Raw genomic sequence first — 115,107 nt, 5'->3', positions numbered from 1 at the left:
CGGCCTGTTGGGTAACGGTGGCGTCCTCGATGGCCTGCTGGGCGAAGGGGATGGCCTGCTCGACGGCGTCCTGGGCAACGACGGTGTCGTGGCCCAAGTGCTCGACACCCTCCTGGGCGAGCAAGGTCTGCTGAGCGGTCTGACCGACGGTGACCTGCTCGGCGATACCGGCTTTATTAACAGCCTGCTCGATTCACTGCTCGGTAACCAAGGCCTCTTGGCAAACCTGCTGGGTCAGGACGTGCTAGGCCAGAATCTTGGTAATGAGGTTATCGATGGCTTGCTAGGTCCGAACGGCTTGTTGACAGGCCTATTAGGCGCCGATGGTGTGCTGAGTAATTTGGTTGAAGATAAAACAGCGTTGCTCAGTGAGATCTTAGGTAACGACGGCCTTGTATCCCAGGTGCTCGATGACTTGCTGGGTGAGGGTGGCCTACTAAGTGATCTTGAAAGCGATCTCTTGGGTGAAAACGGCTTAGTAAGTCGACTACTGGATAATCTGGTAGGTCCTGCTGGCTTACTAGCGGGTCTCATCGGCGGTGAACAACTCAACGATGACTTGGTTACTGGCTTGCTAGATGGGCTCTTTGGTCAAGAAGGCGTGCTGGCAGCCTTGCTAGACAGTGAAGGCTTACTTGGAGGACTAAATGGTAACAACGGCGAGCTGCTCTCGGGTCTGTTGGGTGAAGACGGCCTGGTGACCAACCTGCTCGACACCCTGACCGGCGAGCAAGGCCTGCTAAGCGGCCTCACGGGCGATGACCTGCTGGGCGGTGATGGTGGTCTACTGGGCGAAGATGGCCTGGTCGGCAATCTGCTCAACACCGTGGCGGGTCCCAACGGCTTGCTAGGTAACCTGCTGAGTACGCCGCTCGAGGGCAACGTAGTCAGCGACTTGGTGGACGGTCTGCTGGGCCAAGACGGCCTGGTCGGCGGTCTGCTGGGTGGCCAGGAGCTGGGTAACGGCGAGCTGCTCTCGGGTCTGCTGGGTCAAGACGGCCTGGTGACCAACCTGCTCGACACCCTGACCGGCGAGAATGGTCTGCTAAGCGGCCTCACTGGCGATGACCTGCTGGGGGGTGATGGTGGTCTACTGGGCGAAGATGGCCTGGTCGGCAATCTGCTCAACACCGTGGCGGGTCCCAACGGCTTGCTAGGTAACCTGCTGAGTACGCCGCTCGAGGGCAACGTGGTCAGCGATCTGGTGGACGGTCTGCTGGGCCAAGACGGCCTGGTCGGCGGTCTGCTGGGTGACCAAGGCCTGGATAACGGCGAGCTACTCTCGGGTCTGCTCGGCGAGAATGGGCTGGTCACCGAAACTCTCAATACACTACTGGGTGAAGGCGGTCTCTTAAGTGGCCTCGTGGGCGATCCTGCGGCGAATGCAGGTGGCTTGTTAGGAAGCAATGGCTTGGTAGCCGGTCTTCTCTCGCCGGTAATTGGCTCTGGCGGTTTGTTGATCAGTCTCCAAGGTTCGGTCGAGCTAACGAGTGACCAGGGTAACGGTTTGCTAACCGATTTGATTGGCCCTAATAGCTTACTGAATGGCCTGCTCCAGCCTGGAGGTGCCCTAGAGGGTATTGGCGACCAAGAACTCATCGATGGCTTGCTAGATGAGGAGACGGGTCTGATCAGCGGCATCATAAGTGCGCTCACTAGCGACGATGGACTGCTCAACGACGTGTTGGGTACCGAAGAGATAGGGGGGCTACTTGGTGGCTTGTTGGGTGAAAATGGACTGCTAGGCGGGCTGTTGTCTGATCAAGGTCTATTGGGTCAAGTCGGAAACCTAATCGGCGACCTCGTAGGGGGAATTGGCGGTATCATTGGGGATATTGGCGGCGGCTTGGGCGATATCATTGGTGGTATTGGCGGTCTACTTGGTGGCGGACGCAGTGCCTCTGGCTCTCGCTTACTGAGCACCAACGAGCTAGATAGCACCGATGATGTTCAAAGCTTGGCTTCTGTAGGCGATCATCCCGAGGAGATTACGTTCTTCTCCTTTGCTAACCTGCCCGAGCTCGATACCGGCAGTAATGATGAGGTCGGCGCTATCGCTTCGGTAGATACCTTCGATACCGATGCGCTGGTGGCTTCACTTCTTACTCAGAGCGAGCCGTTGGAGGTAGACGCCGAAGCGCAGATCGATCTTGTGCAGAGCCTGGAGGAGAGCGGGGTGATTGCCAAGGCCGAAGAAACGCAGCCGTTGGCATCCGACGAGGAGGACGATGGTATGGCGCTTACCGACGAGTCGGATCCGACCGAGATGTTGGCCGAGATGACACCGGAGCGCAGTCCGCTTCAAGACGAATGGGATCATCAGGCTTCTATCATCTAACCAACGCGGGTTTAACCCCTTTACACCGGGTCTTAGGGCCCGGTGTTTTATTTTGTGGTGTTCGCATCTTGGAGGCCTAAACGACATCGGAAAAGTCACTCAACCGGCGCCGTTTTCTTCGTGTGTCATTTTGTTAGCGAGAATAGTTGCAAAAGAGGTGGGTAAGCTGCTCTTATAGCGAAGGCATTTTAGTGATCTGATTGAAATAATAACTCTTTGATCAAAAAGTGGTTTCTCGGAAAATGTGTGTCGCTTTAATGAAGTGTATAAAAAAATAAGTGAATATATTTTATTTTGCGCGATTAGTAATTCTTGTTTTATAGCTTACTTCTATAGAGTCCTTTTTGAAGAGCCGCTTGTACAAAGTCCTTTTTGGAAAGTGCTTAGAGTAACGCAGGCCAGTCGCTGGGGGCGTGAATGAAGGAATCGAAGGGATGGGCTTGCTGGCTGGTATCGATCTTGGCCGGTGGCGTCATCGTGGGGGGGCTTCATACGGCCGTATGGGCGCAGGGAATGGCGGGCATGTCGGGGCCGCCTACGTCGCGGCAGAGTATCCGCCCGCAGGTGCCTAGCGCGGCATCTGCGTCGTGTGTGGATCGCCATGCGTTCATTCCGGCGGCGGAGGTAGAGCGCGACGCCGAGGGGCGCTTGGTGCAGCGATTGGCGCCTAGCGCTCGGCCACTGCCTGCGCCCTCTGGGAGCACCAACCCCATGCCTGCTCAGCCTCCGGTCATTTCGCGTACGCAACCGGCAAGACTCGCCGTTATGCCTACCACTACGCTGCCTTCAGCGGAGCCTTCGCCTGCAGTAGCGTCAGCGCAGCCCGAGCCCGCGTCGCGCCCCTCACCTGAGCCCAGAACAAGCTTTACTGCCGCAATCGATGAGACGGCGAGGCCTTCTGTCCCCGCTGCAACGCCGCCGCCGGTAGCCGCTATAACGCCAGACGAGTCGACGACGACAGATCCGGTGAGCTTGCCCATACCATCGACGCCATCAGCCACTACCGAGCCTTCGGTGGGCGTTGGGGGTTCTACCGTGCAGCAGGCGGTATCACCGCTTCCACCGCCTGCCGGTGGCAGAGCTGAGGGGTTGACTCTGCGCGAAGCGGTACAGATGGCCATTGCCTGGCATCCCTCCATCGGCGAGGCATTGGGCCAGCTCTATCAGCAGGGGGAAGAGGTCAATATCGCGCGTTCGGGGTACTTCCCGCAGATTAGCGCGGGGATTACGACCGAGCGGCGCTCCTCCACCAATGGATCAGAAGACGCCTTTACTCTATCGGCATCGCAAATGCTGTATGACTTCGGCCGCGTGAGCAACAGCGTCGATGCGGCGAGTTTTGGCGTGGAGCGCGACCAAGCACGGGTGTGGATCGCCATGGATACGCTCGCCCGGGATACGGCGCAGGCGGTCATCGAAGCACAACGCTTTGAGACCATGATCGCAATTGCCAATGAACAGGTGGCGGGGCTAGAGGAGCTGCAGGGGTTGGCGACGACGCGCTCGGAGCTCGGCGCGAGCACGCGCTCGGATCAGATTCAGGCGCAGTCGCGGGTCGAGGGCGCTGTGGCAACGCTGCAGCAGATGCAGGCGCAGCGCGAGGTCTGGCTCAATACCGTACAGTCGTTGACCGGCCAGAGTGGCCCAGTACAGGTGGCCAACACTTTCCCCGAGGAGCTTACGCAGTCCTGTGCGTTGGCGTCGGATGATTTCGATAACGTTCCCGAGCTATTGGCGGCTCAGGCTCAGGGCGCCGAGGCTCAGGCCATTATTGCGCAAACGCAGTCGGCCTATTTTCCCACACTATCTCTCGATGCCGGGTTCAGCCAGTTCTTGAACCAGCCCAATTTTCAGGATGACGACAACGACGTCACCATCCGTTTGAACCTATCGAGCAACCTCTATCAAGGGGGTGCCACCAGCGCGCGCCGCCGCGCAGCGGACTTTGGCCTACAAACTGCCCAAGCCGCACGCGACTCAGTTCTTCTCGATCTTTCACGCAACCTGCGCGAGGCGCGTAGCCAAACCGATAACCTGGCGCGCCAGTTCGATACGCTGGAGGCAAGGGCACGCAGTATCTCCGAGACCCAAGCGCTCTACCGCCAGCAGTACTTGGCGTTGGGCACGCGTTCGCTGCTCGATTTGCTCAACGCCGAGCAGGAGATCCATCAGTCGCGCTTCGACCAGGCCAACACCCGCTATGACCTCTATCGGTTACAGATCGACTGCCTCTATAACGTCGCTGACATTCGCCCCGCCTTCGGTCTGAACGACGCCATCGTGCAAGGAGTGAGCCTCATACCATGACGCAGCCCGACCCCACGCCGCGCGCCGCAAAAGCGTACTCGCAGGCAAGCCTCGATCACTGGATCGAGATGATGCTGCTGGTCGCCAAGCACTATCGGCTCGAATACTCCAGTGAGAACGTCCGCTTGGGGGCTGCCTGGCAGGCTCAGGCGCCCGAAGGCGAAGTGCTGCGCACCATGGCGCGTCAGTTGGGCATGTCGTTGACCACGGCGCGCTTTGAGCCCGCGACCCTGACGCCGTGGCGATTACCAATGATCGTACAGTTTCATGATGGCCAACTGGCGATGCTCGAATCGCTGGACGGCCAGCGTCATGTCGGCCTGGTGTTCAGCGGCGATGGCGGCAACCGCAGCGCCATGACCCTCGATGAACTAGGCGAGCGGGTCATGACGGCCATCGTGCTGCGCCCGGCGCGCTCGATCCCCGATGCGCGAGTGGACGACTATATCCAACCCTTCGACCGCCACTGGCTGCGGCGGATCGTACTGCGCGATTTGCGCCCTTATGGGCACGTGATGCTGGCCTCCTTGATGGCTAGCACCTTGGCCCTCGCCGGGGTGATTTTTTCGCGCCAGGTCTATGACCGGGTCATTCCCGCCGAGTCGATGCCGACGCTCTACGTGCTGTTTAGCGGCGTCATGTTGGCGCTGCTGTTCGATTTCATTTTGCGCCGCTCGCGGGTGCGGATCACTGACCTATTAGGCAAACGTGCCGATCTGCGCGCCTCCGATCGCGTTTATGGACATGCGCTGCGAATCAAAAACAGCGCTCGGCCGCGCTCGACCGGCACATTCATTTCGCAAATTCGCGAGCTCGAACACGTGCGCGAACTGCTCACTTCAACCACGGTGACCGCCTGTGCCGACATGCCGTTTTTCCTGCTCTTCGCTGCCGTGTTCTGGTACATCGCCGGGCCCTTGGTGTTGGTGCCGTTAGTCGCCTTGGTGCTGATGGTGGTGCCGGGGCTATTGGTGCAGCGTCGTCTGCGCGAACTCGCCAGCGAGTCGATGCGCGATGCTTCGCTGCGCAACGCCATGCTGGTGGAGTCGGTACAGGGGATGGAAGACATCAAGACCCTACAGGCCGAGCCGCACTTTCAGAACCAGTGGAACCACTTCAATGCGGTGACTGCCGATGTGAACCTGCGTTTGCGCTATATCACCAATACCCTGAGCGTGTGGAGCCAAACAGTGCAAACCGGGGTGTTCGCCGCCGTGGTTTTCTTCGGCGCTCCGATGGTGATGAGCGGCGATCTGACCGTGGGGTCGCTAGTGGCGGCTTCCATTCTCGCTACGCGGATGATGGCGCCCATGGCGCAGCTGACCCAGGTGCTGAGTAAGTGGCAGCAGGCCAAGGTCGCGACCGACAGCCTCAATACCATCATGGCACGCGAGGTGGACAACCCCGAGTCGGCGCGGCGTATCCATCGCGCCTATCTCGGAGGAGACTACGCGTTCGAAAGCGCCCGCTTTCGCTACGCCCAGGAGGACGCCACGCCAGCGCTCGATGTCAAACGCCTCACCATCACCAGCGGTGAGCGTATCGGTTTGCTCGGGCGTAACGGCGCGGGTAAGTCGACGCTATTGCAGGCCTGCTCGGGGCTGCTTGAGCCGGCGAGCGGCGAACTGCTGCTCGACGGCGTTCGCCTAGCGCATATCGACCCTGCCGACGTGCGCCGCGACGTGGCGCTATTGAGTCAAAACGCGCGGCTTTTCCACGGCACGCTGCGCGACAACCTGATCATGGGCGCGCCGGGCGCCACTGACGATGACGCCCTGGCTGCCCTTGCCTTGAGCGGCGCCAGCGACTTCGTGCGCAAGCTGTCGGATGGGTTGGACCATATCGTGCTGGAGGGCGGTTTAGGCCTCTCCGGCGGTCAGCGCCAGTCGCTGCTATTGGCGCGCCTGTTGATTCGCCAGCCCAACGTACTGCTGCTGGACGAGCCGACGGCCTCGCTGGACGAAGCCGCCGAGAAGCGCTTCATCCAGCAGCTGGGAGCCTGGCTTCCAGGCAAGACGCTGCTGGTGGCGACCCATCGCATGAGCCTGCTGAGCCTGGTCGATCGCATCATCGTGGTCGACGGCGGGCGCATCGTACTCGATGACACCAAAGAGGTGGTGTTGGCCAGACTCTCGGGCAAGACGCCGCCCGCGCGGCCTAACCAAAGCGCAGGCGCGATGGGAGGTGAGGCATGAAGCAGCGCGGCACGAAAAAGGAGGGCTTTGACGCGCCAGCGCGCCAGCGCGCTGCCGAGGACACCACCTTACTCCTCGACTATGACGAGGATCGGCGACGCTATAACGATGAGGTCGACGATGCCACCGTAGTGCGCTCGACGCGCGTGGTATGGATCATTCTCGCGCTCTTGCTGATGTTCGGCGTGTGGTCCTACTTCGCCGAGGTAGTCGAAGTCTCGACCGGCGATGGCCGCGTGGTGCCCTCCTCACGCGAGCAGGTGATTCAGTCCATGGCAGGTGGGGTTGTGGCCGATCTGCGGGTACGCGAGGGCGATATCGTCGAACAGGGGCAGATACTGGCCCAGCTCGACCCGACCCAAACCGAATCCACGGTGGGGGAGACGGCGGCGCGCTATCGCGCGGCGCTGGCTAGCGTGTCGCGCCTGGAGGCCGAGGTCAACGATGAACCCCTCAGCTTCCCCGAGGAGCTCGACGACTACCCCGATCTCATCGCCATCGAGACGCTTCTGTACCAGACTCGGCGACGCGGGCTCGAAACCTCGCTGAGTGGGATTCAAGAATCGCTTTCGCTGGTGCGCGACGAGTTGCGTATCACTCGTTCTCTGCTCGACGTGGGGGCGGCGAGCAACGTCGAGGTACTCAGACTGAGGCGTCAGGAGAGCGAGCTACAGCTTCAGGCGACCGAAGTGCGCTCGGAGTATTTGATCATGGCGCGCGAGGAGCTCTCCAAGGCGCGCGCGGAAGTAGAGGCGTTATCGTCGGTCATTCGCGGCCGCTCCGATGCCCTGCAGCGGCTGACGCTGCGCTCGCCGGTCAGGGGGATCGTCAACGACATCGAAGTGACCACCATTGGCGGGGTAGTGCCGCCCAACGGGCGGGTGATGGAGATCATCCCACTGGACGATCAGCTAATGATCGAGGCGCGCATCTCCCCGCGTGATGTCGCGTTCATCCATCCTGGCCAGCCTGCCAAGGTCAAGATCACCGCCTATGAATACGCCACCTACGGTGGCTTGGACGGCGAGGTAGTGCTGATCTCACCCGATACCATTCAGGATGAAACGCAGCCAGATGTCTTTTACTATCGGGTCTTCATTCTGACCGAAAACGATGCCCTGGTGAACGAGGCGGGCACACGCTTTCCCATCACGCCAGGAATGATCGCTACCGTCGATATTCGCACTGGTAGCAAAACGATCTTCGATTACCTCATCAAACCGATCAACCACGCGCGTGAGGCGCTGCGCGAGCGCTAAGCGAGCCCTGCAGGAAATAGGCAATGTCGCTATCCCATTTGCTGGTCAAGGCGCTGCCCGCCGTCAAAGTGCGGGCCGCCAAGGCCGTTGTCGACCGCCAACAGATTGATGCCGACGTGCCCGCCTTCACGCTGTTCTTCTCGCTAAGCGATGGCAGCCAGCGCGCCAGTGTGGTCAACGCGTCGGCGGCGACCTTTGAGGCGGCTTGGCAGGCGGCGGCCAACAAAGCCCAGCGGCTAGCAGGACGCAGTAAGGCGGCGCCGACCTGGCTGCGTATCGATTGGGTCACTCAGGTCAAGGTGCAGACCTGGTCAACGCTTGCCGAGCAGCTCAAAAGCGTCAAACGTAACTACTTCCGCTATGGCCTTGCGCTAGATGCACGCTTCACCCATGCCTTTCTCGAGCAGGAGCTGAACGCTAACGCCATGCTCTATGGCGGTGCGAGCGTGCCCCATGCGGTGGTCAATCAGAAGAATTTCAGCCGCTACGCGAGGCGCAAGCACGGCCTGGAGACGCTCGATCTGACCGGGCGCGTTTACCGTTTCGCGACCGAAGGGATCTTCGTCTCGGTGACACAGGCGCCGGTGCTGCTCCACGGACCGGGGCGTAACGCCGGGCGGCGGGCGGTGGCGCGTTTGGATACGCCGCAGGTCGAAACGTTGATTCGTGATAGCAGCCGTTACCTTACTTCGCAGGTGCGCCCGAGCGGCAAGTTCCACTACGGTTGGCACCCTTGTTTTGATCGCGAAATCAATGCCTACAACACCCTACGCCACGCCAGCAGCACCTACGCCATGCTCGAAGCCTGGGAGGTCACCGGTGAGCCCCAGCTCAAGACGAGTATCGAGCGCGCGCTGCATTATCTGACGCGTAAGTTGATCAAGCACGTGCGCCGTGAAGGGCGCCAACTTGCCTTTCTCACTGAAGCTAACGGTGAGATCAAACTTGGCGGCAACGCGGTGTGTCTGCTGGCCCTGACCAAACACGCCGAACTAACCGGAAGTCAGGAGTATCGCCCACTCATCGACGAGCTCGCCGAGGGCATCCTGTTCATGCAAAACGCCGCGACGGGCGGCTTCGTGCACGTGCTCACTCATCCCGATCTGAACGTCAAAGAGGCCTTTCGCATCATCTATTACGATGGCGAGGCTGCATTTGGGCTAATGCGCACCTATGAGCTGACTGGTAACGTCCGCTGGCTCGATGCCGTCGAGCGGGCCTTTGGCTACTTCATTGCCAAGGAGCACTGGCGGGCCCACGACCACTGGCTGAGCTACTGCGTCAACGAACTCACCCGCTACCGCCCCGAGGCGCGCTACTACGCGTTTGGTATCCAGAACGTCGCGGGCTATCTCGATTTCGTGCTGGAGCGCATTACTACCTTCCCCACTCTGCTCGAGCTGATGATGGCCGCCGAAAAAATGGTTACGCGGCTGCAGCAGGACCCGGCTCTGCATCACCTGCTCGAACCGCTCGACCTGGAGAAGTTCTACCGCGCTCTGGAACACCGCGCGCACTATTTGCTCAACGGCCACTTTTGGCCCGAGCTCGCCATGTTTTTCGAAAACCCGGCGCGTATCCTCGGCAGCTTCTTCATTCGCCACCACAGCTTTCGCGTGCGCATCGACGATGTCGAACACTACCTGTCGGGGTTCGTGGCGTATCGGAAGTATCTGTTGAATGCTCAGCCGCCAGAACAGCCAGAACAGCCAGAACAGCCAGAACAGTCAGAACAGTCAGAACAGTCAGAACAGTCAGGCGTGGTTATACCTGCGTTGAGTAGGGTGTCTGTGCAAGCGAGCTTCCTATGCGAAGGTAACTGGCAAACCGATGACGTTACCAAAGCAACCCAGGGGAAGTGGCTGAGGCGCCCAGCATCGCTGCACTGGCGAGCGACGGGCTTGAGCTTTACGCCAAAAACGGTGTTACCTGGGCATATCGTGCTAATACGTGCAAGTGATGGGCAGTTGGGTATTTCTTTGGCCGATATTGACGCATTGGCATATCAGCCGCAGCTCCTAATCGTAAAAGCGCCTTTCGATCTGCGCCAGCTTGGAAATACGATGATGCCTATCTTCGAAGTTGCGGATACTCGGCAAGCCCTCTTCGAGCTAGGGGAGTACGCGCGCCAGCAGATCGAGGGGCGGATTGTGGGTGTTACCGGGAGCGCAGGTAAAACAACCAGCGTGCACATTCTTCGCACACTGCTATCGCTTTGGGGCGACGTTGGGGCAACCCAGCATAGTGCCAATTTGCCTCCAGGTATCGCCTGGACGCTTGCTTCTGTGCCGTGGCGAGCGCGCTTTCACGTCATCGAGATGGCGATTGGTCGTATGCGCCAAAATTCGGCATTGGTCAAGCCGAACGTAGCCCTGTTTCTCAATGCGGGAGCGGCGCACCTTGAGTATCACGGCGACGTCGAGACGGTGGCACTACGCAAAAGCCGTATTTTCGAGGCCATGGCGTCGGGCGGTACGGCCGTTATCAATCGCGATATGGTGCAATGGCCCCTGGTCGCGAAGGCGGCTAGTGATAAGGACTTGAACGTGGTGTCGTTCGGACGACACCCTGATGCCGATATTCGCTGGCAGACGCCTGAAAGCGAAGAGTCGATCACAATTAGCATATTTGACGAGCAGTTGGTTATACCTCGAGGCGAGCAGGGCGACCACTGGGTAATGAACCTACTGGGTGCCTTTGGTGTGCTCCATGCGCTGGGACTACCCGTTAGCGCGGTGGTGCCTTTCATCGAACGCGCGATTCCTCCGTCTGGGCGTGGAAGTCAGAGGCAGATACCGTGGCAAGAGGGCACGCTGCGCATCGTGGATGATGGCTACAATGCCAACCCGCTCTCCATGCAGGCCATGCTGTCGCAGGTAGCTCGGGTTACGGCCACGCGCAAGCACTTGGTGCTTGCCGATATGTTGCAGCTGGGTACTGAGAGCAGCGCCTATCACTACGCTCTAGTAGAGCCAATTGTTGCCAGCGGCGCTCAGGCCGTTTGGCTGCTGGGTGAGCAAATGCAGGCTTTAGTCGACCCCTTGCGTAAACGTATCGACAGTGTCGAGCACTTTGCTACTGCGGCAAGCCTGCAAGCAGCCTTAGAGCGCCGTTTAGTTGCGGGTGACTGGATCGTCTTCAAAGGCTCTAACTATTTCGGTCTGAGTCGAATGGCACAGGCACTATGCTGGCCCACAGAGAGTGGCAACTAACCGTATATGCGCCACGTTTTCTTGAAGAATGAAAAATATCAAACAAGCACTTGCGTTATCCAAGGCGCCTCTGTACTATATGCATCCGTTCGGTAGGGGTCGTTAGCTCAGTTGGTAGAGCAGTTGGCTTTTAACCAATTGGTCGTAGGTTCGAATCCTACACGACCCACCATCCGGACCTTATCGATGCTGTCATGCCGATACGCCTAAGGTGGGCATGATTGAGTAAAGCATAGGTAAGTGTGATGCAGTATCCGGGTCGTTAGCTCAGTTGGTAGAGCAGTTGGCTTTTAACCAATTGGTCGTAGGTTCGAATCCTACACGACCCACCAAATTCAACGCCCCCGACAGCTTGCTGTCGGGGGCGTTCTGCGTTGGGGCTAACGCTGGTGGGTGCTGTGCGTCGCATGCGTCAACGGAATTTATCCATGGTCTCGCGGTAGGCGATGAAGTCGTCGCGGCGTTGTTCGATGCGCGCAAGCGCGAGTTGATCGTTCTCGCGTTCGGCGGCGCTGCGGGCAATGCCGAGCTGACGAATGCCGCTATCGATATTGCCGGTGAGCTGAAGATACTCTGCACGGGCCAGGTGCCCCCAGCCATCGTGGCCGCTGCGCCCGGCGGCCTCGGCCAGCAGGTTGAAGCCTTGCGGGTTCTCCGGCTGGCTCGCGGTAAGCCGTCGCAGCAGATCGAAGGCGGCCTGCGGGTCGCGCTGAAGCTGCGCTTCGGCGAGGATCATCTGTGCCGGTAGGTAGTTGGGCATGAAGCGTAGCTGGCGCTGGCTACGGGTGATGGCGTCATCGAAGCGGCGCGCGTTTAGCGCGATATCGGCAGCGGAGACGGGCAGAAGGGCAAGATCGGGCTGCTCGACGGCTAACTGGTCGAGTGTCTGCAGCGCCTGATCGACGTTGCCACGGTTGGCATCGGTCAGGGCGCTCAGGTAGCGCAACGCCGTTTCTTCAGCGTTTTCGCGCTCCATGCGCACAGTGGCTTGATCTGGAGTGCTGCGGTAGATGTGGGCGAGTGCACGTGCGCGCATCATGTCGTAAAGCAGGTCACTACGCGGTGTGGCAGCAACGTTGAGCTGTGAGGCGCGGGCTTGGGCGTCGCTCAAGCGGCTTTCGGTAACGGGATGGGTAAGCAAAAACTCGGGCGGGTTGCCGCCCTGTAGCCGCGCCATGCGCTGCATGGCGGCGAACATGCGTACCATCGCCTCGGGATCGTAACCTGCGGCGGCCATGGCCTGTAGCCCGATCCGGTCGGCCTCTTGCTCGAAGCGCCGCGAGTAGCTTAACCGATCCTGCATGAAGGCGGCTTGGGAGCCCATGGCGGTGGCAAGCCCGGCATCGCCTCCGCCGCTGGCGGCGATCAGCATACCGGCCAGCATGGCGGCCATGGCGGGTAACTGGGTCTGCTCGGCGCGGGCCATGTTGCGCGCGTAGTGGCGCTGCGAGAGGTGGCCAAGCTCGTGGGCGAGCACCGACACGAACGAGCCTTCGTCTTCGGCAAAGGCAAACAAGCCCGAATTGACCCCTACCACACCGCCGGGGACGGCAAAGGCGTTGAGGGCGCGGTTATCGACCAGCACGATAGTGGTTTGCAGGTTGCTGACTTGACTATGAGGCGCTAACCGGGCGATCAAGCTCGTCAAATAGTCGTTGACGATGGGGTCGTTCCACTGCGGCGCTTGAGCGCGGAACTGGCGCAGCCAAGCGCGTCCCAGCTCGTACTCTTCGTTGGTGGTGACGCTCGAGGTGTTCCCAAGCGACGGCAATCCCTGCTCATCGACGGCGTGAGCCGAATCCAGAGACATGAACCCGGGGCTTAAAGCCAGCGCGAAGAGCCAGCTCGAAAGGCGAAAGCGACGGCGTGGCATGAGATCCTCTTGATCGAAATGTCGGCGCAGTAACGCCAGGGGCAGGGCGTGGCAAAAGGCATTCGCCGTGCCTGTGACATTGATTCATACCAGGAAGTGCCGTTAAATCAAAGATAGATAGTCAGCGACGTTGGGCGTATTGCGTCCAACGTCGCGCCGTCTCTGCCCAGTGTTCTAGAAAACAGAGGGTTAGGCCATAACTTAGTGAGCGCTAGCGAAATGATGCCATGCCACACGTAAGGTGATGGCTAACCAGCGTCCAAGCAAGCGCTAAAAAACGTCAAGAGAGCGTTACCCAGAGCGTCACCAAGACGTTATCAAGAAGTCATTAAGAGAGTCGAGCAAACGTCCTATGTCGGAACCCTTTTTCTTGCCACAGCCCGATCATGTGCTCGATGCCCGTGACCTGCGCTGCCCCTTGCCGCTGTTGAAGGCCAAGCAGGCGCTGGCAGCCCTCGATGAGGGGCAACTGCTCGAAGTGCGTGCCACCGATGCCGGGTCCTGGCGTGACATGGTCGCGTTCACCGAGCAAAGCGCCCACACGCTGGAGGCGCGCGAACAGCGCGACGGTCTCTATCTGTTTTGGATTCGCAAGGCGGGAGCGTCCACGTCATGACCCTAGGGGCTATTTTCAAGCGCTGGATCGAGCGCTACTTCTCCGACGAAGAGGCGGTCATCCTGTTGCTGGTGCTGGTGGCAGGGTTTGCGGCCATCATCTGGTTTGGCCGCATGATGGCGCCGTTTTTGACCGCGCTAGTGGTGGCTTTTTTACTCCAGGGCGTAGTGAGCGCCTTGAATCGACGCGGCATTCCTCATCTTCTGTCGGTGATCGTGGTCTTTCTCGCGTTTATTAGCGTGCTGCTGACCCTTGCGTTCATTCTTATGCCGCTGATCTGGAATCAGCTGGTGGGGCTAGTGCAAGAAACGCCGCGCATGTTTGCCAGTGGCCAGCACTGGCTCGACGAGATGCAGGAGCGCTACCCCAATTTGATCTCACCGGATCAAATGCAGAGCTGGATCGGCGTTGCCAGCCGCGAAATCAGCCAAGTTGGCCAGCGCGCGCTGACGCTGTCGCTGTCGTCGTTGGGCAATGTCCTGTCATTGATCATCTACTTGGTGCTGGTGCCGATCCTGGTCTTTTTCATGCTCAAGGATCGCGATGCCCTAGTGGGGTTCGTGCTGTCGTTACTGCCGCAAAAGCGCGCTTTGATGAGCCGCATCTGGAACGAGATGGACGATCAGATCGCCAACTACATTCGTGGTAAGTTCATCGAGATCATCATCGTTGGCTCGGTGACCTTCGTTACCTTTGCGCTGTTGGGCGTGCCCTATTCGGCACTCTTGGCGGTGTTGGTCGGGTTTTCGGTGCTGGTGCCCTACATCGGCGCCACGGTTGCTACGCTTCCGGTCGCGGCCGTGGCGGGCTTTCACTTCGGTTTGAGCGAGCAATTTCTCTACGTCATGGTCGCCTACGGCGTGATTCAGGCGCTCGATGGCAACGTGCTCGCGCCGGTACTGTTCTCGGAGACCAATAATATTCACCCGGTCTCGATCATCGTCGCGGTGCTGTTTTTCGGCGGTATCTGGGGCTTTTGGGGGGTGTTTTTCGCCATTCCACTGGCGACGCTGCTCAAGGCACTGGTCTACGCGTGGCCACGTGGCATCAGCCAGCGCGGTGAACCTGCGGCCATCGTGGTCGAGGAGTCGCCGCGCTAGGCAATTGGCGCTGCTAGCTCTGCTGATGCAGCGCCTGGGCCGCGGCCAATACTTCTTCGGCGTGGCCGGGAACTTTTACACCGCGCCACTGCTGGGCGAGTTTGCCCTCTTTATCGATCAAAAACGTGCTGCGCTCGATGCCCAGATGCTCCTTGCCGTACATCTTCTTGAGCTTGATGACGTCGAAGAGCGTGCACACGGCTTCGTCCTTGTCGGAGATTAGGGCGAAGTTGAAGTCCTGTTTGGCCTTGAAGTTCTCCTGAGCGCGTAGACCGTCGCGGGAGACGCCGATCACGACGGTATTGGCGGCATCGAAGGCCGCCATGCGGTCACGAAAGTCGCCGCCTTCGGTGGTGCAGCCTGGCGTGCTGGCCTTGGGGTAGAAGTAGATCACTACCTGTTGGCCTTTCAGGGCGGAAAGGGTAACGGTGGTATCGCCCGTGGCAGGGGCAGAAAAATCGGGAACGACCTGACCGATCGCAAGGCTCATGGTGGGCTCCTTAGATGACGTGAGGGAGTAGGCATTACACGCAAGCGGAGTGGCGGTGTCAAAGCGTGATACCCGATAAAGTGCCTCGGGAGCCGCTTTACGCTGTACAGGGTGGGGCGGTCTGAGTACCATTTGCCTTTTGCGGAAGCGACGGCTTCGGACTTTCTTGCGCTGCGCGCCAAGGCGCATCGCATCGACACAGCGGTGAGGAAATAACGGATGATCACAGGCAGCATTGTCGCCCTGGCGACGCCGATGAAGGTCAATGGCGATATCGACTGGGACGCGCTTCGGCGTCTGGTGAACTTCCACCTCGATAACGGTACCGATGCCATCGTTGCCGCCGGTACCACCGGTGAGCCGACCACGATGTCGTTCGCCGAACATTTCGATGTCATTCGCAGCGTAGTGGAAGAGGTCAACGGGCGTATCCCGGTAATCGCCGGTACCGGCGCCAACGCCACCTCAGAAGCCGTCGAGCTCGCTCGCTACGCCAGCGAAGTCGGTGCCGACTACTGCCTGTCGGTCTGCCCCTACTACAACAAGCCCACCCAGGAAGGTCTCTTTCAGCACTTCAAGGCGGTGGCCGAGGGCAGCAAGCTGCCGGTGATCCTTTATAACGTGCCGGGGCGCACCTGCTCGGATCTCTACAACGAGACCGTACTGCGCTTAGCCGAAGTCGACAATATCATGGGGCTCAAGGACGCCACGGGGAACCTTGAGCGTGCCGAGGATCTAATCGCTCGCCTCAAGGGCAGCGACTTCATGCTCTACTCCGGTGACGATGCCACGGCCTGCGACTTCATGCTGATGGGCGGGCATGGGGACATCTCGGTGACTGCCAACGTGGCTCCCCGCGCGATGCACGATCTGTGCGTGGCGGCGGTGGCGGGCAACGCCGAACAGGCGCACTCCATCAATACGCGCCTGATGCCACTGCACACCAATCTCGGCATCGAGGCCAACCCGATTCCGGTAAAATGGGCGCTGAACCGTATGGGGTACATGGATACCGGCATTCGCCTGCCGCTGACGTGGCTCTCCGAGAAGTATCACGCCACGGTTAGCGAAGCCCTGCAGCTGGCGGGCGTGATCGAAGACTGACCGCGAGGCGAAACCGGACGCTCGGCGCCAGGCCAAGGTGGCTGGGAAACTGAACCGTTGATTTAAGGTGGCTTGATGAACTCTGCGCTGAAATGGATACCGCTGACGCTCGCTGCGTCTGTCGCGCTGGCGGGATGTGCCCGTGATGGCTTTTACCACGACCGTAACCTGGATTACGTCGACGCCGCCCCCGCGCCGCCGCTCGTTCTGCCCGAAAGCCGTAACCTTCAGCGCTACTCCGACGCCATGCCGGTGCCGCAGGCGGCAATGCAACTGCCTCGTCCTGAAGAGGCCGCCGAGGTGCGTGCGCCCCAGGCACTGGGCGTTGGCAGCGGGCTCGAGCCCGAGTTCGTCGAACGCCGCCAAGCAGGCGATCAAAGCTGGCTGGTCGTGGCCCTGGATACCGGCAGCGTCTGGCCCTTGCTGGAAAGCTTTGCGCGTAGCAGCCAGCTGAACGTGCAGAGCAGTAACGCTTCGCAAGGCGTGATCGTGACCGACCAGGTCGAGCTGCGACTCCAAAGTGCCCTGCGCGCGGGCAGCAGCGAAGTGCGCTGCGAGCGCGGCGGCCAGGCGGTAGCGAGCTGCCTCGATGCGCTGGAGTCGTTCATCGGCGCGCGCAGTGCATCGGCAAGCACATCGGCCTCTTCGTGGACCGCGCAACGTCTGAGCCATGAACAAACGCTGCAGCTGCGCGAACAAAACGGTGAATGGGAAGTGGTCATTCCGCAGCCCATCGAACGCATCTGGGCCGAGCTCGATCACTACCTCGCTCTCGACTTCACCGTCGAAGGTCAACGCGAGCTGCTGGCTACCGACCCGCAGGCGCAGGAGTTTTTGGTCGAGTACATGACCGAGAGCGAGCGCGGTCGTAATCCGCTGCAGATCGTCTTCAGCCCTGACGTGCGCCGCATGTCACAGCAGATCCGTCTGGTGCTCAGCGCCGAAGGTGGGCAGACCATACTGCGCGCGGTCAACGCCAGCGAGCGTGCCTTCACGGCCGATGACCAGCGCGAGCTGCTCGAGCGCGTTTCCGGCTATTTACGTTAATTGTGTCAGTTAGATTGTCTATCGGAGTTTCCATGGAAAAGCGCCAAGAACTTTACGCCGGCAAGGCAAAATCGGTCTACACCACTGACGACCCCGATCTGCTGGTACTGCAGTTTCGTGATGACACCAGCGCATTCGACGGTAAGAAGAAAGAGGCGCTAGCGCGTAAGGGCATGGTCAACAACGTCTTCAACGCTTACATCATGGAGCGGTTGCAGGACGCGGGCATTCCCACTCACTTTGAAAAGCGCCTTTCCGATACCGAAAGCCTGGTCAAGAAGATGGCGATGATTCCCGTCGAGTGCGTGGTGCGCAACATTGCCGCTGGTGGCTTGGTCAAGCGCCTCGGCGTGGAAGAGGGCCGTGAGCTATCGCCACCTACCTTCGAACTGTTCTTGAAGAACGACGAGAAGGGCGACCCGATGATCAACGAGTCGCTTGCCGAGACCTTTGGCTGGGCCACACCGGCGCAGTTGGGGCGGATGAAAGAGCTGACCTTCAAGGTCAATCATCTGCTCAAGCAACTGTTCGCCGAGGGTGGCCTGATGCTGGTCGACTATAAGCTCGAGTTTGGTCTCTTCAAGGGTGAGGTCGTGCTGGGCGATGAGTTCTCGCCCGACGGCTGCCGCCTGTGGGATGCCAAGACCCGCGAAAAGCTCGACAAAGACCGCTTCCGCCAGGGGCTTGGCGGTGTGATCGAGGCCTACGAAGAAGTAGGGCGTCGCATCGGCGTGATTTTCCCCTCCTAAGCTCTGCTTATTCGCGAGGCGTAGCCCTTACGCCTCGCGAACGCGTTCGATAGCCACCACGCAGAGTTCGGTGGCGCCCGCTGTATCGCTGCGCGCTTCAAAGCGCACGTCCACGTCTTTGAGTCGCACGCCATAGCGCCTATCGCTGGGTGCTTTATCGCGCTGGTAAGCCGGACGCGGATCTTGGCGCAGCACCTCTTCTATCAGCCGTACCAGCGTGGCGCCGTCGGGGTGCCGGTTCAGCGCTGCTACAGCCGTAGTGGCAAAGCGCACGGTGATGGCCGAGGGTGCCTCGGGGGCAAAGCCCGCCACAGCATTTGGGTGGGCTTCGGCCCAAGGCAGGTAGGGCTTGATGTCGACTACCGGCGTGCCGCTGACCACATCCGCGCCGCGCAGATGAAGGCGCACGCCGTTTGTGCAGTCGACTCCCTCAAGCTCGACCAGCGAGAGCCCCAAACGGTTGGGGCGGTGAGTGCTGCGACTGGCGAATACCCCGATTTTCTTGTTGCCACCTAGGCGGGGCGGGCGCACCAGCGGCGTCCAGCGCTCGGGACTCTGGTGGAAAACGAAACTTACCCATAGGTGGCTGAAAGCGTCGAGCCCGCGAACCGCTAGCGGGTCGTCGAAGGGCGGCAAAAGCGTCAAGGTGGCACTTGCCGTCGGGGCCAGGCCGGGTTGCCGTGGTACGCCGAACTTGTCAGGATAATCGCTGGTCACCACGCCAATGGGCGTTAGCGCATAGGATGCCTGCGGGTCGGACGTGGGCGAAATGGGCATGAACCACCTCATGGATGAAGCCAAAACGAGCATGAAACGCGAACGGGCGGCCAGTATAGGGTAAGTTGTCGTTTCTATCTTGCCCCGCCCGACGGGAACCACCATCGAGGTCAGCATGACGAAAGCATCGACGGAGCCGACGGCTGCTCCCCGTATCATCTACCGCCAGGCGCTGGCGCGAGACGCGGCGGACCAAGCTGAAGTGTTCTACCACGCCGTGATGCAAGGCGCAGCGGCGCACTATTCGCTGGCCGAGCGCAAAGCGTGGGCCCATGCACTGCCGCGTGAGGGTAGCGCCTGGGCGGCGCGGCAGATGCTCTACACTACCTTGATCGCCGCCTGTGACGGACGTTGTGTGGGCTTTGCCGAGCTCGACACCAGCGCTAACCGGGTGGAGACGCTTTACGTGTGGCCTTCGCTCGCCGGGCGCGGTATCGGCACGACGCTGCTTATACACGCCGAGCGCGTGCTGCTCGAGCAGGGCGCCGAGCATATCGATATCGAGGCGAGCCTGGTGCTGCACGAGCGTTTGGCGCGGCGTGGTTGGAGCGTGTTGAGCGAGCAGTGGGTCGAGCGCGGCGGTGAGCAGTTGCGCCGCTTCGCCATGCGTAAACCCATCAGCGCCGTCGAAACCTGATTAAACACTATCGCTATGGGTGACGCGTAGGTAGAGATCCATAGCGCTGAAGTCGATCAAGGTAGATCGATGCTTAAGGAGAGTTTGCTTGAGGAGAGCGGATACGTGACGCAGCAGCCGTCGTCGGGGCGTTGGCAGCGCGCGCGCTGGGTAGCGTCGCCCAATCAAGACGCCCGCCCCAAAGGGGAGGTCTCGATGATCGTGGTGCACGCCATTAGCCTGCCGCCGGGGCAGTTCGGCGGCGACGATATCGAGGCGTTGTTCACCAACCAACTCGACCCTTCGGCGCATCCCTTCTTTGCCAACATCGCTACGCTTCGGGTCTCGGCGCATCTGCTGATTCGACGCGACGGTGAGTGCGTACAGTTCGTCGATACCGACCGGCGCGCCTGGCACGCCGGTCGCTCGCGCTGGTGGGACGCGCGCCTAGGGGAGGTGCGAGGCAACCTCAACGACTTCGCCGTGGGCATCGAGCTCGAAGGCGACGATGACACTCCCTTTACCCGGGCCCAATACCAAACGCTCACTGACGCCGTGGCCTGGCTCAAAGAGTGCTACCCCGCCATCGACGAGACACGTATCGCTGGGCATGCCCAGGTGGCGCCGCTGCGCAAAAGCGATCCTGGGCCAGCCTTCGACTGGGTCTATTGGCGGAAGCTAAACACAAGTCATTGATTGGGCGAAGAATGAAACGGTAGTTAGAAAACTACATTTGAGGTCGGTCGAGCCTCAGGTTAAGCCACTTCTTGGCCCCAAAAGAGGGCTATTAGTTGTTCATGAAAGCCTAATGCTGCGGTGCAATATATTGTTTTGGATAGAATTTTCATATTCGCTGCAATTGGCAGCGTAGCGACTTTAAGGTATCTTCACCTATACAAAAGGCTTATTTTTTGCCCCAAGCCCAGATTTTGCCTACGGCATAGGTTTTTACCCAAGAGACCGGGTTTTGGGGGAGCTGGTTTTACGACGTGTATGTAGCATTACTACATTAGCGAACGTTCAGCACCTTGAACATCGGGCCAACATAGCGCCATACCCCTGCTCGACGGGCACCAGTCAGCATACTCCGGCTGATCGCCAACGCTGGCTGCCGTCGCCCCTGGCCCCCTTTGGGTTGGCGGGGCTCATCGTCATTTATCGTCATTCGGAGAGACCTCTATGAGTCTGGAGACAAGAGAAGATCTCGATCCGGTCGAAACCACGGAGTGGCTTGAATCCCTGGAATCGGTTCTGGATCGTGAGGGCGAAGATCGTGCCCGCTACCTGATGACCCGCTTGGCGGATCGTATGCGCCGGGACGGAATGAAGGTGCCCTTCTCGGTGACCACCCCGCACCGTAATACGATCCCCGTACATCGCGAAGCGCCCATGCCGGGCGATCTGTTCATGGAGCGTCGCATTCGCTCTTTGATCCGCTACAACGCGATTGCGCAGGTGATTCGTAATAACCGCGCCAACCCGGGGCTCGGCGGCCACATTGCCAGCTTCATGTCCTCGGCCACCCTCTACGATGTGGGCTTCAACCATTTCTTCCGCGCCCCCCACGGCGACTTCGGTGGTGACCTGATCTACATCCAGGGCCACGTGGCGCCGGGTATTTACGCGCGCTCCTATCTGGAAGGGCGGCTCTCCGAAGAGCAGATGGACAAGTTCCGTCAGGAAGTGGATGGCGATGGCCTCTCCTCCTACCCGCACCCCTGGCTGATGCCGGACTACTGGCAGTTCCCCACGGTTTCCATGGGGCTTGGGCCGATCCAGGCGATCTACCAGGCGCACGTGATGAAGTACCTTCATCAGCGTGAAATGAAAGACATGAAAGACCGTAAGATCTGGTGCTTCATGGGCGACGGCGAGTGCGACGAGCCGGAATCCCTCGGCGCCATTTCGCTGGCGGGGCGCGAGAACCTCGACAGCCTGATCTTCGTCATCAACTGCAACCTGCAGCGTCTTGACGGCCCAGTGCGCGGTAACTCCCGCGTCATGGACGAGCTCGAAGGCGTTTTCCGCGGTGCGGGCTGGAACGTGATCAAGGTCGTTTGGGGCCGCCACTGGGATTCGCTGTTCGAGCAGGACAAGAAGGGCATCCTGCAAAAACGGATGGACGAAGCGGTCGACGGCGAGTACCAGAACTACAAGGCCAATGGCGGCGCTTACACGCGTGAGCACTTCTTCGGTAAATATCCCGAAACCGAAGCCATGGTCAAAGATATGTCCGACGAGGACATCTGGAAGCTCAACCGCGGCGGTCACGATCCGTTCAAGGTTTATGCGGCTTACCACGAGGCGGTCAACAACGCCAACGGCAAGCCTACTGTCATCCTGGCGCACACCGTCAAGGGCTACGGCATGGGCAGCGGCGACGGCGAAGCGGCCAACGAAGCCCACCAGGTCAAGAGCATGGAGTACGATGCGCTGAAGAAATTCCGCGACCGCTTCGGTATTCCGCTCAGCGACGAACAGCTCAAAGACGTGCCGTACTACAAGCCCGACGACGAGTCGCCGGAAATGAAGTACATGCATCTGCAGCGTGAGCGTCTGGGTGGCTACCTGCCAAGCCGTCAGAGCGACTTCAAGGCGCTGGAGATCCCTTCGCTGGAAGAGAAGATTTTCGCCTCGCAGCTGGGCGGTTCCAAGGGCCGTGAAATCTCTACCACCATGGCGTTCGTGCGCGTTCTGACCGGCCTTGTCAAAGACAAGACGCTGGGTAAGCAGGTCGTGCCGATCATCCCCGACGAAGCGCGTACCTTCGGTATGGAAGGGATGTTCCGTCAGTTGGGGATCTACACCTCCGAAGGGCAGAAGTACGAGCCGGTCGATAAAGGCCAGATCATGTTCTATCGCGAGGACCAGAAGGGCCAGGTTCTCGAGGAAGGCATCACCGAAGCGGGCGCTATGTCGGCGTGGATCGCGGCGGCGACCTCCTACAGCAACCACGATCTGCCTCTGCTGCCGTTCTACATCTACTACTCGATGTTCGGCTTCCAGCGTATCGGCGACTTGGCTTGGGCTGCGGGTGACCTGCAGGCGCGCGGCTTTATGGTCGGCGGCACCGCAGGACGCACCACGCTCAACGGCGAAGGCCTGCAGCATCAGGATGGTCACAGCCTGCTTCAGGCCTCTACCATTCCCAACTGCAGAAGCTACGACCCGACCTATGCTCACGAAGTGGCGGTGATCGTTCACGACGGTCTGAAGCGCATGTTCACCGACAAGGAGAACTGCTTCTACTACCTTACCGTAATGAACGAGAACTACGAGCACCCTGAGCTCGAAAACGTACCTGCCGATGACATCATCAAAGGCATGTACCTGCTGCGCGAAACCCAAGGCGACAAGGGCCGCGTTCAGCTGTTGGGGTCGGGCACCATCTTGCGCGAAGTCGAGGCAGCCGCCGAGATGCTCGCCGAGGAGTGGGGCATTGGCGCCGACATCTGGAGCGTAACCAGCTTCAACGAGCTGCGTCGTGAGGCGCTTACGCTTGACCGTGAAGCCTTCCTCAACCCGGATGCCGAGGTAGCCAAGCCGCACGTCACCCAGTGTCTGGAAGGACGCGAAGGGCCGGTGATCGCTTCGACCGACTACATGAAGCTCTACGCCGACCAAGTCCGCGCGTGGGTGCCGGGCGATTACACCGTGCTGGGCACCGACGGCTTCGGCCGCTCCGATACCCGCGAGAAGCTGCGTCACTTCTTCGAAGTCGACCGTAACTTCGTCGTCGTGGCGGCGCTGCGAGCGCTGGCCGAGCGTGGCGAGGTCGATCGTAAGGTGGTAGGCGAGGCGCTGAAGAAGTATGGCATCGATGCCAACAAGCCCAATCCGCTGACCAGCTAACTACCGCTGCCCGGCGGGCTTAGGCCCGCCGGCTCGATCCGATTGTGGAAGGAGCACGACCTTGAGTAGCGAAATCATCAAAGTGCCCGATATCGGTGGCGATACCGATGTCGAAATCATCGAGATTGCAGTGTCGGAAGGCGATGTCATCGAAGCGGAAGACACCCTGATCACGCTGGAGTCCGACAAGGCGAGCATGGACCTGCCCTCTCCCAAAGGTGGCAAGGTCATCAAGGTGCTAGTCAAAGAGGGCGATACCGTCTCTGAAGGCGATGACATCGTCGAGCTGGAAGTCGAAGGCGAAGAGAGCGATGACGCCGAAGACGCTCCCCAGCAGGACGACGCGCCAGAGAAGACTCAGGCGAGCGAGGAAAAAGACTCGCCCGCCAAGTCTGCCTCTGACGAAAAATCTGCAAATCAATCGTCGGGTGGCAAGTCGAGCAGCAAGAAAGCCTCGGGCGGCAAGCAGACGGTCGATATCACCGTGCCCGATCTTGGTGGTTCCGACAACGTCGAAATCATCGAGGTCGCGGTCAGCGAAGGCGATGAAGTGAGCGCTGAAGATCCGCTGATCACTCTGGAGTCTGACAAGGCCTCCATGGACGTGCCGAGCCCGCACAGCGGCAAGATCGTCAAGCTCAGCGTCAAAGAGGGCGATACCGTCTCCGAAGGCGACGTGATCGGCCAGATGGAGATCGCTGGCGAAGGCGGTGATGACGCCAGCGACGCCGAAGACGACGAGCGCGATGAGCCCTCATCCGTGGCTGATACCGCCGAGGAAGATTCCTCCGACCAGGACGGCGACGACGACGTCAGCGGTGAGCCTGAGCGCAAAGAGATCCGCGTTCCCGACCTCTCGGGCTCTTCTGACGTGCCCATCATCGAAATCGGCGTCTCCGCCGGTGACGAGGTCAACGAAGAAGATCCGCTGATCACCCTGGAGTCCGATAAGGCCTCCATGGACGTGCCGAGCCCCTACAAGGGCACGCTGGTCGAGGTCACCGTCAAGGAGGGGGATACCGTCTCCGAGGGCGATCTGATCGGCTATATCGAAGTCGTGGGCGCCAAGAAAGCCGCGCCCAAAACGGAGAAGAAAGGCGCCGACAAGCCCGCCGAGAAAAAACAGGGCAACAGCGGCTCGAAGGCCGAGAAGCGCAGTGAAACGCCCTCAGGCAGCCCCAGCCCCGAAGCGCAAATGGCGTCTCACAAGCCGCGCGATGGCAAGCTGGTACACGCCGGTCCCGCCGTGCGTCTGCTGGCGCGCGAGTTGGGCGTCGACCTGGGCTTGGTCAAACCGAGTGGCCCCAAAGAGCGCGTGCTCAAAGAGGACGTGCAGGCCTACGTCAAGCAGGTCATGGCCAACCAAGGCAGCAGCGCCAAGGCGGCCGCACCGGCAGCGACCGGTGGTGCAGGTATTCCGGCCGTGCCGGAAGTCGACTTCAGCCAGTTCGGTGAGGTCGAAGAGAAGCCCATGGGTCGTCTGTTGAAAATGGGCGCGACCAACCTGCACAGAAGCTGGCTCAACGTGCCTCACGTCACACAGTTCGACGAAGCCGACATCACCGAACTCGAGAATTTCCGCAAGGCGATGAAAGCCGAAGCCGAGGCGCAAGGGGCGAAGCTCACGCCGCTGCCGTTTTTGGTCAAGGCCTGCGCTTTCGCGCTGAGGAAGTTCCCGCAGTTCAACGTCAGCCTCAAGGGCGACGGCGAAACGCTGGTGTGGAAGAAGTACGTCCATATCGGTATCGCCGTGGATACCCCGGACGGGCTGATGGTGCCGGTGCTGCGCGATGCCGATAAGAAGTCGCTGATCGACATCGCCAAGGAGATGAGCGAGCTTGGTAAGAAGGCGCAAACCAAGAAGCTCAAGCGTGACGAGATGACCGGTGGCTGCTTCACCATTTCGAGCCTTGGCTCGATTGGCGGCACGGCCTTCACGCCGATCGTCAATACGCCGGAAGTCGCCATCCTGGGCGTTTCCAAGGCGCAGATGAAGCCGGTATGGGACGGCGCGGCCTTCCAGCCGCGGCTGATGATGCCGCTTTCGCTCTCCTACGATCACCGCGCGATCAACGGTGCCGATGCGGCGCGCTTTACGGCCTTCCTGGCCGACCTTCTGACCGATATTCGTCGTCTGCTGCTGTAAGCCGACGCCTGCGGCCTTGTCAGCGGCGCCCTCGTGGCGCCGCTGGCGTTTGTGCCGTTGCGACATTTAGCCGCGCTCGCCACCACGCGGCTAGGATAAAAACGCGTATTGTGTCAAAAAAGTTAAAAAAGCCTCGGCTTACGGCTTATGGGGAGTTGTGTCGCCCGCACGCCCCCGCTATTGTCTGACGTTCAGATTTCGGCGCATTTCATCATTCAAGGAGCAGTGCCATGCGTTTAATCCTGTTGGGTGCCCCCGGCGCGGGGAAGGGCACTCAAGCTCAGTTCATCTGCGAGCGGTTCAAGATTCCGCAGATCTCTACCGGAGACATGCTGCGCGCCGCAATCAAAGAGGGCAGCGAGCTGGGCCTCAAGGTCAAGGAGATCATGAATAGCGGCGGGCTGGTTTCCGACGACATCATCATTGACTTGGTCAAAGAGCGTATCAGCCAGCCCGACTGCGCCAATGGCTTTCTCTTTGATGGCTTCCCGCGCACCATCCCCCAGGCGGACGCGATGAAGGAAGGTGGGGTCAAGCTCGATCATGTGCTCGAAATCGCCGTACCCGACGAAGAGATCGTTAGCCGCTTGGCCGGTCGCCGCGTGCACCCAGCCTCTGGGCGGGTCTATCACGTCGAGCACAATCCGCCCAAAGAGGCGGGTAAAGACGACGTTACCGGTGAGACCCTGATCCAGCGCGAAGATGATCAGGAGTCCACAGTGCGCAACCGTCTTGCGGTCTACCACGATCAGACCGCCCCGCTGGTCGACTACTACCAGGCGTGGGCCAAGAACGACCCGGAGAGCGCGCCGCGCTATCACCGCGTCGAGGGCGTGGGCAGCGTTGCCGACATCACCCGCCAGGTGAAGGAAGCGCTGGACGCCTAAACGTGTCTTGCTATGCCAGCGGCCCGCCATCGTGCGGGCCGCTTGCGTCAGGGGTATACTGCTCGTTTTATTCAACGCCCCTTTGGGTTGGAATCGCTCTATGTCGTTACACCTCTTGGCCCTGGATGCCTCTTCGAGCGCCTGTTCGGCGGCGCTGCTGCGCCGGGAGAACGGTGCCGCCACGTGTCTGGCGCGCTTCGAGGTCGCGCCCCGAGCGCATACGCGGCGCCTTCTGCCCATGATCGACGACGTGCTCGCCGAAGCGGGTATTACCCCGCGCCAGCTCGACGCCGTGGCCTACGGGCGCGGCCCAGGCTCGTTCACTGGCCTGCGGATCGCCGCCGGGGCCGCTCAGGGGCTTGCCTTTGGCCTCGAACGGCCGCTGCTCGGCGTGTCGACGCTCGAAGCGCTGGCGCTGCAGGCGCACCGCCGCTTCCACTTTCGCCATTTGGTCACCGCGCTCGATGCGCGCATGAACGAGGTCTACGTTGCTACCTGGCACTGCCTGAACGACGTCACCACGGCGGTGAGCGACGAAGCGGTAATGCCCCCCCAGGCGCTGCGCCTGCCCAGCGCCGATACCGACTGGGTCGGCGTGGGCTCCGGGTTTACCCTGTGGGACGCCTTCGCTGATGACGTCAAGGTGCGCCTCACTCAGCACGTGACCGATCTCGAACCGCGCGCCGAAGAGATGGCCTGGCTCGCCGCGCGGGATATCGATGCCGGGTTTGGTGGGCCCGCGCACGCCGCTCAGCCGGTGTATCTGCGTAACGACGTGGCCTGGAAAAAGCCCGCATGACCCTGCCCCCAGGGCTTGCCCTCGAGCGCCGCGATGGCGTGCTAATGCTGGTGGGTGATACCGAGCGCTACGGTAATCCGCTGTGGGTCGACTTCGTTGGCGGCAAGGCAGCGCATCGGCGACGCTTCGGTGGCGGGCGAGGGCAACTGGTTGCCAAGGCATGCGGTCTGGGCAAGGGCGCGCTACCCAGCATCGTCGATGCCACCGCGGGGCTTGGGCGCGATGCCTTCGTACTCGCCACGCTCGGCGCTCCGGTACTGCTGATCGAGCGAGTGCCAGCCATTGCCGCGCTGCTCGACGATGGGTTGATGCGTGCGGCGCGCGACGACGACCCCGAGGTTGCCGCCATTGCCGCGCGTATGCAGCTCTGCCCGGGCGACGCCGTCCGCGAGCTCGACACGCTGGTCGCAGCGGCCGCGTTTTCGCCGCAGGTGATTCATCTCGACCCCATGTTCCCTCACCGCGAGAAATCGGCGCTGGTGAAGAAAGAGATGCGCATCTTTCGCGAGTTGGCCGGAGCCGATGATGACGCCGCCGAGCTGCTTGCCACCGCGCTCGATGTCGCCACCCACCGGGTGGTGGTCAAACGCCCGCGCAAGGCGCCGCCCATCGAAGGCCCCGCGCCGAATCACGTGCTCGAAGGCAAGACCAGCCGCTATGATCTCTATGTCAAACAGTCGCTATCGCGCTAAGCGCGCAAGGCCTGCGGTCAAGGACGCTGCATGAGAAGATCCTACCTTCAACACCGCTCGCTGGCATGGCGCGAGGGCAATCGCTACCTGCTGTTGCCGGAAGCGCAGTGCTTTGTGCCCGCCATGTTCGCTGCCATCGAGGGTGCCAAGCGGTACGTATTGATCGAGCTCTACCTGATGGAGTCGGGCGCCTTCGCCGATCGTATGATGGCAGCACTTGCCCAGGCCGTCGAACGCGGCGTTAGCGTTTACTTACTGCTCGACGGTTTCGGTGCCATGAAGCTTTCGCGCGATGATCGCGACAAGCTTACCCAGGCTGGCGTTGCACTGCGTTTTTTCAACCCTTTGGGGCTTCATTCACTGGCACGCAACCTGAGTCGCGATCACCGTAAGATCGTGGTGGTCGATGGCGAGATTGCCTTCACTGGTGGTTTTGGCGTGGTGGACGAGTTTCTCGATGCCTGGTACGAGATCGCCGTGCGCATCGAAGGCCCTGTCGTTGCCGATTGGGAGCGGCTGTTTCGTCAGCTATGGCGTTCGCGACTGACCCGCGCGGAGGACAAACGTCGCCCCGAGCCGCTGCCCAAGCAGCGCAAGCCTGCGCCTTTGGACAATGGCGCGCTGGGGCGTGCCATGCCGGGGCGCGGCTACCGTTACCAGGCGATTCGCCACTCGCTTTATCGTCAGATCGGCGGTGCCGAGAAACGGCTATGGCTCTGCACGCCCTATTTCGTTCCCACCTTCACCCTACGGCGGCGTTTGGCCCGGGCCGCTCGGCGCGGCGTCGACGTGCGCCTTCTGCTGCCGGGCAGCAAGCACGACCACCCGAGCGTGCGCTACGCCGGGCAGCGCTTTTATCAGGCCATGCTGAAAGCTGGGGTGCGCATCTTCGAGTTTCAGCCCACCTTCATTCACGCCAAGTTCGTTCTTGCCGATGACTGGGTCAGCATCGGTTCATGCAATTTCGACCACTGGAATTTGCACTGGAACCTAGAGGCTAACCAAGAGGCCATCGACGTCGGGCTGGCGCAAGAGGTGCAGACACTCTTCGAGCGTAATTTCGCCGCCAGCGTCGAGGTGTTGGCCGAAGAGTGGGATAAGCGGCCGTGGCCGCAGCGTGCCAAGGAGTGGCTCTTTGGCACGCTGGATGCGTTCATTACCCGGCTGCGTTAGGCGGCAACTGGATGCAGGGTCCCGGTCTCAACGGCGCTTTTGCTGGCGCGAGGGAGATTTTTTGCGCGGCTTGGGCTTGGGCGTTTCCGGCGGGACACGGTAGTGCAGGTAAAGATCGAGCACGAGCTCGGGTAGCTGTTTGACGAAGCTCTCCTGCTGCACGCCATCCTCGATCAACTCGGCCATATCGGGCTCATCGTCGAAGAGCCCGGAGAGCAGCATGAACGGCAGCAGTAGCTGGGCCGCGTCCTCTTCGCCCTCTTCGAACCAGGCGCTCTCGTCGCAGAAAACGCCTTCCATGAAGCCCGCGCACCAGTCGCCGATAGGCGTCTCTTCGGCGGGCAGGCCGTCTAGGGTCAGCTCGAAAGGCAGCTCCGGTAGGCCGCCCTGTTCGAGAACGGCCATGGCGTTGTCGCGTAGCTGTATCAAAAGCCCAATGATCTCATCGCGTTCGGCGTCGTCGCGGTAGGCGGGCTCGCCCTGGAACAGTTCGGCCAGCCACTGGGTCGGCGTTAGTTCGCTTGGCGCCACGGCGAGGGCGACGAGAAAACCGTGCGCCGAAATTAGATCGAGGGCGTCTTCGCCCACCTGATCGGAGTCGAGAAAGTCATCGAGCCTGTCGAGCTGCTCGTCGTCGAGAAGGGGCTGAGCCGGGGCGGCCTCGCTTGCGTGCGGTGGCTGTGACATGGAAGGCCTCGTACGTTGCGTAGATGGTGCGTAAATAAGGTATTCGTTGATGGCTAGTTTATCACCAAATGGCGCTGCACCCTTGGCTTCGTGGCCAGCGGCAAAGCTTGATGCGTTGGCGCCCGCAGCGCTGGAAAAGGCGGCGCGAGCGCGGGTCGAAGAGGCCTGGCAGCGCTGCCTGGAGGTGCACCCAGGCTTGCCCATGCCGAAGGTATGGTTCGATCTTAGAGGTGCTTCGGCAGGGCAGGCGCACTGGGGGCGCGGCGGGCTGCGCTTCAACCGCGTACTCTTGAGCGAGAACCGCACGGCCTTCTTCGATGAAGTCATTCCCCACGAGATGGCCCATTGGCTGGTGTTCCATCTGGAGGGAGGGCTTCGTTTGAAGCCTCATGGGCGCGAGTGGAAAACCGTCATGCGCGGCCTTTTCGGCCTTGCGCCCCGCGTTACCCACGCCTTTGCCGTCGAGCGTGCCCAGCCATCACCGCACCTTTACCGCTGCAGCTGCCGTGAACATCACTTCACGGCTCAGCGCCATGCCCAGGTGAAAAAAGGGCGCCGCTACCGCTGCCGTCACTGCGGTGAGCTTCTCGAATGGCAGCGCGATGACGCTGGCTAGGTTTTCGCAAGTTTATGTTTTTAATAAATAAAAAGTTTCTACTAATGTCTAGGGTGAAAGCGCTCGGCGGCGGTTTATGCTAGGGCGTAATGCAGCGGTCTACGTACGGCAATAATAAACAGACTATCTTTTAACAACCGTCTTTTAAGCACTGGCTTTTCAGAACCGGCAACTTCACGGACAGAGGGACTTATGAGCGATCAACAGCACGTCTATCCGGTCAGCGACGCTATCGCCCAGCGCGCCTGGGCCGACCGGGAAACGTATCAGGCCATGTACCAGCACTCCCTGGATGACCCCGAAAGCTTCTGGAAAGAGCAGGCTAAGCGCCTGGAGTGGATCACCCCGCCGACCCGTATCAAGAACACCTCTTTCTCCCGCGACAACGTCGATATTCGCTGGTTCGAAGATGGCGAACTCAACGTCGCCGCCAACTGTCTCGATCGCCATCTGGAAACGCGCGGCGACCAAACCGCGATCATCTGGGAGGGGGACGACCCGAACGAAGCCAAGCATGTCACCTACCGTGAGCTCTATGAGCGTACCAATCAGCTCGCCAACGCGCTCAAGGAGCTTGGTATTGGCAAAGGCGATACCGTCACCCTCTACATGCCGATGATTCCCGAGGCGGCCATCGCCATGCTCGCTTGCGCGCGTATCGGCGCGGTGCACTCGGTGGTTTTCGGTGGCTTCTCCCCCGACGCCGTGGCCCAGCGGGTGATCGGCGCCGACTCACGGCTAGTCATCACCGCCGATGAGTCGGTGCGCGGTGGTAAGCACGTGCCGCTCAAGGACAACGTCGATGCGGCGCTGACGCGTAAGGGCACCGAGGTGTGCCAGCACGTCATGGTGGTCAAGCGCACCGGCGGCGATATCGACTGGCAGCAAGGGCGCGATCTGTGGTTCCACGAGGCGGTCGATAAGCAGTCCACCGAGTGCCCGGCCGAGGCGATGAACGCCGAGGATCCGCTGTTCATCCTCTACACCTCGGGCTCCACCGGCGCGCCGAAAGGCCTCAAGCACACCACGGGTGGCTACCTGACCTACGCCGCCATGACTCACCAGTACGTTTTCGACTACCAAGAGGGTGATATCTATTGGTGTACCGCCGACGTGGGCTGGGTGACTGGGCACAGCTATATCGTCTATGGACCCTTGGCCAATGGCGCGACCACGCTGATGTTCGAAGGCGTGCCGAGCTATCCGACCCACGGGCGCTTGGGGGAGGTCGTCGACAAGCACAAGGTCAACATCCTCTATACCGCGCCAACGGCCGTTCGCGCCTTGATGGCCCATGGTGACAAGGTCATGGAGACCAGCTCGCGCGAGAGCCTGCGCCTGCTTGGCTCGGTCGGTGAGCCGATCAACCCAGAGGCCTGGGAGTGGTTCCACCGAGTGATCGGCAACGGCCGCTGCCCGCTGGTGGATACCTGGTGGCAAACCGAAACCGGCGGCATCATGATCGCGCCGCTCCCGGGGGCGACCGATCTCAAGCCGGGCTCTGCCACCAAGCCATTCTTCGGCATCAAGCCAGCGCTCGTCGATAACGAGGGCCAGGAGCTCGAAGGCGCCACCGAGGGGAATCTGGTCATCCTCGACTCCTGGCCGGGGCAGGCGCGCAGTATCTGGGGCGATCACGAACGCTTCGTCCAGACCTACTTCTCGACCTATGATGGCATGTACTTCACCGGTGACGGCTGCCGTCGCGACGAAGATGGCTACTACTGGATCACCGGACGCGTCGATGACGTACTCAACGTCTCGGGCCACCGCATGGGTACCGCTGAGATCGAGTCCTCTTTGGTTGCGCACACCGCCGTGGCGGAAGCCGCCGTGGTGGGTTTTCCTCACGATATCAAGGGCCAGGGTATCTATATCTACGTCACCCTCAACGACGGTATCGAGCCCTCCGACGAGCTCAAAAAGGAGCTTTCGCTGTGGGTGCGTAAGGACATCGGGCCGATCGCCTCGCCCGATGTCATTCAGTGGGCGCCGGGGCTACCCAAGACGCGCTCGGGTAAGATCATGCGCCGTATTCTGCGCAAGATCGCCGCTAACGAGTGCGATGGCCTGGGCGATACCAGCACGCTGGCCGACCCGTCCGTGGTCGATGAGCTGATCGAACACCGGGCGAACAAGTAGCGTGATGGTGCCGTGTGCCACGTGGACCACGCCTTGCTGGCAGGCGGGTTGATAAGCGTACGCCGTGCCGACCTTCGGGTCGGCACGGCGTTTTACCAGGGAAACAAATTATGCATAGGATGCTTGGGGATGATGAATCCCTTGGGGTACCATGCGATGACCGTATAAGCCTAGCGTCGCGGCGGCAGGCAACTCCGCTGCTCAGGGAACCGGAGGAAGATTCATGGCAGTAGCCCAGAAATTCATCGTCGCAGACGACCATCCGCTGTTTCGCGCAGCGTTGACCCAGGCGTTACGCCAGGTCGCCCCGCAGGCGGAAATCGTCGAGGCCGATACTATGGAGGCGACCACCGACGTGGTAACCCGCCACCCCGACGCTGACCTGATTCTTCTGGACCTGCATATGCCTGGCGCGCACGGCTTTTCGGGCCTGATTCAGCTACGCGGGCAGATGCCCGACGTTCCCGTGGCGGTGGTGTCGGGTAGCGATGAGCCTTATGTGGTACGCCGCGCCATCGACTACGGCGCCTCGGGCTTCATCCCCAAGTCGTCATCGCTGCAGCTGATCGCCGAGGCGGTGAGCGAGATTCTGGGCGGTGAAGTTTGGCTGCCCGAGTCGTTGATGAGCGTGCTCGAAGAGACCAGCGAAGAGGAGTCGCGCTTTGCCGAAGCGATTGCTTCGCTCACGCCCCAGCAGTTTCGCGTTCTCAATATGCTCACCGAGGGGCTGTTGAACAAGCAGATTGCCTACGAGCTCAACGTCTCCGAAGCGACCATCAAGGCGCATGTGACTGCGATTCTCCGAAAACTCGGCGTACATTCGCGCACTCAAGCGGTCATCGCCGCGCAGAAGCTCGAAGTCGAGCCGCCCAAGGTCGACTCTTAATCTCGATAGAGAGAGTTGATAGAACGACGTACTGCTGCAAGAAAACCTCGCTTATGTCCTGCATAAGCGAGGTTTTCTTTTCTAGCGCCACTAAGGGTTTTAGTGGCGCTAGAGTTAGCTGCTCGCGCGACTAGCCTGCAAGGTGCGGGTGAGCAGGGCGCGCAGCGCCGCCGGTTTTACTGGCTTGAGCAGCAACTGGTAGCCTGCACGCTTGACCTCTTCAGCGACCGCCTCGGTGCGATCAGCGGTGATCACGATGCCGGGGACCGCGCTTTCCAACCGCTCGCTTAGCGCTTCCAGCGCCATGAGCCCCGTTACTTCGTTGTCGAGATGGTAGTCGGCCAGAATGGCGTCGGGGTCGCCATCCATATTACGCAAAATCGATTTTGCCCCGCCGATGCTGGTGGCGGTGAAAACCTCGCAGCCCCAGCCGCCGAGCATCGCGCTCATGCCTTCGAGAATCAGCGTTTCGTTGTCGATACAGACGATGCGCGTGCCGGTGAGTCGGTTGCTGCTGCGCTTGGCGGCGCTGGGCGCCTCGCTTGCGCTTACCTCTCGCGGGGCCACGCTTGGCACGCTCACCGAAAAGACCGTGCCCACGCCTTCGGTCGAGCGCACCTTGATTGGGTGATCGAGCACGCGGCTCATGCGATCGGCGATGGAGAGCCCTAGGCCCAATCCTTTTTCACTCTCTTTATGCCGCGAGGCCTGATCGAGACGCCGAAACTCCTGAAAGATCTCGGTGAGCTTGGATTCGGGGATGCCTGGCCCGCTATCCCATACCTCGATCACCAGCCGCTCGGCTTGGCGCCGACAGCCGAGCAGTACGCGCCCCTGCTGGGTATAGCGAATGGCGTTGGAGAGGAAGTTCTGCACGATACGGCGCAGCATCTGCGGATCGGAATCGACCCAGGCGCGGGTGGGAACGACGACCAGATCGAGCCCACGCTCGTCGGCCATGACCTCGAATTCGGCGCGCAGCGGGCGCACGATATCGGCAAGGGCGAAGTGGCTGCGCCGGGGTGTCAACGCGCCCGCATCGAGCTTGGAGATATCCAGTAGCGTACCCAGAAGCTCCTCGGCCGCCTGCAGCGAGTTATCGATATGCCCGATGGTGCGCTGGTGCTCTTCGGCCTGGGCGCTCTGCATCAGCGCCGAGGTGAATAGTCGCGCGGCGTTGAGCGGTTGAAGCAGGTCGTGACTGGCGGCGGCGAGAAAACGCGTCTTCGAGGCGTTGGCGTCTTCGGCCAGCTGTTTGGCCTGGCGCAGCGCCTGCTCGGCCTCGGCGCGCACGCGGTTCTCCTGGCGCAGGGCGGCGTTGGCCTTGGAGAGCGCTTGGGTACGCTCGCGCACGCGCTCCTCGAGGGTCTCGTTGGTTTCTTTCAGGGCGATTTCGGCCTGGCGGCGTTCGGTGATGTCCTGATAGAGCGAGAAGAAGCCCAGAATCACCTGGCTATCGCCGAAGTGCGGCGTATAGGTGACCAGCATGTGGCGCGGGCTGTCGTTGATTACTAACGACACTTCGAAGCTGACGCGCTCACCGGCCAGCGCCCGCTCTACCCAAGGGCTGCGCTCCTCGGCCTGCTGCGGCGTGAGCACGTCGCTGTAGCGCTTGCCGATGACCGCATTACGGTCGATGGCGAAGGTCTGTTCGTAGGCGCGGTTGGTGAAGAGGTAGCGACACTCCTTGTCGAAGTAGGCGATCAGTGCGGGTACGTTGTCGGTGTAGATCCGAATGTTGTTCTCCGAGCGGATCAGCGCCTCCTCGATGCGCTTTTGCTGGCTGATGTCCTGGTAGGTATAGACGAAGCCGCCGGCTGGCATCGGGTTACCCTGCACTTCCAAAACGCTGCCATCCTGACGATAGCGCACGTAGCGGTGAGGGTGGCCCTCGCGAATGTTATCGAGTAGCAGTTCGACGTGCTCTTCGGGGTCACCCGGTCCGTACTCGCCGTTGTGGGCGTTGTAGCGGAAGATGCGATCGATCGGCGCGCCCACCCGAATCAAGTGGTCGGGAAAGCGGAAGAGCTCCAGATAGCGCTGGTTCCACACCACCAAACGTAGGTTCTGATCGACCACGCTGATGCCCTGGTTGATGTTCTCGATGGTGGCCTGGAGCAGCGCGCGGTTGAACTCCAGCACCTGGGAGGCTTCATCGACGATCGAGATGACGTCGGAAATACCGATCCCGCGCCCCTGGAGCGCCGAGTTGACCACGATACGCGCCGAGGATGCACCGAGCACCGAAGCGAGAAAACGCTCGGTGAACTGGATTACGTCGATCGAGGCGCGTGCGCCGTCGTCTAGCGGCTTACCTATCCGTCGGGCGTAGTCGTCGAAGGCGCGCTCCACTTGGCTGGCGCCGAGAAAACGCTCGCACAGCACTTTCAAGTCGCCCACCGTGGTCGCGCCGGTCCAGGGCCGGTTGACCGAGGTTTGCCGCGTTTCCACGCTATCGACGAACAGCGACGCCTGTATCCGCTCTACCACCCGCTGGGAGGTGATTTGAGAGACGAAGATGTAGCAGAAAAGATTGAGTCCGAGCGAGAGCATGACGCCATGGGTGAAGCTATCGCCCCAGTTGAGACCAAACAGCGCCGTGGGCGAGAGCCAGCCAACCCCGAGTGGCCCTCCGGCCAGCCAACTCGCGGGCAAGACGCCGGCGTGGATCATCGCGGGCATCAATAGGCTGTACGCCCAGATGGCGAAGCCCACGTTCATGCCCACGATCACGCCCAGGCGGTTACCGCGCTTCCAGTAGAGCCCACCGATCAGCGCCGGGGCGAACTGGGCTGCGGCAGCGAACGAGAGCATGCCGATCGATGCCAGCGAGGTGAATTCGCCGATCAGGCGGTAGAAGCCGTAAGCCATCGCCAGCACCACCGCAATGGTGATGCGCCGCGCGCGCAGCACCAAGCGGCCATAGTCGCGGGTCTTGGTATCGAACCAGCGCAGGCGGAAAAGCGCCGGAATGACGATCTCGTTGGAGATCATGATCGATACCGCCACCGCCGCCACGATGACCATGCCGGTCGCGGCCGAGAAGCCGCCGATAAAGGTCAGAAGCGTCAGCCAGTCGTGGCCCGACGCCATGGCCAAGTGGAGCACGTAGGTATCGGCTTCGATACCGCTATCGGCGAAAAGCCAAAGCCCCGCAGCGGCAAGGGGGACGACGAAAAACGAAATGGCGACCAGATAGAGCGGAAACATCCAGCGCGCCCGCACGGCGTCATCAGAATGGGTATTCTCGACCACGGCGACATGAAACTGGCGCGGCAAACAGAGAATCGCCAGCATGGCGAGCAGGGTTTGGGCCCAGAATCCCTGGCCAAAGTCCTGATTGGCGAGCTGGCGCTGGAGTTCGAGCTGGCTTTCGGCATGCTGCATGAGCTCGCCAAGGCCCCCAAACATGCCCCAGGTGACGAAGGCCCCAAGCACCAAGAAGGCCACGAGTTTGACCAGCGACTCGAAGGCAACGGCGTGGATCAGCCCTTCGTGGTGCTCGGTGGCATCGGTGTGGCGCGTGCCGAAGAGAATGGCGAAGGCGGCCATGACCAGCGCCACGTAGAACGCGGTATCACCGAACAAGGGCGCCTGCTGCGTCGTGCTGGCGGCGGTGAGCACGCTGAACGAGGTCGCCGTGGCCTTGAGCTGCAAGGCGATGTAGGGTAGCGCCCCGATCAGCGCCACCAAACTCGCAAAGGCGGCGAGCGACTGGGTCTTGCCGTAGCGTGAAGCAATGAAATCGGCAATCGAGGTGACGTTTTGATGTTTCGCCACGCGAATCATCTTGGCCAGAACCGGCCAAAAGAGCAGGAAGGTGAGGAAGGGGCCCACGAAGATGCTGGCAAACGACCAGCCCGACGTCGCCGCTTGGCCTACGGCGCCGTAAAACGTCCAGGATGTACAGTAGATCGCCAGCGCCAAGCTGTAGATCAAAGGACGCCGACGGCTGGCGCCGTGCACGCGGGCGCGGCGGTCGCCGTTCCAGGCAATGGCGAAGAGCACCGCGATATATACAAGCGATACCGCGATCAAGAGCCCACCATGGTACATGCGTATCCCCCGGCTAACGTCGGCCTGATAGAAGGCCTCATTCTAGGGGATTCGCGCTACAGCGTCAGGTGGGAATAAGTCAGCTTAAGACGCCGCGCCGCAAACGGTGGTTAGCAGCGTCGAGGTTGCGCGTAGCGTGCGCAGCCCGCCCATCGGCTCTCGGGTATCGGTATCTACCGGTACGAGCTCTCGGCTGGCGCAGTTGAGCAGGTAAGGCTGGGTGGTAACGACATCGGTATGGTGGCGTTCGAAGTGGTAGAGCAAAAATTCGGCCACGGCATCCTGGCGATGGACGCCTTCGGGCTCGACGACGCTGAATTTACTGGTCATGGGGATGAGATAGGTCCATGGGCGCCAGAAGTTGCCTGGCGCGGCGCTATCGATGACCACGGCGCTTGCCGGGAGCTGTGCTTTTTTGTGCTCGAACCAGGAGTACTCGACGTGAATCTGGTAGCTCAGCATACCGAGCCCGGCGAATACCGGAACGATCCATCGCGGCAGGCGTCGACCGCTCAAATGGCGCAGCGCAAGCCCGATACCGGCGGCGGCAAGTGCAGCGAAAACGGCCGCAATCAGGTGCCAGATCATACACTCATCCTTCTCAACGTAGTCGGGCTTCCCTGAGGAAGCCCGATGGGGAAATGCCTCATGGCGGCCTAGCGGCTGCCGCGAGGCGATTATGGCTTAGTGGTCGATGGCCGCACCAGCCCCTTTCGGGTAGCGCACGCTTTCTACCAGCATCTGAATTTCCTTGGGCGGCGGCGCGGTAACGCGGGAGACCGCGAAGGCCACCGCGAAGTTGATCAGCGCACCGACAGCACCGAAGGAGAGCGGTGAGATACCGATGAACCAGTTCTCCGGCGTGTTGGGCAGCATGTTGGTGCCAGGAATGAAGAACCAGCCCAGGTAGGTGAAGATGTAGAGCAGGGTGGCGATCAGGCCCGCCAGCATGCCGCAGATCGCGCCTGCGCTGTTCATGCGAGTGGAGAAGATCCCCATCATCAGCACTGGGAAGAGCGATGCTGCGGCGATACCGAAGGCCAGGGCCACGGTTTGCGCTGCGAACCCAGGCGGGTTCAAACCAAGGTAAGTGGCCAGCAAGATGGCACCGCCCATGGAGATCCGCGCGGCGAGCATCTCTTTTTTCTCGCTGATGTTGGGGTTGATGGTGTTTTTGATCAGATCGTGACTGATGGCTGACGAGATAGCGAGCAGAAGCCCCGCTGCGGTCGAAAGCGCCGCTGCGATACCGCCCGCCGCGATCAGGCCCACCACCCAGCCGGGCAGATTGGCGATCTCGGGATTGGCGAGTACCAGAATGTCGTTGTTGACGGTCAGCTCGTTGCCCGCCCAGCCGCGCTCCTCGGCAGTGCCGGTGAAGCCAGGGTTGGCATCGTTGTAGAACTGGATACGGCCGTCGTCGTTCAGGTCGTTGAAGACGATCAAACCGGTGTCTTCCCAGGTGCGGAACCACTCGGGTCGATCTTCATAGAGAATCGGCTCGGCAGCGGCGTCTTCGTAGTTCTCGACCTGACCCGTGAGTTCGGGGTAGACCGTGGTCATCAGATTAAGCCGTGCCATGGAGGCGACCGCTGGAGCAGTGAGGTAGAGCAGGGCGATGAACACCAGCGCCCAGCCCGCCGACCAGCGCGCATCGGCCACTTTCGGTACGGTGAAAAAGCGGATGATGACGTGGGGAAGCCCGGCAGTACCGATCATCAGCGATAGGGTGAACAGCAGCATGTTGAGCTTGTTGTCCACGTCAGCGGTGTAGTCCTGGAAGCCCAGCGCTACCACCACGTCGTCCAGCTTCTGCAGTAGCGGCACGCCAGACTCCGAATGCGTGCTGAACATGCCGAACATCGGGATCGGGTTGCCGGTCAGTTGCATGGCGATGAACACGGCCGGAATGGTGTAGGCGACGATCAGGACGATGTACTGCGCCACCTGGGTGTAAGTGATGCCCTTCATGCCACCAAATACGGCATACAAGAAGACGATGCCCGCCGCGATCCAGATACCCCAAGTGCTGGGCACCTCGAGAAAGCGCGAGAAGGCAACGCCAGCACCGGTCATCTGGCCGATGACGTAGGTCACCGAGGCGATGATCAAGCATACGACGGCCACTATGCGAGCGGTACGGCTATAGAAGCGGTCGCCGATGAAGTCGGGGACGGTGAATTTACCGAACTTACGCAGGTAGGGCGCAAGCAGCATGGCGAGGATAACGAAGCCTCCGGTCCAGCCCATCAGGTAGGTGGAGTTGGCGTAGCCACCGGAGGCGATCAGTCCGGCCATGGAGATGAACGACGCCGCCGACATCCAGTCGGCGGCTGTCGCCATACCGTTGGTGATGGGGTGAACACCGCCCCCGGCAACATAGAAGTCCTTGGTGGAGCCCGCGCGTGCCCATATCGCGATGCCGATATAGAGCGCGAAGGAGGCGCCGACGAACAACAGGTTGATAGCAAACTGGCTCATGGACTTACTCTCCCAGGCCGAATTTCTTGTCGAGCTGATTCATTCTCCAGGCGTAGAAGAAGATCAGCACGATGAAGGTCAGAATCGATCCTTGCTGGGCGAACCAGAAGCCCAGATCAGTGCCTCCAACGGTGATGCTGGCCAGAAACGGTCGAAAGGCAATGGCGCAGCCGTAGGAAACGAAGGCCCAGACCGCTAGGCAGCCGATGATCAAACGGACGTTGGCACGCCAGTAGGCGGCGGCGTTGGGAGTTTCTTCGGTCATGGTGTCGCTCTCCAGTTGTTGTTTGGGTCGGAAAAATAAAGCGAGTGGGTCTGAAGTAAGATGAGCATTTGGCTACTGCCCGTTGATGCTGCGTCGTTAAGTAACGTTTATCTGGATTGCTCTTAACTTACGTTTATTGGTTTTTGGAGACGATGGGTTTTGATGGTTTTTATTCCTTTCCAGAGTGTTGGTTTAATAGTGGTAAATAAATGCTGAAAAGGAATCCCATACTTTGGTATTGATGAGTCTTTTTGACATATCCTTTCGTCGCGAGATATAGCCTTTGGTCGCGATGGATGATCATGGTGGTGAATTTTAAGTCACTGAAATGAAGGCGGGTAGTCAACTTTAGCCCAGTCCCTTTTGGATGCCATATGGCAACTGTGACGATGGTCTAAGTGTTGTGGGAAAGCGAAGGTTGCTAGGTTCTATAAAGCGACGCCTTAGCGCGTTTTTCAGTCTTTTGGTCTAACTGTTGGCTGCTTTTTTATTAGCGGCTTTTGTCTTATCGACTTTGGTCGCTTAGTAAAAAGGAGCCATCGATGGTCGAGCTGGATGCTGCCCAGTTGCCCTTTGCGCTGCTCGACGATGCCGGGCGCGATCAGCTCTGTCGAGGCCTTGATCTGGCCTACTTCGAACCGGGGGAAATCATCCTCGAAGCGGGGCAGGCGGGAGAAGCCGTTTTTCTCGTTCACCGTGGCGAGGTGGCCGAGCTCGATACCGCGCCCCAGGAGGCGGTGCGCATTGGCCACTACACCGAAGGCGATCTCTTCGGTGCCATCAGTATCATTAACGGTACCAGCCGCTATCGTTTCCAGGCCGAGCGGGAGTGCCTGTGTTATCTATTGCCTAAAGCCCTGTTTCAGCAGCTGTGCAAACACTACCCGGCGTTTCACGACTTCTTTCGTCAGTCGCTGGCGCACAAGGCTCAGCTGCTAACGCAAAAGCGCGCCGACGCGGGCGTCACCATGGCGGGTTTCATGCTGGCCAAGGTGGGCGAGTGCATGCGCGAACCCCTGGTGCTGGCGGCAACGGCCACCATCGAGCAAGCCGTTCGCCAGCTCAACGCGTGCCACGCCGATAGCCTGCTCGTCGAGGGCGACAGGCTGCCTGGCATGGTCACCAAGACCGATCTGCTCAATGCGCTGATCGAGCAGCGGCTCTCGGCAACGGTATCGCTTGGCCAGGTAGCCCAACCGGACTTGGTCACCGTTACCCCCCAGCAGTATCTGTTCGAGGCGCTGGTGCGCATGACCCGGCATCAGGTGGCGCGGGTAGTGGTCGTCGAGGCAGACAAGGTCGTGGGCGTGGTCGAGTTGACCGATGTGCTGAGCTACTTCTCCAGCCGTAGCTACGTAGTCAGCTTACAGCTTGAACAGGCGAGCGATCTCGATGCCTTGGCCGCTGCCAGCCAGCGTATGCCAGAGCTGGTCAGAGCGCTAATGGCCCAGGGCGTCAAGCTGCCTTTCGCCATGGACCTTCTGGCGGCGCTCAACGGCCGTATCGTCGAAAAAGCCTGGGCCTTTACCGTCGACAAACGTCACGACGATGACAGCTGCCTCGTAGTGATGGGCAGCGAAGGTCGCGGTGAACAGATCCTCAAGACCGACCAAGACAACGCGCTGATTCTCGACGATGGCGCGCAGTGGTCCAACATCGAGCAGGACATGGCGCGCCTCACCCAAACGCTAATCGCGTTGGGGTACCCACCGTGCCCCGGCAACATCATGGTCTCCAATCCTGAGTGGGTAGGTAGCGTGACGACCTGGAAAGGCAACATCGCCAAGTGGGCGAGCCTTCGCGACGGCGACAGCCTAATGAAACTCGCCATTTTGCTCGATGCCAGCGCCGTCGCGGGTCGAGCGGATCTTCTTGAGTGCGTGCGTGAGGAGCTTTTCGAGCGCTGCGCGCATGACGAGCTGCTGCTATCGCACTTTGCCCGGGCGGCGCTGCGCTTCTCGACGCCGCTGACGCTGTTTGGCTCGCTGAAAAAGCCCCAGCACGGCATCGATATCAAGAAGGGCGGCATTTTTCCCATCGTTCACGGCGTGCGTACCCTGGCGTTGGAGCGGCGTATCGCCGCCACGTCGACGCTGGCGCGGTTGGAGGCGCTGGCCGAGGATGGCCGCCTGAACCGACGCTTCGCCGATGACCTCGGTGAGGCGCTGGCGCTATTTGCCGAGCTGCGCCTACGCCAACAGCTCGCACGCTTGGAGGTGGGTGAGGAGGTCGCCGCGAGCAACCAGGTCGTGGTTCAGGAGCTCTCGTCACTGGAGCGCGACCTGCTGCGTGAGGCGCTTCATATCGTCAAGGATTTCAAACAGCGGCTCTCGCACCGCTATCACCTGGAGTACACCTGAGCTGTCGTACAGAACGTTTTTCGCTGCCAGGCGCCAAGGCGACCTACGCGATGCTTAGTAGTCGAAATTGATAGTTGGAATGAACAGTTGGAATGCGCAGTTGGAAATAGCGATGGCACAAGGAATCGTGCAGGAAATGACAAAGGGAATGAAATAGCATGCAGCGATGGATCGACCCCCTGCGCCGCGCCGTGCGGCGCGAGCGTGACAGACGCCGTACAGCCGCTACTCCATACGCCTGGCTCTTCCAGCCCTACTTGGGCGATGAGTGGGTAGCGCTGGCATGGCGCCTAGGCACTAACGCAACGCCCGTCTCCTCCACTACGCCTGCGGTAACGCTTGCGGCGATCATCGCGCGCGGGCAGCGCATCATGACCAGTCGTTCGTGGGTGGTGACGCTAACCGACGACGTAACGCCTGCGCCTTGCCCGATGCAGCGCCGCCATGAACTGCTCTACGCGCCGGATGCGGTCGTACCGGGGAACCGTTCGAGTTTTGCCACCCTTGCCGAATTCATCGGTAACCGCCCGCTGGTGGGGTGGCAGTTAGGGCAGGGGCTGGCGGCGTTGTCTCCGAGGCTTCGTCGCTCGCTGGGGTTCGAGCTGCCCAATGCGCGGGTGGATCTTGCCGCGCTGCATCAGCGCTATCTGCGGCGCTTACATCCGCACGTAGACGCCACTACTGATTTCACCACGGCGCTCGCATGCTGGCAGGTCGACGATGCGCCGTCATACGACCTGCGTCGAGAGGCCGTGGCAGCGGCGCTTTTGTACCTGTGCTTTCAGCGGCTATCGCGCCGCTAAGGCAGCTAGGCAGAGAGGTGAAAGAGGTGTGCAACGCGCGATGTACGGGGCTGGGAGTCGCCTTGGAGTATTGCTAGAATGGCGCCCTCTCCACCGATACCACCACGGGCAGCACTAATCATGCATCACCTCGACCACTTCGACCCCGCGGCGTCTGCGTCTTTCGCGGATGCCGCCGCCGCCGTCGCGCCCGACCTTGGCGATGCCAAACAGAAGCGCGAATTCAACAAGTTGCAAAAGCGTCTGCGGCGCGAGGTGGGCAATGCCATTATCGATTACCGGATGATCGACGAAGGCGACCGGGTCATGGTCTGCCTCTCCGGCGGCAAAGACAGCTACACCATGCTCGAAATCCTGCGCAACCTGCAGCGCAATGCACCGGTCAACTTTTCGCTGGTGGCGGTCAATCTGGATCAGAAACAGCCGGGATTTCCCGAGCATGTCCTGCCTGCCTATCTCGATGGCTTGGACGTCGAGTACCACATTCTCGAGCGCGATACCTACTCGGTGGTCAAGGAGAAGACCCCCGAAGGCAAGACTACCTGTGCGCTCTGCTCGCGCCTGCGTCGGGGCTCGCTCTACGGCTATGCCGAGGAGATTGGGGCGACCAAGATTGCGCTGGGGCACCACCGCGAAGACATCCTCGAAACGCTGTTTCTCAACATGTTCTTCGGCGGCACGCTCAAGGCCATGCCGCCCAAGCTGCTCTCCGACGACGGCAAGAACATCGTCATTCGCCCGCTGGCCTACTGTAAGGAGGCGGATATCGCCGAGTTCGCCCGGCTCATGGCGTTTCCCATCATTCCGTGCAATCTCTGTGGTTCGCAGCCTAACCTGCAGCGTCAGGTGGTCAAGGAGATGTTGGCGGAGTGGGACAAGAAGCATCCAGGACGGCTTGAGAGCATGTTCAAAGCGGTCAGTAACGTGGCGCCCTCACAGCTTGCCGACCGGGCGCTGTTCGACTTCGAAGGGCTCGAAGCCAAGCAGGCCGAGCTTCTGGCCAGTCGTATTCAGGCGTTCAACGTGTAGCGCCGAGTTCCTCCTCCTCGGCAAGGCGAGTCAACCGCTGCATGTCGAGGATATTGACTTCACGTCCCGAGACGGCCACCACCTCCTGGCCCTGAAAGCGGCTCAGGATACGGCTGACCGTCTCCACCGCGAGCCCCAGGTAGTTACCGATGTCGGCGCGGGCCATCGACAGCCGGAAGCTGTAAGGCGAGTAGCCGCGGCGGCGAAAGCGCTCTGAAAGGGTGAGCAGAAAGCTCGCCAGACGCTGGTCCGCCGTCTTGCGCGAGAGTAGACGCATCATGCGCCGATCATCGCGCAGCTCCTTGCTCATGCTGCGGTAAAGCTGGGTGCGCAGCTCAGGCAGCTCCTCGGAGAGGCTGTCTAGGCGGTCGAAGGGAATCTCGCACACGGTGGTGGTTTCTAGTGCCACCACGCTTCCCGGATAGCGCTCTTCATCGATACCGTCGAGCCCCACCAGCTCACTGGGCAGATAGAAGTTGGTCAACTGGTCACTGCCGTTGCCCTCGGTGGTGGTCTGCTTGAGGCTGCCCGAGCGTACCGCGTAAACGCTGGTGAACGTATCCCCCTGACGAAACAGCGGCTCACCCTTTTTCAGCGGCGCCCGCCTGCGGATGATCGCCTCGAAATGATCCATGTCTTCGAGCTCCAGCGCCAACGGCAAGCAGAGCGAACTCAGGCTACAGGTTTGACAGCGCGTCTCGTGAAGCAGGGAACGGCGGCTTACGGGTGAGGCCATGAACTCCTCCATCGGTGGGGTATCTCCTTGCATTATGTGGAAATCCTCAATGGCGAAACAAGCCATCGTCGCCCATGGTTACAACTTGCTACCAAAGTCACGTTAGACGATACGTGAATAGCGACGTGCTGCGTTGGGGGCGTCATGGGGTAGGCGTGCATCGAAGGCCATGGCCAGGTGGCGAATCAGAAGCCGCCCTCCCTGGGTAACGACGAGCGTGTCGCCTTGCCACTCGATGAGGCCGTCGCGCTCAGCGGGCGCAAGGCGTGCCAGCGCCGCTGCGAAATATGCTGGCGCGTCGATGCCAAAGCGCGCGCCTACGGCGGCCATGTCCAGGCGCATGTCGCACATTAATCGCTCGATGACGCTACGGCGGATGAGGTCGTCCTGGGTAAGGCGCAAGCCGCGCTGGGTAGGTAGGCTGCCCGCATCGAGGGCATCGGCGTAGCGCGTCATATCGGTCGGGTTCTGGGCGTAGACGTCGTCGATACGCGAGATGGCCGACACGCCAAGGCCCAGCAGGTCGCACTGGGCGTGGCTCGAATAGCCCTGGAAGTTACGCGTAAGCGTGCCTTGGCGTTGTGCCAGCGCCAGGCTGTCATCGGGGCGAGCGAAGTGGTCCATGCCGATATGCACATAGCCTGCGTCGGTGAGTAGGGCGATGGTGGCCTGCAGCATGGCGAGCTTTTCATCGGCACTAGGCAACTCGGCTTCCTGAATGCGCCGCTGGGGCGGAAAACGCTCGGGCATATGGGCGTAGTTGAACACCGAAAGCCTGGCCGGGTTGAGCTCGATGACCTGTTCGAGGGTTCGAGCGAAGCTTTGTGCGGTCTGGCGCGGTAGGCCGTAAATCAAATCGAGATTGAGCGAGCGAAAGCCCAGCCGGTGGGCCTCCTCCATCAGTGTTTCGGTCAGTTGGCGCGGCTGGACGCGGTTGATCGCTTGTTGCACCTGCGGATCTAGATCCTGCACCCCGAGACTCACCCGGTTGAATCCCAGCGACTGCAGGTGGCGCAAGGTGAACACGTCGGCCTCGCGGGGGTCGATCTCGATGGCGTAGTCGCGCTCGGGTGAGGAGGAGAGCCCGAAGCGGGCGTCGAGACGGTCGATCAAATCGCCCATCTGGGCGAGCGTGAGAAAGGTGGGTGTTCCACCGCCCCAGTGAAGCTGCTCGACCGGGCGAGACGTGTCCAGATGGCGCGCGGCCAGCACCATCTCGCGGTCGAGTCGGGAGAGATAGGGCTCGGCGAGGGCGGTGTTTTTAGTCGCGATCTTGTTGCAGCCGCAGTAGAAGCAGATCTTACGGCAGAAGGGCACGTGCACGTAGAGCGAGAGCGGGCGCCCGGAGGCATTGCTGCGCGCCAGCGCCTCGCTCAGCGCATCGGGGCCAAAACCTTCGTGAAACGCCAACGCCGTAGGGTAGGAGGTGTAGCGCGGGCCGCGAGTATCGTAGCGGCGTAGAAGCTCTGAGTCCCACACCGGTGAAGAGATAGCGGGTAACGCGACAGCGGGGGCGACCATGAGCAAACTCCGGAAATCGGCAACTAAGCGCCTTGGCGCAGTGCCGATCATGGTAGTGCGCAAGCGGTGCCGAAACGTTGTCCCAGATCAAACGCGCGGCCACCCCAGGTCGCTGACGGCTACGGGCGTTGTGCCGCCAGCGCTAGCGCAGGTCTTAGCGAGGTAGCGAAGAGCTGTCCGTGGCTCTGACTGGGGTAGGCCTGGAAGGTGATGTCCATGCCTTCTTCGGCCAGGCGGTTAACCAGCGCAAAGGTGGCTTCGCGGCCGGGTGGCGGCGTACTCACGGGCTCCTCGACCGGCGTCTCTGGGGCTTCGGCGCGTCCTCGGCCGACCAATATGCGGACGGTGGCCGCCGGGGCCTCGGCGGCATGAAAGCTTTTCGCGCGCTGGAGTAGAGCATCGTCTTCTCTGCCGACGGATGGATCACCGGCCACGTAGCGCTGGAACATGCGCGGCCGGGTGATCAGCGTATAGAGCGTGAACAAACCACCGAAGGAGTGGCCCCAAAGGGTCTGTCGCGTCGGGTCTAACTGAACGCGTGCCTCGATGGCCGGGCGGATGCTGTTCTGGATTACATCGAGGAAAAGATCGGCGCCGCCACCGGGGCGGCCACGGTACTCGATGTTGGTATCGACCGAGCCATCTGCGTTCAGAACGGGCGGAGTATAGTCGAAGGCGCGCGCCACGACGTCGTGACGTGAAGGCACCTCGTAGCCGATGCCGACCAGTACGGGCGGGTTGTCGGCGTAGAGTTCGGCCAGATCCTGGTCGCTTAGGGTATCCATCGCTGCGTTGCCATCGAGCATGTAGATGACCGGGTAGCCTTCGGGCGGCGCCGGTTTGCGCGGTACACCGAGATAGACGCGATAGTGGCGCTCGCCATCGAGAGAGTCGAACGTGAGGCGCTCGAAGGCGTAGTAATCGGAAGGCTCATCGGCCACCGTCGGACCGATAGGTTGGTCCCAACGTGGCCGCTGTGGGGGAGTAGAGGTCGGTGATGCCGGTTGGGCAACGCTAGCCGTGGGCAAACATATCGCCGCGAACGGCGTGCAGGCGGCCGCGAGTAGAAAGCGTCTTCGGAGCATGAGCAGATAGCGCCTAAATGATAGTGATAATTAGTCTCCTAAGTTAATGTGTGCTGCTGCCGAGAACAAGTGCTTTGTGTCCAGCAGGGCCACTAGCCAGCCTCAATGATGATGTTCATGTTCATGTTCATGTTCATGTTCGTGGTGAGGGGTATGTTCATGATGAGGCTGGTGCTCCTCTGTATGGTCCAGGCCGCCATGATGGTGGTGGCCGAAACCTCCTAGATGCGCGGCGACGCCCCATAGCTGCCATAGGGCGAACACAATGATGCCAATGGCCGCGATGCTGCGGGTGAGCGGATGACGAATCAAGCCCTGCAAGGTGCGCGCGGCGACGCCGGTCGCCAGCACGGCGGGTAGGGTGCCAAAACCGAAAGCACCCATCAGCCAAGCGCCCATTAATGGATCACTCACGGCCAGTGTCCACGCCAGCATGGCGTAGACCAGCCCGCAGGGAAGCCAGCCCCAGATCGCGCCCAGCGCCATCGCCTGGGGCACGCGCACTACCGGCATTAGCCGTCGCCCCAGCGGTTCCAGGTAGCGCCATAGGCGGCGTCCTAGCGCTTCGATGCGCACAAGCCCTCGCCACCAGTTGGCGATGTAGAGCGCCATGGCGATCAGCATCAGCGCTGCAAAGAGCTGCAAGCCGTAGCGCAGCGTGTCCGAGGTAGACACCATCGTGCCAAGCACACCCGCCAGCGCTCCCAGGCTCATATAACTCAGTATTCGCCCGACGTTGTAGCCGATGAGTAGCCCAGCCAAGCGCATAGGTTTGCGCATACTCGGCGGTACGGCGAAGGTCAGCGCGCTCATGATGCCGCCGCACATGCCGATGCAGTGGGCGCCGCCCAAAAGGCCGAACAGAAACGCCGCGACGAGCGGTGGAAAGTCGAGCGCGCTCGGGGTCATAGCGTAGTTTCCTGCGAGGAGACGCTGGCTTGCGGCCAAAGAGACGAACCCGGCTGGTAGGTAACCGGCCGCGAGAGCCGAAAGGCCAGGCGCCCCGTCGTGGTGAGCGCGACCAGCGTACTTAGCGCAAGGCCTGCCACGGCAGTGAGGGGAGACATCAGTCCGAAGGCGGCCAGCGGCAGCGCCATGGCGTGAAAAATGATCATGAAGCCTTGCTGCCGTCGCCTAGCACAGCGCGCGGCCTGCACCATCGCAAAGGCGCCGTTAAAGCGTTCGAGCGCGTGGCGCGAGGGTGGCACTATGGCACGCAGAGATCCCTTGTGCGCTTTCTCGGTCGCCTTGGCTGCGCGAGTAAACAGCAGCCCTCGCTGGCGCAGGGCGGCGTAGGCGATCGCATGCGAGGTTGCGCTACTTGGAAGCAAAAGCACGCCGCCAACGATCAGTACGGCAAGCGTGGACGCCAAAATATGCGCGGGGGCGATGACCCACCAGCCCAGCGCTGTCGCCAGCATACTCAGCCACACTACAGGTGCCCCCAGGTGCTGGCGCTGGCGCCTATGCACCGCCTTCCGTGCGTGGGCGATGGCGGCATCCAAAGCCGCAAGCTGGGTCTCTTTGTCTGTCGCGCTCACGCGCATCACCAGCGGCGCTTCCATGACACGGCTACCCGCCAGAATCGGTTCACCCGCTTTACCCATCACAGGGAGCCCTTCGCCGGTGAGCCGAGAGACATCGAGGCTCGATTCACCCCGCTCGATATAGCCGTCGGCGTGCACGACCTGGCCAGGCCGAAGGACGATCTGCATGCCGCGCTCAAGCTCATCGCAAGGCAAGACGCGTTCGCTGTCGTCATCGAGTAGCTGCGTGGCGGTGCAGGGGAGGGCTTTGCACGAAGTAGCGTAAAAGCCGCTGCGGCGGCGTAAAAGCGTATCGCCGCCCACGCCGAGTAGGAGCAGCGCGGTGAAAAGCGCGGCGGCGATAATGGCATTGGGGTCGCGAGTGAGGTAGGCGATCAGGTAGGCGCCGCCGAGGGAGAGCACGGCGGGCGCGTTTAGTCGCAGTATGTGAGTCAGGGCCCGGCGTGGGGGCTTACGCGTGGCGGTGTAGGGGAGCGCTGCGTAGCCAATGCCCGCAAGTGCCGCTAGCAGCGTCGAGAGCTTCGTGCGTGTTGGGTTCCAATCGAGGCGCAAGCGGTGGTGGCGAAGGTCGACGGCGCTGGCAACGACGCCGTCGATGGCGTTAAGACGGTGTTCGATCAGCCAGGCGCAGGCCGCACAGGTGATGTTGGCCACCTCCAGCGTCACGCGCCAATGCTCGCCTTCGTCGATGCGCTGGACAAAGCGCGCTTGGCGCTCTGGTGCATCGAACAGCGCCCAGGCCTTAGCGTGTTGGCGGCCGTCCTCGGGGCGCTCGGGCAGTGCCGTGCGCTCGGCGTAGTAGCGCGCAAGGCCCCCGGCGACGATAGCGTGTGCCACCGCCTCGCAGCCGGGGCAGCACAGCGGTTGGGCAGTGGCGTCGATCACGATGCGCCAGGGCGCACCGGCGGGAACCGGGTTGCCGCAGTGATAGCAAGTTGCCTGGGGGGAGGTCGTGCCTGGCGCCATGGGGCCTCTTGAATGCCGGGTTGAGAATGCGGCTAGCTCACGCCCGCCTGCTAAGCGTAGCAGAGCGCCAAGCTCGGTCGCTGGAGTGAAGGTCAGGCGCTATCAACGCAATAATACCAACGCAAGAATACCCCGCGCGTGCGCTTTTCGATTGACCCGTCGGGGAAGTTACGGCATGCTTCGTTCGCGCTGAAACGGCAGGGGCTTTACCCGTTGGCTTTTCATCGAGAGATGAGGTCGACAGGGGAGTAGGTTGGATGGCCACGGATGACGAAAGTTGTCTCCACTATGTTGACTTACAACCAAGTTTCTGTAGAATGCAGCGCCACGTGACCAGCGGGTGGTTAGCTCAGTTGGGAGAGCACCAGCCTTACAAGCTGGGGGTCACTGGTTCGAACCCAGTACCACCCACCATCGCTTCGGTGATATTGGCACGTAAATGCACGTCGCAGTACAGAGAAGTTGCAGTTGGGTTTTGCCTACAGCGGACCGGTAGTTCAGTTGGTTAGAATGCCGGCCTGTCACGCCGGAGGTCGCGGGTTCGAGTCCCGTCCGGTCCGCCATGCAGCACGCCTATCATTGTCGCTTTCTCGTCCTCATCGTTTAGTGGACCGGTAGTTCAGTTGGTTAGAATGCCGGCCTGTCACGCCGGAGGTCGCGGGTTCGAGTCCCGTCCGGTCCGCCACGATGACTACTGTGAGTTGACGTTATGTCGACATCCCGGGTGGTTAGCTCAGTTGGGAGAGCACCAGCCTTACAAGCTGGGGGTCACTGGTTCGAACCCAGTACCACCCACCATTCAAGCCCTTGAACGAGCTCTTGAATGGTTTAGCAAGACGCTTATGTAGCGGACCGGTAGTTCAGTTGGTTAGAATGCCGGCCTGTCACGCCGGAGGTCGCGGGTTCGAGTCCCGTCCGGTCCGCCATGAAGCGCAGCGAATTCCAAAACCCCGGATCATTGATCCGGGGTTTTTTGCATCTGGGGAATTTATCTCCAGCAAAACGCGGGCCTAGCCCACGCTCGCCACGCCCGCTTTGGCGATCTGCACGTCCTGTTCCGGCTTGACGCCGGAGACGCCCACCGCCGCAATCACCTGACCATCGACGATGACCGGAACGCCGCCGGACATCAGCCCCTGCAGTGGCGCGGTAACGAAGGCCGTGCGGCCATTGTTGATCATCTCTTCGAACACCTGCGTCTCCTTACGGCCCACGGCGGCGTTGCGCGCTTTGTGAGAGGCAACCTCGGCTGAAAACGGCCCGGCGCCATCGAGGCGGCGCAGGCCCAACAGATGGCCGCCATCATCGGTGACGGCAATGGTCACGGCCCAGCCGTTGGCGTCGGCTTCGCGCTGGGCGGCGTCGAGAATCTGCTGCGTATCCTGCTGAGAAAGAATCGCTTTAGTCTGCATGGTAGCTCCTGTGCTGTACGTCTTGTTGCTGGTTATTGTTACTGGTTTTAGGTAGTGGCTCTTGCTAACGAGTCTTACTGCTAGGGCATGTTAACGCCTGAAGAATGCTTTACAAGGACGTGCCATCAGGACGCCAAGGCCTCATCGACGATCTCGATCCAGTGGCGTACCGGCGTTCGGTTGGCGCTCGCCAAGTGGGTTTGACAGCCGATGTTGGCGGTGACGATCTGCTCCGGGCTGCCCGCCTCCAGTGCGTCGAGCTTGTTGTCGCGCAGCTGGGTGGCAAGCGCGGGTTGGGTGATGGCGTAGGTGCCCGCCGAGCCGCAGCATAAATGGGCATCTTGTACAGGCGTCAGCGTAAAGCCTAGCCGAGTGAGCACGCCCTCGACCGCTCCGCCAAGCTTCTGTGCATGCTGTAGTGTGCAGGGGCAGTGAAACGCTAGGCGTTGGGTGGCGTGAATGTTCAACTCGTCGAGGGGCTCCTCGCGTAGCACCTCGACGATGTCCTTGGCCAGCGAAGCGATGCGTTGCGCCTTCTCAGCGTAGTCGGGGTCGTCCTTTAGCATGTCACCATACTCCTTGACGAAGGCGCCACAGCCGCTCGCGGTCTGAACGATGGCCTCGATGCCGCGTTCGACGTGGGGCCACCAGGCATCGATATTGGCGCGCATGCGGGCTCGCCCGGCCTCCTGGGCGTTGAGGTGAAAGTCGATAGCACCGCAGCAGCCCGCCTCGCTGACCGTGATAACGCCGATATGCAGGCGATCGAGCAGGCGCGCCGTGGCAGCGTTGGTGTTGGGCGAAAGCCCTGGCTGTACGCAGCCTTCGAGCATCAGCACTTGGCGCGCGTGGCGGCTAGGGTCGGGGCGAGCGCCGGCATCGACGGGTTTCGTCGGCATCTTGCTGCGCAGTTTACCCGGCACCAAGGGGCGAAACGTCTGGCCCAGCTTGAGCAGCGCGGCGAATCGTTTAGGCTCTACCAGCATCTTGCGCAGCGCTAGACGCTGAGCGCGTTCGGGCGCCGAGCGGGGTACGCGACGCTCGATTTCGGCGCGGCCGATGTCGAGCAGCTTATGGTATTCGACCCCCGAGGGGCAGGTGGTTTCGCAGTTGCGACAGGTTAGGCAGCGGTCGAGGTGAAGACGCGTCTCGGCGGTGATGTCATTAGCGTCATCGCGGCTTTCAAGCAGCTCCTTCATGAGATAAATGCGTCCGCGTGGGCCGTCGCGTTCATCGCCCAGTAGCTGATAGGTGGGGCAGGTGGCGTTACAAAAACCGCAGTGCACGCAGCTGCGTAGGATGCGTTCGGCTTCCTGGATATGCGGCTGCTGGCGATCCGCTGGCGTAAAGTGCGTTTGCATGTCGGCTCTCCTAAGTCAACGCGCCGGATAGCGTCAAAGCGCCGGATAGAGGCGGCCAGGGTTGAAGATGCCGTGGGCATCCAGCGTTGCCTTCACATTGGCGTGGTACTTGGCCACCACCGGGTCAAGCGGCGTGAAGGGGGCAATGCTGGGCGCTGCCCGGCGGAAGCAGGTGGCGTGCCCGCCCGCCTGGACACAAGCGGCGCGTAGAGATACGGCATCCTGCGTGGTCTTGAGCCAGCGTTGGCTGCCACCCCAGTCGTAGAGTTGCGCACTATCATCGGCGTCGAGCGCAAGCGGCGGCGTGTTGGGCGGCAGCGACAGCCGCCACAGCGATTCACTCGGCTGCAGCGTAAAGAAATCCAAACGCTGGTCGCGCAGCGCCGTCCAGAAGTCATCTTCGAGAGCGTCCCCGCCGAGTCGCTCGCAGGTCGCGGCTACCGAACTTTGCCCGCCCTCGAGGCGCAAGAAGAGCTCGGACGCGTACCAAGCCGCTGCGGTGATCGGTAGTGGCTCGCGGCCGAGCGCGGCGAGTGTCTTGAGCGCCTCATCGAGCGGCATCGCCAGGCGCAAGCTATGGCGCGCCGTGGGAATCGGTAACACCTTGAAGGAGACGTCGGCGATGACGCCCAGCGTTCCCTGAGCGCCGACCATCAAGCGCGAGACGTCATAGCCCGCCACGTTCTTCATCACCTCGCCGCCGAAGCGTAGAAGCTTTCCTTCCTGGGTGATCACGCGGGTGCCGAGAACGAAATCGCGCACCGCACCGGCCCACGGCCGCCGTGGGCCGGAGAGCCCGGTTGCCACAGCGCCGCCAACCGTGCTGCCTGGGCCAAACCGGGGCGGCTCGAAGGGCAGCATCTGGCGATTCTCGGCCAGGGTATGTTCCAGCGCCTCGAGCGGGGTACCCGCGCGCACGGTGACGATGAGCTCTACCGGGTCGTAGTGGACGATACCGCGATGCTCGGCAAGGCTGAGCGGCGCGCCTTCCACGGCGTTACCGTAAAACGCGCGCGTGTCGCCACCAACGATACGCAGCGGCGTGCGCTGCTCGAAGGCGTGGCGCACCTGGTCGCATAGCGCTTCACCGATGTCGTTATCCTGGGGTGTCATAAAATCCGTCATGGTCGCTATCTTTGTCGTTGCCTTTCAGAGCGCGAAGCCGCTTAGAAGCGCGGCAGCTCCGGGTGGGGCAAGTCGTTGTTATGTACGTGCATGGCGCCGAATTCAGCGCAGCGCGCCAGCGTCGGAATGTTTTTGCCTGGGTTGAGCAGGCGCTGAGCGTCGAAGGCCGCCTTGACGTTATGGAAAAAGGTCAGCTCGTCGGCCTGGAACTGGCTGCACATCTGATTGATCTTCTCGCGGCCGACGCCGTGTTCGCCGGTGATCGAGCCGCCTGCCGCCACGCAGAGTTCGAGAATCTTGCCGCCGACCTCCTCGGCCAGCGCCAACTCACCCTCCTTGTTGGCATCGAAGAGGATCAGCGGGTGCATGTTGCCATCGCCCGCGTGGAAGACGTTGGCGACCAGCAGGCCGCTCTGCTCGGAGAGCTCGGCAATACCCTTGAGTACGCGCGGCAGCTCGCGGCGGGGAATGGTGCCATCCATGCAGTAGTAGTCCGGCGACATGCGCCCAACGGCGGGGAAGGCATTCTTGCGCCCGGCCCAGAAGATGGCGCGTTCGGCGTCGTCGCGCGCCTGCTGGATCTTGACTGCGCCTGCGTGGGTGAGTACCTCGCGTACCGTCGCGCAGTCATCGTCGACGTCTGCCTCCACGCCGTCGAGTTCGCACAATAAAATCGCCTCGACGTCGAGGGGGTAGCCCGCGTGGAGGAAATCCTCGGCGGCCTTGATCGCTAATCGGTCCATCATCTCGAGCCCGCCTGGGATGATCCCGGCGGCGATGATATCGCCCACGGCGCGCCCGGCTTTTTCGATGTCATCGAAGCTCGCCATCAGCACCTTGGCGGTTTCGGGTTTGGGCAGTAGCTTGACGGTGATCTCGGTAACCACGCCGAGCATGCCCTCGGAGCCGGTGAATAGCGCAAGCAGATCGAAGCCGGGGGCGTCGAGTGCTTCAGAGCCCAGCGTCATGCGCTCGCCTTCGATGGTCAGGATGTCGACGCGCAGCACGTTATGGACGGTGAGGCCATACTTCAAACAGTGCACGCCCCCGGCGTTCTCAGCCACGTTGCCACCGATCGAACAGGCGATTTGGGAGGAGGGGTCGGGAGCGTAGTAGAGGCCGTAGGGCGCTGCTGCCTCGGAAATCGCCAGATTGCGTACTCCCGGCTGGACCCGCGCCAGACGCGCATCGGGGTCGACCGTGAGAATCTTGTTGAAGCGTGACATCACCAGCAGCACGCCCTGCTCAAGCGGTAGGGCGCCACCGGAGAGGCCAGTGCCTGCGCCGCGAGTCACCACCGGTACGCCGAGCGCGAAGCAGCACTTGAGCAGCGCTTCGACCTGATCGAGGTTTTCCGGCAGCGCCACCAGCATGGGCAGCACCCGGTAAGCGGAGAGGCCGTCGCACTCGAAGGGGCGCAGGTCCTCCTCGCGGTAGAGCAGCGTCAGCGTAGGGGCGGCGTGCTGAAGTGCGTTAAGCACCTCGCGCTTGTCGCGGCGTGTTAGCTCACCGTCGAGGCGCTCATCGAACAGGATATTCATGCCAGTATCCTTGGTTGCCAGTCACTGAGTTCTTTGTCATTGGTCTAGTTAATGGGCCGTGCTTGCTGCGTAGCCTGTCGTGGGCTTTTATCGGCCATTCCTTGCCCTTTCAAGGGCGAGGTGTGATTTCAATCTGTCGCCTTTTTGCACCCGTGTCCAGCCTGTGGTGCAATGGTCAGACCAGTCATTAGTCGAACAAAAAAGGAAATAAGACGATGCAGCAGCCGGGAGACAAAACGCTCATTCAGCGTACGCCGGACACCGTGGCGACACGCCTGGAGTGTTTGATTTTGGACGGCGTCTTTCGCCCTGGGCAACTGCTGCCTTCCGAGCGGCGGCTCTGTGAGCGGCTCGAGGTCTCGCGCGCGTCGCTACGCGAAGGGCTGCGGATTTTGCGCAGTAAAGGGATGATCGACACCCGACAAGGCCACGGCTCCACCGTAGCGGCGCTGCTTCCTAGCGTGGCTCAAGGCCCGCTGATGCATCTGTTCAAGGACCATCCGCGCACTCTGTTCGATCTGCTCGAAGTGCGTGCCCTGCTCGAAGGCGAGTCGGCGAGCCTGGCCGCGTCGCGCGGCACCTCGGCGGATAGGGTCATGATCACGCGCCGCTACACGGAGCTTGCAAGCTACGTCGAGCAGGCAGAAAGCATCGACGTAGAGCGGCTGGCAAGGCTCGATCACGCCTTCCATTTGGCCATCTCCCAGGCCTCGCACAACCCCATTTTGGTCCACACCCTGCAGAGCTTAACGGATCTGCTACTTAGCTCGGTCTTCGCTTCGGTCAAGCACCTCTACCATCGCCCCGAGTCGCGCGCCACGATCAACCGCCAACACAAGAAACTGCACGATGCGGTCGTGCGCGGCGATGCCCCGCAGGCGCGCCGCGTTGCCCTGGAACACCTGAGCATCATTACCGCCCAGTTCAAGGAGCTCGAAGCCGAAGACCAGCGGCTAGAGCGCTCATCGATGCGTTTGGAAGAGTGGGAATAATGGCGCCTAGGAATTCGCGGCTTCAGGTTCGTCGTCGAAGGCGACCACACCTTCGAGCGTAGCAAGATCGAGCTTATTGCATAGGTGGTCGCGCAGTATTTGCCCCAGGCGATGACTGTCGCGCTGTTCAAGGGCGGTGATCATGGCCTCGTGATCTTTCACTGCGTGCGCCCAGAATTTTTCCGTCATCTTCTTTGAGTAGCGCACGCGCTTTACGCGCTGGCTCAGGTTGCTGTACATCTCCTGCAGCACCTCGTTGTCCGATGCTGCGAGAATGCTTTCGTGGATCTGTCGGTTGGCCTTGAAATAGGCTGCCAAATCGCGCTCTTGGTAATACCCCATCATGCGATCGTGGAGCGCGCGAATGGCGCTGAGCTCGGTATCGCTAATGCGCTGGCAGGCAAGCTCGCCGGAGAGCCCCTCGAGTGCTGCCATAAGATCGTAGGTATCCTTGATTTTCTTGACCGTCAACTTGACCACGCGGGCACCGCGGTTGGGCAAGAGTTCGATTAGCCCCTCCGCTGCCAGAACCTTGAGCGCCTCACGCAGGGGGGTACGGGAAACGCCGAAGCGCTCGCAAAGCTGCTTTTCGGAAATGCGCTCCCCCGGTGCAAGCTCACCATGCTCGATTAGATCACCGACGCGATCGGCCACCTCGCGATAGAGATTACGCTGAAGAATCTTGGTCATGGCCCTGCTCCTTGCAAGGCGGCGAGGCTTGCCTTTAGCGAACCGAAAAGCCTCTGCCGCTGCCGTCTGATGGTGGCGATTGTAGAGATGATCTGTAAAAGTAATTATGAATGCAAATTTAGCGAATAGGCATTCGGGCTGTTTTCAACGATTTTAGAAAATAATTTCAAAAGGAGACTCTCATGGCGGGAGCGGTATACAAGTGTCAGGTTCAGGTGCATCGCACTCAGGCGCGGCGAATCGTCGAAGGCGCTTTTCTCAAGGCGCGAAAGATGGGGGTTCCACCCTTGACCCTGGTGGTGCTCGATGGTGGTGGCCATCCCGTTGTCTGCGAGCGCGAGGATGGCTGTGCGCCGCTGCGCTTTCCCGTGGCTCAGGGTAAGGCCATGGCAGCACTGGGTATTGGCGTGGCGAGCGGAGTGACTGGCGCGCGTAACGCCGAGCGCCCCGCCTTTTTGGCCAGCGTAGCGGCCGCCGCCCAGGGCGTTTTCGTGCCCGTGGCAGGTGGCGTACCGATACTCGATGGTAGCGGTTACGTCATTGGTGCGGTCGGCGTTAGCGGCGCCTCGTCCGATGAGGATGAGCAAGTCGCCATCAGCGGCATCGAGGCCGCTGGGCTCGGTTGGGGGCTAGAGCCCGACTAAACCACGCAACTCATCGACAGTAAAAGGCAGGTGCTTGATGCATCTGCCTTTTTTTATCGCGCTACGAAAGTTTAATACCTAATTTTGTATTTTGAATTCAATTTGTAGTCACGCGGATCGTGCGTTTGCCCAAAAATCGCCTCGCTTAGTCAGGCTGGATTTGGTCGAGGCATCGATCCGCTGGGTGCCATCGGGTACCACGCCACGATGGTGATGCGAACAACAACAAGGTTCACCAGGAGTGCACAATGAAAATGATCAAGACGGCGATTTCCGCCGCGATCGTGACGCTTGCTCTGCAGGCTGCCAACGCCAGCGCCGAGATCGAAGTGCGGCTGGGCCATGTCGGTGGCCCTGGCTCACTGTTCGAAATTACCGCCAACCGCTTTGCCGAATTGGCCAACGAGCGCCTAGAGGGCGTGGCCGAAGTCAATGTCTACGGCAACAGCCAGCTAGGTGGTGACGAATCGATGATGCGGCGCCTGCGCCTTGGCAGCCTCGATTTGACCATCCCCTCGACGGTGATGAGCTCCGAAGACGAGCGCTTTGCTCTATTCGAAATGCCCTATCTCATCGCGGACCGCGAACACATGCAGCGGGTGCGCGACGAGGTCGTGCGTGGCCCGCTCTACGAGGCGGCCGAAGCGCGCGGATTCAAGATCATTGGGGTGTGGGAGAACGGCTTTCGCCAGATCACCAACAACGTGCGTCCCATCAACGTTCCCGCTGATCTAGAGGGTATCAAGCTGCGCACTCCGAGCGGCGTTTGGCGGATCGAGATGTTCCGCAGCTACGGCGCCGCGCCCTCACCGATGTCGCTCTCCGAGGTCTTCGTGGCGCTGCAAACTGGGGCCATGGATGGGCAGGAGAACCCCTTGATCCAGACCTACTCCTCGCGGCTGCAAGAAGTACAGGAGTATCTCTCGCTCTCCAATCACGTCTACACCCCGGCGTATCTGACCGCTGGCGCTAGCTGGAGCCGTCTACCCGAAGAGGTGCGGACGGTGCTCGAAGAGGTCGCCATCGAAGTCGAAGATTACGCGCTGGAGCAGGGGCAGCGCCTCGACGAAGAGGTGCTCGAGCTCATGCGGGAAGCGGGTATGGAGGTCAACGAGGTCGATTTCGATGCCTTCGTCGATGCTTCCCAGCCGATCTATGACAAGTTCTCGAACGATGTGGAGAGCGGTCAAGAGCTACTCGATGCCGTGGCGGCGCTGCGCCAGTAGTCACGCATCCGCCAGGCGCGTCCTGCGATGCGCCTGCGGCAACCGGAGACGTCAATGAGTGCAATGACGAAGTTCAAGAACGCCTACTTCGCCTTTCTCGAAGGCATCGTGGTGATCCTGGTGATCGCGCTGGCGGGGGTGGTGACGGTGGGGTTCATCTCCCGCACGATCGGCTCGCCGCTGAGCTGGTACGACGAGCTTGCCGCCGTCCTGCTCGCGTGGGTGACCTACTACGGCGCCGCGCTGGCCGCAGCCAAAGGGGCGCACATTACCTGCCCAAGCGTGCTCAACATGTGCCCACCCGCCATTCGTGTGCCTGTGGCACTGCTGGCCGAGGCGATCACCATCGGCTTTTTCATCTTCCTCGGGCTTGCGAGTTATCAGGTCATGCTGATTTTGGAGGGCGTGAGCATGATCAGTTTGCCCGCCATCTCGATGCAGGTGACGCAGTCGGCCATTCCCGTGGCATCGGTGCTGTTCATCATCGCCGAGCTTTTACGCCTGCCTGATGTGTTGCGCAGCGCACGAGGCCGGGGGTTCATCGACCACGAACTGGAAGAGGCCGGTCTCGACGCCGAAGACGTCGACGCCGTCAGCACGCCACGAGGCTAGGGGGAGCCATGATCATACTCTATATCTTTCTGGCGCTGATCGCGCTGATCCTGATCAACGTGCCGGTTGCCGTGGCGCTGGCGCTGGTGGGGACGATCGCGACCTTCATGACCTACGGCAGCATGGCGATGCCGACGGTAGGTATGACGATGTTCGAGGGGGCCACCAATTTCCCCTTGATCGCCATTCCGCTGTTCATCCTGGCCGGGGCGATCATGAACGCATCGAGCATCTCGCGGCGGCTGATCGATCTGGCCATGGCCATGGTGGGCTTCATCAAGGGCGGCCTTTCCATGGTGACCATCGGTGCCTCGGTCTTCTTTGCCGAGATATCCGGCTCTTCGGTGGCGGGGGTCTCGGCCATCGGCAGTATCCTGATTCCTGCCATGCGCAAGAAGGGCTACTCCAAAGAGTTCGCCGCCTCGATCTCTTCCTCGGCGGCGAGCTTGGCGATCATCCTGCCGCCTTCGATCCCGATGATCCTATACGCGGTGATGTCGGGTGAGTCGGTGGTGCAAATGTTCGTCGCAGGGATCTTCCCGGGGCTGCTCGGTGCGCTGGGGCTCGCCTGTATGTGCTACTACCTGGCGGGCAAATATAACTTCCCTGCCGAAGGGCGCTTTCAGGCATCGAAACTGTGGACGGCATTCAAGGAGGCGATTTGGGCGCTGCTTATCCCGGTGATCATTCTGGGCGGTATTTTCGGTGGCTTCGTCACGGCCACCGAAGGGGCGGCTCTTGCGGTGTGCGTAGCGATCTTCATCAGTAGCGTGGTGTATCGCGAGTTCACCGTGCGCACCTTCATCGATTCGTGCAAGAGCGCTGGCGTGCAAACGGCGGTGGTGATGCTGCTGGTGGCGGCCTCCGCCGTGGTGGGGGGCTATCTGACCGAAACGCGTATTCCCCAGGCCATCGCCATGCAGATCAGCGACTGGACCAGCAACAAGTACGTGATCCTGGCGCTATTGAACATCATCTTCCTGATTCTCGGCATCTTCCTGCATTCGGCAGCGGCGATCATCCTGGTCGTGCCCATCGTGCTGCCCTTGGTGCTCGAAGTGGGTATCGATCCGCTGCACTTTGGTTTGATCGTCACCCTCAACTTGGCCATTGGTCAGCAGACACCGCCGGTGGCCAGCGTGTTGATTGCCTCGTGCTCCATCGCCAAAGCGGATATTTGGGCCACCTCGAAGACCAACCTTTGGTTCATTGCCGTGCTGTTCGCGATCTTGATGATCAATACCTATATCCCTGCCTTCGCCCTGGCGTTGGTCAACTTCATCTACGGCTAATAGGACACGAGGAGACATGCCATGAGTGGCTCAACGCCAGAGGCATCGACGCAGAGTGTGATCGTCGAGGTGCGTGACGGGGTGGCCTGGCTCGGCTTCAACCGGCCGCAAAGCCGCAACGCCATGACCTGGGAGATGTACGACGCGCTCGAACGCCACTGCGAAGCGCTAGAGCAAAACGATGCGGTGCATGCCTTGGTGCTGCACGGCGTTGGCGGCGAGGCCTTCGTTGCGGGGACCGATATCGGCCAGTTTGGCGACTTTACGCAACCCGAAGATGCCCTCGGTTACGAGCGTCGCATCGATCGTATCGTGGGGCGGCTCGAGGCGTTTACCAAGCCCAGCATCGCGCTGCTCGAAGGCGCGTGCGTAGGCGGTGGCGCGGCGCTGGCGCTGGTGTGCGATTTTCGCTACGCAACACCCAGCCTCAAGTTTGGCGTACCGATCGCCAAGACGTTGGGTAATACGCTGTCGATCACCAACGTTTCACGGCTGATCGACATGGTCGGCATCGCGCGCACCAAAGAGGCGTTGATGCTGGCGCGCCTGTTCGACGCCGAAACGGCAAAGAGTACGGGGCTAGTCAACGCGGTCGTTCCCTCCGAGCAGATCTACGCCGAGGTGGCGACGCTTGCGGCATCGCTGGGGCGCTTTGCTCCGCTGACGCTCAAAGCCAGCAAGGCGTTGATCATGCGTACCCAGCAAGTGCGACGCCCGGAGGCCGCTCTCAGCGACGACTGGATCGAGACCTGCTACATGAGTGACGACTTCGCGGCTGCAGTCGACAAGTTCGTCAACAAGACACCCTTCAACTGGACGGGGCGGTAAGGCCCGCGTCAACGAGGAGGTAGAGGCATGCTGCCCTTACAAGCAATCAAGATTCTCGACGTTTCACAAATCATGGCGGGGCCTTACTGCACCATGGTGCTGGCCGATATGGGCGCCGAGGTCATCAAAGTGGAAAAACTCAATGGCGGCGACGATAGCCGCCAGATGGGGCCTTACGTCAATGGCGAGTCGACCTGCTTTTCTCAGATCAACCGCAACAAGAAAAGCATTTCGCTCAATCTCAAGGAGGAGCGCGCCAAAGCGATCTTCTACCGCTTGGCCGAAGAGGCGGATGTCATCGTCGAGAACTACCGACCTGGCGTGACGGCGTCACTCGGCATCGACTACGACACCATCAAGGCCATCAACCCTGGGATCGTCTACTGCTCCATCTCGGGATATGGGCAGACTGGGCCCTACCGCCATAAGGGTGGCTTCGACCTAGTTGCTCAGGGCATGACGGGCTTGATGTCGATGACCGGCGAAGTAGGGCGGCGTCCGCTAAAAACCGGGATCGCCGTCTACGATATCGGCGCCGGCATCACGGCGGCTTACTCGATCCTGGCCGCCTACATCCACAAGATGAAAACGGGCGAGGGCCAGCATATCGACATTGCCATCACCGAGTGTGGCCTGCCTTGGTTCACCTGGGAGGCGGCTGCCTACTTCGCCGAAGGCCGGGTGCCTGCCCCTACCGGCTGGCGCCATCGCGTCTCGGCACCCTATCAGGCGGTCAAGGCGCGCGATGGCTATTTGATGCTCGGCTGCGCCAACCAGCGTACCTGGGAGCGCTTTTGCACAGACGTGCTCGAACGCCCAGCGCTGATGGAGGATGCACGCTTTTTGACCAATCACGATCGTGGCCAGCATGTCGATGAGCTCGAGGCGCTGCTCGAAACGCTGATGGCCGATACCGATGTCGATGAGTGGCTGGCGCGCTGCGACCGTGCTGGCGTACCCGCCGGACCGATCAACGACTTCGCCGAGGCTATGGCCGATGAACACTATCTAGCGCGCGACATGGTGCTGGATATGGAACACCCGGTGATCGGGCCAATGAAGACGCTGGGTTTTCCCAGCAAGCTATCGCGCACGCCCGCTTCGATTCGCTCGCCCGCCCCGCTGTTCGGGCAGCATACCGATGAAGTCCTGGCGACCCTCGGGTTTGAGCGCGATGACATCGATGCGCTGCGTGAGGCGGGCTGCATCAAATGATGTTTTGCTGCCATAAATTGAATTCATTATTCAAATAAAAGGAATGACACCATGCTGAAACTCGACTTTCACCCATCCGGCCGCCACTTCCTGCAGATTCCCGGCCCTTCGCCGGTGCCGGATCGTATTCTGCGTGCCATGAGCCTACCCACCATCGATCACCGTGGCCCCGAATTTGGCGCGCTCGGACGTGAACTGCTGACCAAGGTACAGAAGGTGTTCAAGACCGAACATCCGGTGATCATCTATCCCGCATCGGGTACCGGCGCCTGGGAGGCGGCGTTGGCCAATACGCTCTCGCCGGGCGATTGCGTACTGATGTTCGAAACCGGCCACTTCGCCACGCTGTGGCAGAAGATGGCCAGGCGGCTGGGGCTCGAACCCGAGTTCATCGGTCTACCCGGCTATGAGGGCTGGCGTCACGGGGTGCAGGCCGAGATGATCGAAGCGCGGCTGAAAGAGGATGGCGACCATGCCATCAAGGCGGTCTGTGTGGTGCATAACGAAACGTCCACAGGAGTGACCAGCGATATCGCTTCCGTGCGCCGCGCCATCGATGCTGCAGGCCATCCTGCACTTTTGATCGTCGATACCATCTCGGGTCTGGCCAGTGCCGACTATCGGCATGACGAATGGGGCGTGGACGTCACCGTATCGGGCTCACAGAAAGGGTTGATGCTGCCACCCGGCATCAGCTTCAACGCGCTCTCACCCAAGGCGATCAAGGTTAGCCGCGAGGCCAAGCTGCCCAAGAGCTTCTGGGCCTGGGACGAAATTCTCGAGGCCAACCAGAACGGTTACTGGCCCTACACCCCCAGCACCAACTTGCTCTACGGCCTCAACGAGGCGCTGGACATGCTGTTGGAAGAGGGGCTCGAGCATGTTTTTGCTCGCCATCAGCGCTGGGCGGCGGGCGTGCGCTGTGCGGTTGACGCCTGGGGGCTCGAAATCCAGTGCCAGACGCCCGAACTCTACTCGCCGGTATTGACCGGAGTGGTGCTGCCCGAGGGGGTGGACGCCGATGTGGTACGCAAGATCATCTATGAACGCTTCGATCTCTCCCTCGGCATGGGGCTAGGCAAGGCCAAGGGCAAGATGTTCCGTATCGGCCACCTGGGCGACTGCAACGACCTCACCCTGATTGCCACCTTGGGTGGCTGCGAGGCTGGAATGAAGCTGGCGGGGGTCCCCCTTGCGGGAAGCGGCGTGACCGCAGCGCTCGAGTATTTCGCCGAGCATCCTCTCGATGGGACACGCGATCCAAAGGCGTGACAAGCGCGCCTATCGCGTATTAACCCAGCGGGCACGGAAGGGAGACTAAGGCCATGACGTCGTTGACACACAAGCCCCCGAGACAGGGGGCGAACAACGCCCCCGCCAGCGAATTTTCACTGCGCCTCGAGCGCGAACTGGCGGGTAGAGTGCACTTCGATCAGGCGACGCGCGGGCGTTACGCCACCGATGCCTCGATCTATCAAATCACGCCGGTGGGGGTGGTCATTCCCCGCCATCAGGAGGACCTTCGCCTAGCGCTCGATATCGCCCGCGATGCCAAGGTGCCGGTCCTCGCGCGCGGTGGCGGCACTAGCCAGTGTGGGCAAACGGTGGGCGATGCGCTGGTACTCGATACCTCGCGCTGGCTCAACCAGGTGGTCGAGTTCGACGTCGAGGCCCAGACGGTGGTGGTCGAGCCAGGCATAGTATTAGATCATCTCAATGCCTGGCTCAAGCCGCATGGGCTGTGGTTTCCCGTCGATGTCTCGACCAGCGCCCAGTGCACCATTGGCGGCATGGCGGGCAATAACTCCTGCGGTTCGCGCTCGATCTACTACGGCAACATGGTGCACAACGTGCTCGAACTAGAAGCCATTCTGGCCGATGGCGTCGAGGCGCGTTTTGGTTTCGTCGACCGCCTTGCCGAAGGTAGCCGCGAATGGCAGTTAGCCCAGCAGGTCCGAGCCATTGCCGAAGGCGTGGCGCCAGAGATTCGCGCTCACTACCCCAAGGTGCTGCGCCGGGTCGGTGGCTACAATTTAGATCTCTTCGACTGCCAAAATCCGCTGCCTTACGATGCCGCTGGACGGCCCAACCTTGCTCATCTGCTGATCGGCTCCGAAGGCACGTTAGGCGTAAGCCAGCGTATCACCCTGAAGCTTTCTCCCTTGCCCGAGCAGAAAGTGCTTGGCGTGGTCAACTTTCCCACCTTCTACCAAGCGATGGATTTGACCCAGCACATCGTGACGCTAGGGCCGATGGCGGTGGAGCTCGTGGATCGCACCATGATCGAGCTGGCACTCGATAATCCGGCCTTTCGACCGGTCATCGAAAAGGCGCTGATCGGCCGTCCCGAGGCCATCTTGCTGGTGGAGTTCGCAGGGCAAGATCGTACGGCGCAGCTTGCCGCGCTCGCCGAACTCAACACGCTAATGGCCGACCTGGGGCTACCCGGGAGCGTAGTGGACATGCCAGAGGCCGGGGAACAAAAGGCGCTATGGAACGTGCGTAAGGCGGGGCTCAACATCATGATGAGCATGAAAGGGGACGGTAAGCCGGTCTCCTTCATCGAAGACTGTGCGGTGCCGCTGGAGCACTTGGCCGAGTACACCGCCAAGCTGACCGAAGTGTTCAACCACTACGGCACCGAGGGCACGTGGTATGCCCACGCCGGGGTTGGCACGCTTCATGTGCGACCGATTTTGGATATGCGCCGCGACGGTGCTGCCAAGATGCGCGAGATTGCCGAAAAAGCCTCGGCGCTGGTGCGTGAGTACAAGGGCGCCTACTCCGGTGAGCACGGCGACGGACTGTGTCGTGGCGAATGGGTGCCGTGGCAATTTGGCGAAGCGGTCAACGACGCTTTTCGCCAGGTGAAACGGCTCTTCGACCCAGCGGGATTGCTCAATCCCGGTAAGATCGTCGACACCCCCAAAATGGATGATGAGCGCTATTTTCGCTTTCCAACGTCGTATCAGCGTATTCCCATTACCCCGGTTTTCGACTGGTCGAACTGGAACGTTGAGCGCGATCCTCTAACCGGTGCGCAGACGCCGCCGGGGTCGGGAGGCGACGTGACGCACGGCCTCGCCATGGCGGTGGAAATGTGCAACAACAACGGCCACTGTCGCAAGTTCGATGCCGGGACGATGTGCCCAAGCTACCGCATTACTCGTGACGAGCAGCATTTGACGCGTGGGCGTGCCAATACGCTGCGCCTAGCGCTTTCAGGTCAGCTCGACGACACCGGGCTTGCCAGTGACGACATTAAGGCAGCGCTGGATCTCTGCGTGTCGTGTAAGGGGTGTCGACGCGAGTGCCCGACCGGCGTCGATATGGCCAAGTTCAAGATCGAGGCGCGGGCGGCAAGGGCTCGCGTCAAGGGGCTTTCGCTGCGCGATAGGATGGTAGGTGAAATGCCGCGCTACGCTCCTTTTGCCCGGCACCTTGGCGCTCTGGTCGACGGGCTCGAAAAGCTGCCGCCGCTCTCCCGTGTGCTCAAAAAGGCACTCAAGCTTGCCCCCGAACGCTCGTTGCCGCGCTTTACCGGCCACTTCCTCGCCGAGCGCCAGTCGACATCGCACCAGGACACGTCGCGGGGAGAAGTGCTGCTGTTCGTCGATACCTTCAATAACTACATGGAAGCCGACAATGCCCGCGCGGCCAAGCGTGTGCTCGAGGCTGCGGGCTTTCGCGTGGTGCTCAATCGCCCTGAGGGCGAGCGGCCCTTGTGCTGTGGGCGTACCTATCTCTCTTCGGGACAGTTCGACAAAGCTCGGGCTGAGGCAGAACGTTCGCTGCACTACCTCATGCCTTTCGTCGAACGCGGGGTCGCCATCGTCGGTCTCGAGCCCTCTTGCCTTTTGAGCCTGCGCGACGAGTTCCTGCAGTACGGCTTTGGCGAGCAGGCCAAGCGCCTGGCTGAGTCGGCCTATTTGTTCGAGGAGTTTCTCGTCGCCGAGCATCAGCGTGCGCCATTCACTTGGCAGTTGAACCCCCTTACTGTTTCGCGCGCGCTGCTGCATGGCCACTGCCACCAAAAGGCCTTCGATGCGGTGAAGCCGGTCGAGACGGTGCTTGGTTGGATTCCTGAGCTCGATGTGTCGCTGATCGACTCTTCGTGCTGCGGCATGGCAGGGAGTTTTGGCTACGAGGCCGAGCACTACGACGCTTCTATCCAAATGGCCGAGCTTTCCCTGCTGCCTGCCATTCGCGCCGACAATGGGCAAGCGCTACTGGTGGCAGACGGCACCAGCTGCCGCCATCAGATCAAAGACGGTAGTGGGCGCGAAGCGATTCACGTTGCCCGCGTGCTGGCCGAGGCGCTAGGGTAAAGAGGCGTTTCTGGGCGGCGTCACGGGCGCCTAATCACGCCCGTCGCGGTACGAATAGCCGACTATTAACAATCAAGTACCAGTAGCATGCACCCATAACAGAGTATCCATAATCAAGGAGCGCACGGTGGCGATTTATCAATACGACGATGCAAGACCCCAGATAGGTGAGGATGTTTACGTTGCCGAGACGGCAGACGTCATCGGCCGGGTAGTGCTCAAGGATCGCGCTAGCGTCTGGTATCAGGCCGTGCTGCGTGGCGACAGCGACCCGCTGGAGGTGGGGGAGGAGAGCAATATCCAGGATGGCGCGGTACTGCATGCCGATCCCGGTTTTCCGCTCAAGGTGGGGCGTGGGGTGACCGTGGGCCACCAAGCGATGCTGCACGGCTGTACGGTGGAGGATGGCTGTCTCATTGGTATTCAGGCGGTGGTTTTGAACGGTGCGGTGATCGGTAAAAACAGCCTAGTGGGTGCAGGGGCTTTGGTAAAAGAGGGCGCGACCTTTCCGCCCAACTCATTGATCGTGGGCTCGCCCGCCCGCGTGGTACGTACGCTTTCGGAGGAGGCCGTGGGCAAGCTCAAACTCAACGCCCAGAGCTACGTCGAGCGCGCCCGCCTGCATGCCGAGAAGCTCACGCGAGTCGATTAATCTCAGCGACACAGCGAAGCGTTAGTCACAGCGGTAGGTGACACACACCAGCGGCCCGGGGGACCACCCCGGGCTGCTGTACGTTTTAGGTATTGAGTGTTAAGTGTGCGATGTTTCGGCGATGGAGAGCCGCCTAGCCCATCAGCCCATCGGTCACACCGAGCAGATAGAAGGCCAGAAGGCCGAGCGTGCCAGCAAACACCAGGTAGTAGATCGTCGGTAGGATGGTGATGCGAATGGTGGCGCCTTCGCGTCCCAAGAGGCCGACCGTTGCCGAAGCCGCGACCACGTTGTGGATCGCAATCATGTTACCCGCGGCGGCACCTACGGCCTGCAGCGCCACCATCATCGCCGTGGAGACACCGAGGGTCTGAGCGACGTTGAACTGGAAATCTGCCAGCATCAAGTTGGAGACGGTGTTGGAACCGGCGATGAAGGCGCCCAATGCCCCGATGGCGGGAGCAAAGAAGGGGTAGATATCGCCGACGCCATTGGCGACCGCCTGAGCCATTACCACGGGCATGGAGGCGAGATCTGCACCGTTGACGCCCGAGTTGATCAAAATCCGCACCATCGGCACGGTGAAGATCAATACGAACCCAGCGCCGAAGATCGTCTTGGTCGACTCCGAAACGGCTGCGCGCATCTGTCCTGGATTCATGCGGTGCAGGAAGTAGGTGATCAACACGACGATCAGAATCAGCCCGCCCGGAAGGTAGAGGGGCTCGACGCTGCCGCTGATGCCCGCCTCACCCAGGATGTTGCTCCAGCGCAGGCTCAGCGAGTTCAGCGCTACGCGCAGGGGCTCGATGGTGCGCGAGGCCACCAAGAACAGCGCCAAGAGCACGTAAGGCACCCAACCTTTGAAAGTAGAGATGGCGGTCTTGCCGGTCACGTCATCGAGCTTGATGCTAAGGTTGCCGATCCACTCGTCGGGCCAGGATTTGGTGTCGGGGAAGTCCCAGGTGTCCTTGGGCAGTAAAAAGCCTTTGCGCGCTGCCGGAACGACGATGGCAAGCCCCACCATGGCGCCGATCATCGAGGGGAATTCCGGCCCCAGGAAAACGCCCACCAGCATATAGGGGATGACGAAAGCGAGGCCGGTGAAGATAGCGAACGGGGCAATCGACAAGCCCTCGCTCCAGGAGCGGTTGGCGCCGAAGAAACGCACCATGACGGTGACCAGAATCAGCGGCATGAGCAGCCCGACGATGCCATGAACGATGACGACTTCGCTGGTGATCAGTTGGAAAAACACGTCCCAGCTAGAGCCATTGGCCTCCAACTGCGCTGCAATGCCCGCTTGATCTAGCCCGCTGCCCACGCCAACGATGATCGGCGTGCCTACCGCACCAAAGGAGACCGGAGTGGACTGCAGCATCATGCCTACCACCACGGCTGCCATGGCCGGAAAGCCCAGCGCCACGAGCAGCGGGGCGGCCACGGCAGCGGGTGTGCCAAAGCCCGATGCGCCCTCGATGAAACAGCCAAAAAGCCACGCAACGATCAGCGCCTGCACCCGGCGGTCGGGGCTGATGCCCGAGAAGCCGTTACGGATGGCGGTAATGCCGCCAGAGTGCTTGAGCGTATTGAGTAGGAGGATGGCGCCGAAGATGATCCACAAAAGCCCCGCCGTCTGGATCAGCCCCTGGAAGGTAGAAGCGGCAATGCGGGTGAAGGACATGTCCCACACGGTCAGGCCGATGAGTGCTGCCGTAAGAAACACCAGCGGCATGGCTATCCGTGCCGGTATCTTGAAGCCAACCAGCAGAATGCCTGCCAGCAGCAGCGGCAGAAATGCCAGCAGTGCGAGTAGAGTGTCGTTCATGGGCGAAGCTTCCCCCTTGCTTGTTATGACGATGTTGGGTGGCGCAATGAAGCAGTGATCGCTACGTAAGCCTTGCGTGGCTGCCAAGACAGCCAGACGATACGACCGAGCCCGGTACCCTGGCTATATGGAAGCGTGGGGCCTACCTCTCAGAGACGATGCCAAAGGGCCATGGCGAATCGATGCCGGTATCGATAAGTCTATGTATCGATGGTGTTTATCGAGTATGGGTCAGCTTGGCGGAGATGCCATGGCATTAGACTAATTGACAGCGCATACGAAAGGCTTGCGAGGGCAACGCCCAAGCGCCGATGATGAAGACGCGGGCACGAGCTCGCGCTGACTTACTTCTCTTTCAGGGAGCCTATCGCCATGACTCGTACGCTTTACGACCTTTGCGGCCGCGATGAACGCCTGCGCTTCTCTCCTTACTGCTGGCGCGTGAAGCTGGCACTGGCGCACAAGGGGCTTAAGGTGACTGCCAAACCCTGGCGTTTTCAGCAAAAAGAGGCCTTGGCCTTTGCCGACTACGACAAGGTGCCGGTGCTGTGCGATGGTGACACCGTGGTCACCGATAGCTTCGAGATCCTGCGCTATTTAGACGCCACCTATCCTGATGCGCCGCTACTCGGCGAGGGTATGGCCTATCAGCGCGCTTTGCTGATCAAGTCTCTGGTCGATCGTAGCGTTAACCCGGCGCTGGTTCGCATCATCATCCTCGATTTGCTCGACGCCATTCATCCCGATGATCGCGCCTATTTCCGCGAAAGCCGCGAGACGCGTTTTGGCAATCGCTTGGAGGCGCTGCACGACCCCGAAGCGGGATGGAGGCAGCTAGCCACCGCCTTAGCGCCCATGCGTGACGTGCTGGCACAAAGCGACTTTCTCGATGGCGAGGCGCCAGCGGGAGCCGACTACCTGCTAATGGGGAGCCTAATGTGGGCGCACGTCGTCTCGCGCACGCCGCTCTGGGCCGACGACGGTCCTGTGGCGGCTTGGTTTGAGCGTATGCTTAAGATAAACGGCGGTGTAGCGGGCAGCGCCTTGACTGTTCGTCATCTTGGCTAATTATCCTAATTGATTGGTTTTATAGAGGCTTATGGATAGGGCATTGAAGCGTTACATGAAAGCCACTAAAAATCATGTTGCGGTGCACAAAACTCCCTGCTAGCTTTCAACTCGAAAGGTCGTAAAAAGCATGGGCGATGCGTCCATGCTCATTGATCCAATGCGCACCTGCGCTCAAGAATTGCTCGCCCGAGGAGATGTCGCGATGAACGGTTCTGCCGAGAAGACCAGCCAACAGTTCGATGCCATTTTCGTTAGCCCCATGCGCAGCTACACGCGCGCCGCGCTGGACTATGTGGATCAACTGACCCATGCCCAGCTCGACGCTGCACGGGCCTATACCGATATGACCCTGACCCAGGCGCGTACCTGGCTCGACGTCAAAGATGTCGATAGCTTCAAACGTGCCGTCGAAAGCCAGCAGAAGACCGCCTCCAATCTGATGGAGCGCGTCAAAGGCGATACCGAGAAAATGTCGTCGCTCAGCCAGAGCTTCATTCAGGATAGTCAGAAGAGCGTCGAAGAGAGCGCGAACAAGGCCAAGAGTGCCGCTAGCCAAGCCACCACGGCAGCTTGATCTCTGGCCCCAGAGTCGCACTAGGCTGGCGCGATGCTGATGAGTATCGAGTAAAGCCTAGTGCATGAAAGCGCCGCCGCCGGTCACTCCGGCGGCGGCGTTTTTGCGCTGAGCGTGGTGGCCTGGGAGGGCTCGACTATGCGGACGCGGCTGCGGTCATGGCGTGCAGTCGCAGGCGCACGATCTTGATGATCTGGGTGATCGCCGTTTCGCGCTCCTGCTCCTCGTCGTGGGTCAAACGCTCTTCGAAGGCAGCAAGAATGGCGTGGCGGTCGAGCCCCTTGACCGCGACCACGAAAGGAAAACCAAAACGCGCCTTGTAGGCAGCGTTAAGACGCTCGAAGAGGGCAAACTCATCAGGCGAGCACTGATCGAGTCCGGCGCCTGCCTGCTCATCGAGCGAGGCGCGCGTCAGTTCACCGGCAAGCGCTGCCTTACCGGCAAGATCCGGGTGGGCACGAATGACGTCGATCTGCTCCTTGCGCGGCGCTGCCATGAGAACGTTGCCCAGCCGCTCTGCTAGGCCGTCGGGCGTATCCTGCGCTACGCTCATACCTTGCTGCCAAGCCCTCTCGGCGACCCAGGGTGAGTGCTCCACCACGCTTGCATAGCGATCGAGAAAGTCGGGAAGCGCGAGCGAACTCGGCGGCGGAGACAGCGTTTCGCAAAGGGACATGGCGGCGCTCGCAGAAGGAGTGAGTGTCTACACTGTATACAACAAAAAAACCAAGCGGTACCCTTTTGCTCAGCCGTGATTACGCATAACGATACGCTGGCAACGCGCGTTACTAAAATGAGCGACTAAGCGAATCAATAACGAAAGGAGCTTTCATGGGGCGTCTTACCACGCATGTGCTGGATACCGCCAACGGCTGCCCGGGGGAGGGCATTTGCGTCGAGGTGTATCGTCTCGAAGCAGGCAACCGCGTTCTGCTTACGCAGACGATGACCAACGCCGATGGCCGCTGCGATGCTCCGTTACTCGAAGGTGAAGCGCTGACGCCAGGCGAATACGAACTGCAGTTTCATGCCGGTGACTATTTGCGCCGCCATGGTGGGACGGCATCCGAGCCCCTTTTTCTTGACCTGATACCGCTACGCTTTGGCGTAAGCGATAGTGCCGCGCACTACCATGTGCCGCTGCTGCTGTCGCCTTATGGCTACTCGACCTATCGAGGCAGCTAGCGGTGAGTGAGGCTAAGACGCGTACTACGCGTGAAGGCGATGTTCGCCACGAGGTGATCTATCGCGCCGTGAGCGATGCCATCATCGAACACCGGTTGAAGCCGGGCGCGCGGCTGCGTGAAGACGCTCTGGCCGAGGTGTTTGGGGTCAGTCGTACCGGTATTCGCAAGATTCTCCAGCGCTTGGCTTTGGAGCAGTTGGTCACCCTGACGCCTCGGCGTGGAGCCAGCGTGACGCGGCCATCGGCAGAGGAGGCGCGCGACGTCTTCGCCGCCCGCCAGTTGATCGAATGCAGCTTGATGGTCGATGCCGCCAAACGTATTACGTCGGAGGATATCGAAGCGCTCAGGAAAATGGCGCAAGAGGAGCGCCAAGCGCTGAAAAGCGGCGATCAAAGCCTAGCCATTCGTCTCTCTGCCGCGTTTCATCTGCGTTTGGCGCAGCTTGCCGGTAACGCGACGCTTGCCGAGTTCGTCGAACGGCTCTGCTCGCGCTCTTCGCTCATTCTGGCCGTCTACGGTCACCGAGGCCATTTGGGCTGTGAATCTCACGACCACGACGATCTCATTGGCTATCTGGAGGCGGGTAACGGCGAGCGCGCCAAGGCGTTCATGAGCCGTCACCTAAAAGCCATCGAAGCGTCGCTCTCCATGGTCGAGGAGGACAACGCCATACCCGACCTACAGCAGATTTTCGCCAGCGACTAAAAAGCGCGGAGCCACGATGAACGTGGCTCCGCGTTTCTCTTTTTATCGCTTGTTTGCCCTCATTTCCTATCAATAGGCATTGGCCGTCACCAGAACGTTCTGGCGAGCCAGAAGGAAGTAGAGTAGCCCACCCAGTGCCGCTCCCATCATCCAGCCGTAGCCGTCGAGCGCGCTCATGGCGGGTACCACTACCGTTGAGAGCGAGAACAGAGCAGCCAGCGCGAAGGCGATCAGTGCATGCGTGTTCCAGCCGTTGGTGTAGTAGTAGGCGCTGTCCGGGGACGAGTTGAACAGCTCCTGCAAACAGAGCCGCTGGCGGCGCAGCAGGTAGTAATCCACCACGATGATGCCGTAGAAGGGGGCTACCACTGCGCCCAGCGCGTTGACGAAGCCGGGTACGCCAATCTGGCTGATGACCGCCACCCACAGGCCACCAACGAAGAAAGCAATCACTGCCGTGATCAGCCCACCCAGTTTGAAGCTGATCTTGCTGGGGAACAGGTTCGCCAAGTCGTAGGCGGGAGGAATGAAGTTGGCCACCAGGTTGATGCCCACGGTAGCGGCGAAGAAGGTCAGAGCCGCGACGATGGTTAGCGGTAGCGAGTCGACCCGCTCGACGATATCGGCCGGGTTGGTCAGCGCTTCGCCGAAGAGCACCAGCGTTCCTGCGGTGATGATCAGCGCGATGAAGGAGAAAAAGGCGATGTTGAGGGGAAGCCCCAACAGGTTGCCAAGCTTCATTTGGCGCTCGGTCTTGACGAAGCGGGTGAAGTCGCCAAAGTTGATCACCACCGCAGCGAAGTAGGCCACCATGGTGCCGACGATGGCAAAGAAGGCGGCGACGCTGCTGGTACTGCGCTCGCCTTCGCCACTGAAGATGCTGCCAACGGCGGGCAACAGCTCGCTTCCTGCCTGGTACCACACGACCAACATTAGTGCGATCATCACCAGATACACTAGCGGCCCCGCCCAGTTGAGGAAGTGTTTGATGCGCTCGATGCCCTGCCAGAAAATCGCGATCTGAAACACCCAGACGATCACGAAGGAGAGCCAGGCAACGCCAGAAAGGCCCAGGAAGGTGGCGCCGCTGCCTGCACCGAAGAGCGCTGTGATCAGCAGGGCCACGGCGGTGGAGGCGAAGTAAGTCTGCACCCCGTACCAGAAGATACCCACGATGGCGCGTAGCATGGCGGGCAGATTGGCCCCGCGCACGCCAAGGCTTGCGCGAATCATGACCGGGAAAGGAATGCCGTACTTGACGCTCGGTTTGCCGGTCAGATTGACCAGAAACATCACGATCACCCCCGCCAGCACGATGGCCGCCATGACCGCCCAGCCGTTCAGGCCATAAGAGAGAAAGAGTGAGGCTGCCAAGGTATAGCCGAACAGGCTCTGAATGTCGTTAGACCACACGTTGAAGATCTCGAAGGCGCCCCAACTGCGTTTTTCTGGTTTCAGCGGGGCCAAATCCTCGTTGTAGAGGGTTGGATCGATGTGCTTGATGTTGAAATCGTTGTCATTCATAACGCATCTCTCGTCTCGGGGGCATTATTGGCGAAAACGTTGGCAAGCAGGCCAGTGCTTCATCAGTAGGTAGTAGCTGAACCCGGCGGGGATCAGGCTTGCATACCAGGAGACCGCCGAGAACGACAGTGCTGCGACGATGCCGATGGCCATGGCAACCAGTGCGGCGAGATTGACGCCCTGGTAGGGGCCCTGGGGGTCGTATAGCTTGTCCAGATCCAGAGTGCGGTGGCGAATCAGGTAGTAGTCGACCACTAAGATGGCGAAGAGCGGGCCGAGAAATGCTGAGTAAGTCTGCACGAAGAGTTGGAGTCCGGCGGCGGATTCGGGCTGGACCAGCTTCCAGGGGAAGGTGGCAAATGCCAGCAGCCCGACGATGACGCTTGCGGTGGTGAACTTGAGCTTGAAGACGTCCATCAAGACATAGGTCGGCGGCACCACGTTGTTGAGAACGTTGGTAGTGACCTGAGCAAAGGCGATGAACAAAAGCGTCGTCATCAGAAGCGGGGTATTGTCCACGGCGTTGGCGAACACCTGGATGGGGTCGGCGGTGCCGGTTGCCTGAGAGACCATGTAGCCGATCAGCCCCATGAACAGCGTGCAGGGCAGAATCGACATGGCATAGATGGTCGTCAAAAGCCCGCCGCTGGTGCCTTGTTTGTGTTCGCGGGCGTAATCGCTGACGTTGAGCATCATCGTGCTGTAGATGCCCAGAAACAGCATCGTTGCGCCCCAAAACGGCATTCCCCACGAGCCTTCCATGGTGAGTAGGCTCGCTGAGAGCTCATCGCCGTAGCGCTGTACCGTGGCGTAGAACATATACACCAGCGAGCAGAGGATGAAGGCGCTGCCGATGTTTTCGAGCCATTTGATGCCTTGAAAACCGGTCACCGAGAGCGCGATCTGCAAAAGCTGAAAGGCGATGAAGTAGAACACCAGACTGTCGAAGCCAAAGAGCGTGGCCGACACCATGTTCAGCGCCCCCGCCCCAATCCAGCTTTGAAAGCCGTACCACACCACGGCAGGCACCGCGCGAACGAGACCGGGGATGCGCGTGCCCGAGAAGCCGAAGGCGCTTCGCGCCTGGACCATGAAGGGAATGCCGTACTTGTAGCCCGCTGCGCCGTTGATGGCCAACGCCACACCGATCACGAAGCAGCCTATGGCGATGGCAAGGGTGGCCTGCAGCAAGTTCAGCGTGCCGACCACGCTCGACCCCATGGCGAAAGTGCCAATCGACACGCAGCCGCCGAACCAGGCCAAAAAGTAAGAGCCTCGCCCCATGATGCGGGTCTGTTGAGGGGCCAGGCTCTCGTCGCCCAGCGCTTTGGTGGCGCTCGGCGCGGCGCGGTCCGCTTCGTCGGTTGGCGCCGTGGGTGAAACGTTCATATTGTCGTCCTCGCAAGGTTGTCGATGTTGTTGGTCTCCGGCGAAGCCGGAGATCTTGCGGCATGGCGTGCTACTGGACGTACTTTCTTGATGTTGTGGGGCGCAGTACGCCTTCAGTTGTTTGTGTCTAGCGTCTTATATCGTGAGTCCTTGGCGTTCACATCATCCTGCGTAGGCGAGTACTGGATTAAGGGTTAGCGCTTAGCGGATGCGCCCAGGGCTAGCTGTGAATAACCCTCGAACTTCCCTGTAAAGGGTTTGGGGCGCGGAAAATCCAGATCGCCATGCTTGCTAGTTGGAATACCCAGTGCCACGAGCGACTCGGCCAGCTTGAGTGCTGCGCTGACCCCCTCGATGACCGGCAGGCCAACCTCCTGGCTAATTTGGCGCTGTAGCCCAGCCATACCACCACAGCCCAGCACGATGGCGCCGATGCCGTCTTCGTCACGCGCACGGGCGCACTCGTCGATGATGCGCTGATAGGCCGCATCGGGGCTCGATTCTAGGTCGAGTACCGGAATTTCGGCGGCGCGCACGCGGCGGCAGTGATGGTGAAAGCCGTACTGCTCGAGCAGGTGCTCGGCGATGATGCCGGTGCGGCCCAGGGTCGTGACCACGGAAAAACGCGTACTCACCAGCGTCGCCAAATGAAAGGCCGCTTCGGCGATGCCGATGACTGGCGCACGGGTCAGCTCGCGTGCGGCCAAAAGGCCAGGGTCGCCGAAACAGGCGACGACATAGGCGTCGATGCCCCCTTCATGTTCGCCTTTGAGAACTTCATCGGCCACGCCTACCGCGCTCACCGCTTCGTCGAAGTGGCTCTCGATGGAGACCGGCCCGGCATCGGGCTGGCTGGCGCTCAAGGTGGTGCCGGGCGCGGCCAGACGCACTGCCGCCTCGTGCATCAAGGCGGTCATGCTAGCGGTCGTATTAGGATTGATCAGTCGAATGTGCACTTGAATGGGGCTCCGTGCGAAATGAAGCTGAGGCCGTGTATCGAATCCCCGTATATCGAATGCTTAGGCGTTACGGTAAAAGGGATTCAATTTCCGTCTCTCTTGTATACAAAGTAACGTCCCTGAAAATGGGAGGCAAGACTTAAAAGCGGCAGCGAGCACCTTTGCTGCGGTTCTTTAGTCGTATTGAATAGGGCGATTTTGTTATGCCGGAGATCTCTCTGGGTACAATCCGTAGTGATCGATTGCAGCAGAGAAACGATCCCGATATGTTTGTATACAAATAACCAAGCAGTGTTCGATGAAAAGGAGAGGGATATGACGGCGTCATCTTCAGCGTTTTCGAGCGACTACGCGCGTGATTTGATCGGCTACGGCCGCACGCCGCCTGCGGCCAACTGGCCGGGTAGGGCCAAAATTGCCGTACAGTTCGTGCTCAATTACGAAGAGGGCGGTGAGAACTCGGTGCTTCACGGCGATCAGGGTTCCGAGCAGTTTCTCTCCGAAATCATCGGTGCTGCCGCTTACCCCTCGCGCCATTTGAGCATGGAGTCGATCTACGAATACGGTTCGCGCGCAGGTGTTTGGCGCATTCTGCGTGAGTTCGAGCGCCGAGGCCTGCCACTCACTGTGTTCGGCGTGGCGATGGCGCTGGAGAGGCATCCCGAGCTTGCTCTGGCGTTCAAGGAACTGGGGCACGAAATCGCCTGTCACGGCTATCGCTGGATCCACTATCAGGAAGTGCCCGAACACATCGAGCGTGAACACCTGCAAAAGGCAATGACGATCTTCCAGCGCCTTTACGGCGAGAAGCCTCAGGGTTGGTACACCGGGCGCGACAGCCCCAACACCCGCCGCCTGGTGCTCGATGAGGGCGGCTTCCTCTACGACAGCGACTACTATGGCGATGACCTGCCGTTCTGGATGCGCGTCGAAGATAGCCAGGGCAGCGAACATGACCATCTGGTCGTACCCTATACCCTCGATACCAACGACATGCGCTTCGCCGCGCCCCAGGGCTTCAACACCGCCGATCACTTCTTTACCTACCTGCGCGACGCCTTCGACGTACTCTACGCCGAAGGCGAGGAGAGCCCTAAAATGCTTTCGGTAGGCATGCACTGTCGGCTGCTGGGCCGCCCGGGGCGTTTTCGCGCGCTACAGCGCTTTTTGGATCACATCGAAGCCCACGACCGTGTCTGGGTCGCTCGTCGGGTGGATATCGCCCGCCACTGGGTCGAACACCACCCGCCGGTTGCGCGTTAACCGACCCACTGCGTTGCCTGGGCGAACATCAAAAAGCCCAGCGCGATGACGATCCAAAGGCAGAATAGGGGAAAGAAGAACTTGACCCACTTTTGCCAGGGCACGCCCGCCAGCGCAAGGGTGGCCATGAAATAGCCCGAGGTGGGGTAGAGGATATTGCCGATACCGTCGCCAAGCTGAAAGGCCAATACGGCGGTTTGGCGCGTGACGCCGATGATATCGGAAAGCGGCGCCATGATCGGCATGGTGACCAGTGCCTGGCCGCTGCCCGAGGGGATGATGAAGTTGAAGCCCAACTGCGCCAGGAACATTCCGATGGCCGATAGCATGGTGGGCAGGCCGCCGACGAGAAAGCCAAGACCATGGACCAGCGTATCCATGATCTGCCCATCCTCGAGCATGACGGCGACGCCGCGCGCCACCCCAGCGATCATGGCGCCAACGAGTACGTCTCGAAAGCCCTGATTGAAGGCTTGGCAAATTTCATCGCTCGAAAGACCGGCAATCAGCCCAACGACGATGCCCATGAGAATGAACAGCCCCGCCATCTCCATCATGAACCAGCCTTGCTGGAGTACGCCATAGACCAATACGCCGAAGAAAACGAAGGTGGCGATGGCCGCGAGCGTCTGGCGCGGGGTGGCGCTGAGGGCTTCGCTTTGAATTGCTTTCTGATAGCGGCTGCGCTTTTCCGCTTCGCTTGATTCGAAATGCATCAGGCTCGTTTCAGGGCGGACATGAACGCGGTGAGCGTAGCGCATGACGAAAAAGATCGCGGCGGCGAGCATGACGCAGAACGCCATGATGCGAAGCCCGTAGCCCGAGTAGAGTGGTAGTGCCGAGAGCTGCTGGCCTAGACCCGTGTTGATGGGATTGAGTACGCCCGTGGTAAAGCCCACGGTGGTCGCGCACAGGGCAACTGCCGCAGCGGTGACGGAATCGAAACGCAGCGCGATCATGAGCGGCAGAATCACCGGTACGTAGACCAGGGCGAGCTCTTGTGTACCGATGACGGTGGCGATCAAGGCAAAAATGGTCATTAGAACGGGAATCGTCAGCAGACTTTTTCCGGCAAAGCGGCGGGTGAGCTTGTCGACACCGATTTCGATGATGCCGGTATGGCGCAACACCATGAACATGCCGCCGATCATGAAGGTGAAGAACACTACTTCGCCCGCGCTCATCAAGCCGTTGGGGATCGCCAGCATGAAATCGACGATTCCCACGGGCGTTGGCTCGACGTAAGCAAAGGTCGCGGGATCGATCGTCGTGCGCCCGGCCGGACCTGGTACGCGCTCGAAGGTCCCCGCGGGCACGAAGTGCGTGGCTAACGCGGCAAGGGCGATGAAAACGAACAGCACCACGTAAATATCGGGAATACGGCACCAGCTTCGCTTTGGCGGTGGCGTTTCGGGATGAGGATCAGAAGGGGGCGTTGCGGACATGAAGTGCCTCACGTTGTTGAATCGCCTCGAGGGCGGTTATCGTTGTTGAGCTCAGGACACCTCTAGGTGCCATCGAGCGTGGCGAGCCGGATGCGCAAGTGCTCTGGCTCCGGTTTCCTGTGTCGTTGTGACGGCTGGTTATGACGATGTTCTATGCTGAATTGTCGTGACGGTTTTCGTGGCCTTGGCCAAACGCTGGGCGTCAAAGGAGTTTTACGTGTCGATACCCCCTCACGCCGCCAAGCCGCATATCGGGCAGCGAATTACGCAGCAGTACGCCGACTTGAGCGCCCAGGAGCAGCGCGTGGCGAGTTTTATCCTCGATCATTTCGATGATCTGGCGACGTTCAGCGCGGCCGATCTTGCGCGCCTGACCGGGGTGTCGAAATCGACGGTGAGCCGTTTGTTCAAACGTCTGGGGTTCGAGAGTTTTGCTAGCGTGAAGACGCACGCGCGTAGTTTGAGAGCGCTTGGTGTGCCGCTGGTAACCGAAGGCGCTGGCGGCGGCGAGGAGCGCTTCAAACGCCACGTTGCGCGCGAAACCGACAACTTGTCGCGGCTCTACGCTGGGCTTTCGTCTGCGGATTTCGAAGCCGTCGTGACGGCTCTCGATGGGGCACGCCGGGTCACCTTGATCGGTTTTCGCAATAGCTATCCGCTCGCCATGCATTTTCGCCAGCAGCTCGTGCAGGTTCGCGACGACGTCACGCTGGCGCCGCAGCCCAACCAGACCCTGGCCGAAGAGCTGGTGTCGCTGCAGGCCCAGGATCTCGTGGTGGTCTTTGGCTTTCGCCGTCGCCCCCAGGTGTTCGAGCGGCTGATGGCGCTGTTGGCGCAGCGCGAAAGCCGCGTACTCTTGATTGGCGATGCGACGGCAGGGGACCAGGCGAGATGGGCAAGCTGGTGGATCGAGTGTCCGCTCGATAGCGTTTCGGCGTTCGATAGTTACGCCAGCGCCATGAGTTTGGTTTGCCTCTTGACCAACGCGCTGCTGCAGCGTCGACTGGCGCAGGGGCGAGCGCGAATCGACGCCATCAGCACGCTCTTCGATGCCCTCGATGAGTTGGCCCTGCCGTTGCCTTGAGCGATGCCGGAGTGCGTCGGTCCAGAAAACGCATGGCGACGTATCAGGCCCCGCTACCTTGGTGGCGTTGCGATGTTTGAGCATGCTTCGTAATGTAGATATTGTTTGAAACGAAAGTTTCTAGTGACGTTACTATTGGGCGCATAGTTTCACAAGCACGTTTATCGCTAGCTTTGCGCTGTATCACCGACCCACCCCAGCCAATGGAACCTGACATGCCAGCCAATCGCTCCACCGCGCGCTACTACGCTCCCCAGGGTGGTCATCCGCCTCAAACCCAGCTCACGGCTGACCGCGCTGTGTTCACGGAGGCCTATGCGCTAATCCCCAAGGGGGTGATGCGAGATATCGTGACCAGCTATTTGCCGTTCTGGGAGGGCACGCGGCTGTGGGTGCTGGCGCGTCCGCTGTCGGGCTTCGCCGAGACGTTTTCTCAGTACATCATGGAGGTGCAGCCGGGTGGCGGCAGCGATAGGCCCGAATTGGATGCGGGGGCCGAGGGCGTGCTGTTCGTGGTCGAGGGGGAGCTTACCCTAACGCTTGCAGGCGAGCGTCATGTGCTGGCGCCTGGCGGCTACGCCTTCTTGCCGCCCGGTAGCGATTGGCAGGTGCGCAACGAAGCCGACCAAGCAGTGCGTTTTCACTGGGTGCGCAAGGCGTTCGAGTTCGTCGAGGGGTTGGACGTTCCTGCGCCCTTCGTCGCCAACGAGCAAGATATCGCACCTATCGAGATGCCGGGCACCGAAGGTCGCTGGGCCACGACGCGTTTCGTCGATCCCCGCGACGTGCGCCATGATATGCACGTCAATATCGTCACCTTCCAACCGGGTGGCGTGATTCCCTTCGACGAAACTCACGTTATGGAGCACGGGCTCTACGTCTTGGAAGGCAAGGCGGTTTACCATCTCAACCAGGAGTGGGTCGAGGTGGAGGCAGGGGACTTCATGTGGCTGCGCGCCTTCTGCCCTCAAGCCTGCTACGCCGGTGGCCCTGGGCCGTTTCGCTACCTGCTCTACAAGGACGTCAACCGCCACGCAGGCCTTCGTCCGCTGACACGCTGAGGAAGCACCATGCTACGCCTAAAAGCCAAACCACTCTGCGCCGAGGCCTTCGCCCCCTTTGGTGACGTCATCGATGCGCGTACGTCGGATGCGTTTCCCATCAATGCTGGGCGCACCCAGCGCCACCATGATCTAGCGAAGGTACAAACCTTGGGCGCGAACGCCCATACCTTGATCAACATCTTCGTCAGCCAGCCAATCACCTTGCCTTTGCAGCTCACTTTTTTAGAGCGTCACCCCCAGGGCAGCCAGGCCTTCATACCGCTTCACGGGGAGCGCTTCGTCGTGGTGGTGGCGCCGCCGGGTGACCAAATCGACCCTGAAAGCGTGCGCGCTTTCGTTACCGATGGCCGCCAAGGAGTGAACTACGCAGCGGGCACCTGGCATGCGATCAACTCGGTGCTGGAGCGCGAAGGGGAGTTTCTGGTGGTGGATCGCGGCGGTGAGGGCAACAACTGCGACGAATATCCGCTTGCCATCGAAGTGACGCTATAAGCAAGACGGGACGTAATCGTGTATTTTTTGCCCATCGTCACCCTAAAGGGCTTACTTGCATGATGCTTACTCGTCGTCGCCTCTTGAAGTTTGGCGCAAGCGCTTCGCTACTGGCGCTTGCACCGGTCGGCCTTGGCACCGCCTGGGCCCAAAAAGCCCCTGACTTCGGCGCGCCCGCCTCGCTCGTCATTCACACCAGCGCCGGGCCGCAGCGCCTACAGGTCGAAATCGCCGACACCCCCGCTAAGCGTCAGTACGGGTTGATGGGGCGCGAGCAGCTGGACAAGAACGCTGGCATGCTGTTCGTCTTCGACGGCGAACAGTCTGCGCATAACGGCTTTTGGATGTTCCAGACGCTGATTGCGTTGGATATCGCTTTCATTGATGCCGATGGACGCATCGTCGCCATCGAGACGATGCCGCCGTGCCCCTCTACGTCGCCGCGCGAGTGCCCGGCCTACCTGCCCGGTGCGGCTTATCACACCGCGCTGGAAGTCAACGCCGGTTACTTCGCCGAGCGCGGCATCGAGCTTGGCGACTGCGTTGCCGCGCCGGGCATGGCAGGCTCTTGTGCGCCGTCTTGATAGTTTTATCTCCTATTGGCTGCCACGCGTACTGGGCTACAATGCGCAATCTTTCATTTGGAGAGCCCTGATGCTGTTCGCTCCACGCTACGCCCCGCTGGTATTTTCACTGATGATGTCGATCTACATGGTGACGCTAATGACGTTCGTCATCACCTGGGCCAATACCGGTATGGGGGAGGGCTTTCTAGGCCGCTGGTGGCACGCCTTCTACATTGCCTGGCCGGTGGCGTTCACCCTCATCTTGCTGGGCGCGCCACGGGTGCAACGCTTAGTTGGGCACCTGATCAAAAAGCCGCTTGGCGCGTAGCCGTTCAATCATTAGGGTCTGTTGCCTGAGTAGAGCGTAAAAGCCTTGACGCTCAACGGCGCATAAACGCCACGGCCTGCTAGACTGAGCTAGGCTTGATCAGTAAGGGCGTACTTGTGGTGCGTGCGCGGATTGTGTCGCGCACAATAGGTTTCGCCTCAAGGGATTTTTTCGCTAAAGTAAGGCCGCCGACACGTGCGGCCAATGGGTCACCAGCGCGTACCCGCAAGACAGTCTTGATACCGTTTTGGAAACTAACCGCTCCTAGGGAACGCTTTGGGCGGACAAAACGCATAATGCTCATAAAAGATAACGAGGTGTGTCCATGAAACGCCATGTATTTTCTACTGCTGCTTTCTCCGGTGCGTTGCTGACGGCAGCCACCTTCGCGGCCCCTGCGGTCGCGCAAGAAGAGAGCTACATCACCATCGGTACCGGCGGTCAGACCGGCGTTTACTACGTAGTGGGCCAGTCGGTTTGCCGTATGGTCAACCGCGGTAGCGACGAACACCACATCCGCTGTAACGCGCCTTCGACTGGCGGCTCCGTTGCCAACGTCAACGGTATCAAAACCGGTGAGCTGGATATGGGCGTTGTGCAGTCCGACGTTCAGTACCGCGCCTACAACGGTGAGGGCAACTTCGAAGAGGAAGGCCCGTGGGAAGACATGCGTGCCGTCTTCACCATGCACGGTGAGCCGCTAACCGTCGTTGCGCGTGCCGATTCCGGTATCGAAAGCATCAGCGACTTCCCGGGCAAGCGCGTCAACATCGGTAACCCCGGTTCTGGCCAACGCAACACCATGGACGTGGTGATGGACGCCTTCGGCTGGGACGAAAGCACCTTCGCCCTGGCGTCGCAGCTCGACGCAGCCGAGCAGGCTTCGGCGCTGTCCGATAACAACATCGATGCCATGGTCTACGTCGTGGGTCACCCCAACGGCTCCATTCAGGAAGCCACGACCACGATCGATGCGCGCTTGGTCTCCGTGACTGGCGATGAAATCGACGGTCTGATCGAAGAGTACCCCTACTACACCCGCTCTGTGATTCCGGGTGGCCTGTACCGCGGTAACGACGAAGACGTCGAAACCTTCGGCGTAGCGGCAACCTTCGTGACCTCGGCCGATGTCGATGACGAAGTCGTCTACCAGACCGTCAAAGCGGTCTTCGACAACTTCGATCGCTTCAAGCGCCTGCACCCGGCGTTCGAAAACCTGAACGAAGAAGACATGATCTCCGACGGCCTCACCGCGCCGCTGCACGAAGGTGCCGAGCGCTACTACCGTGAGCGTGGCTGGATCGAGTAAATCGTCGTAGCAGCAACTCGCTACGGCAGGTGAGTGAGCGATTCATTCGCCGTTAGAGAGCGCGGGCGCCTTGGGCGTCCGCGTTTCTTGTTGAGTGCACTGAGTCACAGTGCCAATGATCACACAGGGCATACGTATGCGTGACGATACACAACCTTCGGTAGCCGCTGAGCACGATCTGGAAGAGATGGTCGCCTCCAGCGATACGGGGGCAAGGAAACCCCTTGGCATGCCAGGCAAACTGCTGGTGAGCATTGCAGCAGCTTGGTCGCTGTTTCAGCTATGGATAGCGTCACCGCTTCCCTACTTGGTGGGTTTCGGCGTCTTCAACGCCACCGAGACGCGCTCGATTCATTTGGCGTTTGCTCTCTTTCTAGCCTTCATGGCTTACCCGGCGCTCAAGCGTTCTCCGCGAGATCGAGTGCCGGTGCAGGATTGGTTGTTCGCCGCGGTTGCCGCCTTCTGCGGTGCCTATCTATTTCTGTTCTATTCCGACTTGGCCCAGCGTGCCGGGCGTCCCATCACCCAAGACGTGGTGATTGGCGTCATCGGTATTCTGATGCTGCTCGAAGCCACACGACGAGCCCTTGGGCCGCCCTTGATGGTCGTAGCGGCGGTCTTCATCGCTTATTCGCTGTTCGGCCCCTACATGCCCGGCATTCTTGCTCACCGTGGCGTCAGTATGGCCGGGTTGATCAACCACCAGTGGTTGGGAACCCAGGGTGTTTTCGGTATCGCTTTGGGCGTGTCGACCAGCTTTGTTTTCCTATTCGTGCTTTTTGGCGCGCTGCTTGATAAAGCGGGGGCGGGTAACTATTTCATTAAAGTCGCCTTCTCTCTGCTTGGTCACCTACGCGGCGGCCCTGCCAAGGCGGCGGTCGTCGCCTCTGGCATGACCGGGCTGATTTCAGGCTCTTCTATCGCCAATACCGTAACCACCGGTACCTTCACCATTCCCATGATGAAGCGCGTGGGCTTTAGCGCCGAAAAAGCCGGGGCGGTGGAAGTAGCTTCTTCGGTCAACGGCCAGATCATGCCGCCGGTCATGGGGGCAGCGGCATTTTTGATGGTCGAGTATGTGGGGATCTCCTACGTTGAGGTCATCAAGCACGCGTTCTTGCCTGCCATCATCTCCTATATCGCGCTGATCTACATTGTTCACCTCGAAGCGCTCAAAGCGGGCATGAAGGGGCTGCCGTCGAGCAATCCGCCGCGCCCGTGGCTGATGAAGCTCTTTACTTTCGCCACTGGCTTAGTCGCGCTGATTCTGCTCTCTTTGGGCGTTTATTACGGCCTGGGCTGGCTCAAACCGCTGCTGGGCGATGCTGCCCCCTGGTTCATCGCCGTCTTGTTGGCCTTGGTGTATGTCGGCCTGCTCAAGATTAGTTCTTTCTATCCTGAGCTAGAGATGGATGATCCCAAATCCAAAGTCCTAACTCTGCCGCAAACACGGCCGACGGTGATGGTCGGTTTGCACTACATTCTGCCGGTCGTCGTACTGGTCTGGTGTTTGATGGTCGAGCGACTTTCGCCTGGGCTTTCGGCCTTCTGGGCGACCGTGTTCATGATTTTTATCATGCTGACGCAGCGCCCGATCATCGCTTTCTTCCGCGGTCGCAGTCAGCCTGCCGAAGACCTCAAAGAGGGCGGCAAGGATCTGTGGGATGGCCTCGTGACCGGGGCGCGCAACATGATCGGAATTGGGATCGCCACGGCGACCGCCGGTATCGTGGTGGGAGCGGTATCGCAAACTGGCGTTGGGCTCGTGCTCGCCGACGTGGTAGAGATTCTCTCCGGCGGCAACCTGATGATGATTCTGCTGCTTACCGCCTTGCTCAGCTTGATTCTGGGGATGGGGTTGCCCACCACGGCCAACTACATCGTCGTTTCGGCCTTGATGGCGCCGGTGATCGTGCTGCTTGGGCAGCAGAACGGATTGATCGTACCGCTAATCGCGGTGCATCTATTCGTGTTCTATTTCGGCATCATGGCCGACGTGACACCGCCGGTGGGCCTGGCCTCTTTTGCTGCGGCGGCTGTATCGGGCGGGGATCCGCTGCGCACAGGTTTCCAGGCGTTCTACTATAGCCTGCGTACCGCGGCGCTGCCGTTTCTGTTCATCTTCAATACCGACCTGCTGCTCATCGATGTGACCTTCGTGCAGGGAATCGTGGTCTTCGTCATCGCCACGGTCGCCATGCTGATCTTTGCGGCGGGTACTCAAGGCTACATGCTCACGCGTAGCCGCTGGTACGAATCGATTCTGCTATTGCTGGTCGCGTTTACCCTGTTCCGCCCCGGTTACTGGATGGATCGCATTCACGATCCGTATGAGTCGGTGCCGCCTGCGCAGTTCGCCGAAGCGCTCGAGCGCGTCGATGAGGATAGCAATTTGCGCGTTCAGATCGCTGGTGAAAACAACTTCGGCGATGCCATCACGACCTATGTATTGGTGCCGGTTCCGGCAGGAGAGACGGGAGAAGAGCGTCTGGAACGCTTGGGAATGGAGCTATACGTCGATGGTGACCAAACCCTGATTGACTTCGTCGAATTCGGTAGCCTCGCTCAAGACCTGGGCTTCGACTTCGATCAAGAGATCATCGAAGTGTTGGCTCCGGTCAATCGCTGGGCCAAGGAATGGATGTGGATTCCGGGCTTCTTGATCTTTGCGCTAGTCGTCATGCTGCAGCGGCGTCGGCGTCAACGTGAGCAAGACACGGAGGCGCAGGCGAGCGCCTAGGAGGTTTCATGTATCAGAAGATATTGCTTTCGGTGGACTTGAACCAAGAGGCGTCGTGGCAAAAGGCGCTGCCCACGGCGGTCACCCTGTGCCAAACCTTCGGCGCTTCGCTGCATGTGGTGACGGTGGTGCCGGAGTTCAGCATGCCGATGGTGGGCGCCTACTTTCCCAAGGACTTCGCGCAAAAGGCGCACGAAGCGGTCAAGCAGGCACAGCGCGAGTTCATCAGCGAGCATGTGCCCGATGATGTCAAAGCGCAAAGTGTGATCGTCGACGGCTCACCTTGGGAGGCCATCATCAAGGCCAGCAAGAAGCTGGATATCGATCTGATCGTCATGGCCTCGCACACCAAGCGTAAGTTCGTCGACTACGTGCTTGGCCCCAACGCCGAGCACGTGGTGTACCACGCCAAGGTGTCGGTGATGATCGTGCGTTAAGGCGCCGTTTGGTGGGAAATGAAAACCGCCGAGGTCACTGAACTGACCTCGGCGGTTTTTTTACGCTTGGCGTGCCTTTACAGCATGCGGGGAATTTGGGAGGAGTGATGGTGCAAAATGGGGCTTTTCTTGGCGAGGTCGACCACGTAGCTAAAGCGCGCTTCGAAATTGAGCAACTCGCCATCGACTTCGAAGCGCCAGTTGTACAAGCCGGTTAGCGCGGAAAGCGACTCGGAAAGCTCCTGAACGATCACGGTTTTTTCATGCAGGGTAATACTCAAACCGGGGCGACTGCCCAGCCGCTCGAAATAGTCGCGGTGTTTTTCACGCGTATCGGAGATGCGGTTAGAAAACGTGGGGATCAATACGGCTTTTTCATCGTATAAAGCCAGCAGCGCTTCAACATCGGCATTGTTGATCGCCTGCATCCACTCATTCAGCACATCCATGGGGCTTTTCATCGGAACGACCTCTCCACCGTTGAGCATGATGTTATAACGTATCTTAAAGTGAAAGGATAATACCTTCATCGATAGCCTAGAGGCTAGGTTAGCCTTCGTGTATCAGTGTGATGGATTTCATAAGTAAAAGCTATCCGGTTCCATTGACTCATGAAGGCGCTAGTAGTTCACCGGAAAAAGCTGAAGCCATTGCTTGGCAAGAGCACGTGAGCCTCTGGGTTATACAGCCAGATATTTTTTATGTACGTGTGGTTTTGTTTATATAATATGTGCCACACTTTTTATCGTTATCTTCGCATTCTTATACGTTGGTACTCTTTTCACTTTGACACGTTTCATTGCAGAATCGTGTCAGCTGGCGTTTCGCTAACGTTCACAGGCGATTCAACCGAGCTTTTTTAAGGGTTAACCAACCCAGGAGAGTCGTTTGTACGCATTTTTCAGCGCCAGCGCCGTAATGGCGCTTTGCCTCATGGCCTCTGTCTCGCTCGCCGAAGAGAGTGCCCACGATACCCGGCTGGATAGCCCAAAAGGTGCTGTGCTCTTGCGTATCAGCGGGCACGTCACCAAGCAAAATGCGGTAGGCGAGGCTCAGCTCGATCACACCATGCTCACGGCGTTACCCCAGCATAGTTTTTCGACATCGACGCCCTGGACCGAGGGAGTGAGCGAATACACCGGTCCGCTAATGCGCGATTTGCTCGACTACGTCGGTGCTCAGGGGGAGAGCGTGCGGGTCATGGCGCTCAACGACTACGAGGCCGAGATACCGCTTTCCGATTTTGGCGATTATGACGTCATCCTGGCGCTTGAGCGTGACGGTCGTGAAATGCCGATTCGCGAGTATGGGCCGCTTTGGGTACTCTACCCCTTCGATCAAGATGAGACGTTGCTCAGTGAACGGATGCGTTTTCGCGCCGTCTGGCAGGTGATGCATATCGATGTTCTCTAATACGCCCACGGCGGCTCGGCTCTTACGCTACCCCAAACGCATCAAGTTGGTCGCCGTGGCGGCCGTCTTGTTGTTTGCGGCCGCCCTGGTAGTCGCAGCCCTGGCGGCCTGGCGTCAAGATAGCCTAGCCCAGGCATCGAGAGAGAACATCGGCTGGCTGATGTATAAGTTCGACCGTGATGCCGTGCAGCTTCTCGGTGAGCTGCAGGCAGCAACGCCGGGACCTCTGACGCCGAGCGTACAGGACGAGCTGAATTTGCGCTTCGAGCTGCTTTACAGTCGGATCCTGACGCTTCAAGGCGATGAGGTTAGTGAACTCTTGCATAGCATCGAGGCAACTCGCGATCTGCTTCAGCAAATTCAGATGCAGCTCGATCGCCTCGATCCCATGTTCCAGCCCTACGCAACGCGTGACTTTCTACCGGTGGGCGCGCTCGAAAAAGAGCTTACAGCGCTAACGCGCCTGACCGGACGCCTGCTCGTCGCGTTCAATGGCTATTTGGCCGATGCCGCGACCGCCGAGCGCGATCAGCTAAGTCTGCTCTACAAGCTATTGATGAGCTTGATTTTCGCCATGAGCATTGCAGCGCTACTGGTCATCGTCTTTTTATTGCGTGAGATGCGGGAAAGCGCTGAAGCGCGGCGTAAACAAGAACTCCTTAGTCAGCAGTTGGAAGCCACTGCCGAACAGGCGCGTGCCGCAAGCCTCGCCAAATCCGACTTTCTCGCTATGGTTAGCCATGAAATTCGTACGCCGCTCAACGGCGTGGTGGGTATGAGTGAGCTATTGAGCGAGCCTGCAAGTTCGAAGCAGGTAGAGGAGTACGCGCGTACGATCCACGAAAGCGCCAATCAACTGATGACGATGATCAACGAGATTCTCGACTTCTCCAAGATCGAAGCTGGTCATTTATCCATCGAGAGCGAGCCCACGGCGCTCAAGCCGCTACTCGATAGCGTGATTGCGCTCTACGAGCCGCGCGCTCATACCAAAGGCATCGTCCTAACCGGCAGTATCGATGCGCTAGTGCCCGCCTGGGTGATGCTGGACGCCAGCCGCGTGCGCCAGATTCTGCTCAACCTAATTGCCAACGCTGTTAAATTCACCGCACAGGGGCGGGTCGACGTAAGTGTTTCGTCCAGCGTCGATTGGTTACGTCTTGAAGTGCGTGATACCGGCAGTGGTCTGAGTGTCGACCAGCAGGCGCGTCTGTTCGAGCCTTTTCAGCAGGTGGATAGCGGTGCTGCGCGGCGTCATGGTGGTACAGGGTTGGGTCTTGCCATTTGCAAGCGTTTGAGCGACGCCATGCATGGGCGTCTTGGGCTTGAGAGTGCGTTGGGGGAGGGCAGTACCTTCTGGTGCGAGCTTCCACTTGTCGAGGCCGCACCCCGACGGCCTGTGGCCGAGTCGGCAGGATCTGCTGCGCGCTTTGACCAAGCTCGCCTGCTGCTGGTCGAAGACAATGCGATCAACCGTAAAGTCGCCATCGGATTATTGTCGCGTCTAGGCGCCCAAATCACCTGGGTCGAGAACGGTCAAGAAGCGTTGTTGACGGTCGCACAGCAGCACTTCGATCTCATCTTCATGGATCTTCACCTACCCGATATGGATGGTCTCGCGGTGACGCGTGCGCTACGTGAACAGGGCGGCTGGCTTGCTCGTGTACCCATCGTCGCCATGACCGCAGGCGGCATCGAGGATGATCGGCTGCGCTGCTTGAAAGCGGGCATGAACGATTACCTCACCAAGCCGCTCTCGTTGGCGGCGCTAGGACGTGCGCTTGCCCGTCAGTTGATTGAAGTTACCTGCGATGAGCCCGAACAGCGCGTTGCCGCCTCGAGCTCGGCACTGGTCTGTATAGCGACGCTCAAGACGCTGCAACATACGCTTGGTGATGCGAGCCTTCGTCAGTTGGTGCAGCTCTACCGCCAGCAGTGCCACGACTATCTTGCCCAGCTCAAGCGCCTTCTTTCCTTAGAGCACTCAGTAAGCGTAGAGCGTGGCGCAACATCGTTAAACGAGGACCAGATACGTCGTGTAGCGCACCAACTGCGTGGGGAGTCATTAAGCCTTGGCGCTCACCAAGTGGCGAGGCAGGCTAATATCTTGGAAAAAGCCGCAAACCCTAAGGGAGGTACGTCTTTCGCGGCGCTCGAACAAGCCTACCAAGCCCTATGCCAGGACGTGGAAGCGACTCTCACATGGCTCGATCAATGGCCGCGTAAAGAGGGCGCTGATTAAGCACCGCCTACCACCATTGGGCAATACCCTAACACCACGGGCTCGACAACACTGGAGATGCCATTCTCATTTCCATTCGTTTTGAGGCAGGAGTCCGTACCATGATCTACGCCAATCCCGGTGAAGCCAACGCCTTGGTCACCTTCGAAAAACGTTACGGCAACTACATCGGTGGGGAGTTCGTGCCGCCGGTCAAAGGGCAATATCTCGAAAACCTGAGTCCGGTCAACGGTAAGGTATTCTGTGAAGTGCCGCGTTCTACCGCCGAAGATATCGACAAGGCACTGGACGCCGCGCACAAGGCGGCACCGGCATGGGGCAAAACGTCCGCCGCCGAGCGTAGCAACCTCCTGCTAAAAATCGCCGATCGTATCGAGCAAAATCTCGAAATGCTGGCCGTGGTCGAAACCTGGGACAACGGCAAGGCCGTGCGCGAAACCCTCAATGCCGATATTCCCCTTGCGGTCGATCACTTTCGCTATTTCGCCGGCTGTATTCGTGCTCAAGAGGGCAGCGCTGCGGACATCGACGCCAACACCGTGGCCTATCATTTCCACGAACCCTTGGGCGTGGTCGGGCAGATCATCCCGTGGAACTTCCCCATCCTGATGGCCGTATGGAAGCTTGCGCCAGCGCTTGCTGCGGGCAACTGCGTAGTACTCAAGCCTGCCGAACAAACTCCTGCGTCGATACTTGAGCTTATTAAGGTGATTGGCGATCTGATTCCGCCCGGCGTGGTCAATATCGTCAATGGCTTGGGAGAAGAAGCGGGGCAGAGCCTTGCCACCAGCAAGCGCATCGCCAAGATTGCCTTCACTGGCTCTACGCCGGTGGGCTCGCACATCTTGAAGTGCGCCGCCGAGAACATCATTCCCTCTACCGTGGAGCTTGGCGGCAAGTCGCCCAACATCTATTTCGCCGACATCATGAACGCCGAACCTGCGTTCATCGACAAGGCGGTCGAAGGCATGGTGCTGGCCTTTTTGAACCAGGGCGAAGTGTGTACTTGCCCGTCGCGGGCGCTGGTACAAGAGAGCATGTATGACGCTTTCATGGCCAAAGTGATCGAGCGCACCAAGGCGATCAAGCGCGGCAACCCGCTCGATACCGATGTGCAGGTGGGCGCCCAGGCATCGCAAGAGCAGTTCGATAAGATCATGTCCTATATGGACGTTGCCCGCGAAGAGGGCGCTGAATTCTTGACTGGAGGCAACAAGGCGAGCATCGAAGGTGGCTTCGATAGCGGTTACTACATCGAGCCAACGATTCTGAAGGGCAACAACAAGATGCGTATCTTCCAGGAGGAGATCTTCGGCCCGGTGGTCTCGGTCACCACCTTCAAGGACGAAGAAGAGGCGCTGGCGATTGCCAACGACACCGAATTTGGCCTCGGCGCCGGGGTGTGGAGCCGCGACATCAACGTGGCGTTTCGCATGGGCCGCGGCATCCAGGCCGGACGCGTATGGACCAACTGCTACCACCAATACCCAGCCCACGCGGCCTTCGGCGGCTACAAGAAATCCGGCGTTGGCCGCGAGACCCATAAAATGGCACTAGAGCATTACCAGCAAACCAAGAACATCGTGATTAGCTACGATATCAATCCGATGGGGTTTTTCTAGGTCTAAAAACAGGCATAGGTATAGCGCCCGGCTTCGTGCCGGGCGTCGTTATTTCAGGTAGATTCCAAACTCTCCAGCCATTTCGGCAAGTTTATTGTGTAGGGCCATCAATAGTTCGGATTTAGCCGACCCAGCGCGCTGTATCGTACCAATTTGGCGAAATACCTGGGGTTCGCCGAAAGGTAGAATTCGCATACCCCGGGGATTATTACGCACGGCAATATCCGGCACGATGCTCGCGCCTAACCCTGCGGCCACGCATTCAACAATGGCAGAGATGGTATCGATTTCGGCGATATCACGAACGTTGATACCCAGACGCGTCAGTTCGTTGTTGATCATTGCCGCAAGCGGTACGTCACTCCCAAAGCGAATGAAAGGAAGCGCCTCGAGTAGCTGAGCCGTGGGAAGAGGCGGTGATCCTGGAGGCGCGATTGCGACTAACGGCTCGCGGATGAAGGGCGACCACAGCATGTTACGCGAAACGCTTGCATGTTCTGCGACGACGGCCAGATCGAGACGGTCGGCATTGACGTCGCTGACCAATGCCGATGAAAGGCCTACTCGCAAATTGACGTTAAGCTCAGGGTATTCGTGACGTATTGCCACGATCGCTTTGGGTAATAGTCCGATAGTGCTAGTACGTACGGAACCAATATTTAGTGTGCTTGCCGTGCGTCCGCCCGAAAATATCCCGCGTGTTTCCTCTACCAAATTGAGCACTTGCCTGGCCGTTTCCAGCATCTTCAATCCTTGTAAGTTTAGGCTTGGCGGGCGTGACTCACGATTGAATAGCGGGGTATCCAGCTCTTGCTCCAGTGCATGTATCTGCTGACTTACGGCAGAGGGTGTCAGATTGACGATGGACGCCGCGCGAGCAAAGGTACCGTGCTCAGCGATGGCCACGAGGGTGCGTAATTGGCGTGTATCCATTGGTGTCCTTTTTGTGAAGATATTCTTAACGTAGTGGGAAATTTTATTCGCTTTTATATAAAAAATCTTCCTGTAGTGTGAGTTCGAAGACGGATATTAGCAGTGGCCTATTGGGCTCGTAGCTATGTCCGCAGCGAACAAAAGGAGGATTTCGATTGCCATCACAACCTATCATTCTGGTCACCGGCCCTTACTTAGCGACTCAAGCTAAAGAGTTAGCTGAAGCGTCGGGCTACGCCATTGTACATACTCCGCCTTACCCCACCGAATATGTCCTGAAAGCACATATCGAGCAGCACGATCCCGTAGGTGTCGTCGCTCGTATGGGGCAGTTCACCGCTAATGCTATTGCCGCTGGTAAGTCATTAAAAGTCATCTCCAAACATGGGGCTGGTGTGGACAATATTGATGTGGCCGCAGCGACTAAGCACAACGTCCAGGTTATTCGCGCAGCGGGCGCCAATGCCGTTTCCGTTGCTGAACATGCAGTGGCATTGATGTTTGCTACCGTCAAGCAGCTTGTGCCTTTGGACGCCAGTTTACGCGACGGCCGTTGGGAAAAAGCCAGCTTCGAGGGCCGTGAACTATTCGGTATGCGACTTGGACTCGTTGGCGCAGGTGCCATTGCCGCTGCCACCGCCCGCTTAGCGCGTGGTATTGGCTTGGAGCTTTATGTTTACGATCCCTATGCCTCTGACGAAAACATCGCCGCCATGGGGGCTCATCGTGTAGAGCGGGTCGAAGATCTGCTGGCGCAAGCCGATATCGTCAGTTTGCACTGCCCCTTGACCGCGCAAAACCACCATTTGCTCGATGCAAAGCGGCTCTCTCTCATGCCGCGCGGCAGCTATGTCATCAATACGGCACGCGGTGGTCTCATCGATGAGTCGGCGCTGCTAGCCGCTTTGGAGAGCGGGCAGCTGGCAGGAGCTGGCCTGGATACATTCGAAGAAGAGCCGCCTACCCAAGTGACACCCCTCATGCGCTCAACGCGTGTCGTGCTGACGCCGCATATTGGCGGGGCTACAGCAGAAGCGGGCGCCCGCGTGGGTACCTTAGCCGTAGGTGGCATCATCGAATTGCTAGCTGCGCGGCCACTGGCAGCGGACCGGCTGGTCAACGATATCGTTCAGCCTGCGGACGCTACGCCGTCGCACTAAGTCATCACAATAAAGCGGCAAACGATGCGTAGTCAGGTGAAAAACGCTATCGCGCGCTAGTACATCAATTGAGGAACTTATTCATGAGTATCGGAAATAGAATCGCTAAGCGCAGTCGCTGTGTCGATAAAGCGACGGTTGACGCTTTCGCCAAACTGCCTGTTGCCAATGTAAGCGATGCTATGGCTCGTGTGTTTGCCGGTGGTCCGAGCTTACGCCCGATGCATCGCGATGGCGTATTGGCTGGCCCTGCGCTCACGGTGCGTAGCCGCCCAGGCGACAATTTGATGCTGCATAAAGCGATCGATATGGCGCAGCCTGGCGACGTTATCGTCTGTGATGCCGGCGGTGATCTTACCAATGCCTTGATGGGCGAGTTGATGCTGGCTCAAGCGCTGAAGCGCGGTGTGGCCGGGTTTGTGCTCAATGGCGCTATTCGTGACGTAGATGCTTTCCGCGAGACCAACTTGCCAACGTTTGCGGCAGGGATTACGCATCGTGGACCCTACAAAAATGGGCCCGGTGAGATCAATACGCCGATCAGCCTAGATGGCATGGTCATCGAACCGGGCGATTTGGTGCTAGGGGATAGTGATGGGGTGCTAACCGTTCCTTTCGATATGCTCGAAGAGATATTAGCTGCGACGCAAGCCAAGCAAGACGCTGAAGATAGACAAATGGCGGCCATTCGAGAAGGCACCGTGGATCGTTCATGGGTCGATCGGGCATTGGCCGCTTCTGGATGTGAGGTGTTGGATTAATTAGCCAAATGTTGCTCCCATCATGATGGGGGCACCCGTTCTTTATCGATAATGACGTTTTATACAAGAGCGCAATAATAAAATGAAAACTACTATCGCCAGCTTGATTAGTACTACCGTTATCGGGTGTTCACTGGGTATGGCCCATGCTGATAACTGGACCGCTTATACCTACTCCTCCGTATCGACGACGGCCGCCGTGCAGGGGATGAACCGTATTGCAGAGAGTGTGCGTGAAGAAACAGATGGCGATCTCTCGATGCGCCTTCATCTGGGCAAGACGCTGCATATCGCCTCAAGCGATATTACTCAGGCCGTCGGAGATGGCATCGTCGATTTCGCCGCCGACCTGTTTTTCGCCGGTAATGTTCCCATCGGGCGCATTCTCAGCCTGCCCATGCTGATCGAAAACGACAATGATTGGGAGGCTGCCTACGCCGTTGTGCAGCCCTACCTTGAGGATGGATTTGCACAGCAGGGCGTCCATTATCTAGGAAACTACCGCTATCCCCAGCAGGTGATTTTCACCAATTTTGAGATTAACTCGCTGGATGACCTGGAAAATCACCGAATTCGTGTGACGTCTCCCGAGCAGGGCGCCTTTGTGGAAGCCTTTGGTGGTTCGCCCATCACGCTATCGGGTACCGAGGTGCCAACGGCTCTCGAACGAGGTGTCATCGATGGGGTGCTGACTGCCAGTGCCGGTGGCGCTAAGAACTGGCACGAGTTCCTGCCTTACAACTACCGCTTGCCCGTCAACTATGGCTATAGCGTCATCATTGCCAATCAAGACGCCTACGACGCGCAAAGTCCACAAACGCAAAGTGCTCTACAACGTATCGTTGCTGAAGAAGGCCACAGCATCACCGACGCTTTCGTCATCGATGAGCAAACGCAGAAGAGCGCGCAAATGGAAGCGGGTATGACGGTAGTCGACGTTACGCCTGAAGAGATCGCGCGTGCGCGCGACGCGTTATCTCCTTTCTGGCAGGAGTGGGCGGAAAGAGAAGGCCCTGAGTACCAACGCGTACTCGAAGAGGTTCTGACGGCGATAGACCGTTAATCGCTAGAGGGCTTGATATGTCCAATTTTGCCAATGAACTCGATAGCAAAGGGCTCGATAAAGAGCCCCTTTCTGGGCTGTCCATCTTCGATGTTGTGGCTGTTTTTACCCGCCTCGTAGCTGGCGCCATCCTAGTTTTTCTGACGCTTTTAGTGACCCTTGAAGTTATTTCGAGGTCCGCTTTCAACGTCTCTTTTCACATGGTGGAGGAGATCACGGGCTATCTAGTCGTGGCCTTGACGCTATTAGGCGCTGGGCTATCGCTACGTGATGGCAGCATGTTTCGGGTCGAGTTTCTGTTCGATAAGCTTCCGCTTACGCTAAAAGCCTCTTTGCTGAGCGCTTTCTCGCTACTAGGGGTGGGGATGTGTGGAGTGTTGGTCTGGCAGACGTGTCGCCTAGTCGCAAGCTCCTATGCTCGAGGCAATGTCGCTCCAACGGTGCTGATGACGCCACTTTGGATACCGCAAATGCTGCTGCCCTTTGGGCTTGCGATCATTGCGGTGTTTTTGATCGAGCAACTCTGGCGTCAACTTCAATTATTTAAGGGGCGCTAAGATGGAATCGATCATTGCGTTTGCGGTGTTGGTCGTGCTGATCATGAGTGGCCTATGGATTCAAATAGCCGTAGGACTATCGGCACTGCTCTATCTTTTCTTAATGAATGGAGCGTCAGGGTGGAATGCCCTCGGATTAGTGAGTTGGGGGTCGGCTAATAGTTTTACCTTGGCAGCCATTCCGCTTTTCATCTTTATGGCTGAAATCCTCCTAGGCTCGGGGCTTAGTGATCGACTCTACAAGGGGCTTGCACCTTTTACCCGCCGCTTACCTGGTGGCTTACTGCATACTAACATCGTCGGTAGTGGCATATTTGCTGCGGTTTCAGGAGGAAGTGCGCCCACTGCAGCGGCGATGTCGACCGTCGCCATACCGGCGCTTGGGCGGCGAGGCTATCAAAAGCGTATCATCGCAGGCTCATTGGCTGCAGGAGGAACGCTGGGTATTCTAATTCCTCCTTCGATCACGATGATCATCTACGCCACGTTCACCGAAACCTCTATCGCCAAGCTCTTCGCCGCTGGTCTATTTCCCGGTATCTTGTTGGCAGCTTGTTATAGCGTCTTCATCATCGCTCGAACGCTGAAGAATCCAGCGCTCGCCCCGCGCGATACGACGACCTATGGCGCAATGGACTATGCGAAGTCGTTATTCGACATTTTGCCTTTTCTCGCCCTTATCATCTGTGTGCTGGGGAGTATTTATGGCGGCATCGCGACCCCTACTGAAGCGGGAGCCGTTGGCGTGGTGGGCGCTATGGTGATTGCAGCGGTCTACAGGCGGCTGAATATTGCCATGCTACGCAGTGCGGTTGCTCGAACGTTGAAGATGAGTGGGAACGTGCTTTTCATCGTCTTCATTTCCATGTTGTTCGCCTACGCCACCACGTTGTCCGGCGTTGGCGACCAGTTGGTAGAGTGGGTATCCCAGGCAGGCATTTCCCAGTTCCAACTATTGATAATGTTGATGTTGGCCTTTGCCATTTTGGGCTGCTTTATGGAAGGGCTGGGCATGATCGCCATTATCGTGCCGATCATCTTCCCAGTACTCATGGCGATGGGTGTTGATCCTATCTGGTTTGGTGTCTTCGTCGTCGTATTAATCGAGCTCGGCCAGCTCACGCCGCCGCTTGGTGTCATCCTCTTCGTAGTCTCGGGGTCGAGTCCCGATCTCAAGGTCGAGGATGTGGTAATGGGAACGCTACCGTTTTTCCTCATCATACTGGCGTTCTTGTTGATGCTGATCGTGTTCCCCGAGATTGTTTTGTGGTTTCCCTCGCTGATTCAGTGACCGATGGAGTCGTTTAATGGCATTTCCACATCCGGATCCCGTATTGATTGAAGCGGACGTATTCACCGAGCTGCCGGCACATCTACGCAAGCAAAATCAGTCATCGTATTGGGCTGACAAGAATCGACGAGGCGCCAAGGTGGACAGTTTCATCGAGGGGCCCTCCTTCGACCTTCAGGGAAATCTGTGGTTTGTCGATATTCCGTTCGGACGTATCTTCCGCGCGGACCCGCAAGGCCGAGTCGAACAAGTGGCGGAGTACGATGGCCAGCCCAATGGACTCAAAATCGATGCTGAGGGGCGCATTTTTATCGCCGATTTTCAAAACGGGATCGTCCAGTTGGACCCGAAAACCGGTGAAGTATCGAGCGTTCTCAAGGATGCCGATACCGAAGGGTTCAAGGGATGTAACGACTTGTTTTTCGGCCCTGACGGTGCGCTGTATTTCACCGATCAAGGCCAGACGGGTCTTCAGGATCCCTCTGGCCGTGTCTATCGCTGGCATCCCCAGACCAAGAAGTTGGAGTGTTTGATTGATAAGGTGCCCAGCCCGAACGGATTGGTACTTGATAAGGAAGGTCGTACGCTCATGGTCGCCGTGACGCGAGCCAATGCGGTATGGCGGTTGCCCATTACCGAGAGTGGCAGGGTCATCAAGGCCGGTCTGTTCCTGCAGTTTTCGGGTGGCCGGGCAGGTCCCGACGGCCTGGCGCTGACGCGAGACGGCGGTGTCGTTGTGTGTCAGACCGGCATGGGCCTCGTATGGATACACGATGCGCTGGGAGTGCCCATCGCCGTAGTCAAGTCGCCGAGGGGGTTGGGGACCACTAACTGTGCCTTTGGTGGGCCCGACGGACGTACGCTCTTCATAACAGAGTCTGACAGTGGCTCCATTCTGCGTGCCGAGCTGCCCGTAGCGGGTCATCCCATGGCCTCGGGCTGGGGCGCCTCATCAATGTCGTCGGTTGCTGTCAATCGTCGGCAGGAGTGAGCGTGGTATGGCTTACGAAACAGATCTACCCTGGCGTCGCCGCCCCAAGGTAGTTACGCCTAATGGGCTTCCCCGCGAAAGCTGGCTTGCACAGGCTAATGAAGCACCACTGCTGCCAGAGCTTGAAATCGTCGATGCGCACCATCACCTGTGGGATCGTCAAGGATTTCGCTACTTACTAGAGGAGTTCGCCGAAGACATCGGCCAGAGCGGACACAACGTAGTGTCTTCGGTGTACGTGCAGTGCCGCACCATGTACTACGCCGATGGGCCGATGCACTTTCGACCGCTCGGGGAAGTAGAGTTCATCCGGGGTATAGCCGCTCAAGCGCGCAGCGGATTTTACGGCAAGACGCGTGTTGCCCAGGGTATCGTTGGATGTGCCGATCTCTTGCAAGGGAGTGAAGTTGCCCCGGTACTAGAGGCGATGGAAGAGGTAGGTGGTGGATACTTCAAAGGCGTACGTTTACCCGTCGCTTCGCACCCGGACCCTGCCGTTCGCTCCAACCCCGTTCCCGCACCTGCAGGATTACTTATAGAGCCGCGTTTCATAGCGGGGGCTCGCGAACTAGCGCGTCGTGGGCTCTCGCTAGACGTGTGGGTCTATCAGACTCAGCTTGCTGACGTCGAGTCACTGGCTCGGCAGCTGCCCGAGCTACAGATCGTTCTCAACCATGCTGGAGGCCCGCTGGGTGTTGGCCCTTTCGAAGGACGCTTTCCAGAGGGGCGTGAGATTTGGCAAACCAATATGGAGCGGCTCGCACAGCATGCCAATGTCGCCGTCAAACTTGGCGGTTTTGGGATGCCCATCATGGGCTTTGGATTCGAGCGCGGTGAGCAGGCGCCTACATCAATGCAGGTCGCTGACCTCATTGCCCCTTATGTTTTGCACTGCATCGCTCTCTTTGGTACGCGGCGTTGCATGTTCGAAAGTAATTTCCCGGTCGATAAGGGGGGGCTTGGATACGACGTCCTTTGGAATGCCTTTAAACGTATTGCTTGGCCATTGAGTGACGCGCAACGCGCCGACCTATTCAGTGATACGGCACGCAGAATTTACCGGATACCCCGGTAAATAACGATAATAATGAGGTAAATCAATGAACACGCTTATACGCTCTGTCACATACTCCGTCATCATTGCATCGGGGGCGCTATCCATGTCCTCGGTATTGGCTGCTGATTACCCAAGTAAGACCATCAACATGGTCGTGGGGTATGCGCCTGGTGGTGGCACTGATGTCATGGCGCGCACTATCGCTTCCTATCTAGAGAAGTACCTGGATGGCAGTGCCTCTGTGGTCGTACGCAATCGCCCTGGGGCTGGAGGGCAAATTGGCTTTAGCGAAGTAGCCTCCGCGCGTGCAGACGGCTACACGTTAGGTACTATGAATTTACCCGCTGCGCTGGCTGTCACCTATGACCGTAACGCTGACTACGATGCTGAAAGTTTCACGTGGCTTGCGAACTTCGTGGCGGATCCGAATACGCTGGTCGTACCCGTGGACTCCGAGTTCGAGAGCTTGCAAGACGTTATCGATGCTGCCGGCGAGGGTGGCAGCCGACTAACGGTTGGGCTTTCTGCATTAGGGGGCAACGATCATTTCGCAGCCACTATGTTTGCCAATGCCAGCGATATCGAACTCAATGAAGTGCCTTTCAACGGTGCCTCATTGGCGCGTAGTGCCATCATGGGCGGCCATGTGGATATGGGCACGATGGCCTATAGTCAAACGGTCGGATTCGAAGACGAGCTTAGAGTGTTGGCTGTCTTTGCCGATGAACGTATCGAGCAGGCGTCTGATGTACCCACGGTGAAGGAATTAGGATTTGATGTCGAAATGGGATCTTTTCGCGGTATCGTGGCACCGTCGGGGCTGCCTGATGATGTCCGTGAGGTCTTGATGGCGGCATTGGCCCAGGTTGCCGAAGACCCTGAGTTCTTGGCAGTTATGGAGCGTCAGGGCAGTCCGGTTCAATTCGCTGAGGGAGACGCCTATGAAGCGCTTGCCCAGAGCCAAGATCAGATAGCCCAACATATTTGGGAAACCACACCCTGGAAGTAGCTCTGACGGGACGACTCCGGTCAGCTTCCTAATTGCTCGAAGGTAGATAGGCCATGCTCTTGACACTGAACGACTATCGCTCTGCTGCCAGAAAGCGTCTGCCTCGGCCGCTTTACGGCTACGTGGCGGGGGCATCGGAGACTGGTGCCGCCGAAGAAGACAACGAGGCGGTGTTCCGCGAAATCCGGCTGGTGCCCAAGGTACTGCGCGGCGTAGAAGGACGAACGAGCCAGCAAACCCTTCTGGGCCAGACCTGGTCGGCTCCGTTCGGTATCGCTCCGATGGGGATCGCAGCCTTGATGGCCCTGGACGGCGATCGCGAAATGGCCCGAGCCGGTGCCGATGCTACCATTCCCTACGTGTTGAGTGGTTCGTCCCTCACTCCGATGGAACAGGTAATCGAGGCCAACCCTGAGGCTTGGTTTCAGGCTTACCTGCCTGGCGAAGTGGCGCGTATCGAGGCATTGATCACCCGTGTTCGGCTGGCGGGCTTCAAGACCCTAGTGTTGACGGCGGATACCGCAGTGCTGGCCAATCGGGAGAATAACGTGCGCGCGGGATTCTCTACGCCGTTGAGAATGACACCCCGTATGCTGCTGGATTTCGGCCGTTGCCCGCGCTGGGTGTTCGGCTGTTTCGCCCGTACGTTGCTGCGCTCTGGCGTACCTCATTTCGAGAACTCATACGCCGAACGCGGTGCGCCGATCGTCTCGAAAAACGCCGTGAGGGACTTTGGTCGAAAGGACCATCTTAACTGGGAGCATGTCGATCTGATCCGGCATCTTTGGCCGGGCAAGCTCGTATTGAAGGGATTGTTGGCGGCGCAGGATGTTGCTCTGGCGCGGGAGCACGGCTGTGACGGCGTTATTCTATCCAACCATGGCGGTCGCCAGCTAGACTTCGCTATTGCCGGGGTCAGGGCCTTGGCCGACGCGCGCAAGGTCGCCGGTGACATGGCTTTGATGGTGGATGGGGGCATTCGACGTGGCACGGATGTCATTAAGGCGCTGGCCATGGGGGCGGACTTCGTTTTCGTAGGCCGCCCGCTTCTGTTCGCGGCTAGTATCGGTGGCCGTCAGAGTGTAACTGAGGCGATAAATATCCTGCGCCTAGAAGTGCATCGCGACCTGGGCCTTCTGGGCTTGAACGGCCTCGAGGAGGTGGACAAAAGCATTCTCTGCACCACTGCAGAGCACTGCTGACCCATCGGTTTTCTTATCGGTTTCCTCCATGCCTTTCTCTATACAGTACGGCTGCGTCACTATAAATGCCGTCTGCTCGAGCTCATTTACGGCTCGCCTACCTATATACCTTAGTCTCAAAGCTCGTTTTTCAGAGCGTTTGCTCCGCCGCCTGGATACTTTTGCTGTTGCCGATAAACGCAGCAACTGCGGGGCTTTCCACGGCACACGAACTTTTTTTGACTTTGGTTAAGATGATCTAATTAAAAAAATGAGAATATTTATCTTTAATTCAGTTTTTCTATAGACTTTACTGGCCATCAAGAAATCTATCGCTTCTGAGAAAAACTGAAAGAGGATAATAACAGTGCACGCAAAGATGACCTCCAAGATGGCAGCTTTCCTGCTCTCAGGTTTGATGGTGACGCCAGCACTCGCCGACTTCCCCGAAAAACGCATCGAGATAGTCGTGGGTTACGCGGCCGGTGGTGGTACTGATGTATTGGCTCGTACGATCGCACCCTATCTCGAGGAGTATCTGGGCAACAACGCATCGGTCGTTATCAAGAACATGCCTGGAGCCAGTGGCCAGATCGGCGTCACTGAGGTGGCGCAAGCTGCGCCTGATGGCTACACCATCGGCACCTATAATTTGCCTGGCATGATGGCGCGTACGCTTGATCGTGAAGCCGCCTTTGATGCCGATAGCTTCACTTACCTAGCCAACGTCGTCGACGATCCCAATGTCATCGTCACGCCTAAAAGCAGCGCCATCGATACCATGGACAAACTTGTGGATGCTGCGCGAGAAGGTGCCGTGACCGTCAGTATGTCCAGCCTAGGTGGCGACGATCACTTCTTTTTGATGAACGTTGCCGATGTGACGGGTGGAGAGTATACCCCCGTACCTTTTTCGGGCTCGGCTCCTGCACGTAGTGCGCTGATGGGCGGTCATGTGACGATGGGGATCGTCAATATCTCCGAGGTGATCAACTTCCGCGACGAACTCAACGTCCTGGGCATTGCGACTCAAGAACGCTCGCCGCTGGCTGACGACGTACCTACCTTTGCTGAGCAAGGGTATGAACTCTATAACAGCGCCTTACGTGGGTTCGTTGCACCTGCTGGCTTACCCGACGAAGTCGAGGCGGCACTAATCTCTGCTTTTCAGCAAACCTACGATGATCCCGAATTTCAGGATGTCATGCTGCGTACGGGCAACCCCATCGAGCTTGCTGTGGGTGAAGACTTCCGCAGGCTCAACGATGAGCAGTTGGAACTCGCAGAGCGCGTATGGGAAATCTCTCCTTGGAAGTAAGTCACGCACGCTCTATACGGCTAGCGTTTCGCTCATAGCAATATAGCGCTAGCCGCAATCCTTAAAGATAACAAGCGGAGCACGCGATTAAGGGTGCTCTCTACACAGCATGCCAGCAATACAGGAATCATGATGACGAACATCGATAACGAACGTGATGAACGTGATGCCAGCACATCCCAATCGTCGTCTATCACCTCCCCCTCAAGAGGAGAGAGTGGAGAGACGTCTTTAAAGGCGATGACGCCCCCACTCTGGTCACATCCTGATCTAGTTGCTGGCGTGCTGATCATTGTCGCGTCAGCACTATTGCTCACGCGCACGTCCTCCATGCCTTTCATGACCGCTCTTTTGCCCGTCACGATGCTGGGGGCATTGATCGTACTTGCAGCGCTGATGGTGCTGCGTGCTCTGGTGGGGGGCAAGGGCAATCGTAAATTGGCGCCTCGCTTCCCGGTATTCAGCGATGCAAAAGCCTTCTGGTGCATCATCCTGGCTATTTCGCTGTACATGGCAGGTGTCGCGACTATCGGTTTTTACACTTCGACTGCCATTATGCTGCCCGTGGTCGCCTGGCTATTTGGCTACCGGGATCTTAAGCGATTATTACTGGCCGATATCATCTTTACCGGTGGCTTGGCAGTAGTTTTCGTCGTTCTAATGGGGCAGGAGTTGCCTGCCGAATTTTTCGTGCGCTAAGGGGAGTCTTATGTACGCAAGTTTGATCGATGCACTTCCCGAAGTGCTGTCATGGATGAATCTGGCGGCGGTAGTCGTCGGTGTCATCGCGGGTATTTGTGTGGGCGCGTTGCCTGGGCTCAGTGCCACGATGGCCATCTCGGTATTGATCCCATTCACCTTTGGCATGGACCCGTTGGTAGCGCTTGGCATGATGGCGGGTATTTACAATGGCGCCATGTACGGTGGCTCCATTCCTGCGATTTTGCTGCGAATACCCGGGACGCCAGCGGCAGTCGCGACCAGTTTTGATGGCTACCCAATGGCTCAGCAAGGAAAAGGAGGATATGCCCTGCAAGTGGCGGTCGTCTCTTCGGCCATAGGCGGGGTAGCCTCTGCTCTGGTGCTGATGCTACTGGCTCCTCCTCTAGCCAAGGTGACCTTACTGTTTGGACCTGCCGAGATTTTCTGGGTTGCCGTTTTTGGTATGTCGGCCATCGTATTCCTTCTGGGTGGCGACATCTTGAAAGGGCTGATCAGTGCCTGCTTCGGTATTTTCGTTTCGCTCGTCGGAGCAGATACGATTACGGGCTACGATCGCTATACTTTTGGCCATCTAGAACTACTCGATGGCATCAACATCGTTGTTCTATTGGTAGGGCTCTATGCACTGCCACCTGCTATTGCGCTTTTGGAGGAGAAGAAAGAGCTCGATACCTCCAATGCAGGAAAGCTCAATACCGTCAGTATTTGGAAAGCCATTCCGGGTATGTTGCAATATTGGAAAACGTGGTTGCGCTCATCGGTGATCGGTGTCTTTATCGGTATTCTGCCCGGAGCAGGTGGCTCGATGGCGGCTTTTTTGAGCTATAACGAAGCCAAGCGCGCCTCTCGCCATCCAGAGCGTTGGGGGGAAGGGGAGCCCGAGGGAGTCGCGGCAGCGGAAACCTCTAATAATGCAGACACTGCGTCTGCGCTCATTCCCGCATTGACTCTGGGTATCCCAGGAACGGCAGTAGCCGCCGTCATGTTAGGAGGGCTACTCATTCACGGTTTGCAGCCAGGTCCCATGCTGTTTCGTGATAATCCCGATATCGTGTTTGGCTTTATGTGGCAGTTTTTATTTGCCGCCATCTTATTGATCGCACTTGGCGGGTCGTTTGCCACCAATAGCTTTGCGCAGGTGCTGCGATTGCCGCGCCCTTTGCTTGGCGCCATCATCATCGCGTTGGTATTCGTTGGCGTGTATTCGATCAACGGAAGGATGTTCGATGTCTACCTGATGCTCGGCTTTGGTTTCATCGGCTATTTCATGGATAAGCTGAAATTTCCGCTTCCCCCCGTCGTTCTTGGCCTCATTTTGGGTGGTTTTGCCGAGCAGAACTTACGCTTGGCGCTGCGGATCGGGGGAGGCGACGTCATGGCTTTGGCAGCCAGCAATACGGCCAAAGTCATCATCGTATTAACCCTCTTCATTATCCTAACGCCGATCATTTCGCGCCTGCTACGAATGCGTAAGGCGCGTAACGCGTAACGCTAATCAAATGTCAGACACCAACGCCTCGTTCATACCGGGTGTTGGTTTCTTGGTGTAATGAAAACTGCAGCGTACAAAATAGCACTAGAGCATTACCAGCAAACCAAGAACATCGTGATTAGCTACGATATCAATCCGATGGGATTTTTCTAAAGCGCAGTGGGGCTGCCAGCTGTCAGAACGGAACAACCCGGCCAATGGCCGGGTTGTTGTTTAAAACGACTAGGTCAATCACGTTCAACGCTTACTGAGTCGTGACCGCATCGTCGCTTTCGGCGTGATCGCCGCTTTGCTGACCGCGTTCGCCACGGTGCTGGCCGCGCTGGTTGCCGTGTTCACTACGGCGCTCGTCGCGCACTTCGCGCATGGCATCTTTTACTGCCTGCTGCTCCTGCTCGGTCAGAATCTCGCCGACGCGGGCTTCATGCTCATCGTGAAGCGCTTTCATCGCGTCGAAAAACTCGGCGTTGGCCTCTTCGAGCGCTGCCTGCTTCTCTGCGTCGAGTTCAGCGCGCTGGTAGACTTCCTGGCGTTGCTCCTGCATGCGCTCGCGCACCTGCTCACGGTTCTGGCCGTCGTGCGGGTTTGCCTGGGCGCTCACGGCCACTGGTACCAGAGCGGCTGCCAATAGCGCTGGGGCGAACATCTTACGAAAAGATAGCGTCATGGTTTCTCTCCTTGATTCGATTGTCGAATGCGACATCTGCAGTATCGAGCGGTGCGGTGTAAAGTCGTTGCAGAAAGTGTGCAACAATCGTGATCTTCTTTTGGGCGCGCTGCGTCCAAGGAATTTACCTTTAAATACAAGGAGGTATGGGTGCGCGTCTTTCAAACGATTCGCCGCTCGCTGGGCACGGGCGGTCTGGCGTTGTTACTGGGTGGCTGCGGCGCGACGCATCTGGCAACCAACGGCGAGCCCGCTGCGGCGCAGATGCCGCTGACGCCGTCAGTCGATTCAACGCCAATCGAGGCCGAGCGCTACGCCCCGGCGGGGTGGCCCGAGCCACTCACCGCGCGCGTGCGCCTGCCAGATACCTCAAGCGATGGTCTGCGTCCGGCCGCACTGATCGTCCACGGCGGTGGCTGGCGCGGGCGAAGCCCTGACGATATGGAGAACATCGCGCGCAAGCTCGCCGGGCAAGGCTATGTGACGGTCAATATCGAATACCGCTTCGCACCACGCTACCGCTTTCCCGCCCAGCTTTATGATCTGCAGCAGGCGATGCGCTGGATGCATGACAACGCCGAACGCTTTCGTATCGACACCGACCGCATCGTCGGGGTGGGCTACTCTTCCGGGGCGCATCTAATCGCCCTTCTCGCGTTAGCGAGTCAAGAGGGCCCGCTCGCCGAGCCCTATGGCGGCGAACACACCCGTCTCGCCGCCGCGGCGGTGGGTGGTCTCCCAAGCGATCTATTGAAGTTCGACGATGGCCCTCTGGTCATCAACCTGCTCGGCGGCACCCGCGACGAGGTACCAAATGCCTATGTGCAGGCCTCGCCGATTCGCCATATCACGCCCAACGCGCCGCCCTTTTTCATCTTCCACGGCAACCGCGATCAGTTGGTACCAGTGGACCACGCTCGTGATTTCTACCAGGCGCTCGCCGATCAAGGCACCCCCGCCAAGCTCTACCTGCAACATGGGCGAGGGCATATCACGAGCTTTTTACTGCGCGGTGGGACGATGAAGGCGGCAATGGCGTTTCTCAATCGCGAGGTCGGTATGAATGAGTAAGCGTTAGCCCTCCGGCTGATACTTGTAGCCCACGCCGTACACCGAGCGGATGATCTCCTGCTCCGGCAAGGCTTCGGTGATCTTCTTGCGTAGCTTCTTGATGTGGCTGTCGACGGTGCGCTCGGAGACGATGCGGTTGTCGCGGTACATGTGATCCATCAACTGCTCGCGGCTGAAGATACGCCCAGGGGCCTGCATCATTACCTTGAGAAGCTGGAATTCGACCGCCGTGAGGCCTAGGTCCTGTCCTTGAGCGACGGCTTGCCAGCCAGCTTCGTTGAGGGTGAGCGGGGCAGGCGGTGTAGGGGGGCTGTCGTTTACGGCGGCTTGGCTTCGGCGCATGACGGCCTTGACCCGGGCGACGACTTCGCGAGGGCTGAAGGGCTTGCAGATGTAGTCATCGGCGCCCAGTTCCAGGCCGAGTAGGCGATCGACCTCTTCGACCTTGGCCGTGACCATGATGATGGCAATCGACGGCCAACGGGCGCGAATCTCGCGGCACAGCGTCAGGCCATCGGTGCCGGGCAGCATGATATCCAGCAGCGCTAGGGCGGGCGTATGGGTCTCGAGCCAGGGCAGTACCTGATTGCCATGACCGAGGGTGGTAACGTCGTAGCCGTGGCTCTGCAGGTAGTCCGCCATTAGCCGGGCGATCTTGGGCTCGTCCTCGACGATGAGTAAAGACGTAGACGACATGGTGGCACGGCTCCTCGGTGAGTGCGGATCAGCTCAAAAGTGGCAAGCGCAGCGTCCAGCGCAGCCCGCCAAGGGGCGCGCGCGAGGCTTCCATCTGGCCGCCGTGGGCGCTGACCAGGGCGCTGGCGATCGATAGCCCCAAGCCGCTGCCGCCGCTGGCGCGGCTGCGCGAGCCTTCGACGCGATAGAGACGCTCGGTCAGGCGGGCAAGCTCGGCATCGGGCACTCCTGGCGCGCTATCTTCCCAGACGATGACGGCGGCGTCACGCTCAATGCCGAGCGCAACGCTCAACGTGCCAGGAGCGCTGGTGTAAGCAATGGTGTTATCCAGCAGGTTGTTCCACAACTGGCGCAGGCGTTGGGCATCGCCGCGAATCATCACCCCTGGTGCCAGCGCGGTGTGTAGCTCAATCCCGCTCTCAGTGAGCCAGCGGCGCCCATCCTCCAGGCGCCCGGCGAGGCTTTCGCTGAGATCGAGCGGAGCGAGGTGAATGTCCAGCACGCCTGCATCGCTTTGCGAGAGCAGGCGCAGATCGGCCACCAAGCGTTCGAGTTGCTCGACCTCTTGGGCCAGCGAGCCGAGGTTCTCCTGGTTGAGGGGACGAATGCCGTCCTGCATGGCCTCGATTTCACCGCGTAGCACTGCCAGCGGCGTGCGCAGCTCGTGAGCGGTATCGGACACCCAGCGCGCCCGCGCCGCGCGGTTGGCGTCAAGCGTTGCCGCCAGCACGTTGAAGTCGCGGGCAAGGCTTGCCAACTCGTCGCGGCCACGTTCGGAGAGGCGGGTTGTATAGTGGCCCTCGGTCAAGCGCTGAGTGGCGCTCGCCAGCGCCCGCGTGCGCCGCCCCAGCCACCATGACAAGCCCCCCGCAAGCAACAGCGAGGCGATCACCAGCGACACGACGATGATCATTAGGTTGCGCTGCTGCTGTTCGAGAAAGCCGTTTTCCATCCGCTCCATGATTCGCTGCGGCGGGCGAAAGCCCAGCTCGCCGATGACCTCGCCGCTGGCGCTGGCGCTGGTCATAGGGAGCCAGTCCCAGTCGCCCGTCTGGGCGTGACGCCCGCGCGGCGGCACGATGAGGCGTCCATCCATGTCGCGCAGAGTAAAGTCTTCGGCTTCACCCCAGGGCGAGGAGCGGTCGTGACGCTCTTGCCCCAACTCGTAGCGCACGATGAAGGGCCACCGCTCCGGCGCGCGTTCGAGCCACGACCAGCTCTGTTGGGCTTCCCAGCGGGGCACCAGGCGCTCGGCCAGCAGCTCGGCGCGGCGTTCCTGCGCTTGATGCAAGTAGTCGAGAAAGCCCCGGTCGATACTGAACGAGACAGCAAGAAACACCGCCGCCGAGATCGCCACGTTGACGCTCAAGATGATGGCGAAGAGCTTGAACCCCAGGCGTGAAAGCCGCCATTGACGCTGCATCGACCACCTCATGGTTTACTGCTCTCAGGAGAGGCGGGCTGGGGGCTATTCAACCGCTCGCGTAGCTCTTCGAGCCCCAAGTAGAGGCAGGGCACGAGCACCAGGAGGATAGCGGTGGCAAAGAGCATGCCGAAACCCAGCGAAATCGCCATGGGAATCATGAAGCGTGCCTGGCGCGAGGTTTCCAGAATCATCGGCGCCAGCCCCAGGAAGGTCGTCAGCGTCGTCATCATGATGGGGCGAAGGCGTCGGGTGGCGGCCGCGACGATGGCCTCCCGTGCGCCCATGCCCTCGCGGCGCCGACGATTGGCGTAGTCGATAAGCACCAGGGCGTCGTTGATGACCACTCCCGAGAGCGCCAGCATGCCCAGCAGGCTGATGATCGAGAGGCCAAACCCCATGACCATATGGCCGACCACGGCGCCGACCACGCCGAAGGGAATGGCCGCCAGCACCAAAAGCGGCTGCCAGTAGCTGCGAAAGGGAATCGCCAGAAGCACGTAGAGGGCTGCCAGCATCACCCACATGGCGGTGCGCAGGGTGGCTAGGTTATCGGCGGTGTCCTGCTGGCGTCCGCCCATGCTGATCTCGAGCCCCGGCCAGGCGGCTTGGATCGACGGAAAGACCTGCTCTTGCAGCGTCGACAGCGTCTGGTTGATGGCCTGATCGCTTTCGGAGTCGGCGGTGACGGTGATTACCCGGCGGCCGTCGATACGCTGCAAGCTGCTCGAGGCCTGGCTCAGGGTAATGTCGGCCACCCGTGCGAGCGGCACGCTCAAGCCATCCGGCGTGCGTACCGGCAGGCGATAGAGCTCGTTGAGGCTCGAACGGTTCTCGGGCGGCAGGCGCACTTCGACGCTGATTTCGCTGCGCCCGACGAACTGCTCGACCGCTGTCGCGCCCTGTAAGGGGCCACGTAGCGCCTGGGCCAGATCGCTACCGGTGAGCCCCAGGGCGCGGCCCTCGGCCGACAGGCGCATTTCTAGCTGAGGCTTGCCGTCGCCCAGGCCGCTATCGATGTCGGTCAGGCCATACTCGGCAAGGTCGGTCGCCAGGCGCTCGGCCGCGGCTTCCAGCACCTGGGTATTGGGGTGCGAAAGGCGCAGGCTCAGCGCTGCGCCGCTGCCCGGGCCGCCGAAGTCGGATTCGAAACGCACCGACTGGGCGCCGACCAAGTCCCCCGTGAGATCGCGCCACTCACGGGCAATGCGCGAGGGCGGCCAGGCATCGAGGCTGTCGCTATCGATGTCCAGGCGCACCTCCAGGCTTTCGCCGTCCAGGCGGCTGCGCGAGCCGCTGAAGTTCAGCGTGGGTTCGCGCTCGCTCAGCGCATCGGCGGCGTCCAACAGCTGCTGGCTGAGTTCGCGGCTAACGCTGATGTTGGTGCCGATGGGCAGCGTGACGCTGGCCTGCACCTGGTCGGATTCGACCCGCGGCATCAACGAGAACCCCAGCCGCCCGCTCATGGCCCAGGCGAGTGCAATGAGCAGTAGCGCAACGCCCAACGATATGGTCAGAAAGCGCTGATCCAGCGTGCGCTGTAAAAACGGCTCGAAGCGCTGGTAGGTGAAAGCGTGCAGGCTTTTTTGACAGCGCTGGCGCACGGCTTCCAACGGGCGCTGCCACGCGGGCGTTTGGCGCGGCTTACGGCTGTGCGCCAGATGCGCGGGCAAGATGAATAGCGCTTCGAGCCAGGAGATCAAGAACACCGTCACCACCACGATGGGCACGGGGGCGAAAATCATCCCCAGAAAACCGGGTAGGTAGATGAGCGGCAAAAAGGCGACGACGTTGGAGAGGATCGCAAAGGTCAGCGGTGTGGCGATCTCGCGTGCCCCGCGCACCGCCGCATCGCGCAGCGAATACCCCTGTTCGCGGTAGCTATAGATGTTTTCGCCCACCATGATGGCGTCGTCGACGACGATCCCTAAGGCAATGATGAAGGCGAACATCGACATCATGTTGAGCGATACGCCGATCCAGGGCAGAAACAGCATGGCGCCGAGAAAAGCGGTGGGAATGCCCAGCGTGACCCAGAACGCCAGCCGCGCCTCCAGAAACAGCGCCATCAGCACCATGACCAGCGCCAGGCCCATCCAGGCGTTTTGTAGCAGCAGGCTCAGGCGCGCCTCGTAGACCACTGAGCTATCGCGCGACACATCGAGGCTCACGCCGTCGGGGAGGCCGTCGCGCAGGTTGTCGAGATCGCCATAGACCGCTTCGGAAATGCTCGTGGGCGTTTGGTTGCCGACCTGGTACACCTCGACGGTGAGACCACGCTGGCCGTTGTAGAACACTTCACGGTCGGTTTCGGCAAAGCCCTCGACCACCCGCGCGATATCGCCCAGGCGTACCGGCGTGCCTTGGGCACTGTTGATGATGGGCAGGTCGGCGAATTCGGCCACGCTGTTGCGGCGGCCTTGATAGCGAATCAGCCACTCGCCTTCTTGCGTGGTCAACTGACCGCTCGAGAGATCGAGCGCCTCCTCGGCGATGCGCGAGGATAGGGTGCGGTGATCGATGCCGAAGCGCTCGATGGCCTCTTCGTCGAGCAACACCTGAATTTCGCGGTCGCGGTTGCCCGAAAGCTCGGCGCGGGAAATACCCGGAACCGCTTGAAGCTCGGCACGTACGTCTTCGGCGGCGTCGTGAAGTACGTCGAGCCCGACGTTACCGTAGACCTGCAAGCTGAAGACGCTGCGGGTACCGCCTGCCAGGGTAAAACGGGGCGGGTCGGCGGCGCTTGGCAAAATGGTGATGGCGTTGACCGCCTGCTGGATGTCCTGATAGGCGCGCATGACGTCGACGCCATCGACCAAGGTGGCGTAAATCTGGGCGCTGCCTTCGCTGGCGCTAGCGGTTAGCTCGTCGATGCCCTCGACGTTGGCCAGCGCCCCCTCGACGGGCAGCAGCATGCTCTGTTCGACGTCTTCCGGCGTGGCGCCGGGGTAGGCAATCGAGATCTGTACGATCTCGGTTTCGAACTCAGGAAACACCTCTTTCTTGATCGCCATTGACGCCATGAAACCGCCAACGATCAACAGCACCATCATCAGATTCGGCGCAACTCCATGGTCGATCATCCACGCCAGCGGACCGCGTTTGCTCATAGCTGCTCTCCCGTTGGCGGTGTCGGCTGCGTGGGCGGTTGCTGAGTAGGCGTCTCGACGGGCAGTTGAGCGGGCGTCTGACCGCGCTGGCGCACGCGTACCTGCTGGCCTTCACGCGGCTGGGCAAGCCCCGACACCACTACGCGCTGCCCGGCATCGAGCCCTGCAGAAATTAAGGCGTCGTCTTCGCCGCGATAGGCGATGGTGACGCTGCTGCGCTGCAGGCGATCTTCGTCGTCGAGCCACCAGACGATGTCGCCGGGACGCAGCGCCGCCGAGGGCAGAGAGATGAAGTCGTTTTGCGCCTCCGGCATGAACGCCACACGCACCACGTCGCCAAGGCGAAGAGCTGGGCCTTCGGCGCTCAGGGCCAGCGGGTCTTCTACCTCGATCAATAGCTGAGCCTGGAGGCCGTTCTCCTCCAGGTTGGGCAACAGCGACAGCAAACGGCCCTGGCGCTGCTCGCCCTCGAGCCAGCCACGGCTGGTCACGATGACGTCATCGCCGGGCGTCAGCCAACTGAGCCAATCGCCCGGTAGAGAAGCGCGAATCCAGAAACGGTCGATGCCGACCAGCTGTAGCACCTCAGTGCCCTGGCTCAATAGGCTGCCCGCGCCGACCAGGCGCGCCTGCACCATGGCGGGCCAGGGAGCGGTGAGCGTGGCGCGCTCAAGGTTGAGGGCGGCCTGGTCGCGGGCCACCCGCGCCTGAGTAACGCCTGCCTGTGCCTGGCGCAGCTGCGGCTCGCGCAGTACCAAGGCGCGGCGCTCGGCCGGTAGCTCCTGACCAAAGCGCTGGTACTCGCTGCGCGCGCGCTGCTGCTCGGCCTGCTCCAGCGCTAGCGCCGCTTCGGCGTTAGCCAACTGCGCCTGGGCATCTTCGAGGGCGAGCTGGAGGTCGGCCTGGTCGATGTAGGCCAAAGGCTCATCGGCCTCGATGACGTGCCCCGGCACCGCATCTGCGGCAAAACGCTCCAGCTGCCCGCCGACGCGGCTGGCGAGATTCGCTTGCTGGGCGGCCTCGACGCGGCCG

The 115,107-nt window shown here is 60.0% G+C and carries 96 protein-coding genes and 7 tRNA genes (1 of these 103 cut by a window edge); 70 read left to right on the top strand and 33 right to left on the bottom strand.

Annotated elements, in window-relative coordinates; translation table 11 throughout:
• On the top strand, positions 1-2,338 hold a 2,338-nt coding region (locus LLY24_RS11165; RefSeq protein WP_427854557.1), incomplete at its 5' end, for a hypothetical protein.
• Between the two features lie 488 nt (positions 2,339-2,826).
• Here LLY24_RS11165 and LLY24_RS11160 read toward each other — a convergent pair.
• Both LLY24_RS11160 and LLY24_RS11155 read right to left on the bottom strand, forming a co-directional pair.
• Positions 2,827-3,051, bottom strand: a complete 225-nt coding sequence (locus LLY24_RS11160; RefSeq protein ID WP_259036360.1) for a hypothetical protein — start codon at positions 3,049-3,051, stop codon at positions 2,827-2,829.
• 6 nt (positions 3,052-3,057) lie between these two features.
• Positions 3,058-3,459 carry a hypothetical protein gene (locus LLY24_RS11155; RefSeq protein WP_259036359.1) on the bottom strand — a complete coding sequence of 134 codons (402 nt, stop codon included), beginning with the start codon at positions 3,457-3,459 and terminating at the stop codon, positions 3,058-3,060.
• Here LLY24_RS11155 and LLY24_RS11150 point away from each other — a divergent pair.
• From LLY24_RS11150 to LLY24_RS11125, 6 genes are all read left to right on the top strand, one after another.
• Positions 3,452-4,645, top strand: coding sequence for a TolC family outer membrane protein (locus LLY24_RS11150; RefSeq protein WP_259036358.1), 1,194 nt, complete (start codon positions 3,452-3,454; stop codon positions 4,643-4,645). The genes LLY24_RS11155 and LLY24_RS11150 overlap by 8 nt on opposite strands.
• A complete protein-coding gene (locus LLY24_RS11145; RefSeq protein ID WP_259036357.1) occupies positions 4,642-6,840 on the top strand; it encodes a type I secretion system permease/ATPase in 2,199 nt (732 codons plus the stop codon). Before LLY24_RS11150 ends, LLY24_RS11145 begins: the two co-directional genes overlap by 4 nt.
• Positions 6,837-8,099 carry an HlyD family type I secretion periplasmic adaptor subunit gene (locus LLY24_RS11140; RefSeq protein ID WP_259036356.1) on the top strand — a complete coding sequence of 421 codons (1,263 nt, stop codon included), beginning with the start codon at positions 6,837-6,839 and terminating at the stop codon, positions 8,097-8,099. The genes LLY24_RS11145 and LLY24_RS11140 overlap by 4 nt, the downstream gene beginning before the upstream one ends.
• 23 nt (positions 8,100-8,122) lie before the next feature.
• Positions 8,123-11,311 (top strand): Mur ligase family protein, encoded by a 3,189-nt coding sequence (locus LLY24_RS11135; protein WP_259036355.1) that lies wholly within the window; start codon positions 8,123-8,125, stop codon positions 11,309-11,311.
• A gap of 96 nt (positions 11,312-11,407) precedes the next feature.
• Positions 11,408-11,483 (top strand) — tRNA-Lys (locus LLY24_RS11130).
• Positions 11,484-11,567: 84 nt separating this feature from the next.
• A tRNA-Lys gene (locus tag LLY24_RS11125) sits at positions 11,568-11,643 on the top strand.
• A gap of 80 nt (positions 11,644-11,723) precedes the next feature.
• Here the strand turns inward: LLY24_RS11125 and LLY24_RS11120 are convergent.
• A complete protein-coding gene (locus tag LLY24_RS11120) occupies positions 11,724-13,184 on the bottom strand; it encodes a M48 family metalloprotease (protein ID WP_427854556.1) in 1,461 nt (486 codons plus the stop codon).
• Between the two features lie 352 nt (positions 13,185-13,536).
• Here LLY24_RS11120 and LLY24_RS11115 point away from each other — a divergent pair, with 352 nt between their 5' ends.
• Entirely contained in the window at positions 13,537-13,800 is a 264-nt protein-coding gene (locus LLY24_RS11115; RefSeq protein WP_259036354.1) for a sulfurtransferase TusA family protein, read from the top strand.
• Positions 13,797-14,900 (top strand): AI-2E family transporter, encoded by a 1,104-nt coding sequence (locus LLY24_RS11110; protein ID WP_259036353.1) that lies wholly within the window; start codon positions 13,797-13,799, stop codon positions 14,898-14,900. The genes LLY24_RS11115 and LLY24_RS11110 overlap by 4 nt, the downstream gene beginning before the upstream one ends.
• Positions 14,901-14,913: 13 nt before the next feature.
• Here the strand turns inward: LLY24_RS11110 and LLY24_RS11105 are convergent, their stop codons facing one another.
• Positions 14,914-15,390, bottom strand: coding sequence for a peroxiredoxin (locus tag LLY24_RS11105; RefSeq protein ID WP_259036352.1), 477 nt, complete (start codon positions 15,388-15,390; stop codon positions 14,914-14,916).
• A gap of 219 nt (positions 15,391-15,609) precedes the next feature.
• Between LLY24_RS11105 and dapA the strand changes: the two genes are divergently transcribed.
• The 3 genes from dapA (at position 15,610) to purC (ending at position 18,290) form a co-directional block, all read left to right on the top strand.
• On the top strand, positions 15,610-16,494 hold the full coding sequence (dapA, locus tag LLY24_RS11100; protein WP_259036351.1) for a 4-hydroxy-tetrahydrodipicolinate synthase: 885 nt from the start codon (positions 15,610-15,612) through the stop codon (positions 16,492-16,494).
• A 75-nt stretch (positions 16,495-16,569) separates the two neighbouring features.
• Positions 16,570-17,541, top strand: coding sequence for an outer membrane protein assembly factor BamC (locus LLY24_RS11095; protein WP_259036350.1), 972 nt, complete (start codon positions 16,570-16,572; stop codon positions 17,539-17,541).
• Between the two features lie 32 nt (positions 17,542-17,573).
• Positions 17,574-18,290, top strand: a complete 717-nt coding sequence (gene purC / locus LLY24_RS11090; protein WP_259036349.1) for a phosphoribosylaminoimidazolesuccinocarboxamide synthase — start codon at positions 17,574-17,576, stop codon at positions 18,288-18,290.
• Between the two features lie 27 nt (positions 18,291-18,317).
• Here purC and tsaA read toward each other — a convergent pair whose 3' ends face one another.
• On the bottom strand, positions 18,318-19,067 hold the full coding sequence (gene tsaA / locus LLY24_RS11085; protein WP_259036348.1) for a tRNA (N6-threonylcarbamoyladenosine(37)-N6)-methyltransferase TrmO: 750 nt from the start codon (positions 19,065-19,067) through the stop codon (positions 18,318-18,320).
• A gap of 115 nt (positions 19,068-19,182) precedes the next feature.
• Between tsaA and LLY24_RS11080 the strand changes: the two genes are divergently transcribed.
• The 8 genes from LLY24_RS11080 (at position 19,183) to LLY24_RS11045 (ending at position 29,232) form a co-directional block, all read left to right on the top strand.
• Positions 19,183-19,704 carry a GNAT family N-acetyltransferase gene (locus LLY24_RS11080; RefSeq protein WP_259036347.1) on the top strand — a complete coding sequence of 174 codons (522 nt, stop codon included), beginning with the start codon at positions 19,183-19,185 and terminating at the stop codon, positions 19,702-19,704.
• 105 nt (positions 19,705-19,809) lie between these two features.
• Positions 19,810-20,379 carry a 1,6-anhydro-N-acetylmuramyl-L-alanine amidase AmpD gene (ampD, locus tag LLY24_RS11075; RefSeq protein ID WP_259036346.1) on the top strand — a complete coding sequence of 190 codons (570 nt, stop codon included), beginning with the start codon at positions 19,810-19,812 and terminating at the stop codon, positions 20,377-20,379.
• A 483-nt stretch (positions 20,380-20,862) separates the two neighbouring features.
• A complete protein-coding gene (gene aceE, locus LLY24_RS11070) occupies positions 20,863-23,535 on the top strand; it encodes a pyruvate dehydrogenase (acetyl-transferring), homodimeric type (protein ID WP_259036345.1) in 2,673 nt (890 codons plus the stop codon).
• Positions 23,536-23,596: 61 nt separating this feature from the next.
• Positions 23,597-25,681, top strand: a complete 2,085-nt coding sequence (aceF, locus tag LLY24_RS11065; protein ID WP_259036344.1) for a pyruvate dehydrogenase complex dihydrolipoyllysine-residue acetyltransferase — start codon at positions 23,597-23,599, stop codon at positions 25,679-25,681.
• A gap of 230 nt (positions 25,682-25,911) precedes the next feature.
• Positions 25,912-26,568 (top strand): adenylate kinase, encoded by a 657-nt coding sequence (gene adk, locus LLY24_RS11060; RefSeq protein ID WP_259036343.1) that lies wholly within the window; start codon positions 25,912-25,914, stop codon positions 26,566-26,568.
• 100 nt (positions 26,569-26,668) lie between these two features.
• Complete coding sequence (gene tsaB / locus LLY24_RS11055) at positions 26,669-27,367, top strand: tRNA (adenosine(37)-N6)-threonylcarbamoyltransferase complex dimerization subunit type 1 TsaB (RefSeq protein ID WP_259036342.1); 699 nt, start codon at positions 26,669-26,671, stop codon at positions 27,365-27,367.
• Positions 27,364-28,059: a class I SAM-dependent methyltransferase gene (locus LLY24_RS11050; protein ID WP_259036341.1), complete on the top strand. Its 696-nt coding sequence runs from the start codon at positions 27,364-27,366 to the stop codon at positions 28,057-28,059. Before tsaB ends, LLY24_RS11050 begins: the two co-directional genes overlap by 4 nt.
• A 30-nt stretch (positions 28,060-28,089) precedes the next feature.
• A complete protein-coding gene (locus LLY24_RS11045) occupies positions 28,090-29,232 on the top strand; it encodes a phospholipase D-like domain-containing protein (protein ID WP_259036340.1) in 1,143 nt (380 codons plus the stop codon).
• Positions 29,233-29,259: 27 nt separating this feature from the next.
• On the opposite strand, the gene LLY24_RS11040 is transcribed toward LLY24_RS11045, so the two are convergent.
• Positions 29,260-29,919 carry a YecA/YgfB family protein gene (locus LLY24_RS11040; protein WP_259036339.1) on the bottom strand — a complete coding sequence of 220 codons (660 nt, stop codon included), beginning with the start codon at positions 29,917-29,919 and terminating at the stop codon, positions 29,260-29,262.
• Between the two features lie 49 nt (positions 29,920-29,968).
• Between LLY24_RS11040 and LLY24_RS11035 the strand changes: the two genes are divergently transcribed.
• From LLY24_RS11035 to LLY24_RS11025, 3 genes are all read left to right on the top strand, one after another.
• The gene (locus LLY24_RS11035; RefSeq protein ID WP_259036338.1) at positions 29,969-30,535 is read left to right on the top strand and encodes a SprT family zinc-dependent metalloprotease; all 567 of its coding nucleotides are present in this window, start codon (positions 29,969-29,971) and stop codon (positions 30,533-30,535) included.
• Between the two features lie 192 nt (positions 30,536-30,727).
• Positions 30,728-32,677 carry an acetate--CoA ligase gene (acs, locus tag LLY24_RS11030; protein WP_259036337.1) on the top strand — a complete coding sequence of 650 codons (1,950 nt, stop codon included), beginning with the start codon at positions 30,728-30,730 and terminating at the stop codon, positions 32,675-32,677.
• A 223-nt stretch (positions 32,678-32,900) separates the two neighbouring features.
• A complete protein-coding gene (locus LLY24_RS11025; protein WP_259036336.1) occupies positions 32,901-33,563 on the top strand; it encodes a LuxR C-terminal-related transcriptional regulator in 663 nt (220 codons plus the stop codon).
• 114 nt (positions 33,564-33,677) lie between these two features.
• On the opposite strand, the gene LLY24_RS11020 is transcribed toward LLY24_RS11025, so the two are convergent.
• From LLY24_RS11020 to LLY24_RS11005, 4 genes are all read right to left on the bottom strand, one after another.
• Positions 33,678-37,619, bottom strand: a complete 3,942-nt coding sequence (locus LLY24_RS11020) for a NahK/ErcS family hybrid sensor histidine kinase/response regulator (protein ID WP_259036335.1) — start codon at positions 37,617-37,619, stop codon at positions 33,678-33,680.
• A gap of 84 nt (positions 37,620-37,703) precedes the next feature.
• On the bottom strand, positions 37,704-38,207 hold the full coding sequence (locus tag LLY24_RS11015) for a hypothetical protein (RefSeq protein ID WP_259036334.1): 504 nt from the start codon (positions 38,205-38,207) through the stop codon (positions 37,704-37,706).
• Positions 38,208-38,303: 96 nt separating this feature from the next.
• Complete coding sequence (locus LLY24_RS11010; protein ID WP_259036333.1) at positions 38,304-40,100, bottom strand: sodium:solute symporter family protein; 1,797 nt, start codon at positions 40,098-40,100, stop codon at positions 38,304-38,306.
• Between the two features lie 4 nt (positions 40,101-40,104).
• The gene (locus LLY24_RS11005) at positions 40,105-40,365 is read right to left on the bottom strand and encodes a DUF4212 domain-containing protein (RefSeq protein ID WP_259036332.1); all 261 of its coding nucleotides are present in this window, start codon (positions 40,363-40,365) and stop codon (positions 40,105-40,107) included.
• 542 nt (positions 40,366-40,907) lie between these two features.
• On the opposite strand from LLY24_RS11005, the gene LLY24_RS11000 reads away from it, so the two are divergent.
• The 3 genes from LLY24_RS11000 (at position 40,908) to ttcA (ending at position 44,557) form a co-directional block, all read left to right on the top strand.
• The gene (locus LLY24_RS11000) at positions 40,908-42,725 is read left to right on the top strand and encodes a putative nucleotidyltransferase substrate binding domain-containing protein (protein ID WP_259036331.1); all 1,818 of its coding nucleotides are present in this window, start codon (positions 40,908-40,910) and stop codon (positions 42,723-42,725) included.
• Positions 42,726-42,883: 158 nt separating this feature from the next.
• The gene (locus LLY24_RS10995) at positions 42,884-43,528 is read left to right on the top strand and encodes a 3'-5' exonuclease family protein (RefSeq protein ID WP_259036330.1); all 645 of its coding nucleotides are present in this window, start codon (positions 42,884-42,886) and stop codon (positions 43,526-43,528) included.
• Between the two features lie 120 nt (positions 43,529-43,648).
• On the top strand, positions 43,649-44,557 hold the full coding sequence (ttcA, locus tag LLY24_RS10990; RefSeq protein ID WP_259036329.1) for a tRNA 2-thiocytidine(32) synthetase TtcA: 909 nt from the start codon (positions 43,649-43,651) through the stop codon (positions 44,555-44,557).
• Here ttcA and fnr read toward each other — a convergent pair.
• From fnr to LLY24_RS10965, 5 genes are all read right to left on the bottom strand, one after another.
• Positions 44,547-45,293 carry a fumarate/nitrate reduction transcriptional regulator Fnr gene (gene fnr / locus LLY24_RS10985; protein WP_259036375.1) on the bottom strand — a complete coding sequence of 249 codons (747 nt, stop codon included), beginning with the start codon at positions 45,291-45,293 and terminating at the stop codon, positions 44,547-44,549. The genes ttcA and fnr overlap by 11 nt on opposite strands.
• Positions 45,294-45,395: 102 nt before the next feature.
• The gene (gene hemN, locus LLY24_RS10980) at positions 45,396-46,814 is read right to left on the bottom strand and encodes an oxygen-independent coproporphyrinogen III oxidase (RefSeq protein WP_259036328.1); all 1,419 of its coding nucleotides are present in this window, start codon (positions 46,812-46,814) and stop codon (positions 45,396-45,398) included.
• Positions 46,815-46,933: 119 nt separating this feature from the next.
• The gene (locus LLY24_RS10975) at positions 46,934-47,899 is read right to left on the bottom strand and encodes an alpha/beta hydrolase (protein WP_259036327.1); all 966 of its coding nucleotides are present in this window, start codon (positions 47,897-47,899) and stop codon (positions 46,934-46,936) included.
• Between the two features lie 102 nt (positions 47,900-48,001).
• The gene (locus LLY24_RS10970) at positions 48,002-48,808 is read right to left on the bottom strand and encodes a sulfite exporter TauE/SafE family protein (RefSeq protein ID WP_259036326.1); all 807 of its coding nucleotides are present in this window, start codon (positions 48,806-48,808) and stop codon (positions 48,002-48,004) included.
• A complete protein-coding gene (locus LLY24_RS10965) occupies positions 48,805-50,412 on the bottom strand; it encodes a heavy metal translocating P-type ATPase metal-binding domain-containing protein (protein WP_259036325.1) in 1,608 nt (535 codons plus the stop codon). The genes LLY24_RS10970 and LLY24_RS10965 overlap by 4 nt, the downstream gene beginning before the upstream one ends.
• Before the next feature lie 338 nt (positions 50,413-50,750).
• Here LLY24_RS10965 and LLY24_RS10960 point away from each other — a divergent pair.
• The 5 genes from LLY24_RS10960 (at position 50,751) to LLY24_RS10940 (ending at position 51,338) form a co-directional block, all read left to right on the top strand.
• A tRNA-Val gene (locus tag LLY24_RS10960) sits at positions 50,751-50,826 on the top strand.
• Positions 50,827-50,898: 72 nt separating this feature from the next.
• Positions 50,899-50,975, top strand: a tRNA-Asp gene (locus tag LLY24_RS10955).
• 45 nt (positions 50,976-51,020) lie between these two features.
• Positions 51,021-51,097, top strand: a tRNA-Asp gene (locus tag LLY24_RS10950).
• A 37-nt stretch (positions 51,098-51,134) separates the two neighbouring features.
• Positions 51,135-51,210: transfer RNA gene (locus tag LLY24_RS10945), tRNA-Val, on the top strand.
• A 51-nt stretch (positions 51,211-51,261) separates the two neighbouring features.
• A tRNA-Asp gene (locus LLY24_RS10940) sits at positions 51,262-51,338 on the top strand.
• An 84-nt stretch (positions 51,339-51,422) separates the two neighbouring features.
• Here the strand turns inward: LLY24_RS10940 and LLY24_RS10935 are convergent.
• From LLY24_RS10935 to glcD, 4 genes are all read right to left on the bottom strand, one after another.
• Positions 51,423-51,824, bottom strand: coding sequence for a heme-binding protein (locus tag LLY24_RS10935; protein ID WP_259036324.1), 402 nt, complete (start codon positions 51,822-51,824; stop codon positions 51,423-51,425).
• A 125-nt stretch (positions 51,825-51,949) separates the two neighbouring features.
• Positions 51,950-53,185: a glycolate oxidase subunit GlcF gene (glcF, locus tag LLY24_RS10930; protein WP_259036323.1), complete on the bottom strand. Its 1,236-nt coding sequence runs from the start codon at positions 53,183-53,185 to the stop codon at positions 51,950-51,952.
• A gap of 33 nt (positions 53,186-53,218) precedes the next feature.
• Complete coding sequence (gene glcE / locus LLY24_RS10925; protein ID WP_259036322.1) at positions 53,219-54,310, bottom strand: glycolate oxidase subunit GlcE; 1,092 nt, start codon at positions 54,308-54,310, stop codon at positions 53,219-53,221.
• A gap of 41 nt (positions 54,311-54,351) precedes the next feature.
• On the bottom strand, positions 54,352-55,851 hold the full coding sequence (glcD, locus tag LLY24_RS10920; protein WP_259036321.1) for a glycolate oxidase subunit GlcD: 1,500 nt from the start codon (positions 55,849-55,851) through the stop codon (positions 54,352-54,354).
• Positions 55,852-56,066: 215 nt separating this feature from the next.
• On the opposite strand from glcD, the gene glcC reads away from it, so the two are divergent.
• Entirely contained in the window at positions 56,067-56,843 is a 777-nt protein-coding gene (glcC, locus tag LLY24_RS10915; protein WP_259036320.1) for a transcriptional regulator GlcC, read from the top strand.
• A gap of 6 nt (positions 56,844-56,849) precedes the next feature.
• Here glcC and LLY24_RS10910 read toward each other — a convergent pair whose 3' ends face one another.
• Positions 56,850-57,533 carry a GntR family transcriptional regulator gene (locus LLY24_RS10910; protein WP_259036319.1) on the bottom strand — a complete coding sequence of 228 codons (684 nt, stop codon included), beginning with the start codon at positions 57,531-57,533 and terminating at the stop codon, positions 56,850-56,852.
• A 182-nt stretch (positions 57,534-57,715) separates the two neighbouring features.
• Between LLY24_RS10910 and LLY24_RS10905 the strand changes: the two genes are divergently transcribed.
• The 9 genes from LLY24_RS10905 (at position 57,716) to LLY24_RS10865 (ending at position 68,330) form a co-directional block, all read left to right on the top strand.
• Entirely contained in the window at positions 57,716-58,177 is a 462-nt protein-coding gene (locus LLY24_RS10905; RefSeq protein WP_259036318.1) for a GlcG/HbpS family heme-binding protein, read from the top strand.
• 248 nt (positions 58,178-58,425) lie between these two features.
• Complete coding sequence (locus LLY24_RS10900; protein ID WP_259036317.1) at positions 58,426-59,403, top strand: TRAP transporter substrate-binding protein; 978 nt, start codon at positions 58,426-58,428, stop codon at positions 59,401-59,403.
• Positions 59,404-59,457: 54 nt separating this feature from the next.
• Entirely contained in the window at positions 59,458-60,015 is a 558-nt protein-coding gene (locus LLY24_RS10895) for a TRAP transporter small permease (protein ID WP_259036316.1), read from the top strand.
• 8 nt (positions 60,016-60,023) lie between these two features.
• Positions 60,024-61,307 carry a TRAP transporter large permease gene (locus LLY24_RS10890; RefSeq protein ID WP_259036315.1) on the top strand — a complete coding sequence of 428 codons (1,284 nt, stop codon included), beginning with the start codon at positions 60,024-60,026 and terminating at the stop codon, positions 61,305-61,307.
• Between the two features lie 21 nt (positions 61,308-61,328).
• The gene (locus LLY24_RS10885) at positions 61,329-62,135 is read left to right on the top strand and encodes an enoyl-CoA hydratase/isomerase family protein (protein WP_259036314.1); all 807 of its coding nucleotides are present in this window, start codon (positions 61,329-61,331) and stop codon (positions 62,133-62,135) included.
• Positions 62,136-62,162: 27 nt separating this feature from the next.
• Positions 62,163-63,350 (top strand): CaiB/BaiF CoA transferase family protein, encoded by a 1,188-nt coding sequence (locus tag LLY24_RS10880; protein WP_259036313.1) that lies wholly within the window; start codon positions 62,163-62,165, stop codon positions 63,348-63,350.
• Between the two features lie 51 nt (positions 63,351-63,401).
• Positions 63,402-64,622: a pyridoxal-phosphate-dependent aminotransferase family protein gene (locus LLY24_RS10875; protein WP_259036312.1), complete on the top strand. Its 1,221-nt coding sequence runs from the start codon at positions 63,402-63,404 to the stop codon at positions 64,620-64,622.
• Positions 64,623-64,675: 53 nt separating this feature from the next.
• On the top strand, positions 64,676-67,678 hold the full coding sequence (locus tag LLY24_RS10870) for an FAD-binding and (Fe-S)-binding domain-containing protein (protein WP_259036311.1): 3,003 nt from the start codon (positions 64,676-64,678) through the stop codon (positions 67,676-67,678).
• Between the two features lie 127 nt (positions 67,679-67,805).
• A complete protein-coding gene (locus LLY24_RS10865; protein ID WP_259036310.1) occupies positions 67,806-68,330 on the top strand; it encodes a gamma carbonic anhydrase family protein in 525 nt (174 codons plus the stop codon).
• 133 nt (positions 68,331-68,463) lie between these two features.
• On the opposite strand, the gene LLY24_RS10860 is transcribed toward LLY24_RS10865, so the two are convergent.
• Positions 68,464-70,158, bottom strand: a complete 1,695-nt coding sequence (locus LLY24_RS10860; protein ID WP_259036309.1) for an L-lactate permease — start codon at positions 70,156-70,158, stop codon at positions 68,464-68,466.
• Between the two features lie 372 nt (positions 70,159-70,530).
• Between LLY24_RS10860 and LLY24_RS10855 the strand changes: the two genes are divergently transcribed.
• Together LLY24_RS10855 and LLY24_RS10850 are read left to right on the top strand one after the other, a co-directional pair.
• Positions 70,531-71,226 (top strand): glutathione S-transferase N-terminal domain-containing protein, encoded by a 696-nt coding sequence (locus LLY24_RS10855; RefSeq protein ID WP_259036308.1) that lies wholly within the window; start codon positions 70,531-70,533, stop codon positions 71,224-71,226.
• A 205-nt stretch (positions 71,227-71,431) separates the two neighbouring features.
• Positions 71,432-71,803, top strand: coding sequence for a phasin family protein (locus LLY24_RS10850; RefSeq protein ID WP_259036307.1), 372 nt, complete (start codon positions 71,432-71,434; stop codon positions 71,801-71,803).
• Positions 71,804-71,939: 136 nt separating this feature from the next.
• Here the strand turns inward: LLY24_RS10850 and uraD are convergent, their stop codons facing one another.
• Positions 71,940-72,479 (bottom strand): 2-oxo-4-hydroxy-4-carboxy-5-ureidoimidazoline decarboxylase, encoded by a 540-nt coding sequence (gene uraD, locus LLY24_RS10845; RefSeq protein ID WP_259036306.1) that lies wholly within the window; start codon positions 72,477-72,479, stop codon positions 71,940-71,942.
• A 155-nt stretch (positions 72,480-72,634) separates the two neighbouring features.
• Between uraD and uraH the strand changes: the two genes are divergently transcribed.
• Together uraH and LLY24_RS10835 are read left to right on the top strand one after the other, a co-directional pair.
• Positions 72,635-72,988, top strand: coding sequence for a hydroxyisourate hydrolase (uraH, locus tag LLY24_RS10840; RefSeq protein WP_259036305.1), 354 nt, complete (start codon positions 72,635-72,637; stop codon positions 72,986-72,988).
• Positions 72,989-72,990: 2 nt separating this feature from the next.
• Positions 72,991-73,695: a GntR family transcriptional regulator gene (locus LLY24_RS10835; RefSeq protein ID WP_259036304.1), complete on the top strand. Its 705-nt coding sequence runs from the start codon at positions 72,991-72,993 to the stop codon at positions 73,693-73,695.
• Between the two features lie 69 nt (positions 73,696-73,764).
• Here LLY24_RS10835 and LLY24_RS10830 read toward each other — a convergent pair whose 3' ends face one another.
• From LLY24_RS10830 to LLY24_RS10820, 3 genes are all read right to left on the bottom strand, one after another.
• Entirely contained in the window at positions 73,765-75,219 is a 1,455-nt protein-coding gene (locus LLY24_RS10830) for an NCS1 family nucleobase:cation symporter-1 (RefSeq protein ID WP_259036303.1), read from the bottom strand.
• 24 nt (positions 75,220-75,243) lie between these two features.
• Positions 75,244-76,608: an NCS1 family transporter gene (locus tag LLY24_RS10825; RefSeq protein ID WP_259036302.1), complete on the bottom strand. Its 1,365-nt coding sequence runs from the start codon at positions 76,606-76,608 to the stop codon at positions 75,244-75,246.
• A gap of 194 nt (positions 76,609-76,802) precedes the next feature.
• A complete protein-coding gene (locus tag LLY24_RS10820; RefSeq protein WP_259036301.1) occupies positions 76,803-77,564 on the bottom strand; it encodes an aspartate/glutamate racemase family protein in 762 nt (253 codons plus the stop codon).
• A 318-nt stretch (positions 77,565-77,882) separates the two neighbouring features.
• On the opposite strand from LLY24_RS10820, the gene puuE reads away from it, so the two are divergent.
• On the top strand, positions 77,883-78,830 hold the full coding sequence (gene puuE / locus LLY24_RS10815; RefSeq protein WP_259036300.1) for an allantoinase PuuE: 948 nt from the start codon (positions 77,883-77,885) through the stop codon (positions 78,828-78,830).
• Here puuE and LLY24_RS10810 read toward each other — a convergent pair.
• Positions 78,827-80,275: a YfcC family protein gene (locus LLY24_RS10810; protein WP_259036299.1), complete on the bottom strand. Its 1,449-nt coding sequence runs from the start codon at positions 80,273-80,275 to the stop codon at positions 78,827-78,829. The genes puuE and LLY24_RS10810 overlap by 4 nt on opposite strands.
• A gap of 217 nt (positions 80,276-80,492) precedes the next feature.
• On the opposite strand from LLY24_RS10810, the gene LLY24_RS10805 reads away from it, so the two are divergent.
• From LLY24_RS10805 to LLY24_RS10770, 8 genes are all read left to right on the top strand, one after another.
• The gene (locus LLY24_RS10805; protein WP_345799650.1) at positions 80,493-81,359 is read left to right on the top strand and encodes a MurR/RpiR family transcriptional regulator; all 867 of its coding nucleotides are present in this window, start codon (positions 80,493-80,495) and stop codon (positions 81,357-81,359) included.
• A 215-nt stretch (positions 81,360-81,574) separates the two neighbouring features.
• Positions 81,575-82,420, top strand: a complete 846-nt coding sequence (locus LLY24_RS10800) for a bifunctional allantoicase/(S)-ureidoglycine aminohydrolase (RefSeq protein WP_259036298.1) — start codon at positions 81,575-81,577, stop codon at positions 82,418-82,420.
• A gap of 9 nt (positions 82,421-82,429) precedes the next feature.
• Positions 82,430-82,915, top strand: a complete 486-nt coding sequence (locus LLY24_RS10795; RefSeq protein ID WP_259036297.1) for an ureidoglycolate lyase — start codon at positions 82,430-82,432, stop codon at positions 82,913-82,915.
• A gap of 59 nt (positions 82,916-82,974) precedes the next feature.
• On the top strand, positions 82,975-83,499 hold the full coding sequence (locus tag LLY24_RS10790; protein WP_259036296.1) for a DUF192 domain-containing protein: 525 nt from the start codon (positions 82,975-82,977) through the stop codon (positions 83,497-83,499).
• A 70-nt stretch (positions 83,500-83,569) separates the two neighbouring features.
• On the top strand, positions 83,570-83,809 hold the full coding sequence (locus LLY24_RS10785) for a DUF2798 domain-containing protein (RefSeq protein WP_259036295.1): 240 nt from the start codon (positions 83,570-83,572) through the stop codon (positions 83,807-83,809).
• A gap of 325 nt (positions 83,810-84,134) precedes the next feature.
• Positions 84,135-85,118, top strand: a complete 984-nt coding sequence (locus LLY24_RS10780) for a TAXI family TRAP transporter solute-binding subunit (RefSeq protein ID WP_259036294.1) — start codon at positions 84,135-84,137, stop codon at positions 85,116-85,118.
• A gap of 136 nt (positions 85,119-85,254) precedes the next feature.
• Entirely contained in the window at positions 85,255-87,858 is a 2,604-nt protein-coding gene (locus LLY24_RS10775) for a TRAP transporter permease (RefSeq protein WP_259036293.1), read from the top strand.
• Positions 87,859-87,866: 8 nt separating this feature from the next.
• Positions 87,867-88,295, top strand: a complete 429-nt coding sequence (locus tag LLY24_RS10770; protein ID WP_259036292.1) for a universal stress protein — start codon at positions 87,867-87,869, stop codon at positions 88,293-88,295.
• 77 nt (positions 88,296-88,372) lie between these two features.
• Here LLY24_RS10770 and LLY24_RS10765 read toward each other — a convergent pair whose 3' ends face one another.
• Positions 88,373-88,744 (bottom strand): nuclear transport factor 2 family protein, encoded by a 372-nt coding sequence (locus LLY24_RS10765; protein WP_259036291.1) that lies wholly within the window; start codon positions 88,742-88,744, stop codon positions 88,373-88,375.
• Positions 88,745-89,183: 439 nt separating this feature from the next.
• Between LLY24_RS10765 and LLY24_RS10760 the strand changes: the two genes are divergently transcribed.
• The 3 genes from LLY24_RS10760 (at position 89,184) to exaC (ending at position 93,572) form a co-directional block, all read left to right on the top strand.
• Complete coding sequence (locus LLY24_RS10760; protein WP_427854555.1) at positions 89,184-89,708, top strand: putative pterin-binding protein; 525 nt, start codon at positions 89,184-89,186, stop codon at positions 89,706-89,708.
• Positions 89,698-91,950, top strand: coding sequence for an ATP-binding protein (locus LLY24_RS10755; protein ID WP_259036290.1), 2,253 nt, complete (start codon positions 89,698-89,700; stop codon positions 91,948-91,950). Before LLY24_RS10760 ends, LLY24_RS10755 begins: the two co-directional genes overlap by 11 nt.
• 101 nt (positions 91,951-92,051) lie before the next feature.
• The gene (gene exaC, locus LLY24_RS10750; RefSeq protein ID WP_259036289.1) at positions 92,052-93,572 is read left to right on the top strand and encodes an acetaldehyde dehydrogenase ExaC; all 1,521 of its coding nucleotides are present in this window, start codon (positions 92,052-92,054) and stop codon (positions 93,570-93,572) included.
• Positions 93,573-93,620: 48 nt separating this feature from the next.
• Here exaC and LLY24_RS10745 read toward each other — a convergent pair whose 3' ends face one another.
• The gene (locus LLY24_RS10745; RefSeq protein ID WP_259036288.1) at positions 93,621-94,505 is read right to left on the bottom strand and encodes a LysR family transcriptional regulator; all 885 of its coding nucleotides are present in this window, start codon (positions 94,503-94,505) and stop codon (positions 93,621-93,623) included.
• Positions 94,506-94,660: 155 nt separating this feature from the next.
• On the opposite strand from LLY24_RS10745, the gene LLY24_RS10740 reads away from it, so the two are divergent.
• From LLY24_RS10740 to LLY24_RS10685, 12 genes are all read left to right on the top strand, one after another.
• Positions 94,661-95,665, top strand: a complete 1,005-nt coding sequence (locus tag LLY24_RS10740; protein ID WP_259036287.1) for a hydroxyacid dehydrogenase — start codon at positions 94,661-94,663, stop codon at positions 95,663-95,665.
• A gap of 83 nt (positions 95,666-95,748) precedes the next feature.
• A complete protein-coding gene (locus tag LLY24_RS10735) occupies positions 95,749-96,426 on the top strand; it encodes an RraA family protein (protein ID WP_259036286.1) in 678 nt (225 codons plus the stop codon).
• Positions 96,427-96,565: 139 nt separating this feature from the next.
• The gene (dctP, locus tag LLY24_RS10730; RefSeq protein WP_259036285.1) at positions 96,566-97,489 is read left to right on the top strand and encodes a TRAP transporter substrate-binding protein DctP; all 924 of its coding nucleotides are present in this window, start codon (positions 96,566-96,568) and stop codon (positions 97,487-97,489) included.
• 17 nt (positions 97,490-97,506) lie between these two features.
• On the top strand, positions 97,507-98,046 hold the full coding sequence (locus LLY24_RS10725; RefSeq protein ID WP_259036284.1) for a TRAP transporter small permease: 540 nt from the start codon (positions 97,507-97,509) through the stop codon (positions 98,044-98,046).
• A gap of 1 nt (position 98,047) precedes the next feature.
• A complete protein-coding gene (locus tag LLY24_RS10720; RefSeq protein WP_259036283.1) occupies positions 98,048-99,337 on the top strand; it encodes a TRAP transporter large permease in 1,290 nt (429 codons plus the stop codon).
• 16 nt (positions 99,338-99,353) lie between these two features.
• Positions 99,354-100,328 carry an SMP-30/gluconolactonase/LRE family protein gene (locus tag LLY24_RS10715; protein WP_259036282.1) on the top strand — a complete coding sequence of 325 codons (975 nt, stop codon included), beginning with the start codon at positions 99,354-99,356 and terminating at the stop codon, positions 100,326-100,328.
• Between the two features lie 7 nt (positions 100,329-100,335).
• Positions 100,336-101,403, top strand: coding sequence for an amidohydrolase family protein (locus LLY24_RS10710; RefSeq protein WP_259036281.1), 1,068 nt, complete (start codon positions 100,336-100,338; stop codon positions 101,401-101,403).
• 85 nt (positions 101,404-101,488) lie between these two features.
• On the top strand, positions 101,489-102,394 hold the full coding sequence (locus LLY24_RS10705) for a tripartite tricarboxylate transporter substrate binding protein (protein ID WP_259036280.1): 906 nt from the start codon (positions 101,489-101,491) through the stop codon (positions 102,392-102,394).
• Between the two features lie 53 nt (positions 102,395-102,447).
• Complete coding sequence (locus tag LLY24_RS10700) at positions 102,448-103,596, top strand: alpha-hydroxy acid oxidase (protein WP_259036279.1); 1,149 nt, start codon at positions 102,448-102,450, stop codon at positions 103,594-103,596.
• A gap of 346 nt (positions 103,597-103,942) precedes the next feature.
• Positions 103,943-104,893, top strand: a complete 951-nt coding sequence (locus LLY24_RS10695; protein ID WP_259036278.1) for a tripartite tricarboxylate transporter substrate binding protein — start codon at positions 103,943-103,945, stop codon at positions 104,891-104,893.
• 132 nt (positions 104,894-105,025) lie between these two features.
• Positions 105,026-105,592: a tripartite tricarboxylate transporter TctB family protein gene (locus LLY24_RS10690; RefSeq protein WP_259036277.1), complete on the top strand. Its 567-nt coding sequence runs from the start codon at positions 105,026-105,028 to the stop codon at positions 105,590-105,592.
• Positions 105,593-105,614: 22 nt separating this feature from the next.
• The gene (locus LLY24_RS10685) at positions 105,615-107,105 is read left to right on the top strand and encodes a tripartite tricarboxylate transporter permease (RefSeq protein ID WP_259036276.1); all 1,491 of its coding nucleotides are present in this window, start codon (positions 105,615-105,617) and stop codon (positions 107,103-107,105) included.
• Between the two features lie 247 nt (positions 107,106-107,352).
• Here LLY24_RS10685 and LLY24_RS10680 read toward each other — a convergent pair whose 3' ends face one another.
• Positions 107,353-107,775: a hypothetical protein gene (locus LLY24_RS10680; RefSeq protein ID WP_259036275.1), complete on the bottom strand. Its 423-nt coding sequence runs from the start codon at positions 107,773-107,775 to the stop codon at positions 107,353-107,355.
• A 150-nt stretch (positions 107,776-107,925) separates the two neighbouring features.
• Between LLY24_RS10680 and LLY24_RS10675 the strand changes: the two genes are divergently transcribed.
• Positions 107,926-108,846, top strand: coding sequence for an alpha/beta hydrolase fold domain-containing protein (locus LLY24_RS10675; RefSeq protein WP_259036274.1), 921 nt, complete (start codon positions 107,926-107,928; stop codon positions 108,844-108,846).
• 3 nt (positions 108,847-108,849) lie between these two features.
• Here the strand turns inward: LLY24_RS10675 and LLY24_RS10670 are convergent, their stop codons facing one another.
• The 4 genes in view from LLY24_RS10670 to LLY24_RS10655 are tightly spaced (at most 28 nt apart) and all read right to left on the bottom strand, a layout consistent with a single transcriptional unit that may run on beyond the window.
• Positions 108,850-109,542 carry a response regulator gene (locus LLY24_RS10670; RefSeq protein ID WP_259036273.1) on the bottom strand — a complete coding sequence of 231 codons (693 nt, stop codon included), beginning with the start codon at positions 109,540-109,542 and terminating at the stop codon, positions 108,850-108,852.
• 28 nt (positions 109,543-109,570) lie between these two features.
• Positions 109,571-110,965: an ATP-binding protein gene (locus LLY24_RS10665; protein WP_259036272.1), complete on the bottom strand. Its 1,395-nt coding sequence runs from the start codon at positions 110,963-110,965 to the stop codon at positions 109,571-109,573.
• An 8-nt stretch (positions 110,966-110,973) separates the two neighbouring features.
• Positions 110,974-114,075, bottom strand: coding sequence for an efflux RND transporter permease subunit (locus LLY24_RS10660; protein ID WP_259036271.1), 3,102 nt, complete (start codon positions 114,073-114,075; stop codon positions 110,974-110,976).
• Positions 114,072-115,107: the 3' portion of an efflux RND transporter periplasmic adaptor subunit gene (locus tag LLY24_RS10655; RefSeq protein ID WP_259036270.1), read on the bottom strand. It continues 191 nt past the right edge of the window; only the last 1,036 of its 1,227 coding nucleotides appear in the window; its start codon lies beyond the right edge, outside the window — the gene reads right to left on this strand; the stop codon is at positions 114,072-114,074. The genes LLY24_RS10660 and LLY24_RS10655 overlap by 4 nt, the downstream gene beginning before the upstream one ends.

Source organism: Halomonas dongshanensis (genome assembly GCF_024790395.1).
GTDB lineage: Bacteria > Pseudomonadota > Gammaproteobacteria > Pseudomonadales > Halomonadaceae > Vreelandella > Vreelandella dongshanensis.
This window is presented reverse-complemented; position numbering and strand designations above follow the sequence as displayed.

What these genes read in the sequence shown, in the direction of transcription:
- LLY24_RS11160 (WP_259036360.1), bottom strand. Translation starts at nt 3,051, where the DNA reads ATGGGGTTGGTGCTCCCAGAGGGCGCAGGCAGTGGCCGAGCGCTAGGC.
- LLY24_RS11150 (WP_259036358.1), top strand. Translation starts at nt 3,452, where the DNA reads ATGGCCATTGCCTGGCATCCCTCCATCGGCGAGGCATTGGGCCAGCTC.
- LLY24_RS11155 (WP_259036359.1), bottom strand. Translation starts at nt 3,459, where the DNA reads ATGGCCATCTGTACCGCTTCGCGCAGAGTCAACCCCTCAGCTCTGCCA.
- LLY24_RS11145 (WP_259036357.1), top strand. Translation starts at nt 4,642, where the DNA reads ATGACGCAGCCCGACCCCACGCCGCGCGCCGCAAAAGCGTACTCGCAG.
- LLY24_RS11140 (WP_259036356.1), top strand. Translation starts at nt 6,837, where the DNA reads ATGAAGCAGCGCGGCACGAAAAAGGAGGGCTTTGACGCGCCAGCGCGC.
- LLY24_RS11135 (WP_259036355.1), top strand. Translation starts at nt 8,123, where the DNA reads ATGTCGCTATCCCATTTGCTGGTCAAGGCGCTGCCCGCCGTCAAAGTG.
- LLY24_RS11120 (WP_427854556.1), bottom strand. Translation starts at nt 13,184, where the DNA reads ATGCCACGCCGTCGCTTTCGCCTTTCGAGCTGGCTCTTCGCGCTGGCT.
- LLY24_RS11115 (WP_259036354.1), top strand. Translation starts at nt 13,537, where the DNA reads ATGTCGGAACCCTTTTTCTTGCCACAGCCCGATCATGTGCTCGATGCC.
- LLY24_RS11110 (WP_259036353.1), top strand. Translation starts at nt 13,797, where the DNA reads ATGACCCTAGGGGCTATTTTCAAGCGCTGGATCGAGCGCTACTTCTCC.
- LLY24_RS11105 (WP_259036352.1), bottom strand. Translation starts at nt 15,390, where the DNA reads ATGAGCCTTGCGATCGGTCAGGTCGTTCCCGATTTTTCTGCCCCTGCC.
- dapA (WP_259036351.1), top strand. Translation starts at nt 15,610, where the DNA reads ATGATCACAGGCAGCATTGTCGCCCTGGCGACGCCGATGAAGGTCAAT.
- LLY24_RS11095 (WP_259036350.1), top strand. Translation starts at nt 16,570, where the DNA reads ATGAACTCTGCGCTGAAATGGATACCGCTGACGCTCGCTGCGTCTGTC.
- purC (WP_259036349.1), top strand. Translation starts at nt 17,574, where the DNA reads ATGGAAAAGCGCCAAGAACTTTACGCCGGCAAGGCAAAATCGGTCTAC.
- tsaA (WP_259036348.1), bottom strand. Translation starts at nt 19,067, where the DNA reads ATGCCCATTTCGCCCACGTCCGACCCGCAGGCATCCTATGCGCTAACG.
- LLY24_RS11080 (WP_259036347.1), top strand. Translation starts at nt 19,183, where the DNA reads ATGACGAAAGCATCGACGGAGCCGACGGCTGCTCCCCGTATCATCTAC.
- aceE (WP_259036345.1), top strand. Translation starts at nt 20,863, where the DNA reads ATGAGTCTGGAGACAAGAGAAGATCTCGATCCGGTCGAAACCACGGAG.
- adk (WP_259036343.1), top strand. Translation starts at nt 25,912, where the DNA reads ATGCGTTTAATCCTGTTGGGTGCCCCCGGCGCGGGGAAGGGCACTCAA.
- tsaB (WP_259036342.1), top strand. Translation starts at nt 26,669, where the DNA reads ATGTCGTTACACCTCTTGGCCCTGGATGCCTCTTCGAGCGCCTGTTCG.
- LLY24_RS11050 (WP_259036341.1), top strand. Translation starts at nt 27,364, where the DNA reads ATGACCCTGCCCCCAGGGCTTGCCCTCGAGCGCCGCGATGGCGTGCTA.
- LLY24_RS11045 (WP_259036340.1), top strand. Translation starts at nt 28,090, where the DNA reads ATGAGAAGATCCTACCTTCAACACCGCTCGCTGGCATGGCGCGAGGGC.
- LLY24_RS11040 (WP_259036339.1), bottom strand. Translation starts at nt 29,919, where the DNA reads ATGTCACAGCCACCGCACGCAAGCGAGGCCGCCCCGGCTCAGCCCCTT.
- LLY24_RS11035 (WP_259036338.1), top strand. Translation starts at nt 29,969, where the DNA reads ATGGCTAGTTTATCACCAAATGGCGCTGCACCCTTGGCTTCGTGGCCA.
- acs (WP_259036337.1), top strand. Translation starts at nt 30,728, where the DNA reads ATGAGCGATCAACAGCACGTCTATCCGGTCAGCGACGCTATCGCCCAG.
- LLY24_RS11025 (WP_259036336.1), top strand. Translation starts at nt 32,901, where the DNA reads ATGGCAGTAGCCCAGAAATTCATCGTCGCAGACGACCATCCGCTGTTT.
- LLY24_RS11020 (WP_259036335.1), bottom strand. Translation starts at nt 37,619, where the DNA reads ATGTACCATGGTGGGCTCTTGATCGCGGTATCGCTTGTATATATCGCG.
- LLY24_RS11015 (WP_259036334.1), bottom strand. Translation starts at nt 38,207, where the DNA reads ATGATCTGGCACCTGATTGCGGCCGTTTTCGCTGCACTTGCCGCCGCC.
- LLY24_RS11010 (WP_259036333.1), bottom strand. Translation starts at nt 40,100, where the DNA reads ATGAGCCAGTTTGCTATCAACCTGTTGTTCGTCGGCGCCTCCTTCGCG.
- LLY24_RS11005 (WP_259036332.1), bottom strand. Translation starts at nt 40,365, where the DNA reads ATGACCGAAGAAACTCCCAACGCCGCCGCCTACTGGCGTGCCAACGTC.
- LLY24_RS11000 (WP_259036331.1), top strand. Translation starts at nt 40,908, where the DNA reads ATGGTCGAGCTGGATGCTGCCCAGTTGCCCTTTGCGCTGCTCGACGAT.
- LLY24_RS10995 (WP_259036330.1), top strand. Translation starts at nt 42,884, where the DNA reads ATGCAGCGATGGATCGACCCCCTGCGCCGCGCCGTGCGGCGCGAGCGT.
- ttcA (WP_259036329.1), top strand. Translation starts at nt 43,649, where the DNA reads ATGCATCACCTCGACCACTTCGACCCCGCGGCGTCTGCGTCTTTCGCG.
- fnr (WP_259036375.1), bottom strand. Translation starts at nt 45,293, where the DNA reads ATGGCCTCACCCGTAAGCCGCCGTTCCCTGCTTCACGAGACGCGCTGT.
- hemN (WP_259036328.1), bottom strand. Translation starts at nt 46,814, where the DNA reads ATGGTCGCCCCCGCTGTCGCGTTACCCGCTATCTCTTCACCGGTGTGG.
- LLY24_RS10975 (WP_259036327.1), bottom strand. Translation starts at nt 47,899, where the DNA reads ATGCTCCGAAGACGCTTTCTACTCGCGGCCGCCTGCACGCCGTTCGCG.
- LLY24_RS10970 (WP_259036326.1), bottom strand. Translation starts at nt 48,808, where the DNA reads ATGACCCCGAGCGCGCTCGACTTTCCACCGCTCGTCGCGGCGTTTCTG.
- LLY24_RS10965 (WP_259036325.1), bottom strand. Translation starts at nt 50,412, where the DNA reads ATGGCGCCAGGCACGACCTCCCCCCAGGCAACTTGCTATCACTGCGGC.
- LLY24_RS10935 (WP_259036324.1), bottom strand. Translation starts at nt 51,824, where the DNA reads ATGCAGACTAAAGCGATTCTTTCTCAGCAGGATACGCAGCAGATTCTC.
- glcF (WP_259036323.1), bottom strand. Translation starts at nt 53,185, where the DNA reads ATGCAAACGCACTTTACGCCAGCGGATCGCCAGCAGCCGCATATCCAG.
- glcE (WP_259036322.1), bottom strand. Translation starts at nt 54,310, where the DNA reads ATGACGGATTTTATGACACCCCAGGATAACGACATCGGTGAAGCGCTA.
- glcD (WP_259036321.1), bottom strand. Translation starts at nt 55,851, where the DNA reads ATGAATATCCTGTTCGATGAGCGCCTCGACGGTGAGCTAACACGCCGC.
- glcC (WP_259036320.1), top strand. Translation starts at nt 56,067, where the DNA reads ATGCAGCAGCCGGGAGACAAAACGCTCATTCAGCGTACGCCGGACACC.
- LLY24_RS10910 (WP_259036319.1), bottom strand. Translation starts at nt 57,533, where the DNA reads ATGACCAAGATTCTTCAGCGTAATCTCTATCGCGAGGTGGCCGATCGC.
- LLY24_RS10905 (WP_259036318.1), top strand. Translation starts at nt 57,716, where the DNA reads ATGGCGGGAGCGGTATACAAGTGTCAGGTTCAGGTGCATCGCACTCAG.
- LLY24_RS10900 (WP_259036317.1), top strand. Translation starts at nt 58,426, where the DNA reads ATGAAAATGATCAAGACGGCGATTTCCGCCGCGATCGTGACGCTTGCT.
- LLY24_RS10895 (WP_259036316.1), top strand. Translation starts at nt 59,458, where the DNA reads ATGAGTGCAATGACGAAGTTCAAGAACGCCTACTTCGCCTTTCTCGAA.
- LLY24_RS10890 (WP_259036315.1), top strand. Translation starts at nt 60,024, where the DNA reads ATGATCATACTCTATATCTTTCTGGCGCTGATCGCGCTGATCCTGATC.
- LLY24_RS10885 (WP_259036314.1), top strand. Translation starts at nt 61,329, where the DNA reads ATGAGTGGCTCAACGCCAGAGGCATCGACGCAGAGTGTGATCGTCGAG.
- LLY24_RS10880 (WP_259036313.1), top strand. Translation starts at nt 62,163, where the DNA reads ATGCTGCCCTTACAAGCAATCAAGATTCTCGACGTTTCACAAATCATG.
- LLY24_RS10875 (WP_259036312.1), top strand. Translation starts at nt 63,402, where the DNA reads ATGCTGAAACTCGACTTTCACCCATCCGGCCGCCACTTCCTGCAGATT.
- LLY24_RS10870 (WP_259036311.1), top strand. Translation starts at nt 64,676, where the DNA reads ATGACGTCGTTGACACACAAGCCCCCGAGACAGGGGGCGAACAACGCC.
- LLY24_RS10860 (WP_259036309.1), bottom strand. Translation starts at nt 70,158, where the DNA reads ATGAACGACACTCTACTCGCACTGCTGGCATTTCTGCCGCTGCTGCTG.
- LLY24_RS10855 (WP_259036308.1), top strand. Translation starts at nt 70,531, where the DNA reads ATGACTCGTACGCTTTACGACCTTTGCGGCCGCGATGAACGCCTGCGC.
- LLY24_RS10850 (WP_259036307.1), top strand. Translation starts at nt 71,432, where the DNA reads ATGAACGGTTCTGCCGAGAAGACCAGCCAACAGTTCGATGCCATTTTC.
- uraD (WP_259036306.1), bottom strand. Translation starts at nt 72,479, where the DNA reads ATGTCCCTTTGCGAAACGCTGTCTCCGCCGCCGAGTTCGCTCGCGCTT.
- uraH (WP_259036305.1), top strand. Translation starts at nt 72,635, where the DNA reads ATGGGGCGTCTTACCACGCATGTGCTGGATACCGCCAACGGCTGCCCG.
- LLY24_RS10830 (WP_259036303.1), bottom strand. Translation starts at nt 75,219, where the DNA reads ATGAATGACAACGATTTCAACATCAAGCACATCGATCCAACCCTCTAC.
- LLY24_RS10825 (WP_259036302.1), bottom strand. Translation starts at nt 76,608, where the DNA reads ATGAACGTTTCACCCACGGCGCCAACCGACGAAGCGGACCGCGCCGCG.
- puuE (WP_259036300.1), top strand. Translation starts at nt 77,883, where the DNA reads ATGACGGCGTCATCTTCAGCGTTTTCGAGCGACTACGCGCGTGATTTG.
- LLY24_RS10810 (WP_259036299.1), bottom strand. Translation starts at nt 80,275, where the DNA reads ATGTCCGCAACGCCCCCTTCTGATCCTCATCCCGAAACGCCACCGCCA.
- LLY24_RS10800 (WP_259036298.1), top strand. Translation starts at nt 81,575, where the DNA reads ATGCCAGCCAATCGCTCCACCGCGCGCTACTACGCTCCCCAGGGTGGT.
- LLY24_RS10795 (WP_259036297.1), top strand. Translation starts at nt 82,430, where the DNA reads ATGCTACGCCTAAAAGCCAAACCACTCTGCGCCGAGGCCTTCGCCCCC.
- LLY24_RS10790 (WP_259036296.1), top strand. Translation starts at nt 82,975, where the DNA reads ATGATGCTTACTCGTCGTCGCCTCTTGAAGTTTGGCGCAAGCGCTTCG.
- LLY24_RS10785 (WP_259036295.1), top strand. Translation starts at nt 83,570, where the DNA reads ATGCTGTTCGCTCCACGCTACGCCCCGCTGGTATTTTCACTGATGATG.
- LLY24_RS10780 (WP_259036294.1), top strand. Translation starts at nt 84,135, where the DNA reads ATGAAACGCCATGTATTTTCTACTGCTGCTTTCTCCGGTGCGTTGCTG.
- LLY24_RS10775 (WP_259036293.1), top strand. Translation starts at nt 85,255, where the DNA reads ATGCGTGACGATACACAACCTTCGGTAGCCGCTGAGCACGATCTGGAA.
- LLY24_RS10770 (WP_259036292.1), top strand. Translation starts at nt 87,867, where the DNA reads ATGTATCAGAAGATATTGCTTTCGGTGGACTTGAACCAAGAGGCGTCG.
- LLY24_RS10765 (WP_259036291.1), bottom strand. Translation starts at nt 88,744, where the DNA reads ATGGATGTGCTGAATGAGTGGATGCAGGCGATCAACAATGCCGATGTT.
- LLY24_RS10755 (WP_259036290.1), top strand. Translation starts at nt 89,698, where the DNA reads ATGTTCTCTAATACGCCCACGGCGGCTCGGCTCTTACGCTACCCCAAA.
- exaC (WP_259036289.1), top strand. Translation starts at nt 92,052, where the DNA reads ATGATCTACGCCAATCCCGGTGAAGCCAACGCCTTGGTCACCTTCGAA.
- LLY24_RS10745 (WP_259036288.1), bottom strand. Translation starts at nt 94,505, where the DNA reads ATGGATACACGCCAATTACGCACCCTCGTGGCCATCGCTGAGCACGGT.
- LLY24_RS10735 (WP_259036286.1), top strand. Translation starts at nt 95,749, where the DNA reads ATGAGTATCGGAAATAGAATCGCTAAGCGCAGTCGCTGTGTCGATAAA.
- dctP (WP_259036285.1), top strand. Translation starts at nt 96,566, where the DNA reads ATGGCCCATGCTGATAACTGGACCGCTTATACCTACTCCTCCGTATCG.
- LLY24_RS10725 (WP_259036284.1), top strand. Translation starts at nt 97,507, where the DNA reads ATGTCCAATTTTGCCAATGAACTCGATAGCAAAGGGCTCGATAAAGAG.
- LLY24_RS10720 (WP_259036283.1), top strand. Translation starts at nt 98,048, where the DNA reads ATGGAATCGATCATTGCGTTTGCGGTGTTGGTCGTGCTGATCATGAGT.
- LLY24_RS10715 (WP_259036282.1), top strand. Translation starts at nt 99,354, where the DNA reads ATGGCATTTCCACATCCGGATCCCGTATTGATTGAAGCGGACGTATTC.
- LLY24_RS10710 (WP_259036281.1), top strand. Translation starts at nt 100,336, where the DNA reads ATGGCTTACGAAACAGATCTACCCTGGCGTCGCCGCCCCAAGGTAGTT.
- LLY24_RS10705 (WP_259036280.1), top strand. Translation starts at nt 101,489, where the DNA reads ATGTCCTCGGTATTGGCTGCTGATTACCCAAGTAAGACCATCAACATG.
- LLY24_RS10700 (WP_259036279.1), top strand. Translation starts at nt 102,448, where the DNA reads ATGCTCTTGACACTGAACGACTATCGCTCTGCTGCCAGAAAGCGTCTG.
- LLY24_RS10690 (WP_259036277.1), top strand. Translation starts at nt 105,026, where the DNA reads ATGACGAACATCGATAACGAACGTGATGAACGTGATGCCAGCACATCC.
- LLY24_RS10680 (WP_259036275.1), bottom strand. Translation starts at nt 107,775, where the DNA reads ATGACGCTATCTTTTCGTAAGATGTTCGCCCCAGCGCTATTGGCAGCC.
- LLY24_RS10670 (WP_259036273.1), bottom strand. Translation starts at nt 109,542, where the DNA reads ATGTCGTCTACGTCTTTACTCATCGTCGAGGACGAGCCCAAGATCGCC.
- LLY24_RS10665 (WP_259036272.1), bottom strand. Translation starts at nt 110,965, where the DNA reads ATGCAGCGTCAATGGCGGCTTTCACGCCTGGGGTTCAAGCTCTTCGCC.
- LLY24_RS10660 (WP_259036271.1), bottom strand. Translation starts at nt 114,075, where the DNA reads ATGAGCAAACGCGGTCCGCTGGCGTGGATGATCGACCATGGAGTTGCG.